Annotated in this window: 99 protein-coding genes, 3 tRNA genes and 2 pseudogenes (2 of these 104 running past the window's edge); 49 read left to right on the forward strand and 55 right to left on the reverse strand. The window is 63.8% G+C overall.

The genetic code is table 11. The features are described 5' to 3' along the window. The 10 genes from zomB to H290_RS0109305 all read left to right on the forward strand — a co-directional run. On the forward strand, positions 1-691 hold the end of the coding sequence (gene zomB / locus H290_RS0109260; protein ID WP_020106518.1) for a flagellar motor control protein ZomB. Its footprint begins 1301 nt before the window's first position; only the last 691 of its 1992 coding nucleotides appear in the window; its start codon lies beyond the left edge, outside the window; it ends in the stop codon at positions 689-691. Positions 692-1086: 395 nt separating this feature from the next. Continuing rightward, positions 1087-2058, forward strand: a complete 972-nt coding sequence (locus tag H290_RS0109265; RefSeq protein ID WP_020106519.1) for an alpha/beta hydrolase family protein — start codon at positions 1087-1089, stop codon at positions 2056-2058. Positions 2059-2308: 250 nt separating this feature from the next. Next, complete coding sequence (locus H290_RS0109270; RefSeq protein ID WP_020106520.1) at positions 2309-4156, forward strand: alpha/beta hydrolase-fold protein; 1848 nt, start codon at positions 2309-2311, stop codon at positions 4154-4156. Positions 4157-4248: 92 nt separating this feature from the next. Next, entirely contained in the window at positions 4249-4791 is a 543-nt protein-coding gene (locus tag H290_RS0109275) for a DUF732 domain-containing protein (protein ID WP_020106521.1), read from the forward strand. A gap of 10 nt (positions 4792-4801) precedes the next feature. Next, entirely contained in the window at positions 4802-5782 is a 981-nt protein-coding gene (locus H290_RS0109280) for a cutinase family protein (protein ID WP_020106522.1), read from the forward strand. Between the two features lie 122 nt (positions 5783-5904). Further along, a complete protein-coding gene (locus H290_RS0109285) occupies positions 5905-6900 on the forward strand; it encodes an LLM class F420-dependent oxidoreductase (RefSeq protein WP_028462981.1) in 996 nt (331 codons plus the stop codon). Positions 6901-7188: 288 nt separating this feature from the next. Next, complete coding sequence (fadD32, locus tag H290_RS0109290) at positions 7189-9087, forward strand: long-chain-fatty-acid--AMP ligase FadD32 (protein ID WP_020106524.1); 1899 nt, start codon at positions 7189-7191, stop codon at positions 9085-9087. Positions 9088-9298: 211 nt separating this feature from the next. Next, on the forward strand, positions 9299-14443 hold the full coding sequence (gene pks13, locus H290_RS0109295; RefSeq protein ID WP_196809529.1) for a polyketide synthase Pks13: 5145 nt from the start codon (positions 9299-9301) through the stop codon (positions 14441-14443). Beyond that, positions 14440-15990: an acyl-CoA carboxylase subunit beta gene (locus H290_RS0109300; RefSeq protein WP_020106526.1), complete on the forward strand. Its 1551-nt coding sequence runs from the start codon at positions 14440-14442 to the stop codon at positions 15988-15990. Before pks13 ends, H290_RS0109300 begins: the two co-directional genes overlap by 4 nt. Before the next feature lie 83 nt (positions 15991-16073). After that, the gene (locus tag H290_RS0109305) at positions 16074-16469 is read left to right on the forward strand and encodes a DUF6632 domain-containing protein (RefSeq protein WP_020106527.1); all 396 of its coding nucleotides are present in this window, start codon (positions 16074-16076) and stop codon (positions 16467-16469) included. Between the two features lie 14 nt (positions 16470-16483). On the opposite strand, the gene H290_RS0109310 is transcribed toward H290_RS0109305, so the two are convergent. Both H290_RS0109310 and H290_RS0109315 read right to left on the reverse strand, forming a co-directional pair. Beyond that, positions 16484-16861, reverse strand: a complete 378-nt coding sequence (locus H290_RS0109310) for a glyoxalase/bleomycin resistance/extradiol dioxygenase family protein (RefSeq protein WP_020106528.1) — start codon at positions 16859-16861, stop codon at positions 16484-16486. An 82-nt stretch (positions 16862-16943) separates the two neighbouring features. Next, positions 16944-18701 (reverse strand): HNH endonuclease signature motif containing protein, encoded by a 1758-nt coding sequence (locus H290_RS0109315; protein WP_020106529.1) that lies wholly within the window; start codon positions 18699-18701, stop codon positions 16944-16946. An 82-nt stretch (positions 18702-18783) separates the two neighbouring features. On the opposite strand from H290_RS0109315, the gene H290_RS0109320 reads away from it, so the two are divergent. Then, positions 18784-19293, forward strand: a complete 510-nt coding sequence (locus H290_RS0109320) for an alpha/beta hydrolase (RefSeq protein WP_036518532.1) — start codon at positions 18784-18786, stop codon at positions 19291-19293. Between the two features lie 3 nt (positions 19294-19296). Here H290_RS0109320 and H290_RS0109325 read toward each other — a convergent pair whose 3' ends face one another. Genes H290_RS0109325 through H290_RS0109340 form a run of 4 tightly spaced genes read right to left on the reverse strand, consistent with a single transcriptional unit; the run spans position 19297 to position 21842 of the window. After that, positions 19297-19962 (reverse strand): DNA alkylation repair protein, encoded by a 666-nt coding sequence (locus H290_RS0109325; RefSeq protein WP_020106531.1) that lies wholly within the window; start codon positions 19960-19962, stop codon positions 19297-19299. Next, entirely contained in the window at positions 19955-20563 is a 609-nt protein-coding gene (locus H290_RS0109330; RefSeq protein ID WP_020106532.1) for an energy-coupling factor transporter transmembrane protein EcfT, read from the reverse strand. The genes H290_RS0109325 and H290_RS0109330 overlap by 8 nt, the downstream gene beginning before the upstream one ends. After that, the gene (locus H290_RS0109335; protein ID WP_020106533.1) at positions 20560-21240 is read right to left on the reverse strand and encodes an energy-coupling factor ABC transporter ATP-binding protein; all 681 of its coding nucleotides are present in this window, start codon (positions 21238-21240) and stop codon (positions 20560-20562) included. Before H290_RS0109335 ends, H290_RS0109330 begins: the two co-directional genes overlap by 4 nt. After that, positions 21240-21842 (reverse strand): biotin transporter BioY, encoded by a 603-nt coding sequence (locus H290_RS0109340; RefSeq protein ID WP_020106534.1) that lies wholly within the window; start codon positions 21840-21842, stop codon positions 21240-21242. The genes H290_RS0109335 and H290_RS0109340 overlap by 1 nt, the downstream gene beginning before the upstream one ends. A 173-nt stretch (positions 21843-22015) precedes the next feature. Between H290_RS0109340 and H290_RS0109345 the strand changes: the two genes are divergently transcribed. Both H290_RS0109345 and H290_RS0109350 read left to right on the forward strand, forming a co-directional pair. Next, positions 22016-22375 carry an Rv2640c family ArsR-like transcriptional regulator gene (locus H290_RS0109345; RefSeq protein ID WP_020106535.1) on the forward strand — a complete coding sequence of 120 codons (360 nt, stop codon included), beginning with the start codon at positions 22016-22018 and terminating at the stop codon, positions 22373-22375. Between the two features lie 90 nt (positions 22376-22465). Beyond that, positions 22466-24763 carry a transketolase C-terminal domain-containing protein gene (locus H290_RS0109350; protein ID WP_020106536.1) on the forward strand — a complete coding sequence of 766 codons (2298 nt, stop codon included), beginning with the start codon at positions 22466-22468 and terminating at the stop codon, positions 24761-24763. Between the two features lie 496 nt (positions 24764-25259). Here H290_RS0109350 and H290_RS0109360 read toward each other — a convergent pair whose 3' ends face one another. From H290_RS0109360 to H290_RS0109370, 3 genes are all read right to left on the reverse strand, one after another. After that, positions 25260-28553, reverse strand: coding sequence for an arabinosyltransferase domain-containing protein (locus tag H290_RS0109360; RefSeq protein ID WP_020106537.1), 3294 nt, complete (start codon positions 28551-28553; stop codon positions 25260-25262). Then, positions 28546-31881 carry an arabinosyltransferase domain-containing protein gene (locus tag H290_RS0109365; protein ID WP_081631540.1) on the reverse strand — a complete coding sequence of 1112 codons (3336 nt, stop codon included), beginning with the start codon at positions 31879-31881 and terminating at the stop codon, positions 28546-28548. Before H290_RS0109365 ends, H290_RS0109360 begins: the two co-directional genes overlap by 8 nt. Positions 31882-31959: 78 nt before the next feature. Continuing rightward, complete coding sequence (locus H290_RS0109370) at positions 31960-35292, reverse strand: arabinosyltransferase domain-containing protein (protein ID WP_020106539.1); 3333 nt, start codon at positions 35290-35292, stop codon at positions 31960-31962. A gap of 109 nt (positions 35293-35401) precedes the next feature. Between H290_RS0109370 and aroQ the strand changes: the two genes are divergently transcribed. From aroQ to H290_RS0109385, 3 genes are all read left to right on the forward strand, one after another. Further along, positions 35402-35845, forward strand: coding sequence for a type II 3-dehydroquinate dehydratase (aroQ, locus tag H290_RS0109375; protein WP_020106540.1), 444 nt, complete (start codon positions 35402-35404; stop codon positions 35843-35845). Positions 35846-36166: 321 nt separating this feature from the next. Continuing rightward, entirely contained in the window at positions 36167-37090 is a 924-nt protein-coding gene (locus H290_RS28205) for a phosphatase PAP2 family protein (RefSeq protein WP_020106541.1), read from the forward strand. Further along, the gene (locus H290_RS0109385; protein WP_036518541.1) at positions 37087-38670 is read left to right on the forward strand and encodes a hypothetical protein; all 1584 of its coding nucleotides are present in this window, start codon (positions 37087-37089) and stop codon (positions 38668-38670) included. Before H290_RS28205 ends, H290_RS0109385 begins: the two co-directional genes overlap by 4 nt. 213 nt (positions 38671-38883) lie before the next feature. Here H290_RS0109385 and H290_RS0109390 read toward each other — a convergent pair whose 3' ends face one another. The 3 genes from H290_RS0109390 to H290_RS0109400 are packed head-to-tail and all read right to left on the reverse strand — an operon-like array spanning position 38884 to position 42994. Beyond that, positions 38884-40770: a galactan 5-O-arabinofuranosyltransferase gene (locus H290_RS0109390; protein WP_020106543.1), complete on the reverse strand. Its 1887-nt coding sequence runs from the start codon at positions 40768-40770 to the stop codon at positions 38884-38886. A 4-nt stretch (positions 40771-40774) separates the two neighbouring features. Then, positions 40775-41536 carry a decaprenylphospho-beta-D-erythro-pentofuranosid-2-ulose 2-reductase gene (locus tag H290_RS0109395; protein ID WP_020106544.1) on the reverse strand — a complete coding sequence of 254 codons (762 nt, stop codon included), beginning with the start codon at positions 41534-41536 and terminating at the stop codon, positions 40775-40777. Positions 41537-41572: 36 nt separating this feature from the next. Next, positions 41573-42994, reverse strand: a complete 1422-nt coding sequence (locus H290_RS0109400; protein WP_028462987.1) for an FAD-binding oxidoreductase — start codon at positions 42992-42994, stop codon at positions 41573-41575. A gap of 223 nt (positions 42995-43217) precedes the next feature. Between H290_RS0109400 and H290_RS0109405 the strand changes: the two genes are divergently transcribed. Next, a complete protein-coding gene (locus tag H290_RS0109405) occupies positions 43218-44582 on the forward strand; it encodes an LLM class flavin-dependent oxidoreductase (RefSeq protein WP_020106546.1) in 1365 nt (454 codons plus the stop codon). Between the two features lie 9 nt (positions 44583-44591). Here H290_RS0109405 and H290_RS0109410 read toward each other — a convergent pair whose 3' ends face one another. Further along, positions 44592-46127, reverse strand: a complete 1536-nt coding sequence (locus H290_RS0109410) for an NAD(P)/FAD-dependent oxidoreductase (RefSeq protein WP_020106547.1) — start codon at positions 46125-46127, stop codon at positions 44592-44594. Positions 46128-46309: 182 nt separating this feature from the next. On the opposite strand from H290_RS0109410, the gene H290_RS30170 reads away from it, so the two are divergent. From H290_RS30170 to H290_RS0109425, 3 genes are all read left to right on the forward strand, one after another. After that, positions 46310-46735: a DUF4259 domain-containing protein gene (locus H290_RS30170; protein WP_196809527.1), complete on the forward strand. Its 426-nt coding sequence runs from the start codon at positions 46310-46312 to the stop codon at positions 46733-46735. Positions 46736-46823: 88 nt separating this feature from the next. Further along, positions 46824-48197 (forward strand): wax ester/triacylglycerol synthase family O-acyltransferase, encoded by a 1374-nt coding sequence (locus tag H290_RS0109420; protein WP_028462988.1) that lies wholly within the window; start codon positions 46824-46826, stop codon positions 48195-48197. A gap of 101 nt (positions 48198-48298) precedes the next feature. Next, positions 48299-48721 carry a GtrA family protein gene (locus H290_RS0109425; protein ID WP_051121947.1) on the forward strand — a complete coding sequence of 141 codons (423 nt, stop codon included), beginning with the start codon at positions 48299-48301 and terminating at the stop codon, positions 48719-48721. Between the two features lie 15 nt (positions 48722-48736). On the opposite strand, the gene H290_RS0109430 is transcribed toward H290_RS0109425, so the two are convergent. Further along, positions 48737-49390: a DUF4352 domain-containing protein gene (locus H290_RS0109430; RefSeq protein WP_020106551.1), complete on the reverse strand. Its 654-nt coding sequence runs from the start codon at positions 49388-49390 to the stop codon at positions 48737-48739. A 175-nt stretch (positions 49391-49565) separates the two neighbouring features. On the opposite strand from H290_RS0109430, the gene H290_RS0109435 reads away from it, so the two are divergent. After that, entirely contained in the window at positions 49566-50777 is a 1212-nt protein-coding gene (locus H290_RS0109435; protein WP_231373547.1) for a sensor histidine kinase, read from the forward strand. Between the two features lie 46 nt (positions 50778-50823). Next, positions 50824-51474: a response regulator transcription factor gene (locus tag H290_RS0109440; RefSeq protein ID WP_020106553.1), complete on the forward strand. Its 651-nt coding sequence runs from the start codon at positions 50824-50826 to the stop codon at positions 51472-51474. Here the strand turns inward: H290_RS0109440 and H290_RS0109445 are convergent. From H290_RS0109445 to H290_RS0109460, 4 genes are all read right to left on the reverse strand, one after another. Then, the gene (locus tag H290_RS0109445) at positions 51471-52349 is read right to left on the reverse strand and encodes an LLM class flavin-dependent oxidoreductase (RefSeq protein WP_020106554.1); all 879 of its coding nucleotides are present in this window, start codon (positions 52347-52349) and stop codon (positions 51471-51473) included. The two genes, H290_RS0109440 and H290_RS0109445, sit on opposite strands and share 4 nt — an antisense overlap. Before the next feature lie 116 nt (positions 52350-52465). Then, a complete protein-coding gene (locus H290_RS0109450; protein ID WP_020106555.1) occupies positions 52466-53368 on the reverse strand; it encodes a glycosyltransferase in 903 nt (300 codons plus the stop codon). Further along, complete coding sequence (locus H290_RS0109455) at positions 53361-54158, reverse strand: ABC transporter ATP-binding protein (protein ID WP_020106556.1); 798 nt, start codon at positions 54156-54158, stop codon at positions 53361-53363. The genes H290_RS0109450 and H290_RS0109455 overlap by 8 nt, the downstream gene beginning before the upstream one ends. A 4-nt stretch (positions 54159-54162) precedes the next feature. Next, positions 54163-55026 carry an ABC transporter permease gene (locus H290_RS0109460; RefSeq protein ID WP_028462990.1) on the reverse strand — a complete coding sequence of 288 codons (864 nt, stop codon included), beginning with the start codon at positions 55024-55026 and terminating at the stop codon, positions 54163-54165. Between the two features lie 190 nt (positions 55027-55216). Here H290_RS0109460 and H290_RS0109465 point away from each other — a divergent pair, with 190 nt between their 5' ends. Both H290_RS0109465 and H290_RS0109470 read left to right on the forward strand, forming a co-directional pair. Further along, entirely contained in the window at positions 55217-56143 is a 927-nt protein-coding gene (locus H290_RS0109465; RefSeq protein WP_020106558.1) for a cyclase family protein, read from the forward strand. 48 nt (positions 56144-56191) lie between these two features. Next, positions 56192-57724 (forward strand): long-chain-fatty-acid--CoA ligase, encoded by a 1533-nt coding sequence (locus H290_RS0109470; protein WP_020106559.1) that lies wholly within the window; start codon positions 56192-56194, stop codon positions 57722-57724. Between the two features lie 61 nt (positions 57725-57785). Here H290_RS0109470 and H290_RS0109475 read toward each other — a convergent pair whose 3' ends face one another. The 5 genes from H290_RS0109475 to H290_RS0109495 are packed head-to-tail and all read right to left on the reverse strand — an operon-like array spanning position 57786 to position 62314. Further along, positions 57786-58679, reverse strand: coding sequence for an oxaloacetate decarboxylase (locus tag H290_RS0109475; protein WP_020106560.1), 894 nt, complete (start codon positions 58677-58679; stop codon positions 57786-57788). A 15-nt stretch (positions 58680-58694) separates the two neighbouring features. Next, on the reverse strand, positions 58695-60062 hold the full coding sequence (locus H290_RS0109480; RefSeq protein ID WP_020106561.1) for a phosphotransferase family protein: 1368 nt from the start codon (positions 60060-60062) through the stop codon (positions 58695-58697). Beyond that, positions 60053-61237, reverse strand: coding sequence for an acyl-CoA dehydrogenase family protein (locus H290_RS0109485; protein ID WP_020106562.1), 1185 nt, complete (start codon positions 61235-61237; stop codon positions 60053-60055). Before H290_RS0109485 ends, H290_RS0109480 begins: the two co-directional genes overlap by 10 nt. Continuing rightward, the gene (locus H290_RS0109490; protein WP_020106563.1) at positions 61234-61626 is read right to left on the reverse strand and encodes a nuclear transport factor 2 family protein; all 393 of its coding nucleotides are present in this window, start codon (positions 61624-61626) and stop codon (positions 61234-61236) included. Before H290_RS0109490 ends, H290_RS0109485 begins: the two co-directional genes overlap by 4 nt. A 52-nt stretch (positions 61627-61678) precedes the next feature. Beyond that, the gene (locus H290_RS0109495; protein WP_036518545.1) at positions 61679-62314 is read right to left on the reverse strand and encodes a TetR/AcrR family transcriptional regulator; all 636 of its coding nucleotides are present in this window, start codon (positions 62312-62314) and stop codon (positions 61679-61681) included. Between the two features lie 82 nt (positions 62315-62396). On the opposite strand from H290_RS0109495, the gene H290_RS0109500 reads away from it, so the two are divergent. Next, positions 62397-62963 (forward strand): VOC family protein, encoded by a 567-nt coding sequence (locus H290_RS0109500; RefSeq protein WP_028462991.1) that lies wholly within the window; start codon positions 62397-62399, stop codon positions 62961-62963. A 22-nt stretch (positions 62964-62985) separates the two neighbouring features. Continuing rightward, entirely contained in the window at positions 62986-63624 is a 639-nt protein-coding gene (locus tag H290_RS0109505) for a carboxymuconolactone decarboxylase family protein (protein ID WP_020106566.1), read from the forward strand. Positions 63625-63703: 79 nt separating this feature from the next. Here the strand turns inward: H290_RS0109505 and H290_RS0109510 are convergent, their stop codons facing one another. Further along, positions 63704-64240 (reverse strand): bacterial proteasome activator family protein, encoded by a 537-nt coding sequence (locus tag H290_RS0109510; RefSeq protein WP_020106567.1) that lies wholly within the window; start codon positions 64238-64240, stop codon positions 63704-63706. A 90-nt stretch (positions 64241-64330) separates the two neighbouring features. Between H290_RS0109510 and H290_RS0109515 the strand changes: the two genes are divergently transcribed. Further along, positions 64331-65527: a cysteine desulfurase-like protein gene (locus H290_RS0109515; protein WP_020106568.1), complete on the forward strand. Its 1197-nt coding sequence runs from the start codon at positions 64331-64333 to the stop codon at positions 65525-65527. 84 nt (positions 65528-65611) lie between these two features. Here the strand turns inward: H290_RS0109515 and H290_RS0109520 are convergent, their stop codons facing one another. Beyond that, positions 65612-66580, reverse strand: coding sequence for an NAD(P)H-quinone oxidoreductase (locus H290_RS0109520; RefSeq protein ID WP_028462992.1), 969 nt, complete (start codon positions 66578-66580; stop codon positions 65612-65614). 148 nt (positions 66581-66728) lie between these two features. Between H290_RS0109520 and H290_RS0109525 the strand changes: the two genes are divergently transcribed. From H290_RS0109525 to H290_RS0109535, 3 genes are all read left to right on the forward strand, one after another. Further along, complete coding sequence (locus H290_RS0109525) at positions 66729-67214, forward strand: MarR family winged helix-turn-helix transcriptional regulator (protein WP_020106570.1); 486 nt, start codon at positions 66729-66731, stop codon at positions 67212-67214. A 13-nt stretch (positions 67215-67227) separates the two neighbouring features. Further along, positions 67228-67315: transfer RNA gene (locus H290_RS0109530), tRNA-Ser, on the forward strand. A 69-nt stretch (positions 67316-67384) separates the two neighbouring features. Then, a complete protein-coding gene (locus tag H290_RS0109535) occupies positions 67385-68257 on the forward strand; it encodes an exodeoxyribonuclease III (protein WP_020106571.1) in 873 nt (290 codons plus the stop codon). An 8-nt stretch (positions 68258-68265) separates the two neighbouring features. Here H290_RS0109535 and H290_RS0109540 read toward each other — a convergent pair whose 3' ends face one another. Next, entirely contained in the window at positions 68266-68994 is a 729-nt protein-coding gene (locus tag H290_RS0109540; RefSeq protein ID WP_028462993.1) for a LysR family substrate-binding domain-containing protein, read from the reverse strand. Between the two features lie 41 nt (positions 68995-69035). Between H290_RS0109540 and H290_RS0109545 the strand changes: the two genes are divergently transcribed. Next, complete coding sequence (locus tag H290_RS0109545) at positions 69036-69374, forward strand: DUF5997 family protein (protein ID WP_028462994.1); 339 nt, start codon at positions 69036-69038, stop codon at positions 69372-69374. 6 nt (positions 69375-69380) lie between these two features. Here the strand turns inward: H290_RS0109545 and H290_RS0109550 are convergent, their stop codons facing one another. After that, positions 69381-70436, reverse strand: coding sequence for a beta-ketoacyl-ACP synthase 3 (locus H290_RS0109550; RefSeq protein ID WP_020106574.1), 1056 nt, complete (start codon positions 70434-70436; stop codon positions 69381-69383). Between the two features lie 251 nt (positions 70437-70687). Between H290_RS0109550 and H290_RS0109555 the strand changes: the two genes are divergently transcribed. Then, positions 70688-71710, forward strand: a complete 1023-nt coding sequence (locus H290_RS0109555) for an alpha/beta hydrolase family protein (RefSeq protein ID WP_020106575.1) — start codon at positions 70688-70690, stop codon at positions 71708-71710. A gap of 57 nt (positions 71711-71767) precedes the next feature. Then, positions 71768-73171: a guanine deaminase gene (locus H290_RS0109560; RefSeq protein ID WP_020106576.1), complete on the forward strand. Its 1404-nt coding sequence runs from the start codon at positions 71768-71770 to the stop codon at positions 73169-73171. A 203-nt stretch (positions 73172-73374) separates the two neighbouring features. Here H290_RS0109560 and H290_RS0109565 read toward each other — a convergent pair whose 3' ends face one another. Then, positions 73375-74835: an aldehyde dehydrogenase gene (locus H290_RS0109565; protein ID WP_020106577.1), complete on the reverse strand. Its 1461-nt coding sequence runs from the start codon at positions 74833-74835 to the stop codon at positions 73375-73377. A gap of 161 nt (positions 74836-74996) precedes the next feature. Continuing rightward, positions 74997-75287, reverse strand: a pseudogene (locus H290_RS28215) (hypothetical protein); the annotation flags it as partial. Positions 75288-75380: 93 nt separating this feature from the next. On the opposite strand from H290_RS28215, the gene H290_RS0109575 reads away from it, so the two are divergent. Both H290_RS0109575 and H290_RS0109580 read left to right on the forward strand, forming a co-directional pair. Beyond that, positions 75381-76295 (forward strand): alpha/beta hydrolase, encoded by a 915-nt coding sequence (locus H290_RS0109575; RefSeq protein WP_020106579.1) that lies wholly within the window; start codon positions 75381-75383, stop codon positions 76293-76295. A gap of 85 nt (positions 76296-76380) precedes the next feature. Further along, positions 76381-77424, forward strand: a complete 1044-nt coding sequence (locus H290_RS0109580; RefSeq protein WP_020106580.1) for an isopenicillin N synthase family oxygenase — start codon at positions 76381-76383, stop codon at positions 77422-77424. A 102-nt stretch (positions 77425-77526) separates the two neighbouring features. On the opposite strand, the gene H290_RS0109585 is transcribed toward H290_RS0109580, so the two are convergent. Together H290_RS0109585 and H290_RS0109590 are read right to left on the reverse strand one after the other, a co-directional pair. Next, positions 77527-78519 (reverse strand): magnesium transporter CorA family protein, encoded by a 993-nt coding sequence (locus tag H290_RS0109585; protein ID WP_020106581.1) that lies wholly within the window; start codon positions 78517-78519, stop codon positions 77527-77529. A gap of 27 nt (positions 78520-78546) precedes the next feature. Next, positions 78547-79635: a D-alanine--D-alanine ligase family protein gene (locus H290_RS0109590; RefSeq protein ID WP_020106582.1), complete on the reverse strand. Its 1089-nt coding sequence runs from the start codon at positions 79633-79635 to the stop codon at positions 78547-78549. A 103-nt stretch (positions 79636-79738) separates the two neighbouring features. Between H290_RS0109590 and murF the strand changes: the two genes are divergently transcribed. From murF to H290_RS0109605, 3 genes are read left to right on the forward strand one after another with little or no spacing between them, the layout of a single operon-like run. Beyond that, positions 79739-81064, forward strand: a complete 1326-nt coding sequence (gene murF / locus H290_RS0109595) for a UDP-N-acetylmuramoyl-tripeptide--D-alanyl-D-alanine ligase (protein WP_020106583.1) — start codon at positions 79739-79741, stop codon at positions 81062-81064. Positions 81065-81075: 11 nt separating this feature from the next. Continuing rightward, positions 81076-82191, forward strand: a complete 1116-nt coding sequence (locus H290_RS0109600) for an acyltransferase (protein ID WP_020106584.1) — start codon at positions 81076-81078, stop codon at positions 82189-82191. A 35-nt stretch (positions 82192-82226) separates the two neighbouring features. After that, positions 82227-83480: a hypothetical protein gene (locus H290_RS0109605; protein ID WP_020106585.1), complete on the forward strand. Its 1254-nt coding sequence runs from the start codon at positions 82227-82229 to the stop codon at positions 83478-83480. Between the two features lie 15 nt (positions 83481-83495). On the opposite strand, the gene H290_RS0109610 is transcribed toward H290_RS0109605, so the two are convergent. Next, positions 83496-83948 (reverse strand): thioesterase family protein, encoded by a 453-nt coding sequence (locus H290_RS0109610; protein WP_020106586.1) that lies wholly within the window; start codon positions 83946-83948, stop codon positions 83496-83498. 146 nt (positions 83949-84094) lie between these two features. On the opposite strand from H290_RS0109610, the gene H290_RS0109615 reads away from it, so the two are divergent. Continuing rightward, positions 84095-85078: an alpha/beta hydrolase family protein gene (locus H290_RS0109615; RefSeq protein WP_020106587.1), complete on the forward strand. Its 984-nt coding sequence runs from the start codon at positions 84095-84097 to the stop codon at positions 85076-85078. Positions 85079-85176: 98 nt separating this feature from the next. Here H290_RS0109615 and hisC read toward each other — a convergent pair whose 3' ends face one another. Further along, positions 85177-86241 (reverse strand): histidinol-phosphate transaminase, encoded by a 1065-nt coding sequence (gene hisC, locus H290_RS0109620; RefSeq protein WP_028462997.1) that lies wholly within the window; start codon positions 86239-86241, stop codon positions 85177-85179. 104 nt (positions 86242-86345) lie between these two features. On the opposite strand from hisC, the gene H290_RS0109625 reads away from it, so the two are divergent. The 3 genes from H290_RS0109625 (at position 86346) to H290_RS0109635 (ending at position 87269) form a co-directional block, all read left to right on the forward strand. Further along, positions 86346-86437: transfer RNA gene (locus H290_RS0109625), tRNA-Ser, on the forward strand. 50 nt (positions 86438-86487) lie between these two features. After that, a tRNA-Arg gene (locus H290_RS0109630) sits at positions 86488-86563 on the forward strand. A gap of 361 nt (positions 86564-86924) precedes the next feature. Continuing rightward, on the forward strand, positions 86925-87269 hold the full coding sequence (locus tag H290_RS0109635) for a hypothetical protein (RefSeq protein WP_020106589.1): 345 nt from the start codon (positions 86925-86927) through the stop codon (positions 87267-87269). An 80-nt stretch (positions 87270-87349) separates the two neighbouring features. Here the strand turns inward: H290_RS0109635 and H290_RS31115 are convergent, their stop codons facing one another. Then, positions 87350-87490 carry a hypothetical protein gene (locus H290_RS31115; protein ID WP_155976777.1) on the reverse strand — a complete coding sequence of 47 codons (141 nt, stop codon included), beginning with the start codon at positions 87488-87490 and terminating at the stop codon, positions 87350-87352. Positions 87491-87760: 270 nt separating this feature from the next. On the opposite strand from H290_RS31115, the gene H290_RS0109645 reads away from it, so the two are divergent. Next, positions 87761-87958, forward strand: a complete 198-nt coding sequence (locus H290_RS0109645; protein WP_155976778.1) for a hypothetical protein — start codon at positions 87761-87763, stop codon at positions 87956-87958. A gap of 818 nt (positions 87959-88776) precedes the next feature. Here the strand turns inward: H290_RS0109645 and H290_RS0109655 are convergent. Beyond that, positions 88777-89232, reverse strand: coding sequence for an Hsp20/alpha crystallin family protein (locus H290_RS0109655; RefSeq protein ID WP_028462999.1), 456 nt, complete (start codon positions 89230-89232; stop codon positions 88777-88779). A 763-nt stretch (positions 89233-89995) separates the two neighbouring features. On the opposite strand from H290_RS0109655, the gene H290_RS31605 reads away from it, so the two are divergent. Further along, entirely contained in the window at positions 89996-90364 is a 369-nt protein-coding gene (locus H290_RS31605; RefSeq protein WP_020106594.1) for a YtxH domain-containing protein, read from the forward strand. Between the two features lie 642 nt (positions 90365-91006). Here the strand turns inward: H290_RS31605 and H290_RS0109665 are convergent. From H290_RS0109665 to H290_RS0109675, 3 genes are all read right to left on the reverse strand, one after another. Then, positions 91007-91531 carry a carboxymuconolactone decarboxylase family protein gene (locus H290_RS0109665; RefSeq protein ID WP_028463000.1) on the reverse strand — a complete coding sequence of 175 codons (525 nt, stop codon included), beginning with the start codon at positions 91529-91531 and terminating at the stop codon, positions 91007-91009. Between the two features lie 159 nt (positions 91532-91690). Next, the gene (locus H290_RS0109670; RefSeq protein WP_036518467.1) at positions 91691-92464 is read right to left on the reverse strand and encodes an SDR family NAD(P)-dependent oxidoreductase; all 774 of its coding nucleotides are present in this window, start codon (positions 92462-92464) and stop codon (positions 91691-91693) included. Positions 92465-92620: 156 nt separating this feature from the next. Beyond that, positions 92621-93805: a cytochrome P450 gene (locus H290_RS0109675; protein ID WP_020106597.1), complete on the reverse strand. Its 1185-nt coding sequence runs from the start codon at positions 93803-93805 to the stop codon at positions 92621-92623. A gap of 208 nt (positions 93806-94013) precedes the next feature. Here H290_RS0109675 and H290_RS0109680 point away from each other — a divergent pair, with 208 nt between their 5' ends. Continuing rightward, positions 94014-94784 carry an SDR family NAD(P)-dependent oxidoreductase gene (locus H290_RS0109680; RefSeq protein ID WP_020106598.1) on the forward strand — a complete coding sequence of 257 codons (771 nt, stop codon included), beginning with the start codon at positions 94014-94016 and terminating at the stop codon, positions 94782-94784. Between the two features lie 3 nt (positions 94785-94787). On the opposite strand, the gene H290_RS0109685 is transcribed toward H290_RS0109680, so the two are convergent. Beyond that, positions 94788-95420, reverse strand: coding sequence for a TetR/AcrR family transcriptional regulator (locus H290_RS0109685; protein WP_020106599.1), 633 nt, complete (start codon positions 95418-95420; stop codon positions 94788-94790). A 142-nt stretch (positions 95421-95562) separates the two neighbouring features. On the opposite strand from H290_RS0109685, the gene H290_RS0109690 reads away from it, so the two are divergent. Further along, the gene (locus H290_RS0109690) at positions 95563-96138 is read left to right on the forward strand and encodes a nuclear transport factor 2 family protein (protein WP_020106600.1); all 576 of its coding nucleotides are present in this window, start codon (positions 95563-95565) and stop codon (positions 96136-96138) included. Between the two features lie 180 nt (positions 96139-96318). Here the strand turns inward: H290_RS0109690 and H290_RS0109695 are convergent, their stop codons facing one another. From H290_RS0109695 to H290_RS28230, 9 genes are all read right to left on the reverse strand, one after another. Then, positions 96319-96762 carry a thioesterase family protein gene (locus tag H290_RS0109695; protein ID WP_020106601.1) on the reverse strand — a complete coding sequence of 148 codons (444 nt, stop codon included), beginning with the start codon at positions 96760-96762 and terminating at the stop codon, positions 96319-96321. Positions 96763-97045: 283 nt separating this feature from the next. After that, positions 97046-98113, reverse strand: coding sequence for a hypothetical protein (locus H290_RS0109700; protein ID WP_020106602.1), 1068 nt, complete (start codon positions 98111-98113; stop codon positions 97046-97048). A 34-nt stretch (positions 98114-98147) separates the two neighbouring features. After that, positions 98148-98987 (reverse strand): mycofactocin-coupled SDR family oxidoreductase, encoded by an 840-nt coding sequence (locus H290_RS0109705; protein ID WP_020106603.1) that lies wholly within the window; start codon positions 98985-98987, stop codon positions 98148-98150. Positions 98988-99123: 136 nt separating this feature from the next. Then, the gene (locus H290_RS0109710) at positions 99124-100578 is read right to left on the reverse strand and encodes an aldehyde dehydrogenase (protein ID WP_020106604.1); all 1455 of its coding nucleotides are present in this window, start codon (positions 100576-100578) and stop codon (positions 99124-99126) included. A 70-nt stretch (positions 100579-100648) separates the two neighbouring features. After that, positions 100649-101566: a TIGR03564 family F420-dependent LLM class oxidoreductase gene (locus tag H290_RS0109715; protein WP_020106605.1), complete on the reverse strand. Its 918-nt coding sequence runs from the start codon at positions 101564-101566 to the stop codon at positions 100649-100651. A gap of 2 nt (positions 101567-101568) precedes the next feature. Then, positions 101569-102081, reverse strand: coding sequence for a carboxymuconolactone decarboxylase family protein (locus tag H290_RS28225; protein ID WP_231373548.1), 513 nt, complete (start codon positions 102079-102081; stop codon positions 101569-101571). 514 nt (positions 102082-102595) lie between these two features. Next, positions 102596-103951 (reverse strand): ABC transporter substrate-binding protein, encoded by a 1356-nt coding sequence (locus tag H290_RS0109725; protein WP_036518471.1) that lies wholly within the window; start codon positions 103949-103951, stop codon positions 102596-102598. Positions 103952-104081: 130 nt separating this feature from the next. After that, positions 104082-104852 (reverse strand): SDR family NAD(P)-dependent oxidoreductase, encoded by a 771-nt coding sequence (locus tag H290_RS0109730; RefSeq protein WP_020106608.1) that lies wholly within the window; start codon positions 104850-104852, stop codon positions 104082-104084. Beyond that, the gene (locus H290_RS28230) at positions 104849-105595 is read right to left on the reverse strand and encodes a TauD/TfdA family dioxygenase (RefSeq protein ID WP_020106609.1); all 747 of its coding nucleotides are present in this window, start codon (positions 105593-105595) and stop codon (positions 104849-104851) included. The genes H290_RS0109730 and H290_RS28230 overlap by 4 nt, the downstream gene beginning before the upstream one ends. A 369-nt stretch (positions 105596-105964) precedes the next feature. Between H290_RS28230 and H290_RS0109740 the strand changes: the two genes are divergently transcribed. Together H290_RS0109740 and H290_RS31610 are read left to right on the forward strand one after the other, a co-directional pair. Beyond that, positions 105965-106552: a TetR/AcrR family transcriptional regulator gene (locus tag H290_RS0109740; RefSeq protein ID WP_020106610.1), complete on the forward strand. Its 588-nt coding sequence runs from the start codon at positions 105965-105967 to the stop codon at positions 106550-106552. A gap of 283 nt (positions 106553-106835) precedes the next feature. Beyond that, positions 106836-106991, forward strand: a complete 156-nt coding sequence (locus H290_RS31610; protein ID WP_155976779.1) for a hypothetical protein — start codon at positions 106836-106838, stop codon at positions 106989-106991. Between the two features lie 342 nt (positions 106992-107333). On the opposite strand, the gene H290_RS0109760 is transcribed toward H290_RS31610, so the two are convergent. The 7 genes and pseudogenes from H290_RS0109760 to H290_RS28240 all read right to left on the reverse strand — a co-directional run. Beyond that, on the reverse strand, positions 107334-108329 hold the full coding sequence (locus H290_RS0109760; protein ID WP_020106613.1) for an alpha/beta fold hydrolase: 996 nt from the start codon (positions 108327-108329) through the stop codon (positions 107334-107336). After that, positions 108326-109753, reverse strand: a complete 1428-nt coding sequence (locus H290_RS0109765) for a wax ester/triacylglycerol synthase family O-acyltransferase (protein WP_020106614.1) — start codon at positions 109751-109753, stop codon at positions 108326-108328. Before H290_RS0109765 ends, H290_RS0109760 begins: the two co-directional genes overlap by 4 nt. A gap of 28 nt (positions 109754-109781) precedes the next feature. Then, positions 109782-111455: an AMP-binding protein gene (locus tag H290_RS0109770; RefSeq protein WP_020106615.1), complete on the reverse strand. Its 1674-nt coding sequence runs from the start codon at positions 111453-111455 to the stop codon at positions 109782-109784. Beyond that, the gene (locus H290_RS0109775) at positions 111452-112276 is read right to left on the reverse strand and encodes a lysophospholipid acyltransferase family protein (RefSeq protein ID WP_020106616.1); all 825 of its coding nucleotides are present in this window, start codon (positions 112274-112276) and stop codon (positions 111452-111454) included. The genes H290_RS0109770 and H290_RS0109775 overlap by 4 nt, the downstream gene beginning before the upstream one ends. 7 nt (positions 112277-112283) lie before the next feature. Continuing rightward, complete coding sequence (locus H290_RS28235; protein ID WP_020106617.1) at positions 112284-113099, reverse strand: alpha/beta fold hydrolase; 816 nt, start codon at positions 113097-113099, stop codon at positions 112284-112286. A gap of 325 nt (positions 113100-113424) precedes the next feature. Then, a complete protein-coding gene (locus H290_RS0109790; RefSeq protein WP_020106619.1) occupies positions 113425-114294 on the reverse strand; it encodes an alpha/beta fold hydrolase in 870 nt (289 codons plus the stop codon). A gap of 116 nt (positions 114295-114410) precedes the next feature. Beyond that, positions 114411-114716, reverse strand: a pseudogene (locus tag H290_RS28240) (AAA family ATPase); the annotation flags it as partial. Positions 114717-115111: 395 nt separating this feature from the next. Between H290_RS28240 and H290_RS0109800 the strand changes: the two are divergent. Next, positions 115112-115343, forward strand: the 5' portion of a protein-coding gene (locus H290_RS0109800) for an acyl-CoA dehydrogenase family protein (RefSeq protein WP_020106621.1). Its footprint extends 1718 nt past the window's final position; only the first 232 of its 1950 coding nucleotides appear in the window; it begins with the start codon at positions 115112-115114; the stop codon falls past the right edge of the window.

The following is a 115343-nucleotide window of genomic DNA, read 5'->3' on the forward strand; positions in this document are numbered from 1 at the left end:
GATCTCGACCTCGTCGGTCGCGGGCATGACAAACGGCACCGAGATCGGTCGCGGTGGCATCGTCGACGAGCGGCGCTATTACATACAGAACATCGGTATCGAACACCCGATCACCGCCGAGGACTACCTGGGCTATCCGAGGGTCCGGGCGATGGTCGAATCGATCGCCGAACACCAGGACACCGGCGGTGTGCTGCTGCCCTCGCCGAATTACGACGAGTGGTACTTCGATCCTCTGCCGGTTCCACCACCGGAAGGTGTTGCGAAACAGCTGTCGGTGTTCTACCTGAACCTCGGTATGACCAGCATGAACGCGCCGCTGGATGTCCGGGTCATCGACCAGATGGGGTTGGCCTACCCGATTGCCGCGCACTCCGATCGTCTGACGGACGGCCGGATCGGTCATGACAAGGACCTGGACCCGGAATGGGTGGTCGCCGAATCGGGCGCCTTCCCGAGGTACCCGGTGCTGCCGCCCTTCATCGATCAGGACGGCGTGAAGCAGGCGCAGGTGGCACTCACCTGTAAACCGACGCAGGATCTGATCGCGTCGTACTCGGCCCCCTGGACCTTCGAGCGCTTCCGGCACAACCTCCGTCAGGCGGTCGGATTCACCTCGTATCGGATCGACCGGAATCCGCTGTACGAACTCCAGCGGTGCAACCTGCCGATCCCGGAGCCGGTACCTTGACCATTCACGACCAAATCCTGTGGGCGCGCCGGTGTGTTTCCTGATAGAAACCTGTGAATGCACGCGTCGGACCAGGGTGAATGACGGGACGGCGACCGTCTCCTGAACCAAGGTCTCGAATGTGTAACACCGCGTGTTGCTGGCCCGATAGTGATGGGGAGCCTGGATTTGGCCAGGTTGTCGAGGTCGGTTTGGAGCACAGTGAATCAGATCACAGGGTTTGTCAGGTTCGGACCGATCAAATAGGCTCCGTTCGTTGCCGGAGTGCGGGACCCTGGTGTGGCGAAGCTGTGTGACAGCTGAGGTACCTGAGGTCGGGGCGTCCTCGTGGCCTATTGATTTCGAGGTGTGACAGCCAATGGCTGGGGCACTGGACAGAAAGAGAGTTGTATTCGATGCGCGTACGCAAGCCTTTCGGGCGAGCGGGATTCGGTAAGCGATTCGTCGCTGCCTTCGCCGCTGTGGCGACCATTGCGGGAGTCGGCGTTGTCGCCGGCACCGGCACCGCCGCCGCCTTTGGCACCGGCACGGGCTTTTCGCAGTGGTCCGTCAACGGTTGTGGCATGCCCGATGTCAAGGTCCGCTCGTGGAGCAGGCCGGGCAACTACAAGACGGTTGTCCTCCTCGACGGCCTGCGTGCGACCACCGACATCAGCGGCTGGGAACACGAGACCAACGTGCAGAACATGGTCGACCGCGGCGTCAACGTGGTCATGCCGGTCGGCGGAACCGCCAGCTTCTACAGCGACTGGGACGCGCCCAACAACTTCAACGGCCAGCCCTACGCCTACCGCTGGAACTGCGTGATCTCGAGGTCGCTGATCGCCGGGATGGATGCCCGGGGTCTGCGTGGTCCTTCGGGCAAGTACGCAATCGCCGGTCTCTCGATGGGCGGCAACGCGGCACTCGTCATCGGCGCGAACAACAAGCAGAACTTCTCGCACACCTTCTCGATGTCGGGTTACCTGAACCTGTCGGCTCCGGGCATGAAGTCGGCCATCCGTGTCGCTCTCCTCGACGCTGATGGTGGACCGTGGAACGCCGACAGCATGTGGGGCGCTCCGTGGAGCACCCGCTGGTACGACAACGACCCGTTTGTGCAGATCAACAAGATGCACGGACTGAAGGTTCGTGTCGCCTCAGGCAACGGTGGACTCGGCGGCTACAACGCCGGCCAGGGTCCGGTCGAGATCGTGCAGGGCGTGCCGCTCGAGTGGCTGTCGCTGGCCCAGACCCGCGCGTTCGAGGTGCAGGCACTCGTCAACGGTGTTGCGATCACCACCGACTACCCGCCGTCCGGTACCCACATGTGGGGCTACTGGCAGGACATGATGTGGCGGGCGCTGAACCAGGGATGGTTCCGCTAAGCAGTTCGCCGTGACTCACTAGTCACAAAAATCACACCAGTAACAGGTGTGGCAACCTCAAAACAGGACGTCCTACGTGTAAGAAACACGTAGGGCGTTCTGTTTTTTTGTCTGCCCCCGTTGTGAAGACCAAGTGCAGCGGACCTCGATGGGGAGTTCGGAGGCGAAGCGCAGCGGAGCTCGACCTGCGATTCGGAGACGGATCTCGACCGGATATCTGGATTGATCGTGACTTGAGGAGTAGAGGTACATGCGGCAGAGATTTGTGCGCGGTGCACTGGGACTGATGGCCGGCGCGGTGGCAGTGTCCACGGTGCTGGGAACGTCGACCGTGGCCGCCGCGCCTGTCCATGCGGCGCCTGGCCCGGTCTACAGCGCTCCCGCGGCGGTTCCCGGCGTCAAGATCACCAACACTTTCTGGTACTCCGACCGTCGTGTCGCGATGTGGGTGTACTCGCCGGCGATGGGCACCAACATCCAGGTGCAGTTGCTGCTGGCGCGTGACTGGAACTTCCGGCCGTCGAACACGTTCCCGCAGATGTACATGCTGGACGGTCTGCGGGCGCAGGAAGACCAGAACGGCTGGATCATCAACACCAACGTCGAGGACTTCTACAAGGACAAGAACGTCAACGTCGTCCTGCCGGTCGGCGGCGAGTCCAGTTTCTACACCGACTGGAAAGAGCCGAACAACGGCAAGAACTACAAGTGGGAGACCTTCCTCACGAAGGAACTGCCACCGCTCCTCGCGTCCCAGTGGCGCTCGTCGGACGTCCGAGGTGTCGAAGGTCTGTCCATGGGCGGCTCGGCCGCGATGATGCTCGCCGCACGGAACCCCGGCTTCTTCAAGTTCGCCGCATCGTTTTCCGGCATCCTGCAGCTCAGCTCGTTCGGTATGCCCCAGGCAGTCCAGTTCGCGTTGAACGATGCCGGCGGCTACGACGCATCGAAGATGTACGGTCCGCCGACAGATCCGGCCTGGAAAGAGCACGACCCGTACCTCCTTGCCGACAAATTGGCCGGCACCAGCCTCTATGTGTCGTCGGGCAACGGACTGGTCGGCCAGTACGACACCGTCTCGACCATCCCGTACCTGGCCACCAACTACGCGGGCGTCGGCCTCGAAGTGCTCTCTCGGGTGACCTCGCAGCAGTTCGCGAGCCGCCTCAACCAGCTCGGGGTCCGCGCGCAGGCCGTCTACCGTGACTCCGGAACCCACACGTGGCCCTACTGGCAGTTCGAGATGGAGCAGGCGTGGCCGCAGGCGGCCGGAGCTCTCGGTCTCGCTACCGACCGGCCCGCATGCAGCACCAGTGGTGCGATCGCGCCGGTCTACCAAGCGAACAAGTCGCTCGGTGAGTGCCTCACCCCGGAGTACGACGTGCCCGGTGGTCGCGCTCAGGATTTCCGTGGCGGCCGGATCATCTGGTCGGCCAAGACCGGAGCCCAGGTTGTCGGTGGCGGCATCGGCGGCGCGTACGTGGCCGCAGGCGGTCCCGGCGGCTGGCTCGGATTCCCGACCAGTGGCGAGCTGGGTACCCCGGACAAGATCGGCCGCTTCAACCGCTTCCAGAACGGCAACATCTACTGGACCGTGGCGACCGGCGCCCATCCCGTCGGCGGCGCCATCCTGGCCGATTGGGGCAAGAACGGATACGAGACCGGCTCCCTGAAGTACCCGACGGGGGACGAGCACAACACCCCGGGCGACAAGGGACGCGTACAGGATTTCCAGATCGGTTCGTATTACTGGAATTCCACCAACGGCGCTCATTCTGTGCAGGGCAAGATCTTCGAGAAGTACGCCGCGCTCGGATACGAAGGCGGCTGGCTGGGTTTCCCGACGACCAACGAGATCAGTCTCAAGGCCGGAGGCAAGCTCACCGCATTTGACGGCGGCAACATCTACTGGACCCCGGCCAAGGGTGCCTACGCCATCCCGCCCGGCCCGATCTTCGATGCGTGGGGCACTGCCGGCTACGAGAACGGCAAGCTCGGCTACCCCGTCAGCGATGTGGAGCCGATCACCGGTGGCACCAGGGTTCGTTTCGAGGGCGGTTCCATCGAGAACGTCAACGGTGTCGTCACGGTCAAATAATTCCCTCAGGTCGTTTGGGTAGCCTGGCGGAGGCCTTCGGGCACCAGACTGCAGAGCGACGCTCCCGCGAGGGCGTTGGACAAGGAAGTGACATGACAGGCAACATCATTCGGGCCGTGACCGTGGGCGCAGCACTGCTGGCGACGGCAGTGCTCGCCACCGGGTGCGGTGATGACGACTCGACCGCGTCGGCACCGACCAGCGCGGTGAGCACCACCAGCAGTGGCCCGGTGAGCACCACCTACAGCGCGGAGCCCTCGGCGATCCAGAGCGCTCCGTCGTCTGTGGTGACGTCGACTCAGGTGACGAGCAAGGCGCAGCCCGACGACACCGAGGGCCTGCCGGCAACCGGACCCGCTTCGGCCGAGGTTCCCGCCGGCGTCGACGCCGACGACAAGACCGAGGCGTACCTGGCCGAGCTGAAAAGGCAGGGCGTTTCGATCCCGAACGACCCTGACAACGCACTTGCGCTCAGTGCGGGCCAGACCGTCTGTGAGGGGAAGAAGCAGGGCACTCCTCCCGAGACTGTCAAGATCTTCGTGGTGCCGATCGTGGGATCGGGAACCACCGACGAGGCCAAGGCCAGCGCGGACGCCGACAAGGTGATCAAGGCCGCCGAGTTGAAGTTCTGCTGACCGGCCGACTGTGACATCACCCAACAGACGCAAGCGGAACAGACTGCTGCTCTTCGCCATCCTCGGTCTGGGGATCCTGAGCATCATCGCGGTGATACTCGTCGTGATCCTGATCATCAATCTGCTCAAACCAGAGCCGGGCGGGCCGCAAGGCCCGACGACGAAATCGCCGTCGAGTTCGGCTCCCCGACCCACAGCGCAACCGGCGGACTGTCCGGATGTGCAGGTGATCGTGGTGCCCGGTACGTGGGAGTCGAACAGCAACGACGACCCCTACAACCCGACCGCGAATCCGGAATCCTTGATGCTCAAGGTATCTGCCCCGCTGTCCAATGAGTTCGACGCGTCCCGCGCGGACGTCTACACCGTTCCGTACATTGCCGAGTTCCGGAATCCGGCCAACTTGGCGGACAAGCAGGCCGACTACGACGTCTCGCGCGCCGAAGGCACCGAGAGGACCCGTGCGAAGATCGCCGAGGTCGCTGCGAAGTGCGCGCTGACCAACTATGTACTGATGGGCTTTTCGCAGGGTGCAGTGATCGTGGGCGACATCGCGAGTGAGATCGGCAATGGACAGGGTCCTGTCGCGCAGGATCTGGTTCTCGGGGTGGGTCTGATCGCCGATGGCCGGCGCGAGCCGAATCAGGCACAGAACGCCGGCCCCAACCCGCCGGGGGTCGGTGCGGAGATCGCACTCGACATCTTGCCGATACCGGGAATCACTCTCACGGGCCCACGGCCCGGCGGTTTCGGTGAACTCACCGACCGTACGTACTCCCTCTGTGCGCCAGGTGATCTGATCTGTGACGCGCCGACGATCGCAAATCCCATCGCAGCCATAAACAAATTGATGAGTGCCATCAACAATCCGGTTCATGCGATGTACAACACGACGGTGCATTGGAGTGACAACGGTCAGCCGGCGACGGTGTGGATGACCGACTGGGCGCGGGGAGTCATCGACGAGGCGCCGTTCCCCAAACACGAATAGTCCGTTTTCCCGGTCGTGGTCCATTTTGAACCGCCTGGCCGCAGAAGTAACGTCTACTGCCGAACCGCTGGATGTCGGGTCAGCCGACGATCGCGGGCAATGCGTATGAGGTAGGAGAAGAGATGACTTCAGCTGCGGCGGACTCCGGTCTGCGTAAGTTCCGGTTCGGAGCCGGCGGCGAGGGCAACCGCGACGAGGGGGGTGCCCGCAAGTTCGTCAAGCTCGCGCAGACCGCCGAGGAGTACGGCTTCGACACCTTCGCAGTGCCCGATCACCTCGGCAACCAGGTCGGTCCGCTCGCCGCACTCGGTGCGCTGAGCCAGGCCACCGACCGGATCCGGCTCGCGACCTCCGTGCTGGCCAACGGCTACCGCCATCCGGCTCTGCTGGCCAAGGAGGCCACCACCATCGACGTGCTGTCGAAGGGACGCCTCGAGCTCGGTATCGGCGCGGGGTGGATGAAAGAGGAGTTCGACAAAGCCGGCATCGAGTTCGAGTCGCCGGGCGTCCGCATCCGTCGCCTGGACGAAGCGCTGACCATCCTCGACGGGCTGCTGCGTGGCGAAGAGGTCAATTTCTCGGGTGAGTTCTACAACATCAAGGGACTCGTCGGCAGCCCCCGGCCACGGCAGGGTCCCCGTCCGCCGATCGCTGTCGGCGGTGGCGGCCCCAAGATGCTGGCATTGGCGGCCAAGCACGCCGACATCATCTCTGTGGCCACCGGAACAACCGCCGACGGCAAGCTCCGGCTCTCGGACATGACGATGGAGAAAACCGTCGAACGTGTCGACCGGATCCGGCAGGCAGCCGGTGAACGGTTCAACGAGATCGAGCTGAACTGGACGATCGCCACGATCGTCATCACCGATGACCGCGAGGCGACCGCAGAGATGGCACTCGCCGCTCTTGACCAGGGATATCCGCCGAACATCGAGATGGATGTGAAGCTCTCGGTCGAGGACATATTGCAGTCGCCGTACCTGGCGTTCGGATCGTTCGAGCAGATCGCGGACCAGATCCGTGAGGTGCGCCGCCGCACCACGATGTCGTACGTCGGTGTGTTTCCGACGCAGATGGATGCGTTTGCACCCATCATCCCGCTGCTCAAAGGGGAGTAGAGGCGGGACACGCCCCCGGTGGCGTAGGTTGTCTTTCGGTCATCCGGCAGAGCCGGGTGTCGCGGCGATGGTGCCCAGTACTGTCGCCGGTACTATATGAAAGGTTTGGCTCGGACCGCCTTGGCTTCGAGTCCTATTTGGCTTGACATGAAAAGTAGGGAACCCTGTTGAAGACGAATCCGGAGGCGGTGTTCGGCGACTTGGCCGAAACGATGACGCCGCCGGTGGAGCGCGACAGCAACGGTGACCCGATTTGGGCCGGCGCCCCGGCCGCTATCAGGAGTGCGAATGAACAACGAGTTTGACCAGTTTCTGGACGAGAACGGCAATCTGTTCTTCACCGAAGATGCAACCCTGGTCGACTACGTGGAGCGCAATGTCGCCGAGCAGGCCGACACCCTTGCGTATCGGTTCATGGATTACAGCCGCGAGCGCGACGGCGAGGCCATCGACCTGACGTGGGCACAGTTCGGCAAGCGCCTGCGTGCGATCGCCGCGCGGCTGCAGCAGGTCACCCAGCCGGGTGACCGGGTGGCGATTCTTGCGCCCCAGTCGCTCGAGTACGTGATCGGCTTCTTCGGCGCGCTCTACGCCGGCAACATCGCGGTCCCGCTGTTCTCTCCGGACGAGCCCGGCCACACCGACCGGCTGACGGCCGTGCTGGCCGACTGCAAGCCGTCGGCGATCTTGACCTCGACGAAGTCGGCCGAGGCAGTGCGCGACTTCTTCAAGCCGCTGCCCGCCAAAGAGCGTCCCCGTGTCATCGCCATCGACGCCGTCCCCGACTCGGTCGGCGAGACCTGGGTCCGTCCGACCCCGAAGCTGCACGATGCCGCGTATCTGCAATACACGTCGGGTTCGACGCGCATTCCGGCCGGCGTGATCATCACGTATGAGTCCGTGGCCGCGAATGCGCTGCAGATGATCGATGCCATCGAGTTCGACCACAACTCGCGTGGTGTGACCTGGCTGCCGATGTTCCACGACATGGGTCTGTTGACGGTGATCCTGCCGGCGCTGGGTGGCAAATACATCACGATCATGAGCCCGCAGGCGTTCGTGCGCCGGCCGGGACGCTGGATCCAGGAACTGGCAGCCATGGCCGACCGTGCGGACACCTTCGCCGCGGCGCCCAACTTCGCCTTCGAACACGCCGCCGCGCGCGGTCTGCCCAAGGCCGGCGAGAACATCGACCTGAGCAACGTGATCGGTCTGATCAACGGCAGCGAGCCGGTGACGGTCAGCTCGATGAAGAAGTTCAACGACGCGTTCGGCCCGTACGGCCTCCCGAAGACGGCCATCAAGCCGTCGTACGGCATGGCCGAGGCCACGCTGTTCGTCTCGTCGACCAAGCGCGACAACGAGGCGAAGATCATCTACGTCGATCGAGATGAGCTCAACCGCGGTCAGTTCAAGCTGGTCGACCAGGATGCACCGGGTGCGGTGGCGCAGGTGTCGTGTGGGCAGGTCTCGGTGAGCCAGTGGGCCGTGATCGCCGACTCGGAGACCGCCACCGAGCGGCCCGATGGGCATGTCGGTGAGATCTGGTTGCACGGTATGAACATCGGACACGGCTACTGGGGTCGCCCGGAAGAGACCGAAGAAACCTTCAACAACTTCCTGACGACCCCGTTGACGGAAGGCAGCCACAGCGTCGGCGCCCCGGACGGTGCCAAGTGGATGAAGACCGGCGACTACGGCGTCTGGCACGAGAACGAGCTGTACATCACCGGCCGCGTCAAGGACCTCGTCATCGTCGACGGCCGCAACCACTACCCGCAGGACCTCGAGTTCTCGGCCCAGGAAGCCAGCGGAGCGCTGCGCCCCGGATTCGTGGCGGCCTTCGCCGTGCCGGCCAACGAGCTTCCCGACGTGGTGTTCGAGAACTCCGCCAGCGGATTGAAGTTCGACGCCGATGATGCCTCGGAGCAGTTGGTCATCGTGGGCGAGCGTGGACCGGGCAAGAAGGTCGATCCACAGGAAGTTGCCGACACCGTGCGCGCGTCGGTGGCCCAGCGCCACGGCGTGATGGCCCGCGACGTGCTGATGGTCCCGGCGGGTTCGATCCCGCGGACCTCCAGCGGCAAGATCGCCCGACGGGCATGTAAGGCGGCGTACATCGACGGGACCCTGCGTGGTGGCTACCAGCAGACCGCGTTCCCCGATGCGCCGATCGAGAACCAATAGTTTGGAATCCCCGATGCCTGAACTGAATAACGAGCCGGGAGACGAAGCGGAGCGGAGCTCGACCCCTGTGCCGGGAGACGAAGCGGAGCGGAGCTCGACCCCTGTGCCGGGAGACGAAGCGGAGCGGAGCTCGACCCCTGTGCCGGGAGACGAAGCGGAGCGGAGCTCGACCCCTGATGTGGCGTCGACTGCCGATGAGAAGGCCGGGGACATGACGGTCTCGGAGCTGCGTGAGTGGCTGCGTGGCTGGGTCTCGGAGACCACGGGTCTGCCGCTCGATCAGGTGTCGGACGACCGGCCGATGGAAGAGTTCGGGCTGTCGTCCCGTGACGCCGTGGCGTTGTCCGGTGACATCGAGGACAAGACCGGGGTGATCCTGACGGCCACGGTGGCCTACCAGCATCCGACCATCGCGTCGTTGGCGAAGCGCATCATCGAGGGTGATCCCGATGAGGGCCGCGAGGACGATGACGATGCCGAGCGTTATCAGCGTGTGCGCGGTGCCGAGGACGACATCGCGATCGTCGGTGTGTCGACACGTTTCCCGAAGGCCGGACACACACCAGAGTCGACGTGGGATCTGCTGATCAACGGCGGCGATGGCATCAGTGATCTGCCCGCCGATCGTTGGACCGAGTTCAAGTCCGAACCCCGGATCGCCAAGATCCTGGCGGAGGCCAACCTCAACGGTGGCTACCTCGACGACGTCAAGGGCTTCGACGCCGACTTCTTCCAGATGTCGCCGCGTGAGGTCGAGATGGTCGATCCGCAGCAGCGCCTGGCGCTGGAACTGACGTGGGAGGCGCTCGAGCACGCGCACATCCCGGCCAGCGATCTCAAGGGTGGTCAGGTCGGTGTCTTCATCGGCAGTTCGACCAACGATTATCAGATGCTTGCGGTCTCCGATCCTGAAGGATCAGGGGAGACCGCCGCGTACGCACTCACCGGAACGTCCACTTCCATTGTGGCCGGCCGTGTTTCGTACTACTTCGATTTCCGGGGGCCGTCGATCGCACTCGACACCGCCTGCTCGTCGTCGCTGGTGGCGGTTCACCAGGCCGTCCGCAGCCTGCGTACCGGCGAGTCGGACGTGGCGCTGGCCGGTGGCGTGAACATGCTCATCACCCCGGCTGCGACACTCGGCTTCGATTCGATCGGTGTGCAGTCGAAAGATGGCCGGATCAAGGCCTTCTCGTCTGATGCCGACGGAATGATCCGGGCCGAGGGTGGTGGACTCCTTGTCCTCAAACGCCTCTCGGATGCGCGCCGTGACGGCGACAAGGTGCTGGCCGTGGTCGCGGGTTCGGCAGTCAACTCCGACGGGCGTTCCAACGGACTTCCGGCTCCCAATCCCGAGGCCCAGGTCGAGGTGCTGCGCAGCGCGTACACCGACGCGGCCATCAACCCTCGCGACGTCGATTACATCGAAGCCCACGGCACCGGAACGATTCTCGGTGATCCGATCGAGGCCGATGCGCTCGGACGTGTCGTCGGGCGTGGGCGCGACGCCGACAAGCCCGCGCTGCTGGGTTCGGCGAAGACCAACTTCGGTCACCTCGAGGCCGCTGCCGGTGCTGCCGGTCTCATCAAGGTCGTTCTGGCCTTGGGGGAGAACAAGTTGCCGCCATCGCTGAACTATGTCGGTCCCAACCCGTACATCCAGTTCGATGCGTTGCACCTCAATGTGATCCCCGAGGCCACCGACTGGCCGCGTTACTCGGGTCATGCGGTCGCCGGTGTCTCCGGCTTCGGCTTCGGTGGCACCAACGCGCACGTGGTGATCCGTGAGGTGACTCCCGAAGACCTGGCCGAGCCCGTTGCCGATGACACCGAACCTGTTGTCGCACAGGCGGTTGTCGATGATTTCCTCGACGATGACGACGAGGAGGAGTTCCTGACCGAGGCCGAGCGTGCTGCGCTCGGTCAGTTGGCTGCTGCCCCGAAGGTCGCGGAGACCGCAGCAGCCGACGTCGATCCGACGCAGGGTTTCGCCCCGTGTGCGGTCGAGGGTTCGGTTGTCCCGCTTGTTGTCTCAGGATTTGTGCCGTCGCGTCGCCGCAAGGCTGCCGCGGATCTGGCCGACTGGCTCGAGACCGATGAGGCCAAGGCGACGCCGCTGGTCGACATCGGCCGCGCGCTGGCGCATCGCAACCACGGCCGTACCCGTTCCGTGGTGATGGCGCGCAGTCACGAAGATGCGCTCAAAGGCATGCGTGCGATCGCCGACAACAAGAACTCGCCGATCGTCTACACCTCCGACACACCGGATGCCGCGTCGGCGGTCTGGCTGCTGTCCGGCTTCGGGTCGCAGCACCGGAAGATGGCCAAGCAGCTCTACACCGAGAACCCGATCTTCGCCGCGGCGGTCGACAAGGTCGACAAGCTGATCGAAGACGAACTCGGCTACTCGATTGTCGAGCAGTTCCTCGACGATTCGGTCACCTACGAGATCGAGACCTCTCAGGTCGGTATCTTCACCATCCAGGTCGGCCTGGCCGAGCTGCTGCGCCACCATGGCGCCGATGCCGGTGTGGTGGTTGGACATTCGATGGGTGAGGCCGCGGGCGCCTACATCACCGGCGGTCTGTCGCTCGGTGATGCGGTCCGTGTCATCTGTCAGCGTTCACGCCTGATGGGTGAGGCCGAGGCGACGTTGACCGGTGACAACATCAGGTTGATGGCCCTCGTGGAGTACAGCTCCGACGACATCGCCGGAGTGCTCGTCGACTACCCCGATCTCGAGATCTGCGTCTATGCCGCGCCCACGCACACGGTGATCGGCGGCCCCGAGCCCCAGGTCGACGCGATCGTGGCGCGCGCCGAGAGTGAAGGCAAACTCGGCCGCAAGCTGGCGACCAAGGGCGCCAGCCACACGTCGCAGACCGACCCCCTCCTGGGTGAACTCGCCTACGAGCTCACCGGTATCGAGCCGTTGCGGCCGAAGATCGGCTTCTACAGCTCGGTCGATCGCGAAGAGTACTACCGCCCCGGAAGCGATCCGGTGCACGCGGTCGAGTACTGGACCAAGGGACTGCGGCACAGCGTCTGGTTCTCCCAGGCCGTGTCGAAGGCCGTCGAGAACGGGCACACCACATTTGTGGAGTTGTCGCCGAACCCGGCTGTGCTGATCTCGGTCGCTGCAGTGACCTTCGGTGCCGGTATCCACGACGCCGAACTCATCGAAACCTTGCGACGCAAGGAAGACGAGAGCTACGGCGTGATCAATGCGTTGATGAAGCTCTACGTCCACGGACATTCGATGGATGTCGGAACACTGTTCGGACAAGGCGATTTCGCCGCGATCCCGCGGACCCGTTTCGAACGCAAGCCGTACTGGCTGACCGCATCGATCTCCGGTGGATCCGGTGATGGACGTATCCCGGGCTCGCACGTTGCACTGCCCGATGGTCGCCACGTGTGGCAGGTGACTGCCTCGGCCGCAACCGATCTGACCGAACTGGTGAAAGCAGCTGCCGAGCAGGTGCTTTCGGACGTCGCGATCACCGCCGTCGTGCCTTATGGCGAGGCAGTCGGCGCGAGCACGTTGACGACCACGCTCACGCCTCATCCCGGCGGCGCCGGTGTGCAGGTGCACGGCGCCGAAGCCACGTCGTTCCGGTTGCTGCTCGACGCAGTGGTGACGGCCGGCGGAGTGCCGGTTGCCGCGCCGATCTTGACTCCGGCCGCGGAAGCGGCGCAGAACTCGGGATTCGTCGACAACACCGTCATCACCGACCCGGAGGTCAGCGACGAGATCGGTGCCCGCTGGGATCCGAATTCCGGTGAGAGCATTGATGATCGACTGGCACAGATCGTCGCCGAGTCCATGGGCTACGAAGCCGAGGACCTGCCGCGGGAGATCCCGCTGATCGAGCTCGGACTCGATTCGCTGATGGCCATGCGCATCAAGAACCGGGCCGAGTGGGAGTTCGACATCCCGCAGTTGCAGCTGCAGGCGATGCGTGAGGCCAACCTGCAAGATGTGGTCAAGTTCGTCACGTACGCGGTGGAGCACCGCGATGAGGTGCAGGCACTTGCTGACCAGGCCGAAGGGCAGGGCGAGATCGACACTGCTGCACTGGCCGAGCTCATCAACGCCGACACGACTGCGACTCCGGCCGAGACTGCGCCCCAGCCGGAACCAGAGGTCGCTCCGGTCGAGGTCGCCACGGAGACGAAGGTCGAACCTGCTGCTCCTGCAGAAGCCGCCGCTCCCGTAGCTGCTGCCGCTGCCGCACCGGCGAATCTGAAGAGTCAGGCCGACGTCGCAGCCGCTGCCGGTGCCGATGTGCCGCCGCGAGATGCCGCCGAGCGGTTGACGTTTGGTGTGTGGGCGGTGGTGACCGGAAAGTCTGCCGGCGGCATCTTCAATTCGCTGCCCGTGCTCGACGAGGAGACCGCGGAGAAGCTGACCGCGCGTCTGTCCGAGCGGGCCGGCGGAGAGCTCGATGTCGAGGATGTCATCGACTCCGACAACATCGAGACGATGTCGAACTACGTGCGTGAGCACCTCGAAGGTGGTCTCGTCGACGGATTCGTCCGCTACCTGCGGACACCGGAGAAGACCGACCGCAAGCCTGTTCTGGTGTTCCACCCGGCGGGTGGTTCGACCTCGGCGTACGAGCAGCTGCTCAAGAAGCTTCCCGACGATGTGCCGGTGATCGGATTCGATCGTGTCGAGGGCAGCATCGAAGAGCGCGTGAAGCAGTACTACCCGAAGCTCAAAGAGGTTCAGCCGGAAGGTCCGTACACCCTGGTCGGCTGGTCGCTCGGTGGTGCGCTCGCCTACGGCTGCGCGCAGATGCTGACCGAACAGGGCGACGAGGTTGCCTTTGTGGGTCTGATCGACGTGGTCCGCCCGTCCGAGCCGATCCTCGATACGCCGGAAGCCAAGCGCGCACGGTTGGAGCGCTACTACGACTTCGCCAAGCGCACATACGGTCTCGACGATGCGCCGCTGCCGATGGACCGCTTGGTGGATGCCGACGACGAGGGCCAGTTCCGCATCATCATGGAGATGCTGGCGATGAGTGACGCCAAGATCCCCGGTGGCATCATCGAGCACCAGCGCACCAGCTTCCTCGACAACCGTGCTCTGACGACCGTGGAGCCGACGCGGTTCGACGGCAAGGTTGTGCTCTACCGTGCCGACCGGATGCACGAGGGTGCAATCGAACTCGAGCCGCAGTGGGCACATATCGACGAAGACGGTCGATGGGGTGAGGTCGTCGACGACCTCGACATCGTTCACGTCGGCGGCGACCATCTCTCGATCGTCGATGAGCCCTACATCGGAATTATCGGTGCCGATCTGACCACCCGGTTGGATGGGCTCGCAGGAAGTGACCTTCAGTGACTGACACCACCGCCGGCAAACTCAAAGAACTTCGCGAGAAGCTCGAGGCGGCAAAGGAACCCGGTGGGCAGCGAGCTGTCGCCAAGCGAGCGGAGAAGGGCATCGGATCGCCGCGAGAGCGGTTGAACATGCTGTTCGATCCGGGCACATTTGTGGAGATCGGTCAGCTGGCCAAGATGCCGGGTGCTGCGGAAAGCGGTTACGGCGACGGTGTCGTCACCGGCCACGGAATGGTCAATGGCCGTCCGGTGGCAGCCTTTTCGCACGATCAGACCGTCTTCGGCGGCACGGTCGGCGAGATGTTCGGTCGCAAGGTCGCGGCGATCATGGAGTGGGCGGCCAAGATCGGTTGCCCGATGGTCGGTATCAACGACTCGGCCGGTGCCCGGATCCAGGACGCGGTCACGTCGTTGGCCTGGTACGCCGAGATGGGTCGCCGTAGCGACCTGCTGTCGGGTATGGCCCCGCAGGTTTCCGTGATCCTCGGCAAGTGCGCCGGTGGTGCGGTGTACAGCCCCGCCAACACCGACATCCTCGTGGGCGTCAAGGACCAGAGCTACATGTTCGTCACCGGGCCCGATGTGCTGAAACAGGTGACCGGCGAGGATGTTTCAGCCGAAGACCTCGGTGGTTCGTACAACCAGGCGGCCTGGGGCAACATTCATCACCTGGCCGACGACGAGAAGGCCGCCTTCGACTGGGTCCGTGAGTACCTCGAGTACATGCCGTCGACCTGCTACGAGCGGGCACCGATCATCAACCCGGGCCTCGAACCCGAGGTCACCGAGAGCGACCTGTCGCTCAACAGCTTCCTGCCCGACAGTGACAACGCCGGTTACGACATCCGCGACATCATCATCCGGGTGTTCGACGACGGTGCGTTCCACGAGGTCGGCGAGCTGTTCGCGGCCAACATCGTCACCGGTTTCGCGCGGATCGACGGCACGTCGGTGGGTGTTGTCGCCAACCAGCCCAACGTGTTGTCCGGTGTGCTCGATACGGATTCGTCCGAGAAGGCCGCGCGGTTCGTGCGTATCTGCAACGCCTACAACATCCCGCTCATCTTCCTGGTGGATACACCGGGCATCCTGCCGGGGCTCGAAGAGGAGCGTAAGGGCACGATCCGCCGGTCGGGTCGCTTCCTCTACGCCTATGTCGAGGCCGACGTCCCGAAGATCACCGTGGTCCTTCGCAAGGCCTACGGCGGCGCGTACGCGGTGATGGGCAGCAAGCAGCTCGGTGCCGACCTCAACTTCGCCTGGCCGACGGCCAAGATCGCGGTGATGGGTGCGGAGTCGGCGGCGGCGGTCCTGACCCGCAAGCAGACCGAGAACGCCACCCCGGAAGACGCTGCGAAGATCCGCAAAGACTTCATCGACTTCTACAACACCGCGATGGCCACACCGTACCTGGCAGCCGAACGCGGATACATCGATGCCGTCATCGAGCCGGCGAACACCCGGCTGGAACTGCGGCGAGCGTTGGCTCAGCTGAAGGACAAGCAGGTTCTCCGCACCCCGCGCAAGCACTTCCTGATGCCGATCTGACGTTTCGAACCGCGGCTGCGTAGACGGTTTGCCGCGTATTGTGATCTTCCACGATCGCCCTACCGACTTTCGTGGAGTGCGCAATGGCATCCTCATCCGGTTACAAACTGCTGCAGATCGCACTGGTTGTCTTCGGCACGGTGATGCTTCTGCTCTATCCACTGGCTGTGGTGTGGCCGTCGGGTTGGGCGTGGCATCACGGTGCCCCGTATGACTCCGACTACTTCATGATGATCGTCGGCCTATATGCGACGTTGGGCGCTTTCCTCTGGAACGCGGCGCGGCGTCCCGAGGCCAACATCAGTCTGATCTGGTTCACCGTGTGCTCGAGTGTTGTCCACGCTGCGATCATGACGGTGCAATCCTTTGGCAGCGGCCATCATCTGGGGCATCTGTGGGGAGATGTCGCGGCGCTGCTCCTGGTGGCTGTCGTGCTGTCGGTCCTCGTGCCGGTATCCGGCATCTCCAGATCAGAGTGACCGGCGTCTACCGTTCACACCCATTGCACGAGTTGCCACACGATTCCGTTGGGGTCGGCGAACTGGCAGTAGCGCTCACCCCATGGCTCGGTCTCGGGCGGAGTGATGACGTGCGCGCCCTCGGCGGCGATCCGCGCGAACTCGGCGTCGATGTCGTCGACCACAAATACGATGAGCAGGCCCTGACCCGCTGATCCGGCGATGGATGCGGGCTTGAAGGTCTCGAGCCCGGTACGCAGAAAAATCACGTTGATGCCGGCGTCCGGGTGGGTGAGTGAGATGAAGCCCTCGGCCGCCATTGTCTCGGTGAACCCGAAGTGATTCTGGGCGAATGATGCCGAGGCGGTGACGTCGTCGACGTTCAGGGACAGGGCGGTGCCGGTGATCTTCACGGTGAACCTTTCGCGTGTGGATCTAGAAACGTGTCCGGTGCCCAATGCTATTGGACGGTGGATCGCGGTGGCCCGCGGTTCGTTACCCGAATCCTGAATCGGTTGCGGCTTGATTTCGTCTGAGGTTTCTTGCTCGTTCGGCCCGTCGGCGGGCGTGTTTGTCCGCCAGTCGGGTTCGGGGCCGATTGGGCATGGTGGGACGGTTGTTCGGTGGTGATGCCGTGGACTGCCATCGATAGTTGGTCACTTCGGGGAAAAGATCCTCGCCGGTCCAGGCCGGCCCGTGGAATCGAACTCCCTCCGGGCTGATGAATGTTATTCGGATGCGGCCGTTTTCATCGACTTCTTGGATGTCGATCCAATCGCCGAAGGACTTGAGCAGGTGGTGGAACTTGCAGAGGCATTTGATGCCTTCTGCGGAGGTTTGACCGCCGGTGGCCGGATCGTCGTGGTTGTACTCCTCGGTGTGGTCGAGCTCAGATTTCCACGCCGGACGCCCGCAGCCCGGAAACACGCAGTATCCATCGCGGATCCGGATGATCACAGCCAGTGCTGTGGATGGTCTATAAGGATTTGCCCGTTGGGTTTTGGGAAGCGGCCTCGTCTGGCCGCGGCGAACCCACCTCGGGGGCCGGGAATGCTCGTGACCCTCATGACCGTGACCTGTAGCCGGGCCGGGATCGGATGGCGGCGGTGCTTGGCATTCTGCCTTGATCGGGCCCTCGGACTGATCGGACTCGTCGGACCTGTCATCTTGATCGGGAGCGGGCTCCTTCGCGTCGCGCTTGGCTGTGATCAGACGTTTCCATGTCGACAGTCGCTGCTCGTAGTCGAGATCTCCGCGATCAGTTTGTGTTGCAGACGGTTTGGATAGATCTCCACCAACAGGGCGCACCCGTGCATCGCTTCGCTGTGCGAGTTCGAGTGCGTGTTCACCTGAGATGACGCCGTGCCCGTCCACGAATCCTGGGTTGGCTGATTTCCCTTCGGCTGTTGCTTGGTCCATCACCACGTGTATCACGAAGTTGTGGCCGGAATTGCTGTCATCGACATCGTCGACGCGTGCGAACTCACAACCTTCGGAGTTGCCGCATTCGCAGATGAACTGGACATCCATGGTGGCGCAGAACAACGCATCCGAAAGTCGTTGTGGGGTGGTACGGGGATCGTCCTTGCAGACGCGGGCCGCCAGTTCCTGGACCCGTTTGTCGAGCAGGAGCGCGTTCTCGGCTGTCATCGAAGCGAAGATGTCGGCCATCCCGTCCTCGGTGGGATATCGCTTGAAGTTTCGACCTTCTCTTGCTCGGGCTCGGCGTTCTCGAACACCTTCGGGGTCATGCCGGAACACGATCTGGTCGACCATGTTTCGCATCCGGTCGAAGGACCAGGAGCCATCTCGCCATAGCATCTCGGCGATCTCCCCATCAACGGAATCCGACCACGGCATGCCATCCACAAGTTCAGTACGCGAGACGATGTCGGGGATGTGGTGTGGTGACACCCGGCCGGCCTTGAGGGCGTCATTCACGTGAGGTAGACGGTCCCGCAACGCAATTCCCCGCCGCATGATGCTGTCGGCGGCACCCGGTGTCACATTGAGGGCCGCGCCGATGCGCGCCGAGCACTGAGCCCATCCGTCGAGTTGCAGGAGATCTGTCTCGCTCGATGGTGCCGCAAGTTGGCGATGCATTTCTGCCACCGTTGCGTATTCCGCCCACGCGGCAAAGCCTTTCGCGCGCGACACCATCTGCAACGAACCGGTCAACTCGTCCGTACGCAGCAGTGACGGCGACGCCACCCCCAGCGCCGCGAATGCTTCGTCGATCCGATCTTCGAACATGTATGCGACTATGCCACGGGCCTACGACAACTCCGACAAGTCACCGTTGTTGGCTGACCACTACCGGCCTAGCCTGGGGACCATGTGGCTTCGGTTCATCCACGGGGCAGGCGGATACTTCGACGATCGGGAACTGGCGGACGGTCTCGGTGTTGCGGTCGGTGCCGCGGTCGACATGCCACACATCCCCGAAGACGATATGTCGTTCGAGGCCTGGGCTGTCCCGGTGCGGCACATGGTGGCTGCGATGGGTGCGGCCGATCTGCTGATCGCACATTCCTTCGGTGCGTCGGTGCTGCTCAGGGTATTGGCGGAGGAAGCGCGGCCGGTCCCGTCGCGGGCGGTGCTGCTGGCGATGCCGGACTGGAGTCCGCAGGGTTGGGACATCGAGGAGTACGCGTTCGATGGTCGCGAGCCGGTCCAGTCGTTGTCGTTGCACCACTGTCGTGACGACGAGGTGGTCCCGATCGCCCATCTCGCGTTGAACTCGGCGCGACTGCCCTCGGCCCGGGTGCATGAGCATCCGTCCGGTGGTCACCAGTTCAATGGATTGGTGGACACGATCGCCGTGGACGCAATTCGCGACCGGTGAACCTCAACCTTGGCGGCGCACGATCTCGGCTATCCAAATCGGTGCGAATGGAGAGGTGCAGTTCGGGGGCGTCGGGTAGTCCTTGAGGACCTCGAGCCGCTCACCGATGTCGATCGCGCGGGCGCGGTACTCGGGTTGGGTGATCCCGATCCGCGCCAGGCACTCGTTCATCGCCCACTGCTTGCGGTCCGGTGCGTCCTTCATCTCCGCCTCGATCTGCCCGAGCAGCCCCGAGAGATCAAGGCCGTCCGGGCTTTTCCCGACGCGATCGGTGGTGAGAGCCCAACCTGCGCTTGCGACAACGGGATCGGGGTCGTCGAACCAGGCGAGGCGTAGCTCCTCGGCGTTCGGATTCTTCTTCACCACGTAGTTCAGCAGCCAGTCATGCACTTTGGATGCCCGCGCTTCGCGCAGCATTTGGTCGAGCTGTTGGGCGGTGAACTCGCGTGGGCGGCAGATCAGGAGCGCGAGCAGCCTCGCCGCCGTGTCATCGGTCTTCCAGAGTTCGCCGGCGAACTCGTGTTGTGTCTTCAGCCGCTTGGCGATCGCACGCAGTTTGCTCAGGGGTACCCCGTGGTCGTCCCCGTGCCGTTCGTTCACCGCCCGCATCTTCGGATTCTCCAGAGCAGCCAGTTCGGCCATCACCTCGGGCAGTGTCGTGTCAGTCATCGAGTCCCCTTGCAGACAACGCGTCGGCGAAATGGTCGGCGATGTGTAGAGAGCCCAGGACCACCGGTACGGCAAGTCTATGCGGCATGAACTTCAGTCCGCGGGCGCGACGGGCCTCGTCGACCTGGGTGACGAGTTCGACCACGAGTGGGATCGCGCGAATGGCAAGGGCCAGAACCAGAGCCATTCGATCGGGGCGGAAGCCGAATCTCTGGAGCGGAGTGAACATGCGGGTCAACGCGGCCAGCATGTCCATGGTGCGGGTCGTCAGTGAGACCGCGACGGCGAGAGCAACCGACAGGATCATGACACCGCAGACCACCAGCGCCCGCTCCCAGCTGGCGAAGATGACCTGAAAACCGAAGATCATCAACACAACCCAGAACAATGGCCGCAGCGACGCGAGCACAACCCGTATCGGCAACCGGGCGAGGACAAACACCGCGACAACACCGATGATGCCGACCGGCAGTCGCTCCGGGGTGTCGATCAGCGCGGTCATCGCGATCACCACAACAGCGAGGGCAACCAGTTTGAATCCCGCGGGGAGACGGTGGATCGGCGAGTTCCCGGGTTGGTAGACGCCTAGTGCGTCACTCATGCCATCAGCGTTCGATAGCGCGGAAGGGCTTCTCCGGGAGGCCCGTCGGCGACAACACCGCCGTCGTCGATCACGATCACGCGGTCGAAATCAGAGACCAATTCGAGGTCGTGACTCACCACGATCAGCTGCTGCGGCAGGTCGGCGAAGACGCCGCGGATCATCGCACTGTTTCGGAGGTCGAGGAGCGTGGTGGGCTCATCGGCCACGATGATCGACGGTTCGGTGACCAGTATCGACGCGAGCGCCAACAACTGTTTCTGACCGCCGGAGAGCTTCTGTGCGGGATGATCGGCGTGCCCGGCGAGCCCGAATCGAGCGAGGATCTCAGCAACCCGACCGGCGACCTCGGACTTCGACAGCTTGCCCCGCGACAGGGACAGCGCCACGTCTTCGCCGACGGTCGGCATGATGATCTGGCGGTCCGGGTCGGTGAAGACGAATCCGACCTCTTTGCGGATGGCGCGGGTTTTGCGCCGGGTGTCGAGACCGTTGACCTCGACCGCGCCGCTGTCGGGGAGGACGAGCCCGTTGATCATCCGGGCGAGCGTCGATTTCCCGCTGCCGTTGGACCCGACGATCCCGATCCGCCGCTCGGTCAGTTCGAGATCGACGTCGCGTAGTACTGCTCGATCTGCGTAAGCGTGGCTTACGCCTCGGAAGGTGACTCCCGACATCACCGTCGCTTCACACGCAGCGGGGTGATCAGCCCGGGATATCCGCGATGAACCTGCCGGGCGACGACTGCGGCGGCGGCGGCTTTGACGAGGTCGCCGGTGACATAGATGCCGTTGGTGCTCAGTGCTGCCCACCACGTCATGTCGGCGCGGACCATCAGTCCGATCGTGCCGAAGAGGTAGATGACACCGAGTCCACCGATGACATTGATGACAAACCCCGGGATGACCCGGTACTTCGGCATCATCAGGGCAGTTCCGAGGCCGATGACGATGACCGCGGGGAGCCAGCCGATGAAGAATCCGGCCGTGGGGGAGGTGAGCGAGACGAGTCCGGTGCGACCGCCGGCCAGGATCGGCAATCCGCAGATCGCCAGTGTGCTGAAGATCAGCACCGCGAGCGCGCCCTTGCGCCAGCCGAGGATGGCGCCGGCGAGCATCACGCCGAGCGTCTGGAGGGTGATCGGGACACCGCTGCTGCCGACCGTGATCGTTCCGGGAAGACCCAGCGCTGCGATGAGTGCCGCAAAAACAGCTGATTGGGCGAGGTCGCGCATGGTCAGGCCGACAGCGGTCTTGCGCGTCCGCCCCTCGGTGGGCATGGTCAATTCTGATGTCACGGTGATACCTCGTGCTGTGGGACTCGGATGCTGCATCCGGGTACGTCAGCTCCGAATGGATGCGATTTCCGTGGTAATTCTACGGATCGACGGGGTGGTGGTTTCCGCACCGTCACCTTTTAGACATAAGTCACGAATCTTGGCTATCCTGGGGCATGCCCAAGGCGCTACCCGTCATCGACATCACTTCACCGATCTGCTGTGCCCCGATGTCCGCGGCGCCACTGACCGACGACGATGCCCTGGAGATCGCGCTGCGACTCAAAGCCCTGGCAGACCCGGTCCGGATCAAGTTGATGTCGATCCTGCTGACCGCTGACACGGCGGAGGCATGCACGTCCGACCTGGCCACGCTGTTGACCTTGTCGGAGGCCACGGTCAGCCACCACCTCGGCCAACTCAGGAAGGCGGGCATGCTCACCTCATCGCGCCGCGGCATGAATGTCTTCCATTCCGCGCATCCGGATGCGCTGAACGCCCTGCGCGGCGTGCTCGACCCCGACTGCTGTTGCTGACGTCCGTGGCACACGAATCAACAGATTCGTTGCGCAGAAAGTTCATGCGTGATGCAGTCAACCTACGTCTGATGGGTAGGAGAGCGACTGATGGACGAGCGGGACCTCGGACCTCTGGCGGACATCGAGCAGCGTGTGCTCTGGCTCGCGACGTCGATGATTCACCACGCCAACCGGGTCCGGCCGAATGCGACTGGGCTGAAGGTCGGTGGCCACCAGGCCTCGTGCGCGTCGATGGTGTCGATCATGACAGCGCTCTGGTTCGACCAGCTGCGTCCCGGAGATCGGGTCGCGGTCAAACCGCATGCGTCGCCGGTTCTGCACGCGATCAACTACCTGCTCGGCGAACTCGATGAGTCGTACCTGACCCGATTGCGAGAGTTCGGCGGCCTGCAGAGCTACCCGAGTCGCACGAAAGACCCTGATCCGGTGGACTATTCGACCGGATCGGTCGGCATCGGCGCCACCGCACCCATCTGGGGTGCAGTGGCCAGGCGCTATGTGGAGACCACATTCGGCGGTGCCGGCGCAGGCAGGCAGTACTCGCTGGTCGGCGACGCCGAACTCGACGAAGGCGCCGTGTGGGAGGCGATCCTCGATTCGTCGGTTGCCGAACTCGGTGAAGTCGTGTGGATCGTCGACCTGAATCGCCAGTCGCTGGACCGGGTTGTCCCGAACATCGCCGCCGACCGCCTGGAGAAGATGTTCGGTGCGGCCGGTTGGCAGGTCATCACCGTGAAGTTCGGCGCGTTGCTCGAGGAACTGTTCCTGCGTCCCGGCGGGCAGCCGCTGCGATATCGCATCCTGCAGATGCCGAACCCCGAGTATCAGCGATTGCTGCGCTGCCAGGCCGACGAACTCCGCACCCGCCTGCCCGGTGACGGCCCCGGCGCAGACGCGGTGGCCGAGCTCATCGCCGGACTCGACGATGGCACCCTGACCCGGGCGATCCGGAACCTCGGTGGCCACGATCTCGACGCATTGCGCAAGGCGTACAGCACGATCGACGACACCCGGCCGACGATCATCCTCGCGTACACGATCAAGGGCCATGCGCTGCCGACCGAAGGTCATCCGCAGAACCACTCATCGCTGCTGACCGTGCCGCAATACGAAGAGTTCGGTGCCGGTCTGGGCATGGACCCGGCCAACCCGTGGGCCCGGTTCGGCGAGAACACTGCTGCGGGCCTGCTGTGCGCACAGACCGCCGCTGCGCTGCACCGCGACGATACTGTCGAGAAACTGCCGCCGGCGGTGCCCGCCGACTTCGGGCGGACGCCGTCGGGCACGTCGACCACCCAGGCCGCGCTCGGTCGCACGCTTCTCGACCTCAGTCGTGAATCCCCTGACGCCGCACAACGTGTGGTGACGGTGAGCCCCGATGTCAGTTCCACCACAAATCTCGCGGGATGGCTCAACAAGGTCGGCGTGTGGTCCCCGGGGGAACGCAGGAACTGGTTCGACGACGACTCCGAGACGATCATGCACTGGCGGGAACGCCCGACCGGTCAGCACATGGAGCTCGGCATCGCCGAGACGAATCTCGTTGGTCTGATGGGTGAACTCGGTGCCACCTGGAGTCGGTGGGGCGAGCCGCTCTTCCCGATCGGCGTGATGTACGACCCGTTCGTGGAACGCGCTCTCGAACCGTGGTCGTACGGAATCTACGCCGGCGGACAGTCGATCCTGGTGGGTACGCCTTCGGGCGTCACCCTCGCGGCCGAAGGTGGTGCGCACCAGTCGATCACGACACCGTCGATCGGATTGGAGCAGCCGGGCTGCATCAGCTATGAGCCCGCGTTTGCGATCGATGTGGAGTGGATCCTGTTGTCCTGCATCGGTCGTCTGGGCCGGTCCGGCGGCAGTTCGTCGTACCTTCGGCTGTCGACTCGCCCGGTGGATCAACGGCTGGCAGCGGTGCCGACCGATCCGGCCGCCCGGGAACGTCGTCGCCGGCAGGTGGTGGCCGGCGCGTACACGGTCCGGTCCGCAACGAATGCGCAGGTGACCCTGGTGGCCATGGGCGCCATGCTCACCGAAACACTCACGGCCGCAGAGCGACTCGCCGACCAGGGGATCGCTGCCGAGGTGGTGTGCGTGACCAGTCCAGGGCTGCTCTTCGAGGCGCTACAGGCCCGCCGCGGCCACGGTGACGCACCGACCTGGATCCTCGACCAGGTGTTCCCGGCCCAGCGCGCCGCTCCGATCGTGTCGGTCCTCGACGGACACCCACACACCCTGGCGTTCCTGCAGACCATCAACCAGGTCCGCGGAATCTCCCTCGGCGTCAGCCGATTCGGCCAGGTTGGCACCCTCGACGACGTCTACCTCTACCACGGCATCGACACGGACGGTATCGTCCGCGCGGCCCTCGACCTGACCCAATAACCATTCCGCCGACCGTGCCCAAATCGCCGTCCAGCGTGCCGAAATCACCGACAAACCTGCAACTTTGGCACACTCGATGGTAACGACGGCACGCTCGACGGTAACGACGGCACGCTCGACGGTAACGAGAACCGCCGAGCGTGCCGAAATGACCGCCCACCGTGCCGAAATCACCGTCGAGCGTGCTCATCGGCCGACCAACCGATCGAGCGGCACCGAGCTCGACACCAAGACTAAACTGCCACACATGGCAAAGAAGCGCTGGAGCGATTTATCGACTGGTCAGCAGCTGGCGATCGGTGTCGGCGGTGCTGCCGAAGTGGTGATTACCGCCCTTGCGCTGAGAGACCTCGCCCGGCGGCCGACCTCGCAGGTACGCGGACCAAAGGTGGGCTGGCTGGTGTCCTTTGTCATACAGCCATCTGGCCCGATCGTGTACTTCGCGGTCGGCCGTCGGCCGGTCGAAGAGTCTCGGGGTGGGGAGGGGCGACCTGACTCAGTAGCGGGCGCCGCGCATCGGGGCCGGATCGTACAACCCTGAATGCGTTGTCGATCCGATCTCGAGTTCGGCCGTCTTCGCCTCGGTGATGTCGGTGAACTGCTGCAGTGAGCCCCAATCCCGGCCCCAGTCGTTCCGCAGATACGACGGAACGATGGTGGGCCGCAACATCGCCTGGGTGATACCGAGCGGTCCACCGGCGTCGCCGGACATCCACGTCTGCGAGTTCTGACGGGTCGCCTGCGCGTCCGGCAGAATCCGCCACTTGGGCACCTCGATCACGCCGTACTTCACGGCCATCGGCTGCTGGCATGGGAACACCAGTGCCGGAAGCCAGTCGATCATGACCGGATCTTCTTGGCCGACAAGGTCGTTGAGCGTTTTCATCTTCGTGATGCGCGGGGGTGTGAACGCGAGCCACTGGTCTGGCGCACCGGCGGTGTCCGTCGCGATCACGCGCACCACCGAGGCCCCGTCGGGGGCATCGCTGAGCGGGAACCGCAGGTTCCGCCAGATCGGCGGTTCACCGATGTCGATCGGGCTCAACTGACCCAGTGGCTCAACGGTATTGCCCGGACCGGGGCGGCCGAATTCCACAACGAGTTTCTGGCCCGGCTGCGGGATTCCGTCACCGTCGACCGCTTGGATGCGCCCGGAGGCAGAGATCGTCAGCAGCGGGGCAGCCGCATTCGCGTCGGGCATCTGGTACCAGGCCGAGGTGGCCGAACCGCCGGCCGAACCATAGCTGCCGAGCACCGGAGTCTTGGCCGGGTCGAGGCCGAACGGCAGACGCACGGTCGAGCCGTTCACACCCAGAGCTCCCTGGCCGCCACCGGTTCCGGTCTCTTCGGTGTCGTCGGTCTCGTCGGAACCGGCGGCGGTTTGCGCGGTGTTCTGCGCGGTGGTGGCCTCGGTGGATTCCGTCGCGTCCACGGACAGGTCGTTGGGCACACCGTTCGGAGTGAATCCGGTCATTTCGTTGCCGGCGAGTGCTTCGCCCGGGGTCAGATCGACCTGACCCTCGACCGTTGCCGGCTGCAGCAGTCCGGTGTTCGGATCCGGTTCCACGAGAACGTCATTGGCCAATGCGCAGGTGTCACCCTGCAGTGCCGCGACGTTGGAGTTGAGCCAGGACCAACTGTCCCGCTGTTCATAGGCGGCCTTGGCGAACGACAGCAGCATGAACAGCACCATCAGCCCGGAGATGACGGGCATGGGGGAGAACGCGAACTTGTGCCAGAACCGCGAGCCCTCGGTGCGCTGTTCGGCACCGACGTAGTCGTCCCGGAAGTGCTGATACAAACCAACAAGTGTGGTGGCGACAGCGATCGCCAGGATGATCCAGGTGACCTTGATCCCGGCGATGGCCGGAGGCTGATCCCACCACGGGATGCCATAGCTCGCCACGAACCACCAGCCGTTGGTACCGGCGAACGACAGCGCCGTCACATAGAGCACAGCGGCCGCGAAGAACGTGCGATTTCGCCTGCGCCGCAAGATCGCCGGAGCCATCATCGCGCCGGCGGCCGCAGCGAGGGCGGCGCCGATACCCGCGTAGACCCCGAGGTGATGGGTCCACTTGGTGGGTGTGAAGGCGAGGAAGAAGATGAAGCCGAAGACACCGGCCACCAGACGCCAGGTGGGACCCTTCGGGATACCCATCGGTGTCCGTCGCCGCAGCAGCATCAGCAGAACGACCATCAGGCACAGGAATGCCATCAGGATGCCGAAGCGACGCGTCAGCGTGCCGTCTGCGGTCGGCAGCATCAGGTAGTAGTACCGAACCGGTTCCTGCCACCACTCGAGCGTCGGTCCGACCTCGGACGCAACCTTCGACGACGTCTGGATCGTGGCCAGGGTCTGGTCGGCAAAGATGTTGTACAGCACCGCGGTACCGGCTGCCAGGATCGGCATCAGGAGCGGTAGCAGTCCGTCACGGCCGCGTCGGGCCATGATGCGGCGCAACAACGGCCGGATACCGGCGAGCAGCAGGGCCACGGCCATCAGTCCACCGGGCGCCAGCGCGAGTGTGAACGACGCGATGATCGTGGCGATCGCCAGCGGCAGTAATCGGCCGGTCGCGATGGAGCGGTCCACCGAGCACCAGGTCAGCAGCGCGCCGACCGCCAGTGCGGGTTCGGGGCGCAGACCGTTGTTGAACGGCATCCAGATCGCGAGGAACACGAACAGGGCCGACCACAGTGCCGGGGTCGAATTCCGGACGGTGCGGCCCAGACGCGGGATCACCTCGCGGGAGATCAACCACCACCCGAGCAGTCCGAGCAGGAAGGCGGGCAGGCGCATCCACGGAGCCGACAGGCTCACGTGGGTCATGGCCGAGATCACCTGGTAGTGCCACCCGAAAGGATCTTGCGGCACACCGTAATAGCGGTAGTAGTTGTCGACGTATCCGGCTTTGGAGGCGATGCGCCCGACGGTGAAGTTGTAACCGTCGTCGGACGTGTTGGAACCCATCAGCCACCACAGGCCCAGGACCACGAACACGACCACATCCGAGATCCGGATCGTCCACCATCGTGCCGGGAGGAACCGGTGGTGCCCACGACCGTCGCGCGCATCGAGCAGTGCCAGTGCGATCAGGGACACGATCGTCATCACGATGCCGATGACCATCGCCGCGAACTTCAGGTTGGTCGGTGTGGTGACGAACCGGGTGTCGATGGTGGCCGAGAACGCCATGCCTTCAGGCGATGCGCCCTCGGGCAATTCGGTGAACACACCGACGATCTGCGGACGCAGGTTCGGGTCCGGAACGTCGAACGTGAGCTGACCCTCGGTGCCGCCGTTCACGATTTCGCCGTGGGCTCGCTCGCCGTCGGCGATGAACGTGATCCGGCAATCGGGATTTGCCTGGGCCACAGCACGATCCGCGGTCAGCACCACCACGTCACGATCGGTGACGGTGATGCTGTCGGAGGTGGCGCGGATGAACAGGCCTCGTGACGTCGCGTCCTGCCCACCGGCCGGCAGCGTCGAGAGCAAGACGCCGCCACGGGACGGGAGTTCTGCGGCCGTCGCACAGGGGATGGACACCCGCACGTCGGTCGGCACAAACGACACCAGTGGTGCCGCGACATTGACGACCTGGTTGTCCTGCGGCCAGTTGAGTTGCGCGGTGGTCTGTTTCACCGGCATCAGCGGACTGAGGCAGGCGAGGAGGAAACCGATGACGCCGGCGACCACGGCAATTGTCTTGACGTTCCGGTAGCCGGGGCCGGCAAACCTGCTCACTGACCCGTTTTTACTGATGATGCTCGCCTTTTCACTCATTTTCTTGCGGCACCACTCTCAGCGGACCGGTCCGCGACCAGCCCCATTTGGTTTCGGTACCGGTGGTGATGTTTGCTTCCGGAGCGTCGGGCACCAGCGGGGTCAGGACTTCCAGCGACCCCCAGGAGCGGTACCAGTCGTCGTCCAGGTAGGTCGCGACGGTATTGGCGCTGGTGACGGATTCACTCACGCCGAGCACGCCGCCGTCCTCGGCTGCCTGCCAGGTCTTCGACTGCGAGGCGGCCGTGGTGCGGTCCGGCAGGATGCGCCACTCGGGGATCTCCGCGACACCGTTCGTGATGGCGAACGGACGCTGGCACGGGAACTGGCTCGCCACGCTGAAGTCGATCAAGGTGGGAGCCTGCGAGCCGACGACCTCTTGCAACGTCTTCAGCTGCGGTGCCCGCGGCGGGGTGATCGCCAACCACTGTTTCAGGTTGACGTTGTTGTCCTTCGCGATGATCCGCATCCCGGTCGCCTGGGTGGGTACCTGGTCCATCGGGATCACCAGGTTGCGCCACGACCGGTTGGGCTTGTCCGGACCGGGGTCGATGGGGCGGATCTGCGCACCGACATCGGTGAACGTGCCATCCGCTTCGGCGATGCCGAACTGGATCAGCAGTTGTTGCCCGAAGGTCATCACGCCCTCTTCGTTCAGACTCAGGACAGGTCCGGCAGCGCTGAACGCTAGGATCGGAGAACTGTCACGGGCCGGTAGTTCGTACCAGCCGGTCGTCAGCGTGGCCTCACCCGAGTTGTAGCCGTAGCTACCGAGCACCGGCGTGGTGTCCGGGTCCAGCCCGAACGGGAGGGCGACGGTCGAGCCGTTGACCGTCTCCGGCCCGTATCCACCGGCGATACCGGCGCCCGATCCGGCGACCACAAACGGCTTGTTGGAGCTCGCCGAGACGTTCATCTGTCCGGGACGGGCGGATTCGGCCTCGGGGGTGAGGCTCTCGGGCACGCCATCCGGTGAGAACCCGACCGGCTTCTCGCCGGCGAGGGCATCGGAGACCGAGACATCGCCTGCCGGCGTCAGCATGCCCTGATTGGGGTCCTGCTCGACCAGTACGGCGTCGGCCATCGCGCAACTGTTGCCTCGCAGGGTGTCGAGGTTTGCCTCGAGGACGGTGTACGACGGGTACCGGGCGAGCGCGGCCTTCGCGAAGACCGCCAGCATGCAGATCACCATGAATCCGGCGACCAGCGCGATGGGGGACGACGCCACGTTGAGTCGGCGGCGATCGGCCTTGTTTGCCTTTTCGTCGTCGTCGCCGCCGGTGTGGACGAGTCCCTTGTTCTGTACGAAGTCGAGGCGCAGGTGCTGCCAGATGGCGACGGCGCCGGCGACAACGGCAAGGATCAGGAAGATCGTGGAGACCTCACGACCGGCCAGGACGGGCGCCTTGTCGAACCAGGAGATCCCGAAGTCGTAGGCGTACGGCCAGGCGTTGTCGCCGGCCATGGCGGCGGCCAGGGCGAACATCAGCCCGGCGATGAACACCGAGAGATTTCGGGTGGATCGGGCGGCCGACTGCGCGACGGCGATGGTCGCGGTGGCCGCCAGCGCGGCGGCGAACCCGGCAAAGATGCCGAAGTGGATCGTCCACTTGGTCGGGGTGAACATCAGCAGGAGCAGCGTGATCAGGGTGGCGCCGAGGAGGCGCCACACCGGCCCGGGATCGACGGCCCGGATCTTGCTGCGGCGCAACATCACCGCCAGTGTCACGAACACCGAGGCCAGCAGCAGGAGCACCGGAATCCGTCGGGTCAGCGCGCCGTCCGGGGTGGTGACGGTGAGGAAGTAGTAGCGCAGATACTCCTGCCACCACGAAATCGTTGGTCCGACGACGTAGCGGGTCCGGATCGCGTCGAAGACGGTTGCCAAGGTCTGGTCGCGGAAGACGACCAACACGACGAGGGAGGCGGCGGCAGCCGACGGTGCCGCGAGTGCGGCCAGGTTCACCCACCGGCCGCGGGTTGTGGTTGAGGATTCGCGACTGCGCTCGATGACGATTCTCAGCATCGGACGGGCGCCGACGATGAGGACGGCGATCGCGATGACACCCTGCGGCGCCACTGCCAGAGTCAGGCCGGCAACCATCGCGGCCACCGCGGCGGGGAACAACCGGCGGGTGGCGATGGCGTGTTCGACGGCCCACCAGGTGAGCAATGAACCGAGGATGATGATCGACTCGCTGCGCAGACCGCTCGCGAAGGGCATCCAGAACGCGGTGAACACGCCGGCCGCGGCCCAGACGGCCCAGCCGCTGCGGCGCACCCCGGCACCCAGTCGTGGCAGCAGCACCCGCGAGAGGATGAACCAGGACGCGAGACCGGCCAGCAGGGACGGGATCCGCATCCACAGACCGGACGTCGACACCTCCGACCAGGCTGCGAGGAAGGAGTAGTACCAGTCGAACGGTGCCTCGGCGATCCCGTAGAAGCGGTAGTAGTTGGCGAGGTATCCGGCAGATTCCGACACCCGGCCCATGTTGAGGATGTAGCCGTCGTCGGCTGTTCCGGCGCCGAGGAAATGCCAGATCACCAGGACCGCGGTGACCGCGATGTCACTGGCGCGGGGGCGAAACAGTCGCTTCCAGGAACGTTTCCCGAGGTTGCGGTGGTAGCCGTCGATGCGATCGAGCAACACCAGGCAGACAAGGGAGACCACGATGGCGATCGCACCGAGGATCACGACGAGGGACTTGATCGCGGTCGGCGAGTTGTCGAAGCGGGTGTCGACGGTCGTGGTCACCGAAAGGCCCTGTGCGGCAGCCGCTTCGACGTCGGACGTGGACAGGGCGGTGAAGACCCCGTCGAACTGCGGCCGCGAGTCGATGCCGAGCAGACCGGCGGGGCCGAGCCCGACGAACTCGGCGCCGGCACCACTCGGTGTCGACCAGACGTGGAGTTCGCGGCACTGCGGCGTGTCGATGGCGGTGCGCGTCGCGGATGTCGCCAGCTCGTTGCGGAACACCACCGTCACGCCATTGGCCGATGCGTTGACCACAAGCGCGTTCTGGTTGTAGCGCTCGGCCCCCGGCGGCATGGTCGCCAGGACCAGTCCGCCGTCCTCCGGAAGTGTCCCGATCAGGGAGCAGGGGATCGTCGCATCGAAGGCCTTCGGCGTTTGCGCGATCAGCGGCGCGGTGACCGATGCGGTCTCGGAAGAAAGTTGCTGGCCAGTGGGCCATTCAATCGCGGCAGTGGACTGCTTGACCGGCAGCAGAGGAGTAATCGCACAGAACACGATCCCCACCAGACCGGCAACGATTGCGACGAGGCGGACTGTCCCCGCACTGGGGAGGTGAGAGGACACAGGCACGAGTCACGATGGTATTGCACCGACCTGAGAGCCCGAACCTGCCCGCCCCGAACGAACGAGCGGGCGGTCCGGGCCGTCTCAGTGGCGAATCGGTGCCGGACTCCACAGGCCCGACCGCGTTGCGGTTCCCAGGTCCAGCTCGGCCACATCGGCGGGTTCACCGTATGGCTGGTACTTCACGAGCGAACCCCAGTCGCGGCCGATGTCGCCCTCGAGGTACGACGGCACCGTGGTCTGGTCCAGCGCGACCTCGATCCACCCCAGCGGTCCGCCACCGAATGCGTCGGACCAGGCGCCGACAGCCGCCAACAGATCGGCACCCGGTGCGATCCGCCACTGCGGGATCTCCGCAACGCCGTACTTGTGGCCGAACGGACGCTGGCAAGGGAAGGCCAGGCCGTTGGTCCAGTCGATCTGCACCGGATCAGTGCTGCCCACCATGGTCTGCAGAGTCTGCAGATGCGGGGTCCGTGGCGGGGTCACGGCGATGAAGCTGTCCTGCGCGAGGTTCTCGTCCTCGGCCACGATCCGGATCGCCGTGGCCTCGGCGGGGAACGAACTGCGGTAGGTGCGCAGATCACGCCATGACGGACGCGGACCCGGATCGATCATGTCGACCTCGCCGGCCACCTCGAAGTCCTCGTCGGAGGTGCCGGAACCGGTGGAGTACTCCATCGTGAGGTGCTCGATGTCGAACTCACCGGCCACTGCCATCGTCACCAGCGGGGTATCGGGGCTGCGCGGGGGCAGTCGGTACCAGGACGAGGTCAGGTACGACGGGAACTGATCGTTCTCTGAATAGCTGCCGAGAACCGGGGTTTTTGTCGCGTCGAGCCCGAACGGCAACTTCGCGTTGCTGCCGTTGATACCGGTCACGTCGGCCTCGCCGCCGCCGGTGCCACCGGCGTTGGAATTGAGGACGTCCGGCGATGTCGCGACATTGCCGCCGAGGACCCCGAGGCTGGCGGCGCTGGCAGACGAGTTGAGTGTCAACGGCAGGCCGTTGGGCGTGAACCCGGACGTCGCCGGCGGTACCGCCCCCGGCGCTTGGGTTCCGACGAGACCGCCGACGATGTTGCCGTCGACAGGTTCGAGCAGATCCGCGGTGGGATCTGGCTCGACGAGGACCTTGTCGGCCATTGCGCAGATATCACCGGTCAATGCGTCCACGTTCGACGACGGGATCGAGAACGACCCGCTCTGTTTCACTCCGGAGGCGACGGATGTGATCAGCAGGAAGACGACGACGAACACGCCCGCAACGGCGAGCGGTGAGGCGGCCAGGGTGCCCACCCAGCGTCGGCCGGGTCTGGGGGTCCCGGAGGTGCTCGATGTCGCCGAGTGCTCGAACGGTTCCCGGAAGTGGAACCAGAAGGCGGCCAGGAGTGCCACCACGCACAGATACAACAGCAGGGTGCCGAGCGCGACGCCCATCCGGACGGGCAGTGCACCCCACGGCATACCCCAATTGGAGACGTAGAAGGAGGCGTTGGGTGCAGTGAACGACAGACCCGTGATGAACAAGACCAGCGCGATGAACAGCATTCGGTTGCGCCTTGCGTGCATGGCCTCGGAGCTCACGGCGATGGCAGCGATGGCAGCCAACGCCGCGGCCAAGCCCGCGAACACGCCGAACTGATGTGTCCATTTGGTCGGTGTGAACATCAGGAAGATCAGTGACGCGAACGTGATGCCGACAATGCGCCGCGCCGGACCGAGTGCGGTGCCGGGGATCCGGCTCTTGCGGATCAGCATCGCTCCCGAGACCACGAGTCCGACCAGCATCGCGAGCACGGCGAATCGGCGTCCGATCGAACCGTTGGCCGAGAATTCGAACAGTGCGGTGTAGCGATCGAACTCGTTGAACCACTTGAGCGACGGACCGAGTGCGGTCTTCATCCTGGTCGACTGTGTGAAGGCCGCCAACGTGAGATCCGAGAACACGACGAAGATCACCGACACCCCGGCCGCGCCCACCGGTGCCAGCAGCGCGAGGTAGCTCCGAGGGCCTCCGCCGATCACCTTGGCCCTCTTGATGAGGGCCATCACCATGGGCCGGGCGCCGGCGATCAACGCGGCCACGGCCATCAGGCCGGTCGGACCGGCCGCGAGGCTGAATGCCCCGATGGTGCAGGCCACAGCGGCGGGCAGTATTCGTCCCGTCGCGATGGCACGTTCCACCGAACACCAGGTGAGCAGTGCCCCCAGGCAGATGATCGGCTCGGGGCGCAGACCGTTGTTGAACGGGAACCACGACGCCATGAACACAAACGCCGCGGTCCACGGGACGATGCGATTGGTGGTGGCCGCGCGTCCGAGCCGGGGTAGCACTTCGTGAGAGATGATGAGCCACACCAGGATTCCGCAGACCAATGCGGGTATCCGCATCCACGGGCTGGCGGTGGTGACGTGCGCGAGCCAGCCGAAGATCTGGTAATACCAGCCGAATGGGGCTTCGGGTGCGCCGTACCAGCGGTAGTAGTTGGCGGTATAGCCGGCGTGTTCGGCGACCCGCGACATGGTCAGGATGTAGCCGTCGTCGGAGGTGTTGATACCGACTATGTGCCAGATCACCAAACCGCCGATGACCACGGCGTCGCGGGCATTGAAGCGCCACCAGTTCTGCGGCAGGAATCGCCGGTGTCTACGGCCGTCGGTTCCGTCGAGGACGGCGAGTGCGCCGAGTGAGATCACCGTCAGCACGACACCGATCGCGATGGCCATCCATTTCAGCACCGTGGGGGCCGTGGTGTAGCGGTCGTCGATGGTGGCGTGCGCCGTCAGTTGAGGCAGTGTGTCGGCGGAACCGGTGAGGTCGGTGTAGATGCCGGTGAGTTGGGGGCGCTGGTCGCCGTTGGTGATCTCCCCGATCAGCGGCTCACCCTCGCTGTCGGACATGCCGACGAACTCGGCCCGCACCGATTCGAAGGTGGCGGTGACGTCGATGCGCTGACAATCCTGCGACCGGATCTGGGCGAGGGTCGCGTAGGCGACGGGGGTGTTGCGGACCACGACTTCGACGACCTGCCGGTCCAGGGCGTCGGTGGCCTGGCCCGCCTTACGGATGAACAGCCCCCGGGCGACGGCCTTCTCGGCCTCCTTCGGGAGGGTCGAGACCAGGACAGTCTGACCTTGTTGTGTCAGGTCGTCGATGGCCGGGCAGGGAATCGAGATCTGGAGATCGACCGGCACGTAGGAGATCAGTGGAGCCAGGACCGACTGCAACTTGTTTTGCTGCGGCCAGTTCAGGTCGGCGGTTGTCTGGGTGACCGGGAGCAGCGGTGTGAGCAGCGCAAGGAAGATTCCGGCGAGACCGGTGATGATCGCGGTGATCTTCGCGATGCGAACCCGGTCTCGGCTTACGGTGCCGACAGACTGCGGCGTGTTGTCTATGTCGGCGGCATCTGGCACAAGGTCAGATGCTATCGGTCGGTCGCCCGGGGTCGGCGGGCGTGTCGGATTGACCAGCGGTCGGGGTGGCGCGCATTGCACTGACCGCATTGGGTGGAAAATGGGCGCAATGAGCGAAAAGCTGCCTGTCCTGTTGCTGAACGGACCGAATCTCAACACGCTCGGGACCAGACAACCGGAGATCTACGGCTCCGAGTCCCTGGACGATGTGGTGGCGCTCGCGACCGCGACCGCCGCCGAGCACGGCTTTGCCGTCGATGCCCGGCAGACGAACCACGAGGGCGAGATGCTCGAGTGGATACAGCAGTCCCGCGGCCAGGTCAGCGGGATAGTGATCAATCCGGGCGCCTGGACCCACACCTCTATCGCACTGCGAGATGCCCTGGTGATTCCGGAGGTGCCGGTGATCGAGGTTCACATCAGCAACGTGCACTCTCGCGAGGAGTTCCGGCACCGGTCATACGTGTCGCCGATCGCCTCGGGTGTGATCGCCGGCTTCGGAATTCGTGGATATGAGTTCGCGCTGCGCCGGATCATCGACCTGGTCGGCTGAGGTCCGCCGTCACCCGCTTGACGGACATTGTGGCGAGGGTCACAAGGACCGGCGGAGAATGGTGTCAACTGGGTGGGAGCGCGCAGAACCGGACATGTTCTCCCAGTTCAGTGACCCGGACGTGTCTCGCGGGAAGGTTGTGGCGATCTACTCGGTTATGATCCAGCAGAGTCATTGCGCCCTTCCGGGCGCCGGATGAGTATGGAGTTGTACCGGGCCGCGATGTGAGCGCGGTAGTTTCGCGTTCGGCCCTGGTAATCGGGGCAGGCGTTTTCTGGGATTTGTCGAGGTGCGTGGAGGTTCTATGCGGGAGTTTTGCGTATGACGCTCCGCGATGACCGCCGACCCGCTGCCACCGACCCCAAGGGCGGCGGGCTCGATGCCGCTGACGTCGACTCCGCAGGATTTGATTCCGCGGAGTTCGACACCTATGAATCTGAACTGGTCCAGACCGGGTTTCGAGCGTTCGCCACCCGCGTCAACCGCTATCTCGCCAGGCCGCGATGGTGGCTGGAAGTCCTCATCCTCGGTGCCCTGTACGCAGTGTATTCGCTGGTCCGCAACAGCGTCGGGGATGTTGCCGACCAGGCCTACCGCAATGCAAATGACATTCTTCGCTTCGAGGATGCCTGGCACATGGCGCTCGAGCGGCCATTGAATGAACTTGTCCACACCACCGGGTGGCTTGCCAATATTGTCGCCCTGCAATACGCGACCCTGCACTTCTGGGTGACCCCGGCAGTGTTGATCTGGCTGATGTTCCGGCGCAAGCAGCACTACCGCAAGGTCAGTGGCGTGCTCATCGTCACCACGGGTCTGGCACTGATCGGCTTCTACAGCATGCCCACGGCACCCCCGCGGTTGCTCGCCGACGAAGGTTTTGTCGACGTCATGGCGCAGACCGCGTCGTGGGGTTGGTGGCCGGCGTCCGGTGCACCCGGAAGCGACGCGATATCCAACCAGTTCGCTGCCATGCCGTCGTTGCACTGCGCATGGGCGACCTGGTGCGGCGTGGTGTTGTTCTGCTTCGCGAAGTGGAATTGGGTGCGGATTCTCGGATTGCTCTACCCACTGACCACCTACTTCGTTGTGATGGGTTCGGGTAACCACTTCATTCTCGACGTCGTCGCCGGCGTGGGATTGCTGGCCATCGCAGCCCTGATCATCTACGCACCCGCTCTGCTGCGTTGGTGGCGCCACCGATCGGCTGCAACGCCGACCAGGTCCGGAGTGCCGCTCGGATGAGTTTTCCGGTCGCAACGCCGCTGTTGCGTTGGCGGCCACTGCTGCCGATGGTGCTGGCGGTGGTGGCAATTGTGTCGCTCTGGCTCGCGCATCCGACGGTCGGAGACCTGCAGGCGGCCATTGCGCGTGAAGAGGCGGCTCGTTCGGGTGTCGGACTGGGTTATTGGTTCGGTTGGTACGGCGGCGTATCCCCTGGTAGCTACTCGCTGATCGTTCCGAATCTGTCGACATTGACCGGGTCGCTACCGTTGCTGTGCATAGCGACCGCCGTCATCGTCGCGCTGTCGATCCCACTGTCCAAAGGTGCCACCCATCCCACGGCGCTGATGTGGGCGATCACCACGGCGGCGGTCCTCAACATGTTGTCGGGCCGGGTCGCCTTTTCGGTCGGCGCCGCGATCGCGCTGGCCGCGATTGTTGCGCTCAAGCGAAACCTCTTGCCGCTGGCGGCCATCGGATTGTTGGTGGCCGGTCTGGCGAGCCCGCTGGCCCCGGCGTTCGTGGGCCTGGCGGCGTTGCCGTTCGCTTTCGGGAAGGATGCCCGGGCGCGCAAGGCCTGGTGGGTTCTCGGGGGTGCTGCGCTCGGCGTCGGTGTGCCGTTCGTGATGTTCGGTGCCCCTGGCGCACAGAGTTTCCCGGTCACCACGTTGTTCTGGGTGCTGCTGATCGCGATCGGCGCCTCATTTGCGCTGACCATCCCACCTGCCCGATGGATCGTGCCGCTGGCCACCGGGGTGGCGATCCTCATGTTCCTCGTGCCGACCGGCATCGGTTCCAACCTGAGTCGGTTCTTCTGCCTGGTGCTGCCGTGCATCTGTCTGTTCTATTCGAAGAAGTCGTTGAAGTTCTTGGCGATTGCCTTGGCGCCCGCATTGGTCTATGCGGTGTTCGTGGCGACGGCGGACCAGGTGGTCGGCGCGGATTCCGGGCAGAGTGAAACCTCGTACACCCCGTTGCAGTCCCTGCTGCTCGCGCAACCGGAGATCAACAATCATCGAGTGGAACTCGTCGATGCCCAAACGCATGCCGGGGCACACAAACTCGGACTCGACATCAAACTCGCCCGCGGTTGGGAGAATCAGTCGGATTCGAGGTTCAACCCGATCTTCTACGACAAGGACGCGCTGACGTCGGACTCGTACCGGCAGTGGCTGGCCGAAAATGCCGTGGCCTTTGTTGCTGTCTCCGCGGAACCGTTGCGGCAGCTGAAGGATGAGGCCGCGATGGTGGACGACGGGCTTCCGTATCTCGATCGCATGTGGGGCAACGACGACTGGACGCTCTACCGTGTCGAGAATCCGCAGCCGATCGTGCCGTCACCGCTCACCATCGTCGCGTCGTCACCGTCCAAACTCATCCTCAACGTGCCGAACTCGTCGCCACATCCGATGCAGTTGCGCTACAACAAGTACCTTGTCGCTCGCAGCAGCGTCGACGAATCGGTGTATGCCTGCATCCAGGAGACCAAGGACAGCTGGATCACCCTGCAGGCCCCGGTGCCCGGTGAATACACCCTCGAAGGTCTTCTCTCGGTCCGAGGTGTGGTCGGTGCCCAACCGGACGGCTGCGGAGAGTCCTAGCCCTCCACTGGGCCCCTAATACCGCCGAGCGTGCCCCAATCACCGCCGAGCGTGCCCAAACCACCGCCGAGCGTGCCCAAACCACCGCCGAGCGTGCCAATAATACTCACGCCCTGGGATTTTCGGCACGGTCGACGGTGATTAAGGCACGGTCGACGGCCGGTTCGGCACGGTCGACGGTGATTAAGGCACGGTCGGCGGGGGTGGCTCGTGCTACTTACGGACGACCAACACGAACGGACCGATGTTGGTGACCGTGAACCTCGGGTCGTCGAAGACGTTGGGGTTGAACGTCACCGTGTATCGCCGGACGTTGGGGTCGTTGGGGTAGACGTCCTCGGCCAGTCGCAGTGCGTAACCTTCGGCGCTGTAGCGGAACAGGAACACCGTCGGCGGACGCCACGGCGAAGAATCCAATTGCTCGACCAGGCTGTCGGTGGTGTCGGCCTCGGACCACGTCTGGATCGCGGCGGCGCGTTTGTCGAACTCCGCCAACGGGTTTGCGTAGTGCGACGTCAGGCCCTGGAAGCCGAGGTAGGGATAGATCGACAGGAATCCGTAGTCGGCGGTCAGGACGACGGTGTCCGCCTGGGGCCTGCCCGTCTGGTGACCGATGACGTCGTTGATCTCGGGGAAGTAGCCCTGGGCACCGGGTGGGCGTTGATCGGCACGTTCCCCGTAACCGTCGGTGTCGGTGTAGGCGACGGTGATCTCGGCGGCGAGGTGGTTCGGGATGCTCTGTCCCACAGCAATTGCGGCCAGAGCCGCCAGGACGACGATCACGGTGCGGACGTCGCCGAAGCGGCGGACCGCGTACCCGGCCAGTTCGGCGAATCCATAGACCCCGGCCACGCCCAGGACCACTGCGAGAACCGGCTCCATCCGGAACGAGAGCAGCGTGGTGCCTGCCGCGGTCAGTGCCATCGACAGCAGGCAGAACAGGTAGATGGCAAAGACTGTGATGCCGTACGTCACCGCGACGGTGCGGGTCCGGAACCGCAGGACGATCCAGATCAGGCCGACCATCGTCAGGGCGCCGATCAGCGACCAGTGCAGCATCGGGGTCGGCAGCACCGCGCCGGAACCCGGCAGGTAGTGCTCGGCGGTACCACCGGAGGCGGGCTTGTTCCCGAGCCGGTCGATCAGGTACGGCGCCCAGACGATCAGGGCGACCAGGCCGGCGACGAGGCCCATCGCCACCAATCGCAGCCCGTGGTCACGCACCGCGCGCCATCGGTCCGATCGGACATCACCTGGCCGAGTTGTCTTGTTGGACTGCTGATACCAGGCCATCGCGGTGAGGTAGACCGCCATCAGGACCGTGGTCAGGGCGAACAGACCGGTGTAGAGCGTGTAGAAGGTGGCGCTGAGGCCGAGGAAGAGACCGCCGGCCAGGATCGCCGGTCTACTGCCGGAACGTAGTCCGTGCAGGATCGTGACCAGCATCGGCGCGCCGATGAGCACCAGGACCGCGGCGTAGGGCTCGGGGCTGACGTACATCAGCGCCAGGATGGTGGATGCGAGGGTGACCGCGATCGCCCGATCGGTGCGGATCATGCGCTGCCACAACGCCATCGCGATCGCGGCGGCCACCGCGATGGAGATGATCGCCCAGGGTTTGAACGCCTCCCACCCGGGCTGGCCGGTCAGGTTGGCGTAGCGCCCGCCGAGCCAGAACCAGCCGGCCGGGTAGTACGGCGGCAGGTCCGCGTACGTCATGTCCGCCAGCTGCGGGCTGTCGGTCAGACGGGTGAGATATTCGGTCCGGAACTGCTGATCGACCGAAATCCCGAACAGGTAGAGCTTGGTGGCACCCAGCGGCATCGCCAGGGTGACCGCCGCAAAAGATGAGATACCCACCCACGACAGGGGTTTGATCAGTCGGCCGGCCTTGCCGGTCCGCGAGAGCACCACGGCGATCAGCAAGATCACTATCGCCGCCACCTGGCCGGTGGTGGTGAGTGCGGTCGCGACGTTCGACGAGTTGAACGCCGGCCAGTCGACCCTGGAGATCACTGCCAGGCCGGCTCCTGAGATCACCAGGGCCACGATGGCCGCGCCGATCAGATCCCCTATCGATGACAGATGGGTCCGCATCATCGGCTCAGATGGGAAGCTTGCGGAAAATCGGCCGCGGGATGTGGCGCAGGATGATCATGACGAAGCGGAAAGGTCCCGGCGCCCAGACCAATTCCTTGCCCTTGTCGGCGGAGGTCACGGCCAGTTTGGCGACGTCCTCCTTGTTGACCGTCAGCGGAGCTTCCTTGACGTGCGCCGACAAGCGGGTGCGCACCATGCCCGGGCGGATGACCAGGACGTGGATGTTGTACTCGCGCAGTGCTTCTCCGAGCCCGAGGTAGAAGCCGTCGAGGCCGGCCTTGGTGGAGCCGTACACAAAATTGCTGCGGCGTACACGTTCTCCGGCCACCGAGCTCATCGCGATGATCTGGCCGTGGCCCTGCTCCCGCATCTTCTGGCCGAGGAGCACGCCCACGGAGACCGCGGCGGTGTAGTTGATGTTCGCGGTGAACACGGCCTTGCGCTGGTCCTGCCAGACCTCTTCGTCAACACCCTGGACACCGAAGGCGACGATGGCGACGTCGATGTCACCGCCGGCGAAGGCCTGATCGATGACGGCGGGGTGGGTGTCCGGCGTGAGGGCATCGAAGTCGATGCGCTCGACCGACGACGCACCGGCAGCCTTCATCGTCTCCACGGCCGCCTCTCCGGCGGGGTCACCGGGCATGGTGGCCAGCACCACCCGCATGGGGCCCTTCTTGAGGTACTCCGCGGTGATGGCGAGGCCGATCTCGGAGCTGCCGCCGAGAACGAGCACGGACTTGGGTACGCCTACGGCGTTGATCATGAGTGTTCCTTCTCTGGGGTTGGAAGTCTTTGTGGCTCAGGCCAGTTCGAGGCGGCGAGCCATATCCGAGATGAATACCCCGGTCGGATCGATCCGGCGCCGGGTGGCGATCCACGAGTCGATCTCGGGGTACATGGCGTGGAAGTTCTGCGCGGACGTGCGCGAATCCTTGGCCGTGTACAGGCGTCCGCCCATGGCCATCACCCGGCGGTCGAGTTCGTTCAGGTATTCGCCGAGGCCGCGCTTCACCGGGAAGTCGAGGCAGACGTTCCAGCCGCGGAACGGGAAGCTCAGCGGAGCCTGGTTGCCTTCACCGAACAGCTTGATCACATTGAGGAAGCTGACGTGTCCGGAGGCCTGGATATCGGCGATGATCGATTTGAATTCATCCTCATTGCCGGTGGGCACAATGAATTGATATTGCGTGAATCCGCCCGTGCGTCCGTAGGCGCGATTCCATTCACCGAAGATATCGAGAATGTGGTAGAACTGCGCCAAATTCTTGACCTGACCGGTTTTATTCGAACCCATCCGGTAATAGGCCTCGCCGACGATCGAGAAGTCGAACTTGTTGGCCAGGCCGTTGGGGAACACGTCCGGGAACGTCAGCAGGGGCTTGCCGTTGAACTTCAGCGGATCCTTCTGAAGTTTCGCCGGCAGCTGGTCCAGGGTGGCGAGGTTGCCCCGGCTGAATGATCCGCGGCCGAGCTTCGGTGGCTTGCTGATCGAGTCGAACCAGCCCGAGGCGTACTCGTAGCCGTCTTCGAACCCGTCCTCGAGGTGCAGTGCGATGGTTTCGTCGAGGCTCGCCGTGGTGGCGGTGTCGGCGATGAAGTAGGCACTCTCGGTGCGCTTCATCTGGACCTTTGCGCGCAGAATGATGCCGGTCAGGCCGATGCCGGCGACCGTGGCCCAGAACAGGTCGCCGCCCGGATCGTCGGAGGTGCCCGACGGGGTGAGTGTGAGGATGCGTCCGTCGGCGACCAGCAGCGTGATCTCGACCACGTGCTGACCGAAACTGCCTGCACTGTGGTGGTTCTTGCCGTGGATGTCGTGGGCGATGGCGCCGCCGATGGTGACCTGGCGGGTGCCCGGCAGGACCGGTACCCACAGGCCGAACGGCAGGGCCACTGCCATCAGGTCGTCGAGTGAGACGCCGGCGTCGAGGTCGACGATCCCGGTGGTGTCGTCGATCGAGTGGATGCGTTTGAGCTGCGTCATGTCGATGGTCAGCCCACCGATGTTCTGCGCGGACTCGTTGTAAGAACGTCCCAGGCCGCGCGCGATGACACCGCGACGCAGGTAGGACGGCTTGTCGGCATTTGCATCGGCAACCTGCGCGACAGCCTTGGCGATCACCTCGACATCGGGTGTGGCCAGCACGTGACCCTCGATCGGCGTCGTGCGGCTCCAGCCGACGAGCTTGCGGGTTTCAATGGGCAATTCAGCGGTAGACATCGACTCAGAGACTACCTGGGGCGGCCATGCCCACCGCCGGTGTCAGGGTCAACGGGCGATAGGCCAACCCCTGAGATCGTCCCCGAGAGCACCCGCGGCCGGCATATCGCCATCTGCTACCCCAGATCGCGACGATCTCAGGGCCCCAACGTGCACTCACCGGTTGCGCCCAGGGTGCGCACAACCGGTGTGTTCGGCTCAAACCTGTTCGAGACTCGGTGGCATGACGACTTCATCGGGTTCCCGGCCTGCTCGCAGACAGCTCCATCTCAATGCCTTCCTCTGGGGCGTCGGGCAGCACGAGGCCGCGTGGCGGCACCCGCTGACCACGGAGAGTGACGTGCTCAACGTCGCGCACTATCAGAATCTCGGCCGCATCGCCGAACGCGGGAAACTGGATTCGCTGTTCTTCGCCGACGCCTTACAGGTCGATTCCCGCATCAAGCACAACTCGCTGTTTCTTCTCGATCCGGTCACGCTGCTCTCGGCGATCGCGGTGGCCACCGAGCGGATCGGCTTGATCGGGACCGCGTCGACCACGTACTCCGATCCGTACACGGTGGCGCGCAGGTTCGCGACGCTCGACCACATCAGCGGCGGACGGGCGGGCTGGAACATCGTTACCGGCCACCAGCTCGAAGAGGCTGCGAACTTTGGTCTCGACGCTCCACCACTGCACAGCGAAAGATATGCGCGTGGAGCCGAATTCGTCGACGTTGCGCTCGAGCTGTGGGACAGCTGGGAGGACGACGCGTTGCGGCTGGACGTCGAGTCGGGCCTCTTCGCCGACCCGGACAAGATTCACACCATCGACCACGAGGGTGAGCACTTCCGGATTCGTGGTCCGCTCAGCTCGCCGCGGTCGGCGCAGGGGCACCCGCTGCTCGTGCAGGCCGGATCCTCGGAGGCCGGAAAGGATTTCGCGGCGCGGTACGCCGAGGCGGTCTTCACCGCGCAGTACACCCTCGAGCAGGGGCAGGAGTTCTACCGCGACCTGAAGGCGCGGGTGGTGAAGGCGGGCCGTAGTGCCGACGATCTGAAGGTACTTCCCGGCTTCTATCCGTTCATCGGCGATACGGAGGAGGAGGCACGGGCGCTGGAACAGTCCTTCAATGATCTGAAATCGACGGAATTCGCGCTCAAGCAACTCTCCGTCATAGTCGGCGTCGATCTCGACGAGGATTCGCTCGACTCCCCGCTGCCGCCGCTGCCGTCGGTCGAGGATTTCGACGGTCAGAAGAGCCGCCTCCAGCTGGTGAAGGACCTCGCCGGGGACGGCAAGCACACCGTGCGCGAGGTCCTCGAACTGCTCAGCGGCGGCCGCGGGCATCGCACGTTCGTCGGCACGGCGGAGCAGGTGGCCGACGAGATCGAGCTGTGGTTCACCGAGGGCGCGGCGGACGGGTTCAACATCATGCCGCCGTACCTGCCGGGCGGACTGGAGACCTTCGTCGATCGGGTCGTGCCGATCCTGCAGCAGCGAGGGCTGTTCCGCACCGACTACACGTCGACGACGCTGCGCGGCAACTACGGCCTGAGCGAGCCGGTCAACCGGCATGTCGCGATTCCGTCGGAGGCGACCGCCTGACTCTGCTCGTCAGGCGCCCAGCACCGCCGCGGCAGCATTGTGGCCGGGGATGCCACTGACCCCGCCGCCGCGGCGGGCTCCGGCACCGGCGATCAGGAGCCGGGGATGTTTCGTCTCGACACCCCAGGTTCCGACATCGTCGGAGGTCGGCGCCCACGGCCACTGCAGCGGCCGGTGAAAGATGTTGCCGCCCGGCAATCCGACGGCGTCCTGCAACTCCAGCGGGGTCTTCGCCTCGATACACGGGTCGCCGTTGATGTCGGTCGCGATGACGTCGGCGATGGGTTCGTCCAGCACTGAGTCCAGCGCGGCCAGAGTTGCTTGCACGGCTTGATCTTTCGCGCCCGAAGAGGTGAACAACTCCGGTGGCATGTGCAGGCCGAACAGTGTGAGTGTGTGCATTCCGGTCAGTGATGGGCCGAGGATGCTGGGGTCGGACAGTGTGTGGCAGTAGATCTCGCAGGGCGGTGTGGACGGGATCGAACCGGTCGCGGCCTCCTGATATGACCGTCCGAGTGCATCGAAACCCTCGTGGATATGGAAGGTCCCGGAGAACGCGACACCCGGTGCGACGGTGTGGTCCCGGAGTTTCGGCAGTCGCCGGAGCAACACGTTGATCTTCAGTTGCGCGCCCTGCGGCGGTGGTCCACCGACAGTCGGGGTGTCGAGCAGGCTGTCGAGAACCGCCGGCGCGCAGGCGGCATGGATGAACTCGGCGGCCGCAGCGCCTCCCGGCCAGCCGACCCGTCCGTCTTCGGCGTCGATGGCGGTGACCTCGACCCCGGTCCGGATCTCGGCGCCGGCCGCGACCGCTGCCGCTGCCAGTGCGCCGGACACCGCGCCCATGCCGCCGACCGGTACGTCCCAGTCTCCGGTGCCGCCGCCGATCAGGTGATAGAGCAGGCAGACGTTCTGCAGCAGCGACGGGTCGTAGAGGTCGGCGAAGGTGCCGATCAAACCATCGGTCGCGACGATGCCGCGGACGACGTCGTCGCTGAACCTGCTGTCGATGATGGTGCCGAGCGGTGTGCTCGTCAGCTGTTCCCAGAGGTCCATCGCATCGAGGTCGGTCGCGGCGACGGACGCCATCTCGTCGGCGCTCATCAGCGGACGCAGCATCGTCGGGAAGACGCCCTCGGCGACCGTCGCCATCGCGCCGTAGAAGTTCTGCCAGGCCGCGAAGTCGTGGTCGGATCCGGTGGCGGCGCGAAACGACGCTGCGGTGGCCTTGTCGTCGGCGGTGTCGACCAGGAGTCCGCGGGTGGGGTCGGCGGGCAATGGCGTGTACGACGAGTAGCGGCGCCGGATCAGTGTGATGTCGAGGTCGAGATCAGTGATGATCTGCCGGGGCATCAGCGACACCAGATACGAATAGCGGGAGAGCCGGGCATCCATGCCCGGGAAAGGCCGGGCCGAAACGGTTGCCCCGCCGACGTGGCCGGATCGCTCGAGGACGAGCACCTTGCGTCCGGCGCGCGCGAGGTAGGCGGCGGCGGTGAGCCCGTTGTGACCGGCACCGATCACGATGTCGTCGTATGTCTCCATGGGGTCATGATGCCGTGTTCGGCAATTGTGTGATTTATCTCGAAATCAGAAAACACTCGTGTTGTTCAAATGGGAAACTCAGAGAACTCTCAGTAATCGCTGCGCGGATTCAATATGTGGCGAGGTAATGTTTTTTGCAATACGCATTCGCATCAATGTCGAGGTGAATGGGAAAGGTGGCCATGGAAGCGTGGGGAATCGGGGTTTTTGACAACGACGCAGCTGTCGGCTGGGCCGACCGCTTCGACCGTTCGACGCCACCGGCGCGAGCCGCCGTGGTTCGCTCGGCGTTGCAGTCCGTCGCCGGTGCCGACAATTCCGGATCCGCAGCGCTGGCCGCCGCCGCTGTTGTCGCCTCCGCGCTTCCCGGTGGTCGGCTACTGTCCGCCGGGTACGGCCCGAAAGGTCTGTCCGAGAACCAGTTTCAGGTGACGCCCGACCTACCGGGCCTGGCTTTGCGGGCGTTGTCCAAGGTGAGGGTCCCGGAGTCGGCGTGGTCACGTCAGTGGCGCGAGGCGGGCTTGCTCGACGACGCGGTGGCGGTCGTCGACGCAGTCATGGATGAGATCGAAGTACGCCGCGACCTCGGTCTGGAGCGGGCGAGCTAGTGGTACGACCGTGCGTGATTCTCGGTGAGAGGGCCCAGAGCGCCGGGAGCTTGTAGCCTGAGTCACACCAGTGACACGGGGAGTTGCAATGCCATATATGCCGATCACCGAATCGATGTTTCTCCTGGCCGAATCGCGGGAGCATCCGATGCACGTCGGAGGCCTGCAGATATACGAACCGGCTCCGGGCGACGACGACCTCGGTGAGCAGATGTTCGAGACGTTCCAGGCCCAATCTGATGTCCACCGGCTTTTCCGAAAACGGCCGGCGTCGCCCGTGGGCCTCATGGGCACTGTCCGCTGGACCTATGACAAGGACGTCGATCTCGAATATCACGTCCGCCGAACCGTGCTGCCACGTCCGGGACGGGTGCGTGAACTGCTGCGTTATGTCTCGGCGAACCACGGTGCACTCCTCGATCGGCATCGACCGATGTGGGAATTGCACCTCATCGAGGGGCTCGCCGACGGGCGGGTTGCCATGTACACAAAGATTCACCACTCGCTGGTCGACGGTGTATCTGCGCTCAAACTGCTCGAGAAGACCCTGTCTCCCGACCCGGATGCCCGGACAGCGCGGGCGCCCTGGGACCCCACCTTGTTTGATTCCCGACCCAAGCCGGACTCGGACGAGTCCGAATCCGGGAACTGGCTCTCCGAAGGACTCAAGGTGGCCGGTGAACTCGTGGGGTTCCTTCCGGCGTCAGCCCGCGTCGGACTCCGAGCCGTACGCGACCACAACCTGATCGTCCCGATGCAGGCGCCGAGGACCATGTTCAACGTGCCGATCGGCGGCGCTCGCCGATTCGCCGGAGAACAGTGGTCGGCCACCCGCTTGCATGCGGTGGCATCGGGCCTGGGCATCACACTGAACGATGTGGTGATGGCGATGTGCGCGGGCGCCCTGCGCTCATATCTCATCGACCAGAACGCCCTGCCCGACGAACCGCTGATCGCGATGATGCCGGTGTCGATGCACGCCAAGGACGACGACTCATCCGAGGGCAACGCGATCACCGCGATCCTGGCGAATCTCGCCACCGACCAGCCCGATCCCGAACGACGTCTGGCCACCCTGGTCGACTCGACAACCGCGAGCAAGCAGGTGATCAGGGGACTGAGCCCCTTGCAGGCGATGGGCTACGGCGCCGTCATCGCGGCGCCGCTCGCCCTCACAGCGGTGCCCGGGTACGTCCGGATGACCCCGCCGCCGTTCAACCTCATCATCTCGAATGTCGCAGGGCCGAAGCATGATCTGTACTGGAACGGAGCCCGGCTCGACGGGGTGTTCCCGGCGTCGATCGCGATGGACGGCCAGGCCCTGAACATCACCGTGACCACCAACGGTGACATGGTGAACTTCGGGGTCACCGGTGCGCGTGCGGAGGTCCCGAGCCTGCAGCGGATCCTGACCCACCTCGACACCGCGTTGGAGGAGCTGGAAAAGCTCTGCCACCCCTGATTACCCGGCCTCGTGATCAGGCTGTCGGCCGCCGGTGATCGGGTTGCCGCTAGGGTGTCGGGGTGGCAGAAGAGCAGGCCGAGGGGCAACGGACAACCGAACTGGATGCGGCGATCGCTGTGCCGACGCCGGCCGGTGGCGATCTGAAGACCCAAATTGTCCGATTCGTCATCACCGGCGCGGCGTCGGGAGTGCTGGATCTCGGGCTGACTCTGATCTTCCAGTACCTGCTGGGTTTCCCGGAATGGGCCGCCAAGTCGATCGGCTTTTTCTGCGGCACCACGATGGCCTACCTCATCAACCGCAGATGGACCTTCAAGGCCGAGCCGAGCGTGGCCCGCTTCGTGTCGGTCACACTGCTCTACCTGGTGACCTTCGTCGTTCAGGTGGGCATCTACACCCTGCTGTCGCGCACCTGGGACGACACGGTGCTGTGGAGCCTGCTCGCCTACGTCGTCGCCCAGGGCACAGCCACCGTCATCAACTTCGTGGTGCAGCGGACGGTCATCTTCAAGATCCGCTGACCACGACCTGTCCCACTACAGGGTGTTGACCCACGCCAGACGGTCCGACGACAGCGAGAACGTGTCTTCGAACAACACCACGTAGGTTCCGGGCGGGGTACCCGCGGCAGCGTCGAAGCAGACGTCTCCGGCTGTCTGTCCGCCCGGCGCGATCTCACCCGAACTCAGTAGTTGTTTCTCCGGCGCGAAGGTGGCCTTGAGGATGGTGCCGCTGGGATCTTGCAAGCTCCAATCGAAATAGCCGTTGAAGTCGTTCTGCTTCGAGCCCACATTCTTGATCGTGACAGTGCTGCACACGTAATCACCGAAGTCAGAACTGGCGGCCACCAGTGGCATCACGGTGTACGCGAGATCATCGCTCGTGATCGTGTCACCTCCGGCGGCAGCGGTGTCATCGTCCAATTTCCCCGGGAAGTCGAGCCCGGAATCCTCGGCTGCCGACGGCTGCGCCGCCGCTGTGTTCGACGCCTTGGTGACACTTGCATCGTCGTCACCGCTGCTGCCGGCGATGATCGCGGTGCAGGCGCCGATCAGCAGGATCGGCACACCGATGACCACCCAGGGCCAGACCTTGCGCTTCTTCTTGGGTGGCTGCTGGTACGGACCCTGAGCGGGGTTGTAGGGCTGGTTGTAGGGATTGTTGTCGCCTGGCTGGCCGGGAACGGTCATGGCAGATCCTCCTGAGTGGGTGGTTGGCTTGGTGAGAAACAGCTCACCGCAACCGGATGCCCGCGCACCTCCTGCAAAGGGACGGCACCACTCATCCGTTCGGACAGAGAATCGACGGAACCCGGACCGTTCGGCCGATCGCGGAACGTCCGAGGTGCGCCGTAGCCTCCATACCGTGACAAATACTTCCGGCGACACCATCCGGCGCCGGCTTTGGACCACCGGGGCCGTGAGCCTGAGCGTGTTCGGGTCGATTCTGGCGGTTGCGCTCACACAAGAGTCCGGCAGTGTCCCGGTGTGGAACTCCACCATCGGGTTGCTGCTGAACCTGGTCGCGGCCGCAGCGCTCGTCTGGCGGCACCGGTTCCCGTTGCCGGTGCTGGCCGTGGCGGTCGTGGGCCCGCTGTTCTTCTCGACCGACGCCACCGCTGCCCTCATCGCGCTGTACGCGGTGGCCCAGGTCGAGCGCGGGATCCGGCTGGCTCTGGCAGTTTTCGCTGCATACCTGGCCGCGGGGATGTCGCTGGTGTACGACACCATGCGCACCCGGGACAATTCCATCCTCACCATGGGTTCTGCGCGCCCTGAAGAAGGTGCGCCACTACCGACTTGGGATGTACCGCTGTGGATTCCTTGGGTGGTGTCCGCGCTTCTGGTGGGCATCGTCGCGACCGTTGCACTGCTGCGGCACACCCAGGTGGAGCTGGCGCGGGCACAGGTCAGTCGGGACCGGGCAACCAAGCAAACCGACGTGATGCGCGACGAGATGATCCGAACCGAGGAACGCACCCGCATCGCACGCGACATGCACGACACTCTTGCCGCGAGCCTGAGCCGGATCTCTCTGATGGCCGGGGCCGTTCAGGTGGGCGGCACCGACAACCCGGAGAAGATCGTCAACAACGCGTCTCTGATCCGGGCGACAGCGCACGATGCACTCGACGACCTCAAGAACATCGTCGGTGTCCTGCGCGGGTCGGCGTCGCAACAGCACAGTGGCCATCAGGGGATCGATGCCGTCGCGGAGTTGGTGCAGGGCGCGCGGGCCGCGGGCCTGCATGCCACTCTCTACACCGATCTGTCGCCCGGCGACGTCGGTACCGTCTCCGGCCACGTCACCTACCGGGTGGTGCAGGAATCGCTCACCAACGCGCAGAAATATGCCGGTGATCAGGTCATCCGGATCTCGATCGTCGGTGCCGGCGAGCACGGGATCCGTATCAACATCTGTAATCAGCTCAGCAGTCGACCGCCGGCGGTTCCCAGCGGGTCCCGGTCGGGGCTGGTCGGACTTGCCGAGCAGACACGAGATGTCGGTGGCACGTTCCACGCGGGTGTCGTCGGAGGTGAATTCGTCACCGATTGCTGGCTGCCCTGGTATTCCTAGTGTCGCGGGTCCCGCTGTCGGCAGGGGGTAATACCCTGAGCACACCATGACCGGACCACGCCCCATCACCGTGCTCATCGCCGACGACGATCCGTTTGTCCGGCGCGGTGTCTCGGATATTTTTGCCGCCACCGAGGACATCGTCGTGGTCGCCGATGTCGAGGACGGTGATCAGGTTCTGGCCGCTGTTCAGCAGTTCCGGCCACACGTGGTGCTGATGGATCTGAAGATGAAACGGGTCGGCGGTCTCGATGCCACCCGCGCGCTGATGACCTTGACCAATCCTCCCCGGGTCATCGCCATGACCGCGATGGATGTGGACGACCTTGTTGTACAGGCGGTCTCGGCCGGCGCCCACAGTTTCCTGAGCAAGGACGAACCGCCGCAGACGTTCTCGCAGTCCGTCCGCGCGGTTGCCGCCGGCAATACGTTGTTCAGCCAGGAGTCGTTGCGCCGCATCGTGCAAGGCCGCCCACCTGCGGCCGCCGTCCCTTCCGAGATCGACAAGTTGAGCGGCCGCGAGCGCGACGTATTGCGGGCGATGGCCACCGGAGCTCCCAACGCGGCCATCGCCTCCGACCTGTTCCTGAGCGAGACAACCGTCAAAACCCATGTGTCCGCGGTCTTCACCAAGCTCGGCGCCCGCAATCGCGTCGAGGCGGCGCTCGTCGCCTTCCGGGCCGGTCTGGTGAGCTAGCCGTTGACCTTGCTGATCACCGAGTCGGCAAACATGTTGAGATGGTCGATCTTCTTCTGTAGCGGTTCGGTGTCGTTCCCGACGATGTAGGGGATGCGGAATCCGACGATCACGTCGGTGATGCCTTTGTCTTCCAGGCGCTTGCAGCCATCGGGCGTGTAGGCGTCGAGGGAGATCACATGAATCTCGAAGGGGTCGTTGATCTTTCCCTCCGCTTTGCGGATGTCCTGAATCTTGTCGAGGAGTGAATCGAGTTCCTCGGGTTGTCCGCCGCCGTGCATCCAGCCGTCGCCGCGGATCACCGCGCGTTTGAGCGCGAGGTCGGCGTGACCGCCGACCAGCAGTGGAATCGGTTGTGTGGGAGCGGGATTCATCTTGATCTTGGGGATGTCGTAGAACTCCCCGTGGAACTCGAAGTACTCACCGGTGCTCAGCCCGCGGATGATGTCCATACACTCGTTCATGCGCCTGCCCTTGCGCTTCGGATCGACACCCATGATGTCGTAGTCCTCGGCCCACGGGCTGGTGCCGACGCCGAGCGCAAATCTGTTGTTGGTCAGTACCGCAACCGACATGGCCTGCTTTGCCACCAGCGCCGGTGGCCGGACGGGCAGCTTGAGAACAAACGGGTTGAACCGGATCTTCTCGGTGACCGCACCCATCGCCGCCGCCATCACAAATGTCTCGATGAACGCTTTGCCATCGAGGAACTCTCGGTTGCCGTCCTCGGTGTAGGGATACGTCGAGTCCGACTCCTCGGGGTAGGCGATCGAATCGGGGATCGTGAATCCCTCGTATCCGGCCTCCTCTGCCGCTTTCGCCAGCGGCAGATAGTAGCTCGGATCCGTCATTGCCTCGGCGAACGTGAACCGCATGATCCTCCTAGAATCGTCGTGCGGTCCATGGTAGAACATGTTCTAGTTTCTGCGGACGCGATTGGGTTGAGTTGCCGCCATCGCAGGTGAGGATGGTGCGGATACTTCGGGAAGATTCAGGGCTTGCGAAAGCGCTCGCGGCGACCGAGTGACTGCAGCCGCAGCCAATTCTTGAACCCGGCCACATCGCGCTGCTGAACCAGGAAATACCAGCCGAATCGCGCGTATTCCTGTGGCAGGAGTCGGCGCATCCCCGGCCGGCTCATCAGGTACCCGCGGTTCCGGTAGGTGAAGAACCGCTTGGTCTCGTTGTCGGGGTACTGGGTGTGCATGCGACCACCGAGGATGGGACGGAACTCACCGCTGCCGTCGGGATGGAGGTACGCGGTGGTCAGGCAGGTTCCGAAGCTTAGGCCCGACCGCACCAGACGGCGGTGCATCTCGACCTCATCTCCACGGACGAACAGGCGCAGGTCGGGTACACCCACCGCGTCGACCGCCGCAGCCGAGAACAAGGCGCCGTTCATCAGGGACGCGATGCCGGGGAGGAGATCCGAGGTCTCCCCGTCGGCGAAGAGTTCGGACCGTTTGCGGCGCCAGACCAGGCCGCGGCGCAGCGGGAAGGCGAGAGTTTCGGGGTTGTCGATGTTGCAGACAACAGGTGAGACCTCGTCGAGTTGGTGAGTGGTCGCGCAATCGAGCAGCGTCTGCAGCACCTCGGGGCCCTCTGGCCGGCCGTCGTCGTCGGCGCACCAGATCCAGTCGGCACCCAGGGCCAGTGCCTGCAGCATTCCGAGCGCGAATCCTCCGGCGCCGCCGAGGTTGTGTGCCGAACCGACATAGGTGACGGGAACAGGTTGGGCGGCAACGAGTTCGGCGACGGCGCTGTCGTTGTCGTTGTCCACGACCACAAGGTGATCGACGGCCCGGTTCTGATTCGACAGGACGGCCAGCGACTGCTCGAGGAGCTGCAGCCGACGGTGGGTCACCACCACGGCGATGACCTTGGCGTCAGGCATCTTTTTCGACCTCGGCCAGGACTTCCCGCACGTGACGGGCGGCGTCGGGGCCCTCGTAGGCGCCGACGACCTCTTCGATGCCGCCGTCCATCCGGATCGAGCCGTGATCGATCCACAGCGCGCGGTCGCAGAGTTGCGCGAGGAATTCGTTGGAATGGCTGGCGAACACCAGGATGCCGGAGCGTTTCACCAACTCCTGCAACCGGATCCGGGCCTTCTTCATGAACTCGGCATCGACCGCGCCGATGCCTTCGTCGAGGATCAGGATCTCGGGATCGATCGACGTGACGACACCGAGCGCGACGCGCACGCGCATGCCGGTGGAATACGTGCGCAGCGGCATCGACAGGTAATCGCCGAGTTCGGTGAACTCTGCGATGTCGTCCATCTTCTTCAGCATCTCGCGGCGGCTCATCCCGAGGAACATGCCGCGGATGACGATGTTCTCGTAGCCCGAGATCTCGGGATCCATGCCGACACCGAGGTCGAAGACCGGAGCCACCCGGCCCTTGATCGAGCAGGATCCGCGGGTGGGCTCGTAGATGCCGGAAAGCAGTCGCAGCAGCGTGGACTTGCCGGCGCCGTTGTGACCGACCAGACCGATGCGGTCACCGTGGGACAGATGCAGATCGACGTTCTTGAGCGCTTCGACCACAACAACATTGGATTCGTTGGATCCGATCACGCCACCGGCGCGGCCGAGAACGGATTTCTTGAGCGACCTGGTCTTCGCATCGAAGATCGGGAAATCGACGCAGGCATCCCAGGTATCGACTCGGACTTGACTCATGACCTCACACCCAATACGACACGCGGGCACGGTAATTACGCAGAATCAGCAGCGCCATGGCCCATCCGATGGCAGTGCATGCGATGACGATCAGCCAGTGGTAGAGCGCCACCGATTCACCCAGCAGCGGACCGCGGGTGATTTCCAGGTAGTGGTACATCGGGTTGAGCTGGACCAGTTTGACCCGGCTGGAGTTGGCGCCCGCGTTCTCCTCGAGGTCGGTCGCGCTCCAGATGATCGGGGTCATGAAGAAGACGAGCTGAACCGCGGTGACGAGCAACTGCCCGATGTCGCGGAAGCGGGTGGACAGGATGCCGAACACGATCGACACCCAGACCGCGTTCACCACAAACAGTGCGATGCCGGGGATCACCAGGATCACCGTCCAGGTCACCGGCTGCGGGAAGATGATCAACAGGACCGCGTAGAGCGGGATGTTGTGGAGGAAGATGATCAGCTGGCGCCAGGCCAGCCGGTAGACGTGCACGCTGAGCGGGGCCGGGATCTGCTTGATCAGGCCTTCGTTGGTGGTGAAGAGGTCAGCACCCTCGAGGATCGATCCCTGGATGAAGTTCCAGAAGATGAACCCGAGCATGACGTACGGCAGGAACGAGCTGATGTCGTTGCCGAACAGCTGCGAGTAGAGCAGGCCCATGGCCACGGCGGTGACGGCGGTGGCGATGGTGATCCACAGAGGTCCGAGCAGCGACCGGCGGTAGCGCTGCTTGATGTCCTGCCAGCCGAGGAGCAGCCAGAGCTCGGAATGCTTGAAGCCTGATGTGAGGTCGCCGAAGGCCCGACGGAACGTCCGCGAATCGGACTCCGCCGGTGGGGGCCGCAAAGGCACTTCATCGGCTGCTGTTGACACGAGAGTCGAGACTACCGCCACGGGACTTCCGGCTGACGCGCCCGTGGGTCGAGTGCCAGAGATATTGCGTGGTTCCGCTCGCGCCGTGATGTCCGCCACGATCAGTTGGTTGACATGCGCTATGCCGTCGATCACAATCAAAAAGGTGACATGACTGTCACGTCATTAATCTCTCCCGGAGGAGTTGTAGATGTCTGCGTCCATTCCCGACATGCGTGAACTCGGCACCAAGGTGCGGAACTGGGGACGTTGGGGTACCGACGACGAGCGCGGCACCACGAACCTGATCACCCCTGAGCGAGTCGCCGCCGCAAGTAGCCTGATCCGGACCGGTGAGGTCTTCGAGCTGGGTATCCCGCTCGACGCCGACGGCCCCCAGCCGGGCGGCGCGCGGATCAACCCGATCCGGTTGATGTCTGAGAACGGACAGGAGCAGGTGCTCCCCGGCGGCTTCAAGTGGGCCGACGACTACGTGTTCATGCCGTTGCAGACCGGGTCGCAGTACGACTCGCTGGCGCACGTGCATTACGACGAGCAGCTCTACAACGGCCATCCAGGTGACGGCGTGACGGTCAAGGGTGCCGACAAGTGCGGTATCCAGACCCAGGCCAAGGGCATCGCCGGACGAGGCGTGCTGCTCGACATCGCTCGCCACCGTGGCGTCGACTGGCTGCAGGCCGGCGAGGCCATCGGACCCGACGAGCTCGATGCCGTCGCTGCCGCGCAGGGCGTGGAGGTCGGTCCCGGTGACATCCTGCTCTTCCGGACCGGTTGGCACGCAAAGTTCCTCGTCGAGAAGGATCCGGCCGCGTACATGGCCGGCGAGCCCGGCCTGAGCCTGGCCACCGCGCAGTGGCTTCGCGATCGGGATGTGGCTGTGGTCGGCGCGGACAACTGGGCCGTCGAGGTGATGCCCGGCGAAAACCCCGGGTCGCTGTTCGAGCTGCACATGGTGCTCATCCGGGACATGGGGATGACACTCGCCGAGATGCTCAACTTCGAGGAGCTCGCCGCGGCCTGCGCCGCGGACGGTAACTACGACTTCTTCTACGCGGGCCCGCCGCTGAAGTTCACTCGCGGTCTCGGATCGCCGATCAATCCGCTCGCCATCCGCTGACTGCCACACCATCCACCCTGAAAAGTTATCGATCCTAGGAGAATTCGCATGCTCGTCAGCGACATCGTCGAGTACGGCGCTCGTAAACACCCGGACCGCATCGCTCTGCGCTTCGAGGACCAGACCGTCAGCTACGCGGAACTGCGCGACCGCAGCCGCCGTCTCGCCAACACTCTGCTGACGGTCGCACAACCCTGCGATCGGGTCGCGATCCTGTCGACCAACTGCACCGAGTACTTCGATTGCTACTACGGGGTTCCGATGGCCGGAATGGCGTTGACAATCCTCAACTTCCGGCTCCATGCCGACCAGATCGCCTCGCTCATCCAGAATTCCGAGGCGAGGGTGCTGATCGTGAGCGCGGAGTTCGCGGATGTGGTCGGCGAGATCCGCGACCGGATCCCGACGGTGCAGAAGGTCGTCGTCATCGGCGGAACGGACGAAGCCACATCCTGGGATGCCTTCGTCGACGGAGCTTCCGCCGAACCACCTGCCGCGGCGCCGAGTCCGGAAGATATCGCGTGGATGGTGTACACCAGCGGCACCACCGGGATGCCCAAGGGCGTGATGATCAGCCACCGCAATCTGGTCAGCGGCATCACGTCTTCGGCACTCGAGTGGGCACTGCCCGACAACACGGTCTTCCTGTTCTGCTTCCCGTTGTGCCATGTCGGTGGCTACGTCACGTTGCTCAACCACATGGTCGGCAGCACGGTCGGCATCGTTCGTGCCTACGACAATGCGACCTTCCTGCGGCTGGTGCAGGAGTGGAAGGTCACCCAGACCGGTCTGGCGCCCACGATGATCAACTTCCTGCTCAAGGATCCGGCACTGGCCGACTACGATCTCGGCACACTCGAGGCGATCGGGTACGGCTCCTCGGCCATTCCCGCAGCCGTTCTCCGCGAGGGACTCGAGCGCCTCGGCGTCGACTTCTACCAGGGCATGGGTATGACCGAACTGGCCGGAAATGTGCTGCATTTCAACCAGGAGGCACACCGGCGGGCGGCCGATGGCGAGACCGGGCTGCTGGCCGCGGCCGGAAAGCCGATGCGGTTGGCGGACATTCGCATCGTCGATGAAGAGATGCGCGATGTCCCGCTCGGCCAGGTCGGCGAGATGATCGTGCGCGGCGATCAGGTGATGTCGGGGTACTGGCGTGATCCGCAGTCCACCGCGGCCGCCTTCACCGACGGCTGGTTCCACACCGGTGACCTCGTGCGTCAGGACGAGGAGGGGTTCGTCTACATCGTCGACCGCATGAAGGACCTGATCATCAGCGGCGGCGAGAACGTCGCCTCGCTGGCGGTCGAACAGGCGCTCTACCGTCACCCGTCGGTCGCCGAGGCGGCGGCAATCGGTGTCAAGGACGAGACGTGGGGCGAAGTCGTCTGTGCCGTCGTGGTTCTTCGTGAGGGCGCCGACGCAACCGCCGACGACATCATCGCCACCTGCCGCGATCACCTCGGCGGGTTCCAGGTGCCCCGTCGCGTGGTGTTCGTCGATACGTTGCCCCGCAACGTCATGGGCAAGGTCCTCAAGCGCGACATTCGCGACCAGCTGGCGACCACACCGGCATAGCGGACACGAGAAGGGCCCGGGATATCCCGGGCCCTTTTTGTTTGCCCGAAGCGGGCCGGGGTCAGCGGTCGGCGAACCGCTGACCGAGCTCGTTGATCTCGGGGAGGCCCATGAAACCGGTGAACTCGTCGAATGCCGGCAACCCGTCCATGGCCGCCGCCGGAGTCCCGTCGCGCATGATCGTCGCGAAGAAGTCCTGGATCGAGCGGGTGGCGGCCAGGAGTGCGCCGATCGGGAACAGCACGAGTGCGAAACCGAGCTCGGCGAGCTGCTCGCGTGACAGCGGGGGAGTGCGGCCGCCCTCGACCCAGTTGAACACCAGCCGGTGGCCGGCCAGCCGGGTCGCGATCTCCTGCACCTCGTCGATGTTGTTGGGCGCCTCGACGAACAGCAGATCCGCACCGGCATCGGCGTATCGCTGCGCCCGGTCGATGGCGGCACCGATCCCGTCGACGGCGGCGGCATCGGTCCGGGCGATGATCAGGAAGTCCGGGTCCGTGCGCGCGGCTCGCGCGGCCTCGAGCTTGGCCACCATCTCGCCGACCGGGATCACGGCCTTGCCCGCCATGTGCCCGCACCGCTTGGGAGCCACCTGATCCTCGAGCTGGATTGCCGCAACCCCGGCGCGCTCGTAGTCGCGCACGGTCCGAATCACGTTGATGGGATTGCCATATCCGGTGTCCGCGTCCGCGATCAACGGTAGATCGATCGCCGACGCCATCCGGCGGGCATTGTCGGCCATCTCGGTGGCGGTGAGCAGACCGACGTCAGGCCGGCCGAGCAGGGAAGCGGCGGTACCGAATCCGGTCATGTACGCGGCGCCGAAGCCGGCGGCCTCGACCAGCCGCTCGGAAAGGGCGTCGTACGCACCGGGAGCGAGCACGGGCCGGCCGGACTCGATCAGTTGGCGTAGTCGGGGCCGAACCGCGGACGGGGTGTGGAGCAGATCTGACATGTGGTTGCTTTCGAATCAGGCGATGAGATGGCGTGGATTCGCCACCCGCAGTCGGGCCAGGACAGCCGTCGAGATGGCACGGCACACGGTGGGGTCGGTGTAGGAGACAATCCCTGAACGCAGCAGCCGCGCGAGGTTGGTTTCGGATGCGGCTCCGACGGCTCTGAGCAGTTCTTCCAATGCGATGTCGGCACCATCACCGGCGGCGACTTGCCGGGCTGCGATGCGCAGCAGGTTCGCGGTGATCCGGATCAGGTAGCGCTCGCGATCGTGCCCGTCGAGGGCAGGCGCAATGTCGTCTGTGAGCGTTTTGGAGACCAGGTCAAAGATTTCCGCGAGCTCGGGGCGGTCGTGCAGCGTCGGACGCGGTGCGACGGATGCGGGTGTGGCGGTCTCGTCGAGCAGGTCGAGTATCAGCAGCAGGTCGTACTCGGATTCACAGACCCGGCGTCCGATCGCAGCCAACTCCAGCGAATACTCGGCCCCACCGAGGTGCCGCTCTGCCTGAAAACGACTCAGTACCAACCACTTCAGCGTGGCAAAGGTTTCCCACCAGTGCAGTTCGGCCGCTGAGGGCCGGACACCGGTGGCGCGCTGGTAGCCGTCGAGCAACTGCTCGCGGGTGCCGATCCCGGCAACCGGAGCAGCGGCGCCGAAGCGCCAGGCGCGGACACAGAGCCAGCCCAGGTCCTCGATCGGATCACCGAGATGGGCGAGTTCCCAGTCCAGGACTGCGGTGATGCCGGTGCCGTCGATGAGGAGGTTGCCGATCCGGAAGTCGCCGTGCACCAGGGTATCCGGGCGTTTCTCCGGCCGATTCGCCCGCAGCCACCGCAGGCCGACCTCGACGGTGGGCCGGGGCTCGTTCAGGTCGCGGTAGACGGTTTCGATCGCATCGACGGGATCGGTCGAATCGAGCATTGCCAGGCTCGTGGTGTCGACGCGGTGGATCAGGCCGATCGCGTAACCCATGTCCTCGGCGAGATGCTCACGCACCTGCGCGAATTCGGGGTCGCGCTGCAGTCGTCGCGGCAGCGCTTCGCCCTCCACCTTGTCCATCACCAGGTAGGGGGCGTCGATTCCGGGCGCGGTGTCGCCGGCTGCGAGCAGGGCGGGTACCGGCACGCCGGCGGCGGCCGCGGCCCGCAGACATGCTGCCTCGCCGCGCATCCGGTCCGCGTCGCCCTGCCCGGGCGGGTCGCGGCGCAGGACCACCGGGATACTGCGGCCCTGCGCATCGTGTACGTCCACCGCCCACGTCTGGCGACTGGCGCCACCGGTGAGCTGGCGTGGCTCGCCGACGGTCAGTTCGTAACCCAGTGCCGCGCTGAGCACCTCGCCGATTCCGTCGCCGAGAGTGGGGGTCCCGTTGTTCACCGCCATGGCGCTGCATTCGGGTCGCGCAGGAGCCGGCGTGCGGTCGACATGCGGTGCACCTCGTCGGGTCCGTCGTAGATGCGGGCGTAGCGCGCCCGCCGGTACATGCCTTCGAGCGGCGTGTCGGCGGTCAGGCCGGCTGCGCCGTATACCTGGATGGCGCGGTCGACGACGTTGTGCAGCATCCGCGCCCCCCAGAACTTGATCAGACCGATCTGCACGCGGGCGTCGTCACCGGCATCCATCACACGCGCCGCGTCCAGTGTCATCAGGCGGGCAGCCTGGATCTCGGCTGCGGATTCGGCGATGTAGCGGTGGATTTCGCCCTTCTCGGCGAGCAACGAACCGTGCGCGTAGCGGGTATTGGCCCGCTCGCACATCAGCTCGAAAGCGCGCTGTGCCTGGCCGAGCCAGCGCATCGAATGGAAGATCCGGCCGGGTCCGAGCCGGTCCTGGGCGACGATGAAGCCCTTGCCGCGTTCGCCGAGGAGGTTGGCCGCGGGCACACGAACATTGGTGAGCTTGACCTCGTAGTGATCGCTGGGATCGTGGCCCATCGTCGGGATTGCCCGGACGATCTCGAATCCCGGTGTGTCGGTCGGCACGATGATCGCACTGATCCGCGAATGCTTCGGGGTGGACTCGGGTTCGGTGCGTGCGAACACGCTGCAGTATCCGGCGTCAGCGACAGCGGTGGTAAACCACTTGTGGCCGTTGATCACCCAGGAGTCACCGTCGAGTTCGGCGCGGGTCTCGATCAGGGTGGGATCCGATCCGGCCGCATCCGGTTCGGTGAGCGCGACCGACGGCAGGAACTCGCCGGCAACGATCGGCGGAATCCAGCGCCGCTGCTGCTCCTCGGTGCCGTGCTTGCGCAGCATCAGCGAGTCCTGCATCGACACCGACCCGACGGCCAACTGTCCGTACTCGGACCGGCCGATGACCTCGTTCAGGTAGACGAAGTCGAGGAATGGAACACCACCGCCGCCGATGTCGGCCGGGTGCCCGAGCGCCCAGAGGCCGAGTTCTTTTGCGCGAGAGCGCAACACATTCAACTGCTGGTGTGCGTCCTCGTCGGCGCGGGACAGCACCGGCTCGGCCGGGATCACCTCGTCGTCGATGAACGTGCGCATCTTCGCGCACAGTTCGGCGACGTGGCCCTGGGGTTGGTTCGCGGTCATCGGCTCTGCTCCAGACGTGCTGCAGCGGTTTCCCGCAATGGGCGGATGGCCGCGGAGTCGGCGTACTCGTCGATGCGGGTGATCCGTCCGTCGATCACCTTCACGAACAGGCTCGCCGGTACCTCGATGGGGCCGTGGCCGGGCAGATCCGCGCGCAGGACGTGCTGCTGCGCAAAACCTTCGGGCAACTCGTAGCGACGGATATCCTCATACCGCAGGTTCTCCAGCGTGCGGGAGAGCCAGCGCAGCACCCGGAGATTCTCCGCGACGGTCTCCTCGATCCCGTCGTCGTTGTGCCAGATCTTTGCATCCGGCGCGTAGAGATCGGTCAATGTTGCTGCGTCACCGCTACAGACGGCGGCAAAGAACCGATCGGCAATGTCGTTCATGCTGCGGTGTCCTTCATCGGGAAACTCTTCTCCTCCAGGGAAAGGTTGGTGATCAGTCCTGGTCCAGGCCGAGCGCGCCGAGACACATCTGGTCCAGCGTGTCGAGCAGTAGGGCTTCGTTCGCCTCGTCGCCTTGGACGAGCCACAGGTACAGGGTGTGATCGACCATGGCGGACATGGCCCGGGCCGCCATCTCGGGATCGAGCGACTGCCGGACCAGCCCTTCCTGCTGCCACCGGGCTATCGCGCGCGCCTGGCGATCGATCAGTTGGTGGCGGTGGTCGTGACGTAGCCGGCGGAAGTCGTCGTTGAAGGTCGCGACCTGCTCGACGATGGCCATCAGCCGGGCATTGCGTCGATACGCCTGGTAGTACGTCCGGTTGGCGGCGATGAGACGTTGGGCGGGCGACAACGTGCTGTCGCTGGGGCCGCGGTGGTGGATGTCCTCGAACAGCTGGTCGCTGAGCACCCGGAAGACGTCTTCCTTCGACTCGAAATACCGGTAGAACGTGCCGTAGGAGACTTGGGCCGCAGCGGTGATCAACTCCACGCGCGCTTCGGGAAACCCGACGTCCTCGAATACCGTGCGCGCCGCGTCCAGGAGGGCATCGCGCGTCTTGCGGCCGCGAGTCGTCAGCGTCTCGACTGACGCGGGTCCCGATGGGCTGTTGACAGATGCTTTGGCCACAGTCACACTATTGATGAACATGACATGACTGTCAAGTCATTTCTTGCTGAGCCGCCCGGCCCGCAGCGCCGAAAGGACCACCATGAACGCCCCTGAACCCAAGTATGAGTTTCGCGGTATCAATCATCTTGCGCTCGTGTGCTCAGATATGAAGCGCACGATCGACTTCTACTCCGGCGTCCTCGGTATGCCACTGATCAAGACGCTCGACCTGCCCGGTGATCTCGGGCAGCACTTCTTCTTCGATTGCGGTGGCGGCAACAGCATCGCGTTCTTCTGGCTTTCCGACTCGCCGGATGCCGCCCCCGGTGTCGCGGCACCGAAGGGCCTGCCCGACGAGGGCGAGCTCGCCAGCGCGATCGGCTCGATGAACCACGTCGCTTTCCAGGTCCCACTGGAGAAGTTCGACGAGTACTACGAGCGGATGAAGGCCGAGGGCATCAAGGTCAGCCGGATCCTCAACCACGACGACAGTCCGGCCGGCGTGTCCCGCAAGATTCACCCGGGTACCTTCGTGCGGTCCTTCTACTTCATGGACCCGGACGGTGTGCTGCTCGAGTTCGCCAGCTGGACACGGGAATTCACCGAGGCCGACGTCGCGCACGAGCCGAAGACCGCAGCCGATCGCAAAGTCCGTTCCGAGCTCTGACACCTTTTCGAGAGGAATCGATATGCCCCGTCTTCGTGAGGTCCCCCGCGCCGAGGTCACCGACGAGAAGATCCTCTTCTTCTACGACCGGTTGTTCGGTCCGGACAAGGATCCCGCCGTCGATCACGGCACCATCCACGCCACCCCCGGTGACTGGTGGACGGTGTTTGCACAGTCGCCCGAGGTGTTCCGGCACGCTGTGCGCGGCTTCTCGCTGTATCGCAATGCCAAGCTCGACCCGCTGCTGCGGGAGCTCGGACAGGGCCGGGCCGGCTACGCGCGCGGCAGCCAGTTCGTCTTCTCCCAGCACTGCAAGCAGATGCGTTCGCTCGGCATGTCCGAGAGCAAGATCGCGGCGCTGCCGGCGTGGCAGGTGTCCGACGAGTTCACCGAGCTCGAACGCGCGGTTCTCGCCTACACCGATTCGCTCGTGTACGACGGTGGCCGAACCTCCGACGGCGTTTTCGCCGTGCTGCAGGCGCACCTCTCCGACGTGGAGATCATGGAGCTGACTTACATCACCTGCATGTACGACATGCACGCCACCATCTGCCGTGCACTCAAGCTGGAGTTCGACGACCGCCCCGAGCCCATCGAAGAAGTCCGCATTCCCGAAGGTGTCGAGGTCGCGGACCTGTCCGCGGATCTCTCCGGGGAGTGACCGCACCGTTCGTGCGCTGTCGGTAACAAAATCTGCCCCGGCGCCTGCCTCACCCGCAGGCGCCGGGTGCGTTCAACTGCTAGAGGTACTGCCCGGTCCCGCTCACACCGTGATGGCCGGCTCCGCCGCTGCCGAAGGCTTCCGGTGGGGGGAGCTGACCCTGACGCATCTGTTCGAGTTGGGCGCGCGCAGCCATCTGCTGCGCGAACAGCGCGGTCTGGATTCCGTGGAACAGCCCTTCGAGCCAGCCGACGAGTTGGGCCTGCGCGATCCGCAATTCGGCATCGGACGGGATTGCCTCGTCGGTGAACGGCAGCGCCAGTCGTTCGAGTTCCTCGCGGAGCTCCGGTGCCAGTCCGTCTTCGAGTTCGACGATCGACGACCGGTGGATGTCTTTGAGGCGGGCGCGGCTGGCGTCGTCGAGAGGTGCTGCCCGGACCTCCTCCAGGAGCTGCTTGATCATGGTCCCGATCCGCATGACCTTCGCGGGTTGCTCGACAAGATCTGCCACACCCTGATGGTCGCCGCCGTCGTGTTCCGAACCGCCGCTGGGCACCACAACGATCTGGTCGTCGTCATTCGGAGTCGAACCGTGGTCGAAATTCTCATCGGTCATTCGTCCATTGTCCAGATATGCGTGGTGATTGCATGAAGCAGCCCCGGCAAGTGGATTGCGGTGTTGCACCGACCGTCTATGGTGACTGCCATGGCTTATGACGTTGCCCGCGTTCGGGGGCTGTTCCCGTCGCTCGGTGATGGTTGGATCCACCTCGATCCGCAGGCCGGTATGCAGATCCCGGATTCGGTTGCGACGACGGTCTCCAAGGGCTTTCGTTCGCTGGTCTCGCAGCCGGGCGGCATCTATCCGGCCGCCCGTAAGTCGGCGGGGATCATCGACGCCGCGCGGCAGGCAGTGGCCGATCTGGTCGGCGGAGATCCTCGCGGAGTGGTGCTCGGACCGTCTCGCGGACATCTGCTCAACGTGCTCGCCGAGAGTCTCAACACGCGGGTGTGGCTCGGATCGGAAGTGGTGGTCAGCCGGCTCGACGACGAGGCGAACGTGCTGCCGTGGCTGCGTGCGGCCGATCGGTTCGGTGCCAAGGTCCGGTGGGCCGAGGTCGATATCGAGAACGGCGAACTGCCGGTGTGGCAGTACGAGGGCTTGGTGAGCCGATCCACGAGCGTCGTGGCAATGCCACTGGCGTCGTCGACGATCGGTTCGATGGTCGACGTCGCCACTGCGGCCACGGCCGTCCATGCGATCGACGGACTGGTTGTTGTCGATGCGACCAGTGCCGCGGCGTACACAGTGCTCGACATCGAGAAGCTCGGTGCGGACGTCCTGGTGGTGTCCGCCGACCGCTGGGGTGGGCCCGCCACGGCCGCGCTGGTGTTCCGCGAACCCGAAATGTTGTCCCGGCTGAGGTCGATGTCGCTCGACCCTGATGCCCACGGTCCGGCTCGGCTCGAGATCGACGGACATCAACACGCGCTGCTGGCCGGACTGGTCGCATCGATCGAGCATCTGGCCGGCCTCGACGAGGCGGCCACCGGCACCAGACGTGAGCGGCTGGTGACGTCGATGACCGCGCTGAGCGAGTACTCACAGAGATTGCTGCACTATTTGCTGCGATCGCTGGGACAGCTCAACCTGGTGAATCTGATCGGATCGGCCGACGTCCGGATACCGGCTGTCAGCTTCACGGTGTCCGGCGTGACCGCGGACAAAGTGGTTCGGCGGTTGGCCGACAACGGGATCTGCGCACTCGCCGACGTGAACAGCCGGGTGCTGAGCGGCATCGGCGTGGGCGATGTCGGTGGTGCGGTGACCATCGGCCTGGGGCCGTACACAACGCCCTACGAAATCGACCAGCTGGTGCGCACACTCGGGTCTCTCGGCTGACGGTCCCCGAGATCGACCCCGAGAGAGGGTGCCGAGGGCATATTGCCGTTGGGTACCCCTGCGGGGGACGATCTCAGGGGGATCTCAGAGCGTCAGCAGAATCTTTCCGGAAACCTGGCCCGACTCCAGCAGTGTGTGCGCTTCGCCTGCTTGTGCGAGGGGAAAAGTCGCTCCGACAACGGGTTTGACCCGTCCATCGGCGATCAGCGGCCACGTGGTCGCGATCGTGTCGGCGACGATGGCGGCTTTGTCGGAACGTGTGCGGCCGCGTAGTGCAGTGGCATGGACGGTACCGCGCTTGCGCAGAAGTGCGCCGATGTCCAGTTCGGCCTTGGCGCCGCCCTGCATGCCGATGATCACCAGCCGTCCGTCGTCGGTCAGCGCAGACACGTTGCGGTCCAAGTACTTTGCGCCCACGATGTCGAGGATCACGTCGGCGCCACCATGATCCTTGATCACCTGGACGAAGTCGTCGGTGTTGTAGTTGATGGTGATGTCGGCGCCGAGGTCGCGGCACAATTCGAGCTTCGCGTCCGAACCCGCGGTCACCGCAACCGTTGCGCCCAGCGCCTTGGCCCACTGGATGCCGTGGGTACCGATGCCACTTCCGCCGCCGTGCAGCAAGACGAGTTCGCCGGGTGCCAGGTGAGCGGTCCGCTTGAGGTTGGAGAGCACGGTGCAGGCGACCTCGGGGAGGGCTGCGGCTTCGATCACCTCCACCCCGGCGGGTATCGGCAAGAGATGTTCGGCCGCGACGGCAACGTATTCGGCGTAGCCACCGCCCGCGATCAGTGCGCAGACGTCCGTGCCGATGGTCCATCCCGCCACGTCGGAGCCGAGTTCGTCGATGGTCCCGGAGACCTCCATGCCGATGATCTCGCTCGCACCGGGGGGCGGCGGATAGAAACCCTGCCGCTGTAGCAGGTCAGCTCGGTTGATTCCGGCTGCGGCGACTTTGATCAGCACCTCTCCCGGACCCGGGCGGGGTTTGTCGATGTCGGCCACAAAGAGGTTCTCGGCGGGGCCGGGTTCGGTCACGTTGACTGCGCGCATGGAGGTCATCATCTACCTTTACCCGGCAGGGCCGCGAACAGCCACGTGGTGTCCGCATGTCGCGAAATTCATTGCAGGTAGGGTCCTTTCTGTAAACGCGCTTATTCCTGGCATTGGTTGAGCCAAAAGCCGAATACCCGGGAGAGAAATGACAGACGATAGCGCTGTGCCCTGGCTCGACGACTCCGAGCAGCTGGCGTGGCGATCGTTCATGAACGGATCCCAACGTTTGTTCGATGCGATCAACGACTCCCTCGTCGAATCCGCGGGTCTCACGTTTTCCGACTACCGCATCCTGGTGCTGTTGTCGGAGACGGACAGCATGCGGATGAGCGACCTCGCCGACGGCGCGTTGAGCTCCAAGAGCACCATCTCCAGGCGCGTGGATCGGATGGCCGAGAACGGCTGGGTGGAACGGATGGCCAAAGGCCACGACAAGGACCAGCGCAATCGGGTCTGTCGGATCACCGAACCGGGCCGGCTCAAACTCCACGAGGCCGCCAAGGGACACGTTGTCGCAGTGCGGACCTACCTGCTCGATCACCTCGAAGATCACGAGCGCGACGCCATGACGACGACCTTCACGAAAGTCGACAGGTGGCTCCGTGACAACCCTGCGGCCCGCGTGAAGTAGGCTCTGTGTCGAAGGAAGCGTGGCAGAGCGGCCGAATGCACTCGCCTTGAAAGCGAGCGTGGGTGAAACCACCGGGGGTTCAAATCCCTCCGCTTCCGCCAAAAATGCCCCACCTGTTCACACAGGTGGGGTGTTTTTCGTATCGGGCCGAAATGACCGAGGAGGCGTAAGTGACACCCACCGGTGGTTTCACCGTCGCCTCGTTCAATGTCAACGGCATCCGAGCGGCCCGCCGCCGCGGCTTCGATGATTGGCTGGCGGCGCGCGGCCCGGACGTGGTGGGCCTGCAGGAACTTCGGTGCGGCATCGACGACGTCGGCGACTTCGGTGACCACATCGCGTCGATCGACGTCGGTTCGATCCCGGGACGCAACGGTGTGGCGATTCTGACCCGGCGCGAACCGGTGGCGGTGCGGACCTGGATGACGCATCCGCCGAAAGCCCGGGGGCTGTCGGCGTTCGCCGTCGAGGGCCGCTACATCGAGGTCGATCTGGCCGATCGTCCGGTGACGGTCGGCAACCTCTACCTTCCCAAGGGTGGGCTGCCTGCCGAGCTCCAGCGTTCCGGATCGATGCGTGAGCAGCCCGACGGTGGCCTCAAATATGCCCGCAAACAACGGTTCCTGGCCGGATTCGCCCGCGAGCTCCAGCGAAACCGACTCGCCGCTCGGCAGGCAGGGCGGGAATTCTTACTGCTCGGCGACCTCAACGTCGCGCCCCTGGAGCACGACGTCACGAACTGGCGCGCCGCCCGCAAGATGGAAGGCTTCCTGCCCGAAGAGCGAGCCTGGTTCGCCGAGATCACCGGACCGCGTCGGCTGGTCGATGTGGTGCGCACGCTGCACGGCGACGTCCCGGGTCCGCTCACCTGGTGGAGTTGGGCGGGGGCGTCGTTCGTCAAGGACGTCGGCTGGCGCGTCGACCATCAGCTGGCCACCCCGGGCCTGGCTCGATCAGCCCGTCGGGTGTCGGTCGACAAGGAATCCAAGCCGGAGCTTCGGCTCTCCGACCATGCACCGCTGGTCGTCGAGTACGCCGATTGAGCCGGCGGTTATTTGCGACGGTTCTTGCCCGGGGTCTTCCCGGCGGCTTCTCGACGGGCTTGTTTGGCGGCTGTCTTTTCCTTCGCCGAGCGCTTTGGAGCTGGGGCGGAGTCTCCCCGCGACGACGTGGCCTTGCGTCCACGCACGATGCCGATGAATTCGTCGGCGAGATCAGAGGTCGGGGCCGGCCACAGCAGGCCGACTGATCCGGTCGGTGCGTCGGTCATCGGACGATAGACGAGATCCTTGCGATGATGCAGTCGGGCCAGGGATTGCGGGACCAGGAGGACGCCGGTGCCCGCCGCGACGAGTTCCATTGCGTCGCCGGTGGTTTCCGGTCGATGTTCCACCGCTGTTCCCGGCCGTTGCGATACCGCCAGAGGCTCGTCGAGCGGCCACAGCAGTTGTTCGTCGGCGAGGTCGTCGACGCCGACCTCGTCGCCTGCGGTCAGGAGGTGGTCCTTCGGCAAGACCACGACCGTCGTCTCCTCGTAGAGCTCGATGGTGTGGTGCGGTCCAGGGTCGCGGTGGTGCAGGGCATCGGGAAGGCGGGTGATCGCCATCTGTACCTGCCCGTCGCGGATGGCATCGGCGCATCCGGCGACATCGATTGCGACGAGTTCGAGCCGGACCCGCGGACGTCGTTCACTCCAGGTCCGAACCCACTTGCTGGGTGTCACACCAGGCACGTAAGCCAGCCGAAATGAGGAGGCGTTGTCAGGTGTGGTCACGCCCAAAGGCTACCGCCCGATAGTCTTGGCGTATGAGTTCGCAGTCGATGAAGCCGGCAACCGCCGCCAAGAAGTTGGACGTGTACCTGCCGGCGACACCCGCCGAGTTCCAGGAGGGTGTCATCACCCGTGCCGAACTCGAAGCGCTGCAGGCGGATCCACCGGATTGGTTGCGTGATCTGCGCATCAATGGACCCCACCCAAAAAACCTTGTTGCCATGAAACTCGGGATCTCGAAGGGCGCTCTGGTGCGCCACGACATCACCGAGGCGCTGACCACCGCGCAGATCAACGCCCTCCTGGCCGAGATGCCTGACTGGCTTGTGGCCGAGCGGGCCACCCAGATCAAGGTTCGCAGTGAAGCGGGTGGCGACAAGTCGGACTGATGGTGGCTAGAAGCTGGCCTCGATCGGTGCGGGGGGCAGGGTGACGACCTGGCCGGCGTAGCTCAGTCCGGCGCCGAAGCCGAGGAGTAGGGCCGTCTGGCCGCCTTTGGCCTTGCCGGACACCAACATCTCCTCGATCGCCAATGGGATCGAGGCGGCCGAGGTGTTACCGGTGGTCTCGATGTCGTTGGCGATCGGAACATCATCGGGCAGACCGAGATTCGCCTTCATCAGCGTATTGATCCGGGCATTTGCCTGATGCGGGATGAAGATCTCGACGTCTTCCTTTGCCACCCCGGACTGTTCGAGGACCTTGCCGAGTGCCTTCGGCAAAGTGATTGCCGCCCAGCGGAATACGCGACTGCCCTGCATCTCGACAACCATTCGTCCGATCGGGTCGGTCTCGGGGTCCTTCGACTGGAACTCTTCGGCGCGGTTCATGTATTCGGGGATGTCGTAGTTCTGCGAGATGGCATCGCTGTTCTCGCCGTCGCTGCCCCAGACGGTCGGGGAGATGCCGTTCTCCTCACTCGGCCCGACAACCACCGCGCCCGCTCCGTCGCCGAAGATGAAGGCGGTGTCGCGGTCGGTGGGGTCCATCACCACCGACATCGTCTCGACCCCGATCACCAGAACATGCTCGGCTGATCCGGACCGGATCATGTCGGTCGCCAGGCCGAGTCCGTAGCCGAAACCGCCGCAGCCGGATGCGACGTCGAAGGCCGGGATCCCGTTGATCCCGAGATCGAGTGCGACCACGGGCCCGCCGTGGGGGATCTTCGTCTTCCAGCTACCGGTCGCCAGTATCAGTGCGCCGATGTCGCTGCGGTCGATACCGCTGTTCGTGATGGCCCGATCGGCCGCCGCGACGGCCATCGACCGGGCGGTCTCGTCCCCGCTGATCCAGCGACGGCTCCGGATACCGCTGCGTTCGAAGATCCATTCGTCGCTCGAGTCGAGGGTCTCGCACACTTCGTCGTTCGTGACAACCCGTTTCGGGCGGTACGCGCCGATCCCCAAAATCGAGACATTTTGATGGCCAGTTGTTGTTGCGATGTTCATGTCTGCTCCGAGCCCCTTTGATCGGTTCGCCTAGTTCATCGATTTCGCACGGTACGCGGTTTCGGCACCGTCGCGGGGGAGGCGCTACACCTTCGTTCGGTAGTCGAAGCAAATGCGAACAGCCGCGGGCCAATTGATATCTCGGACCACGCCGCGCGGCCGGTGGGGACGTCGGCTACATTCTCTGCTCAGGGGGGTGGGGTCCCGTGCGCGAAAATGCACCGGACACTTTGAAAGGCTGAACCACCTCGATGCGCATCTCCACCACACTGCGGGCTCTTGCCCTCACGTCGCTGATCGCTCTCACCGCTACGACACTCGGCACCAGTGCCGCGTCTGCGGACGGAGACACCGGCCAGGCGGCCCACATCACCAGCATCGAAACCCTCACCGACCAACATTGGGTCGTCAACGTCTATTCGCCCGCGATGGAGTCCATCCAGGCGCTTGACGTTCTCGTGCCCGCGGATCGCAGTGTGCCGCGTCCGACCCTGTACGCGCTCAACGGCGCCGGTCACGGTGTTCTCGAGAAAGCGGGATGGTTCACGGCCACCGACGTCGTCGAGTTCTTTGCCGACAAGGACGTCAACGTCGTCTCCCCGCGGGGTGGCACATACAGCTATTACGCGGACTGGATCAAGGACGACCCGGAGCTCGGCCACAACAAGTGGGAGACGTTCCTGGCAAAGGAACTCCCGCCGGTGATCGACGCCGCACTCGGTACCAACGGCATCAACTCCATCATGGGTATGTCGATGAGCGCCTCCGCCTCATTGTTTCTGACCGCACTCAACCCCGACCTCTACCAGGGCGCGGCGTCGTTCAGCGGCTGCGCCCGCACCACAGATGACCTCGGGCGCGCGTACATGAGCCTGGTGGTCGAGGGCCGCGGCGAGGGCGATCTGACGAACCTGTGGGGCGAGCCGGAGAACCCACTATGGGCCGAGCACGACATGTACATCAACGCCGACAAACTCCGCGGCAAGACGATCTACCTCTCGAGTCGCACCGGCCTGCCCGGGAAGTACGACAACGAGGACAACGTCCGGCTCGACGGTAAGGTCGACACCCTGGCGGACCAGATCGTCATCGGCGGTGCCATCGAGGCCGCGACAGGCGAATGTACCCGTCAGATTGCCGGCCGCCTCGCTGAACTCGGGATTCCCGCAGTGACCGACCTCGATCAGCCCGGCACCCACTCGTGGGGTTACTGGGAAGAGGACCTGCGCAAGGCGTGGCCGACACTGGCAGCCTCGATGGGCCTTTCTGCCTGACGCCACACCGACGGCGACTGTCGAGCGCGAATGGCGTAGGGGTGTTTAAGTGATTCAGTGAAGCACCTCTACCGCGGTCAGATCTTCCATATCGCCGGCTCGCCGAAAGTCGACACCGCACACGATGCACTTGTCTTCATCGAAGACGGCGGGTTGGTGGTCGAGGCCGACGGCACAATCTCTTGGTGTGGCGAGTTCTCCTCGCTTCCAGTGGAACACGCGCATTCGTCGGTGGTCGACTATCGCCCGGGGTTCATCCTTCCCGGATTCGTGGACACCCACATTCATTTCCCGCAGACGTTCGCCGGGAATTCCTACGGCGGCGGACAATTGCTCGAATGGCTTGAGCGGTGCATCTTTCCCACCGAGTCGAAACTCGGTGATCGGGAGATCGGACAACTGACTGCGGCCGAGTTCACGCGCCGGCGCGTTCGGGCCGGTACCACCGCTGCGATGGTGTTCGGATCGGCATTCCCGGATGCGCAGGACGCACTGTTCGAAGAGACCCGGCGCCGTGGGCTGCGCATCGTCAGCGGTCGCGGGATCCAAACCCGTGGACCCGATTCCGCGGCTCCGCTGCTGACGAGCGAGGAACAGGCGATCGCGCTGACGGCCGCCGAGGTCGACAAGTGGCACGCCGCAGACACCGGAGATTTTGCGACCGCGCTCCTGCATGTCGCACTGGTGCCCCGCTTTTCACTGTCGGTGACGCCGAAAACGTTGGCAGCACTCGGTGAGTTGTACGCCGACGTGCGATCGAGAGGCGTGTACGTCCACACACACCTCAACGAAAACAATCGTCCGGGCACCGGGGAGATCGACGCGACCAAAGCGGTCTACGAGGTCGACTCCTACCTCGACACCTACGACGGAAAGTTCTTGCCGGGCTCCAAGGTCGGTGGTGAGTCGCTGCTGGGCCCGCGCACCATCTTGGCGCATGCCGTGCATTGTCAGGACGGCGAACTCGCGCGCATGGCCGAGACCGGAACCTCGATCTCGCATTGTCCGGTGTCGCAGCTGTTCCTGGGGTCGGGCACCATGCCGTGGCTGCGGACCGTCGCGTCGGGTGTGAACATCTCACTCGGCACCGACCACGGCGGCGGTGATGAATGGCTGATCTCGCGAGTTGTCAACGACGCGTTCAAGGTTCACATCAGCGAGCCCGGCGATGCCGGCGTGTCGATGCATCCGGCGGAAATGTTGTTCGTGTCAACGCTTGCCGGCGCCCGCGCGCTTGACATGGAAGACCGGTTCGGCAACTTCGACGTCGGTAAGGAAGCCGACTTCGTGGTGATCGATCCTGAGCGGTGGCCCGCCCTGTACAACGCGGTCACCCACGGTGTCCGGGCGGACGACGACGAGATGGCACGGGATCAACTGCTGTTCGCGCTCCTGATGCAGCTACGTGAGCCCGCCATCGCTTCGGTGTACGTCCAGGGTCGCAAGATCGACGAGGACTGACCGCCGCCGAGCGTGCCGATAACGCCGCCGAGCGTGCCCTCGTTACCGTCGAACGTGCCTAACCGGTTCGGGTGCAATTGTTTTCGGCACACTGGACGGTGATTTATGCACGCTCGACGGTGATTTGGGCACGCTCGACGGCGGGTGGAAATTAGGTAGTGCCTGGCCGGACCTCCCCGCCCGACCAGGCACTGGCCGGGTGGTCAGCGGAAAATGGTCTTGATGTTCTGGTAGGTGGAGATCGCGTTCGGGCCGAGCTCGCGGCCCAGGCCGCTGTCCTTCACTCCACCGAACGGCGCGAACATGTCGATGAGGTAGGTGTTGACCCCGATGGTTCCGGTCTGGATCTGCCGGGCAACGTTCATGCCGCGATCCTCGTCGGTGGTCCACACCGAACCACCGAGGCCGTACGGCGAATCGTTGGCGATGCGGATCGCGTCGGCGTCGTCGTCGAACGGGATGATCGACAGGACCGGGCCGAAGATCTCTTCGCGGGCGATCGTGAAGCTGTTGTCGACGTCCGCGAACACGGTGGGCTCGACGAACCAGCCGTTGTCCAACCCCGCGGGCCGGCCGCCGCCGGTGACGAGCCGGGCACCCTGCTGCTTGCCGGAGGCGATGTAGCCCTCGACGCGATCGCGATGTTGCGCACTGACCATCGGTCCCAGAGTGGTGGCCGGGTCGAGAGCATCGCCGACAACCAGCGTGCCGACCAGTGCCTCGAACGCGCCGACAACCTCGTCGTAGCGGCTTCGCGGAGCCAGGATCCGGGTGCCGAGAAAGCACGTCTGACCGTTGTTGAGCATGGTCGCACCGAAGAGTTTTTCGCCGATGACGGTGAGGTCGAGGTCGGCGTCGTCGAGGACGATGGCAGCGGACTTGCCGCCCAGCTCCAGGGTGACCGGGCGCAGTAGGCGACCGCAGACCTCGGCGATCGCCCGGCCGGCACCGGTGGAACCGGTGAACGCGACTTTGTTCACGTCGGGGTGCTGCACCAGGTACGCGCCGGTGTCGCGGCCACCCGGCACGATGTTGAGCACACCCGCGGGTAGACCGGCAGCTTCGGCGGCCTGCGCCAGCAACTCGGAGTCGAGGACGGTTTCCGGCGACGGTTTGAGGACCACGGTGCATCCGGCGGCCAGTGCCGGTGCGTACTTGAATGCGGCGAGACATTGCGGGAAGTTCCACGGTGCGATCGCCGCGACCACGCCGATCGGTTCCTTGCGGGTGGTCGACGTGCCGCCCAGCATGTGCGGGTTGGTCTCTTCGGTGATCGACTCACGGAGCAGCGCCGCGTAGTAGCTCACGGTGGCGATGGGAAATCCACCTTCGAGCTGACCAGCGGTCGAGATCGGCATGCCATTCTGCTCGGAGACCCGGGCCGCGGTCTGTTCGGCGCGCGCAGTCATCTCGGCGGCCAGGCGGTCGAGCGCATCGGCCCGCTCTGCCGGCTCCCACGTGCGCCAGCCGGTCGGATCGTCGAATGCCCGGCGGGCGGCGGCAACAGCGGCGTCGACATCGGCCCGTCCGGCATGCGGAACGGAACCGATCGGTGCGCCGGCGCTCGCGGAGAGAACCTCGATCCGATCCGTGGTCGAGGGCGTGGCCCAGGTGCCGTCGATGAACAACGAACTGACGTGAACGGCCTCGGCGGCACGGGTCATGGTTCGAACTCCTTGTGATGCGGGTCGTCGGTTCGGAGTCAGTGTGCCACGGTTCTTGCGTGAGAATGCTCGTTTACATAAATTGGCCGCTCAGTCTTTGACCAGCGAGGACCCCGCGATCTCTAGAAATCTTCCTCGATGCCGGGAATCACCTCGGGGCCCTCTTCGTCGATCACCCTGTCGACGATCTCCTCGGTAAGTGTTTGATCGGGTGCGACGGCCACCGGGAAGTCCGGTTGTTGCTCGATCTCGACGTCGGGGACCTCTTCGGCGACCTTCTGGTCGAGGGACTCGCCCGCTGCTTCCTCACTCTGGGTGGTGCCGAACTTGTCGGCCTCGTTCCACTGGTCCGGCGGATCCACGACGTCGTCGCCTTCCGTATTCGACAGATCGTCGCTGTCAAGGCTCTCGCTCGGGTTCAGGGTGTCGCCGGGTCCGTCTTCGATGCTCATGACAGCAGCGTGCCCGCCTGGTGTGGTTGCAAAACATCACGACCCACTGTCACTTTCACGTGCGGCTTGATCTGCGCGCAGTACATTGGGCCGATGGCAGTCGATGATGCGACCTCGGCCTTGCTCGCGCAGTTGGCAGAGGCGGGTGGGCCGCCGATCCATCAAATGCCGGTGCCACAGGCTCGCGCCGTCTTCGCCGCACTCGCCGATCTCGTCTCGCCGGGCCCCGATCTGCACGCGGTACGTGAGGACACGGTGCGGGCCGATGACGGATACAAGATCCCGGTCCGGGTCTACAGCGCGACCGAACAACCCCACGGCGTGATCGTGTACTTCCACGGCGGCGGTTGGGTACTCGGATCGGTTGCCCAATACGATGCCGGTGTCCGGAGGCTGGCCGCGGTCACCAATTGTGTTGTGGTGTCGGCTGATTATCGACTGGCGCCGGAGTATCCGTATCCGACCGCCGCGCGCGATGCCTGGGACGTGGTCAACTGGACGTCGGCGAGTTGGCCGACGCTGCCGCTGATCGTCGCCGGCGACAGTGCGGGCGGCAACCTGGCCGCTGTGGCCGGGCAACGCGCAGCCGCCGAATCCGGTCCCCCCATTGCGTTGCAGGTCTTGATCTATCCCGTCATCAACCATGATCTGAATTCCGTGAGCTACCTCGATCCGGCGAATCAGCTGTTGCTGGACCGTGATTCGATGATCTGGTTCTGGAATCACTACACACCCGACCCGGCCACCCGGCGGAACCCCGATGCTTCGCCGTTGTGGGGAAACCTGTCCGGTTCACCGCCGGCTCTGGTGCTGATTCCGGAATACGACGTCCTGCGCGACGAGGGTGAGGCCTACGCGGATGCGCTGGCACGCGCCGGAGTCGCGGTGCAGATCAACATCTTTGACGGGCAGATGCATGGTTTCTTCCAGTTCCCCGGAGTTCTGCCCGCGGCCGATACCGCGCTCGGATTGATCGCCGAGCGGATCGTTGCTGTCACAGGCGGTTGATCGCCACTGGGCGGACCGCACTCCCTCTGCGGCGTCGTGGTCGGTGAATTAGAGTCGGCCTCACGCGCAACTGAGGAGTGTAGGGATGGCATCTGAGTTCGTGGTCCCCACCGTCGACATCGCCCCGTATGTCACCGGTGGAACCGAGGCCGACAAGGCGGAGGTCGCGAAACAGGTCGACGCGGCGTGCTCGGAGGTCGGGTTCATTCAGATTCTAGGACATGGCATTTCACCCGCGGTGTCAGACGCTTTTGCCGCGGCGATCGATGAGTTCTTCTCGCTGCCACTCGACACCAAGAAGGCGTATCGGACGGTGCCGCGGATCAATCGTGGGTACACCGCGCCGAAGTCGGAGTCGTTGTCGCTGAGCCTCGGTGTCGAGTCGGCGAACCGGATGAACGATTTCTTCGAGGCGTTCAACGTCGGGGCATCCGCGGCCGAGTACCCGGGGCTGGATCTTCCGGATGAGGATTACGCCGAAAACCTCTGGCCGGCAGAAACTCCGGGCTTCAAGGCGGGAGTTGCACCCTACTATGCCGAGGCAGCCAGGGTCGCCCGCACGCTCACCCGCATCTTCGCCGACGCCCTCGAATTGCAGCCGGACTTCTTCGCGGACTTCACCGATCATTCGCTGGATGTGCTGCGGATGAACAACTACGCCCTCCCGCCCGGCGAGATCGAGCTCGACGCCGAACTGACCGGCATGGGCGCTCATACCGACTACGGGATCGTCACCGTTCTCTGGGCGGATCAGGTCAAGGGCCTACAGGTCCTTGACCGCGATGGGCTCTGGCACGATGTCTCACCCGCCGATGGTGCCTTGCTCATCAACGTCGGCGACCTGATGGCACGGTGGACCAACGAACGCTGGATGTCCACATTGCATCGCGTGAAACCGCCGGTGGTCGACGGTGTCATCGAACGTCGGCGTTCGGCGGCGTTCTTCCACGACGGGAACATCGACGCGACGATCAGCACACTGCCGTCGTGCATCGGTGACGGCAGCAAATACGAGCCGGTGACGGTGGCTGATCACATCGCCGCGAAGCTGGCCGGCTCACGTGCCGGAGTCGCCAACACCGCCGCCGAGCGGGAGGCCGCCCGGGTCAACGCCTCAGCCACCCCGTGACCCGATGATGTGGCCTTTTTGCGAACAAAACCCCAGGTCGGCACCGCCAAAACGGCACATCATCGGGGAGCGGGGGACGGGGGGCGGGGCAGGGCGGCGTGATCAGAGCCAGTCTCGGCTGCGGAACATGAAGTAGAGGATGGCGACGGTGGCGACGATGAGCCCGACACTGAGGGACAGTCCGAACGTGGTGCCGAATCCGGGGAATCTGACGTTCTGACCGAAGAAGCCGGTCACCGCAGTGGGCACGGCGATGATGGCGGCCCAACCGGTCAGTTTCTTCATGACCGTGTTGAGCCGGGCATCCTGCAGTGACAGGTTGGTCTCGAACAGCGTTGTGACCATGTCGCGCAATGATTCTGTCCACTCCGAGGCACGCAGGACGTGGTCGTAGAGGTCGGTGAAGTTGGCGTCGAGAGCCGGATTGGAGTGGTTCTCCAACCGGTTTCGCTGGATCAGGTTGACCACTTCGCGCATCGGGAGCACCACTCGCCGGAGCTGGACCAGGTTCTTGCGGACCCGGTAGGTGCGTCGTTGGAGATCACGACTGTTCTTGTTGTCGTCGAACAGTAGTGTCTCGATGTCTTCGATGCTGTCGTCCAGTGACTGCACGGCGTCGAAGTGCCCGTCGACCACCACGTCGAGCAATCCGTGCACCAGCGCGCCGATGCCGTGATGCTGTTCGTCCAGTGTGTCCCAGCGCTCGGTCACCAGGTTCATGTCGAAGGCATCCGACAATCGCACCGTGATCAGCACGTTGTCCTTGATGAACATGGAGATGCGGTGGGTCTGCAGAGCGCCGTTGGTCGACCGGGTCGGATCGGCGTGCATGTCGACCGCGTAGACGGTAATGAACTTGTGGTGTGGGTAGTTGACCGCTTTGACACGTTCGGCCTCTGCGAGCGCATCTTCCACGGCCCAGGTGTTCAGACCGAGCTCGTCGGCCAACTGGCAGAGTGCCTCGTGGCTCGGGTTCACCAGGTCGGCCCAGGCCAGTGTGGTGTCGTCGGCCAGGCAATCGGACAGTGACCCGATGTCGAAATCGTCCTGGAGCTTGCCGTTTCGCCAGATCCGGCCGCGTACTTTCTCGATCACCTGCTCATCGTGCCATCAGTGCAGGATTCAGTGGTCGGTGGAGAATCCCGACCGGACCTGATGCCGTTCACATGCGAGTTCGACGAGGCGGTCGATGAGGTCGCTGTAACCGAGTCCGGATGCCTCCCAGAGCTTCGGGTACATCGATGCCGGGGTGAATCCGGGAATCGTGTTGATCTCATTGAGAAGCCAGCCGCGGCCGTCCTCCTCGTAGAAGAAGTCGACGCGGGCCATGCCGGAACAACGCAATGCGAGGAACGCACGCTGCGCCAGCTGCCGGACCTGCGCCACCTCGTGATCGGGCAGATCTGCCGGGATGACCAGTCCGGCCGCTCCGTTGACGTACTTGTCCTCGTAGTCGTAGAACTCTGCGCCGGGCACGATTTCGCCGGGTACCGATGACCGGGGATCCCGATTGCCAAGTACCGCCACCTCGATCTCGCGGGCATTGACGGCCTCTTCGATCACCACGACCTCGTCGTAGCGCAATGCCAGCTCGATGGCTGTCGCGAGCTCGGTCCGGTCGTGCGCCTTCGAAATACCCACGGAGGAACCGAGATTGGCGGGCTTCACGAAGACGGGCAGTCCGAGGGTGTCGACCGCGCGCTCGATCAGATTCTCGATCTCACCGGAACCAGCCTGGAACTCGATCCATTTGCACTGGGGTATCTGGGACTGTGCGGTGACGACCTTGGCCATCGCCTTGTCCATACACAGTGCCGAGCCGAGGACGCCGGCTCCGGCGTACGGGACGCCGGCCAACTCCAGCATGCCCTGGACGGTTCCGTCTTCACCGTGCGGACCGTGCAGCAATGGCAACACGACCACCGTGGCATTGCCGGCCCGCTGCAAAGCCGACAGCGGGTCGATCTCAGTGCCCTCGGGCTCGAGGGCGTCCGGCAACGACAGGTTGGGGTCGACGAGTGTTGCAATGGCCTTGTCGTTGCGGATCCAGGTCCCGTCCCGGGTGATGCCGACCGGGATCAGCTCGTACTTGGAACGGTCGGCGGCCGCGAGAACATGCGCTGCCGTGACGCAGGACACATCGTGCTCTGCGGAGGCACCACCGAACAGCACAACGAGACGGATGCGGTCGGGGGATGCGGGTTTGGCCATGCGGCCCACGATAGGCCAGCGACGAACCGGACATCGCCGGTGGTTGGTGGTCGCGCGTGGGGTTCGGCTGTGACTGTGAGCGGCTGCCCGGTAGCGTCGACGCGTGCGATTCAAGGCGAGTGACGTGGCAGCGGCTACCGGTGGAAAGCTCGTCGGTCCCGATCAGGACATTGACGGCGCGAGCATCGATTCTCGCGGTATCCGACCAGGCCAGCTGTTTGTTCCGATCGTCGCCGAACGCGACGGACACGACTTCATCGACGGTGCCCTTGCCGGCGGTGCCACGGCATACCTCACCGCCCAAGCCGGCGACCGGGGGAAACCCGACGCGACGGCGATCCAGGTCGCCGACACCGCGCTGGCCCTGGCGGATCTGGGCCGCGCCGCCCGCGCCCGGTTGTCGGGTCCGGTGGTGGGTGTCACCGGATCGGTGGGCAAGACGTCGACCAAGGATCTGCTGGCGGCCGTTCTGGCGACCACCTACGTGACCGCGGCCAACGAGCGGTCGTTCAACAACGAGCTCGGTCTACCACTGACACTGCTCGGCGCCCCCGACAACACCGAAGCGGTGGTTGTCGAGATGGGTGCCCGCGGCATCGGGCACATCGCGCTGCTGTGTGACATCGCTCGCCCGACCGTGGGCATCGTGACCCGCGTCGAAGGTGTGCACCTCGAATTGTTCGGCGATATCGATGCGGTGGCCCAGGCCAAGGGCGAACTGATCGAGGCGCTGCCTGCCGATGGCCTCGCGGTGCTCAACGCCGACCATCCGGTGGTCGCGGCGATGGCGCAGCGCAGTGCCGCACCCGTGCTGACCTTCGGCCTCGCGTCCGGCGCCGATGTGTACGCCGAGAACATCGTGATGGATTCAGAACTGCGGGCGAGCTTCACGCTGCACACACCGTGGGGGACCGCGCCGGTCGCGCTGGAGGCCCGTGGCGAGCATCAGGTGGCCAATGCGCTGGCCGCCGCAGCCGCAGCTGGTGGCATCGGCGTCAGCGTCGAACAGATCGCTGCAGGTCTGGGCGGTGCCGCCATCTCCGGGCTCCGGATGGAACTGAGCCGAACCCACGCCGGGGTACAGATCCTCAACGATGCCTACAACGCGAACCCGACATCGATGTCGGCCGCGCTCGACTCGTTTGCCACTCTCGCTGCCGGGCGACGGGTTGCGGTGCTGGGCGTGATGGCGGAGCTGGGCGCCGACGCTGCCGCCCAACACGTCGCCATCACCGCGCGGGCGCGCTCGCTGGGTATCGAGGTGATCGCGGTGGCCACACCCGACTACGGTCCGGACGCCACGCATGTCGACGATGTCGCGGCGGCAGTGGCTGCGCTCGGAGACCTGGAATCGGGCGACGCGGTCCTGGTCAAGGGCAGTCGTGTGGCGGCCCTCGAAAGGGTGGCCGACGCGCTGTCCAAGGTCTGAGTCTGCCGCCGATGGGAACGCACACCGGATTCACCCCGTCGCTCACCGGGCTCCGTGGGCTGGCCGCGTTGCTGGTGTGCGCCACCCACGCCGCCTTCTGGACGGGCAGGTACACCGACGACTTCGAGGGGTGGTTCTTCGCCCGCCTCGAAGTCGGGGTGTCGATATTCTTTGTGTTGTCGGGCTACCTGCTGTTCACGCCCTGGGTCCGGTCGCTCCAGGAGGGTGGTCCGAAACCGGATGTGTCGCAGTACTTCTGGCGTCGTGCGGTGCGCATCCTGCCCGCGTACTGGATCACTGTTCTCTGCGTCTATCTGATCTTTGTGTGGCGGACCGACGTCTCGGACGTCGGTCACGGGCCGTCGGGGCTTCTCCGCAATCTCACCCTCACGCAGACCTACGGATTCGGTCACCTCCATTCCGGTTTGACCCAGATGTGGAGTCTCGTCGTCGAGGTCGCCTTCTATCTGATGCTTCCGGTGTTTGCGTGGCTGATCGGACAACTGATCTGCGGCGGACGATGGCTCCCGGGCCGGATGATCGCGGCGATCGGTGTGCTGATGCTGATCACGCCCGCCTGGGCGGTCATCACGGCAGACGGGGGCATCGACATGACCGCGCGTTTATGGCCGCCGGCGTTTCTCGCCTGGTTTGCCGGTGGAATGCTGCTGGCCGTGCTCGCACGCGTGCTCTCCAACTGGCCCGCGACCTTGTCGGTGCTGGTGGGTGTCGTAGCTTTTGAGATCGCGTGCACCTCGATGGCCGGTGAACCGACAATTGCGCCTGCCTCCACATCGGCGACGATCGTGAAGTCGGTGCTCTATCTGATCGCTGCCACCGCGCTGCTGGCGCCACTGGTGATCGGCCCGCCCGGGCATTGGTGGGATCGGGCGTTGTCCCGGCCCGCGGTGGTCTGGTTCGGCGAGATCTCCTACGAGTTCTTTCTCGTCCACGTAATCGTGATGGAACTGGTGATGGATCTGCTGGGCTATTCGCTTTTCAGCGGTTCCGTGGTGGGCGTGTTCATCGTCACGGCGGTGCTGTCGACACCTGTGGCGTGGGCCCTTCATCGCGTCACTGCACCGCTCTGGCGTCGCAAAACGGCCCCGCTCGTCGTCGTCCGGTAATACTGGTTGAAAGCCCGTAACTCCCGGAGGCCCCCATGGTCGACAGTTCTGCATCCGCCGCTTCGGGCGGCGTCGCGGACATTCGCCGCTGGTGTGAGCAGGCCCGGCTTCCGGGCCGGGCGCCTGACCTGTCCGACCCGGCGGCCGTCCTGATCGCCTCCGGGTTCCTGTCCGAGCAGGCCAGGGCAGTGCTCGTTCGTCGGAGCACCGCAGGTCTGCCGGTCCCCGGGATCGGTGGCTTCGGTGAACTCCGGCGCCTGCAGCGTGAGCTCGGACAGCTAGAGGAACAGGTGCGCAACCCGCGAATGCCCAAGGTTGCGAGCCTGGTGCTGCGCTCGCGCGTGGTGGCGCTGTCGCGACGGCGCGATGCCGCGCGCAACCTCGTGACGGCATCGAAACCGGTTTTTGCCGGGACTGTGCGAGGCATCCGGCGGGAACGCCGGGAGGGCCTCCATCTCGACATCGGCGATCGTGAGCGTTTGTTCAACGGGCTGCTCTTCACGCCGTGCCCGGGCGCGCTTGACGTCAACTATCTCCGGCGGGCGACGGCGATGGCGGCCAATACCGCAGCCGGCGTCATCGGGCAGCTGACCGACAACTGGTCGAAGGCCGGCCAATGGATGGCAGGCAAAGCCGTGACCTGGGATGCCACCGATGGTGGTGAATCTGCTGCCGGCAGTTCTCGTTTCGTCGACGGCTACGAGACGTTGCTCTACATCGCGGGCAATGCCTACGATCGGATCGTGCGGTCGCCGGTCTGGCACAGCGACCATTTCGTGATTCAGCGCGGCCAGATCAACGTGCACGCCGAGATCGCCGAGATCGCCACCGATGTCATCAACCTCCGAACGGTCCGCATCGAACTAGATCGTGTTCGGGCCGTGGCTGATTCGGACGAACGACTCAGCGAGCAGTTGCGGTCGCGGGAGGCCGAGCTGCGGCCGGTGTGGTCGCAGTTGATCGAGCGCGTGGCGGCGTTGTGGGATGTTGCGGATGCGGTGGCCGCGGCCGCTCAGGAGCTGAAGGTTCTCGACCAGATCAACTATGCCGGAACAATCGACCAGCGTATCGATCACCTCATCGCGCGATCAGGTGAGAGGGAGCTGTCGGCGGAGAACACGCGACGTCTCGGTGAACAGCTCGGCGCCGGACGTGCGAATCTCCGTGACTATCGAAACATATTGCAGGGCAACGTGACTCCATTCCCCGAACAAAGTGTTACGGCCGCAGTCCCGCCCAATCCGGCCTTGCCGCCAACAGCCGTCCCACGCAAAGAGCTCGAGAACTGAACGCGGACAACGATCTCAGGTACGCGACCACTGCGACAGGTATCCCTTCTCGGTGTCGGTCAGTCGACGAAGGCTTTGCTTTCCAATATCGACGACGGCCATCTGGGTACTGGCCACGCATGCCGGCTTGCTGTCGGCATCGGCGTGTGCAGACCGAACCTCATAGCCGATGGTGAAGTCGACGGAGCGAAAACCCTTTATCCACATGCTGATTCGAAGAGGGCTGTCCTCGTGGCGAAGCTGTGCCTGATAGCGGATCTCGACGGTCACGATCATCGCGCTCTTGATGAGCGGCGCGTACTGTTCGCCGGCGCTCAACAGCCACTCCACCCGGGCTTCTTCCATCAGGGTGACCATGCGGGCGTGATTGATGTGGCCGAAGGCGTCCATGTCCGACCAGCGAACCGGGACATCGGCGACAAATGCGAACGCCCCCGTGGCAGCTGGGTCATTTGTCGGGTTTTGCATATCCCACATGATCCATGTCGCCTATGGGCGGGGCGAAACCACGTCCGCCGGAGTCTGTGAGTCGGCTGAGATATTTCGTATCGCCGCCCACTCTTCGGTAGCCTTCGGCTGTCGTATATTCGCACCACAAGGGGAGTCGTCGGTTTATGCAGAGTGCCGGACGTGTGCTGAAGGTTTTCGGAGGTCTGGTGCTGGCAGCCGGATTGACCACGTCGGTCGCGGCGGTGGTGTCTGCGGCGCCGGTAACGGCCAAGATCGAGAAGGTCGTGAAGGTCGGTCCACAGCGGCAGGACCTGACGATCTCCTCGCCCGCCATGGGCGGCGATGTGCCGGTCACAGTGCTGCTGCCACAGGACCAGAGCGGATCCCGTGGAACCCTCTATCTGCTCGACGGTGCCGGCGACAAGACGGACGTCAGTGACTGGGTGGCCAAGGGGCACGCGCCGGAGTTCTTCGCCGACAAGGACGTGAACGTCGTACTGCCGGCCGGCAACGGTGCTTTTTACACCGACTGGCAGCAGCGCGACCCAGTACTCGGCAAACCGCAGTGGGAGACGTTCCTCACCAAGGAACTGCCCCCGCTGATCGACGAAGCCTTCAACGGCGACGGCAACAACGCGGTCGCCGGGTTGTCCATGGGCGGGCAGGCCGCGTTCGCGCTGGCGTCGCGCAATCCGGGTCTCTACACGGGCGCCGGCTCGATGAGTGGCTGTCCACCGGTCACCGGTATCGCCAACGAGAGCTACGTCCGGGCCACGGTCGCCAAGGACGGCGGCGACGCCACCAACATGTGGGGCCCGTGGGGAGCGCCCGGTTGGGCCGACCACGACCCGTCCAAGCGGCTCGATGCCCTGCGTGGGAAGAACCTGTATCTGTCCGCGGGTACCGGGATCGCCGGCCCGCTCGACGAGCAGACGAAAAGCGAGGATGGGCTCCCGCCGGAGACAGTGACCGCACTCGGTGGTGGCCTCGAGGTCGGCGCCTACCGTTGCTCACTCGAGTTCGCTCTGGTTCTGCGTGCACGAGGAGTGCCGGCGACGGAGAACTTCCACACCGTCGGCACCCACGCCTGGCCTTACTGGGCGAAGGACCTCGGCTCCATGTGGCCGGTTTTGTCCCGCGGTCTCTGACCGGAGGTAGTTACCCGCGCTCCTGAGTTGGACGCTGTGGCCCCGCCGGCTGTTTTTCACCCGGCGGGGCCATCGCGTTGCGCTGGCGCGGTCTGCGGCTAGCCGCGGGCGGCTCGGCCACGCGCAAAGTCGAGGAACGTGTTGTTCTCGCCTTCCTCGGTGACCGTCACCCGGACGCCGTCGCCGTCGAATGGCCGGATGATCACTCCTGCGTCGACCGCATCGCGGGCGAACGGCACCGAGTCGGTGCCGAGATCGAGCCAGACGAAGTTGGCCTGGCTCGGCGGGACGCGGTAACCGGCAGCTCGCAGTTCGGTGGTGACCCGGTTGCGTTCGAGGGCGACCGATTCGGTACGTCCCAGCAGTTCGGCCTTGGCGTTCAGGCTGGCGATCGCCGCCGCCTGGGCCAGTGAGTTGACGCTGAACGGCACGTGCACCTTCAGCAGCGCGTTGGTGACCGAGGGATCGGCGATCGCGTAACCCACCCGGAGTCCGGCCAGTCCGTACGCCTTCGAGAATGTCCGCAGCACAACCAGATTCGGGTAGCGGCGATGCAACTCGATGGCGTCGTAGCGCTGGGCTTCATCGGGCCGGACGTACTCGTAGTAGGCCTCGTCGATGGCCACCAGAACGTCGGACGGGACCTGGTCGAGGAATGCGATCAGGCTGTCGGCGTCGACGACGGTGCCGGTCGGGTTGTTCGGATTGCAGATGAAGATCAGCCGGGTGCGGCCGGTGATGGCGGCTGCCATCGCCGGCAGATCGTGGACGAGGTCGTCGTTCAGCGGGATCTGAACCGGTGTGGCACCGGCAACCCGGGTCGCCAGCGGATAGGTCTCGAATGACCGCCACGCGAACAGCACCTCATCGCCGGGGCGGGTGGCGATGGTGATCAGGTTCTGGCAGAGCGTCACCGATCCGCAGGCAGTCTGCACGTTCTCGGGGGCGACGCCGAGGTGCTTGGCCAGTTCGTCCGTCAACGCCACCGCACCGTTGTCGGGGTAACGGTTGACGTGCGAGGCCGCTTCGGCGATGGCTGCCGCCACACTGGGCAGTGGTCCGAAGGTGGTTTCGTTGCTCGCCAGTTTGAGAGCGCCGGGGATGTTCTTGCCCGGAACGTAGGCGGGCACTGCGGCTAAATCGGGACGAATACGCGGGGTCACCTGATCCAATCTAGGCCACGAGAAAAATGCGCCTAGCAGTCGGTTTGGTGTCTGCGGGGAGGCGTGTGTAATCTTCTCCTCGGCAGTTCGAAAGGACTCCACCAGGAGGCGTGCCAGAGCGGCCGAATGGGACTCACTGCTAATGAGTTGTCTCGCTAAAACGAGACCGGAGGTTCAAATCCTCTCGCCTCCGCCAGTACGACCACATGGATGCTCGACCAGCACGACCACAACTGAACACAGCACGCGCCCGTAGCTCAACGGATAGAGCACTTGACTACGGATCAAGAGGTTAGGGGTTCGAATCCCTTCGGGCGCACCAAATTACGGCCTGGACCAGCACCTATGTGCGATCCGGGCCGTAAATATCTCCTCTGAATGCGTCTGAACCCAACACTTTGAGCGCCCGAACTCAACACTTTGCCTTCAGGGTGTTGAGCGTCCAGGGTCGTCAGCTTCTTCAACGGGCTGTGTGGTGTCCTGCCAGCTCTGATGCCGGGGCTGCGGGCCGAGAAACAGTGTCGGTCAGTAAAGCCTGATTCTGGTGGGAAGTCACGGCCGGGGGCGGTTTATGCGCACCGGGCGGCGGGGTAGTCCCTGTCTGACTGCGGTGCAGCTCACGCCGCCCAAGGACGTCGCCATCAGCACCAGCTGGTGATGGCGGTGCTGCAGGAGGTTCAGAAATGACTGACAACCACACCTCGCCGAGCAAGGCCCATCAGCGTGAACCCATGCGGGTCAACGATGTGGAAAAGCGGTGGAATGATCCGGCCGCGTTACGACTAGCCTCGGTCTACTGTCTGGTGGTCGTTGTCGTGGCCGTCGTCGCCGGCGCCGTGTATGCGGGCACCGATCAGCCGATCTGGGCGTGGGCGGTACCCGTCGTTTTCCTTGCCGGCGGTATCGGCGCTCTGGTCCAGGGCTACCGAATCTGGCGTCGCGGGGGCAGGTGGCCGATCTGGCAGGGAGCCGGCTGGCTACTGTTCGCGTTGATGCTCGCCACCTTGGCCCTGCCCGTAGCCAGGTGATGATCGTGGCCGAGAGGGCGGGATCTGCGCTCGGAGTAGGCACCGATCCACTGCATACCTACGATCAGATCGCGATCCGGCTACATGTTCTGACTCACCCCGTCGATGCAGTATTCACCGATGCCCAAGTCATTGAGGAGCTGGCTGAGCGCCACTACCACGTGCGCCCAGCGGCGGTCGAGACAGTGTTCGTCGCGCTGCACGCCGAAGGCCTCGTTCACAGAGACACCACCGATCCAGGCTCACATACCTGCTGCGTCACGGCAGCAGGACGGATGGCGCTCGCGCGCGAACGACGCGCTCTACGCAAAGTCGTACTGACCTCCGCCGAAGATACTGTGCACCACGGACACTGAACACCAGGGACGTGCAGTTGGGAAACTGAGGCGAAGACGCAGACCGCAACGATTTCCGCGTGAGCGTCCTGTCGAGGCCGGCGCGAGCGGGGGATGGGTGGCGAGCACCCGTCCGGCCAACCGCAAGAAATAGTCGTGATCACTCAGGCCAAACTGCTGGCGGTGGCGGCAAACGGTCACCCTGAGCTCGAGGAGTCCGGGCGGCTGGTTCCCGGTAGCGGGGTCGGGTGGACCAGGATTGGCCACCACATCGGCCACATCCCACGGGAACGGGTCTGTGCCGCTGACCTCTGGGACTGTGCGCACGCGCTCTCCAGCAACAGCGCCGGGTAGACCCGACGCTGGGACGGGTCGGCGTCGGGCTGGGCGCAGGAATGGGTGGACACTGTCGTCAGCCAGATGCGGCCAGCTTCATCGACTGCCCAGCGGGTCACATCGTCGATCCCGCTTGTGTGTGGGTTGCCACCGGGCTTGATCGTGGGTAAACCCCACGCTGGGAACAGCTTTGAGACTATCCATCGGTGGCTTCCTTCTCATTTTGAGGTTGCGAGTGCGATGAGGGCCGGCATGAGCCGCTGAGTCCAACGGGCTGATCATCCCCAGCTCTGGGTGATGATGCGGGGAAGGCTGGTTCGGTGTCGGGGAGGTGACGAAGCGCGCGAAAGGCGGTGACCATCAACATCACTGCGGCAAGGCTGGTCACGCTGATGACGTCGATAGAGGTTCCGAGAATGAACTCGATACCGACGGTCAGCAGCAAGACGTTGGACACCGCGGCTGCAGACAGCGCCAGGACGTCCGCTCGCGTTGTACTGGTTGGCCTGTGGGATGACTTGTTCATGCTCCTCTCACTTTCCAAGCCCACAACACTAGCCATCACATGAGTTGTGCGCCGCCGATGTCGACGAATGATGGTGCCGCCCAGATAATCTGGGCGGCACATCAGGGTTGGGTGTTGTCGCCGTGCTAGGCGACTTGTTGGTTGTTGGAGGTCATAGCCGCCGGTTTGCCAGTCCGGAGGGGCTGGGGCCGGGGCAGATCACCTCATGCTCAGCTCGATCGATAAGCACCACCTCCTGCAGGTCGATACGTACGAAACCACACCCGGGTAGCTCTCTCACTGCTCGTCACATCGATGGCCTCGCGGGTGGCTATTGACTCGTTTCATGCTTGTTTGCGGCGGGGTCGATGGAGCGGGGGGTGTCGGAGTGTTCGATCTCGATACGGCGCGGTTTGGCTTTCTCGGCGATCGGGATGGTCACCGACAGCACACCGTTGTCGTAGTGCGCAGTGATGGCGGCAGGATCGATGCCCTCACCGAGCGTGAGTTGGCGACGATAGGCACCGAAGGGGCGTTCGTTGGTCAACCACTGCACACCGTCGTCGGAGCGCGCACTGCGCTGCGCGGACAGGGTCAGCACCCCATTGTCGACATTGACATCAACCGAGCCCGGATCCACCCCCGGAAGATCAGCGGTCAGCAGATAGTGCCCGTCGAGTTTGCATAAGTCCATCGGCATGAACCGAGGAGTTCGAGACGACCCCGCCGACTGCAGCAACCCGCGGGTCAACGCATCAACATCACCGAAAGGATCAAAACGAAGCACAGCAACCCACCTCCTACATCACTCACGGCCCGCCACCCTGGCGGGCGACCAAATCACTGTGCACCACCTGTTTTAGCACCCACTCCCACCCACCGCAACACCGACTTCGAGAATTCTTTCGGCCTGAATATGCTGTCCCGCAGCATCACTGGCGAAACACGGGTCTCGCCGAGGGGCTCGCGCCCAGAAGTCGCCGGAGTGGTCTGGCGGGGTTCTCAGCCTTTGGTGCGGTAGCGCTTGTAGGCCGATGACTACGCGACGCTATGTGTCCGCGTTGGCCGATCCGCTCCGCCACCGGTCTATCGCTGGAACAACAGGCTGCTTCGCGCACCGGCCTCGATGGCCCGCGGGCAAAGCAGGGGTCAGCGATGTTCGGTAGTGAGATCGCTCCGAATGATCCGCTCGTTGAAGGCCGCGTAACGCACGGTCCTCCCTGACTTTGACGCTGGACAGGTTTGATTTGACCGTGCCGTAGTGGACGTTTGTGAATCGTGGGGTTGCTGACTGATTGTGAATGGTGCAGTGGGGGAGAGGTATTAGTGTCTGTCGGTGTTGAGTAATCGCGATTGTGTCGGGGGTCCTGCATACCCTCTGCATACTGGGTATCACCTTCGGCGGCAGTGATGACCAGCAAGCGATCTCGGCCCAGATCCGATCCGTATCGGCGGTTTGGGTCTCGGTAGCTGTGGGCATAGCTGTAGGAGGGCGATCTGGCCGACAAAGCGGCTGACCGCCCGTCTCACCCAACCAAACAGGAGATGTCATGCAGAAAACGTTGTTCTTCGCGGCGGGTACTGCCGTGGGCTTCGTTCTGGGAACGCGGGCCGGCAGGCAGACCTACGAGAAGATGAAGAATCAGTCCGCTGAACTGTGGCACAGCCCCACCGTTCAAGAGAAGGTCAGCGAAGCAACGGAGACCGTGAAGGCTGGAGCTCCAAAGCTGCAGCAGAAGGTCGGTGCCCTGGCGAAGAAGGCCACCAACCACGGCGCCGACGGCGCTGAAGCGAGCGCGATCGCCGATACGCCGGTGGACGCCTCCGCCGCCGAATCGTCAGTGGACGAAGCTACGACCCCAGCTCCTGTGGTGGAACCGACCCTTTCACCGTCGACGGGATCCAAGCCCGCCCACTGAGCACACACAACGAGCGGATCAATGACTGCTGGATACCAAGAGGTGGTGTCGTAGTAAGGAGAGATCCGATAGTTACGGCGGCTGCGGTTCGCTGCAGTGAGTGATTGTGCCTGGCTGACGTCGTCACGTACAACGCCGGTGGTGGGACTGTTTCTTAGCAGTTCACCAAAACGGTCCTGGAAACCGCGCTGAACGAAGAGATGTTCCCCGAGGACTCCGTCCAGGGGAGACCCCTACTCGCACCTCGGGCATGACAAGAACCACGCCAAGCCTAATCGGGAATCAACAAATATCCGCAACGGAACCCGGCCGACAACGGTGTTGACCGAGTCCACCGGTCAGGTGCCGATCGAAGTCCCCGAGACCGCGAAGCGACGTTCGAACCGCAGATGCCCGAAGCCGAGTTCGTGAGGATTTCGCAGTAGATTGGTCGTTAGTGGCCAGCTGCATGTCGCACGAAAGAACCGGTATGCCCTGGGCGGCTGCCGTTCTCGATGGTTGATCGTGGCCGAGACTTGATGTCAGTGGCGATGATTCCCGCGGCCGGCCTCGATATGGACCCGGTGTGGTTTCGTCACTGGATGGTCACGAACCACCACCCGGGGCAAATCGAAGTGTTAGGCATCGGTGGCGTCGATTTGGCTATACGTCGGGTTGAACGCCGAATGTGTTGAAAGCCATCGCAACTAAGTAGTAGGAGCCGATGGTGAAAACGAGATCCATCCGTTGCTGTTCATCGAGCTGTTCGGAAAGTGACTTCCAGGTGACCTCCGACAGCTGGGTGTTCTTGGTCAGCTCTACGACGGCGTCAAGAACTGATTGTTCGAACTGGTCAGCTGCTATCCCGCCCTGTGCTGCTGTCACCTCCCGGTCGCTGAGGCCGGCGTCCTTCGCCATCGGGAGATGGCCGGAGGTCTCGTAAGCGCAGTCGGTGAGCGCGGCAACCCGCAGAACGGCGAGTTCGCGTACGCGGGGAGGCAAGGTGGATCGAAAAGTGATGTACAGATTAAACCCGACAAAGGCCTTTGCCAGGTCGGGGTGGCGGGCGAGGGTGGCCAGTGCGTTGCCGGCCCCCTCGGGATTCATTCGCTCGCGTGGAAGCATGCCCTTGAAGGCGGCTTCAACGTTTTCGTTCCATTCATCTGCGGGCAACGGAGGTATGCGCATCGGGAACTGCTTTCTATGAATTGGAGAACTTGGTCTCTTATTGATAATTGGTATTCAGCCGGATTTACGTACTATTTCTTCTCGATCGATTCCACTGGGTTCGCCTTTCGGCATCTCCTTTCTGCAAGGGAATTGGTCCTGGCCGATGCGACATTGCCGTCACATCACCGCCCCACCGTTGACCGCGATGACCTGACCGGTGACGTAGCCGGCGGCATCAGAGCAGAGGTACGCGCACATCGCGCCGATGTCATCACCGCTGCCGACCCGTCCCGATGGGATCACCCGGGAGATGTATTCGGCCTTGGGTAGGTGCTTGGCTTCCTGGGCGGCACGCAACATCGGCGTGTCGATGGTGAACGGCGGAATCGTGTTGACCGTAATGCCTTTCGCGGCATACTCCAGTGCCAGTGTCTTGGTGAATGCGATGACACCACCTTTGGTGGCCGAGTAGTGACCTTGGCGTAGTGCACCGGTTTGTCCGGCGGCCGAAGAGATCGTCACGATCCGGCCCCAGCCGGCCGCGACCATGTCCCCGACCGCGGCCTGTGCGCACAAGAAGGTCCCGGTGAGGTTCACCGCGATGTACCGATTCCACTCGTCGAGCGTGATGTCCTCGAACTGGGTGAACCCGGAGACACCTGCGCTGGTCACCAGGATCTCGACGGGACCGAACTCGTCGCGGACCGCGGCAAACGCGGCGTTGACCGCACCCTGATCGGCCACGTCCACGGTCACCGCAGTCGCCTCGGCCCCCTGCGCCCGTATATCAGCAGCGACGCGCTGCGCGGCCTCGGTGTCCCGGTCGAGTACCGCTACCCGATGACCTTGTCGACCCAGGTGATGGCAAATCGATTCCCCCAATCCCGATCCGCCGCCGGTGACCACCGCTACCCGGCTGGCCGCTTCGGTCTGTGCAGTTACTGGATTCATCGAACCTCCAATCGTTGCTGTACGTACGTACAGCGGTGAACATGTGTATAGCACGGCATGGAAGCCGGGGCGGCGAGAACAGCGATTGCCGATTTAGATACAGCCCGTGACTGTGACGACGAAAATTACTGGAACACTCGGTATTCCGAAGATTCATCAGCCGATGATCGCCGGCATCGAATCCCAGCCGCGCACTGTGGAGCTGCGTGCCCGGCGGGCGCCGGCAAGGTCGACGTCCCACTTCGGGAATCTGTTCAGGACCTCTTCCAGCGCCACCCGGCCCTCGAGGCGGGCCAAGGGGGCGCCGAGGCAGAAGTGTGCACCCTTCGCGAAGGACAACAGTGATCCCGGCGCTCGGTGGATGTCGAAGCGGTCAGGATCGTCAAAGGTGCGCTCATCCCTGTTGGCGGAGGCCAGCATGAGCAGAAGCGCACTGCCTGCCGGCACCGTTTGCCCGTGCAGCTCGACGTCCTCGGTGACGTATCGGGCCACGTGGGGGCCCGGGGGCTCGAAGCGTAAGAGTTCGTCGATGGCGCCTGGGATGAGGGAATGGTCCAGGACCAATTCCTGGCGTTGGTCGGGATTTTCGGCCAGCACTTTGCCCATCCATCCGAACAGGCGGCCGGTTGTCTCCACACCTGCTCCGGCGATGACGGCCAGGAAGATCAGCAGCTCCTCCTTCCGCAGATTCCTGGTGGTGCCCGTCTCGTCTTCGAATTCCACGGCCAGCAACTCGGTGATGAGGTCATCCGAGGGATTTTTGATCCGCCAGTCGACGTACTCGGTGAACATGTCACCGTCGAAATAGTGATCTTTCTTCACCGGTAGTGGTTCACCAGGTTTGTTGCGTAGCACCCGATTTGCCTCGGCACGCACGCTGGGCTGATCAGCGTCGGGGATCCCGACGAGCATGCCGATGGTTCGCATCGGGAGTTCGGCGCCCAGGTCGAGCACAAAATCGAACCGATCGCCATCCATCAGTGGGTCGAGGCAGGCGTTGCAGAATGCGCGGACCTTGTCTTCGATCGCCTTCATCCTCCGGGGTGTGAACGCCCGGCCCACGATCTTGCGGTGGATGGTATGCAGTGGCGGATCCTCATTGATGAAGACCCCTGGCGGCATCACCGGGTCGGCCTGGACGACCTCGAGGATGTCGCCCTTCGCGGAGCTGAAACGCTGTGGATCCCGCAGAGCCGCATCGATGTCGGCGTACCGGCTCAGGCCCCAGAAGTCTCGGCGTTCGTTGTGGTACAGCGGTGCCTCGTCACGCAGTCGCCGGTACGTCGGGTAGGGGTCGATGTCGATCTCGACATCCCAGGGGTCGTAATACACATCGCTCACGGAGCTCTCCTCTGGCTTGAAACTTTGGGGCTTGAAACTCTTTGGGCTTGGTTTCGACACGAGCATAGATCACTTGCTATACGCTCGTACAGCGAACGGAAAGATCGACGACATTGCTGCGAGAGTCGGCGGGATCTGACTGGCATGTTGCGATTTCGCCTGTTCGGCTTGGCGATTGGATCATCAACTTGAATGAAGGAGCACTGCAATGAATGATCGGTTTTCGCTCGACGGGCGCGTCGCCCTCATCACCGGTGGCGGCACGGGAATAGGACGGGGCGCCGCGCTGGTGCTTGCCGAACACGGCGCAGACGTGGTTCTCGCCGGTCGCCGCCGCGATCCGCTGGAGTCGACAGCCAAGGAGATCGAGGTGTTGGGACGCCGGGCCCTGGCGGTATCGGCGGACGTGAGCACCGCGGCTGGGTGTCAGGAATTGGTCGACAAGGCCGTGGCGGAGTTCGGCCGCGTCGACATTCTGGTGAACAGTGCCGGTGGTGCCGAGACGAAGTCGATCAAGAGGTGGACGGAGGAGGAGTTCGGCGACGTTTTTGCCCTCAACCTCGGAAGTGTCTGGAATCTGTCGAGGGCGGCTTCGGTCCACATGCTCGAGCAGGGCAAGGGGACGATCGTCAATATCTCGTCAGGGGCGAGTCTGCTGGCGATGCCGCAGGCTGCGCCCTATGCCGCGGCGAAGGCTGCGGTCAACAACCTGACCGGCTCGATGGCCTCCGCGTGGGCTCAGAAAGGTATTCGTGTCAATGCCATTGCCGTTGGCGCAGTTCGGGCCCCCACGCTGACTGATGAACTCGCGCGATACAACCTGGAGCCGGATTCCGTCGCCGGGACCAACGGTCTGGGCCGACTCGGTGAGCCGGACGAAATCGGTTACGGAGTACTATTTTTCGCCTCCGACGCGTCGAGCTTCTGCTCGGGACAGACGCTCTACATGCACGGTGCGCCAGGTCCTGCCGGCGTGTAGGTGTCAGCGTCGGGCGCGGGTTGCGCGTTTGGGTCGGCGCAGCGACTTGGGCGGTTCGATCGAATCGATGAAGGTAGTGAATGACGCGACAACGTCCTCGTGGGCGTCGGTGATGCCGACGCCCTTTTCGAGGTTCAGCATCTTGGGAATGCCGGAGATCAAAACCGTGAGTGCACCCGGGGTGAGCGGAAAGTCAGGGTTGCCGGTGGTGGTCGAATTGGCAGCGAGGGCATCGAGTTGGATTTGCCGGATCTGCGCGGTGACTTTCGCGATCTCGGCTCCGATGGCGGCTCGGTGGTTTCCCAGTGCCATGAACTCGGTGACCAGAGCACTCGTGGCCTCGGCCCAGCTGAACTCCCACATGACGTGCAGCGGTTCTTCCGGCCGGGCCTGCAGTGCTTCGAGGAGGCGTTGCTCGTTTTCCTCGGTGCGCCGGCGGATGGCTGCCAGGAAGATGTCGTCGAGCGTGGGGAAGTAATACTGGACGAGACTCGGTGTGACGCCGGCCTTGGCAGCAACCACACGATAGGTGACGCTCGGATAGCCGTCGGAGACCATGATCTTCTCGACGGTGTCGAGGATGGTGTCCCTGGTCTTCGACGTTTCCGCGCCTACGCGCCGGGCCGTTGGTGGCATGTTCACAACCTGTCTCTCGAGAGTCCTGTCATTTTCGCACCTCGTGCGTGCTGTACGATCGTATAGTGTGTGTTTGGACCGGATGCAGTCGATTGCGCCAGACGACGGCCACCGATCCGCATCGACTGGGAAGAAGCCCGAAATGGAGAAACTCTTGACACTCGAATCGACTCTGGAGCAGTTGCAGGCAGATGTTCGCTACCTCAAGGACCGCACGGAGATCCTGGACTGTGTGGCGCGGCATGCGCGCGGATGCGATCGCCACGACATCGACCTCATCACCGCGGCCTACCACGACGACGCCGTCGATGAGCACGGCAACGCGTCAAATAGGGGCCCGGAATACGGGGAGTGGGCCAACCGGGTTCATGCCGAGACGTCGCAGGTGCACACCCACAACATCACCACCCACTCGTGCGACATCGATGGCGACACCGCCCATGCCGAGAGTTACGTGCTCGTGGTCCTGATCGGCAATGACGGCACCACCGCGCAGTTCATCAGTGGTCGCTACCTCGATCGGCTCGAGCGTCGAGAAGGGCAGTGGCGTATCGCTATTCGACGGTCGACCGTGGAAGCGATGTTCCTGGGTGATGCGCGGGTACTCAAGTCGTCGTTCTTCACCGAGAAGGGTTACCTGGTGGGCACCCGGGATCGGAGCGACCTGTCGTACGAGCGGCCGCTGAAATTGGACACTCCGGCACCCGCGCGGTGGTGACCGATCCGCCGCCGGCCGAAGGCGTCGTACTCGGTCGCGAGACAATTCGGTAGCAAGTCTTTTCGCGCACTACTGGATACCTTGTTTGGCTTTGATGTCACCGAACGTAGGGACGATTGCCGGATTATCGAGGTTACGTGCGGGGCCAAGCGGCCACCCCACACCCCCCGGGTGCCGACGTCATGCTCTACGACGAAGTGGCACTGGGTCACGCAATTTGGTTTGCAGAAACTCGCGGGTGTCTGCGGCGAACGGGCGGGACTGACCCGAATCGGCATCGACTGTGACCGTCGTCATTTCGCAGTAAGCGACCACGTTGCCGTGCCCATCGCGCAAATCACTTCCGAGATCGAAAGACGACGTTCCCACGCGCGATGTCCACAGCCGGACCGTAGCCGGTTCGGGGGTGTAGTACATCGGCGCAACAAACTCGATCTCGAGACGTGCTACGTGCGCGACGCCAGTGCCGGGCACATCGGGCGTAAACCACTCACGTAGTATTCGAACCCTTCCCTCCTCGAACAGTCGGGCCACTTGAACATTGTTGACGTGCCGATTGACGTCCATATCGGCCCACCTCACCTGCACGAGAGTTTCGGACGCACCTTGCGATTGGTCGACCATCGGGTTGAGTTCTCCTATCAAAGATGTCTTCGAATGCTTCAGCTATTCTGTCTTGCAGACGTTTTCGTGAACGGCAGTTCACGTACTGATCCATCCACCGAGTCCGCGACTGTGGACCTAAGTGCAAATCCGACCGCTTTTGCCACGACGATAGGTGAGCGACTGCGAGCAAGAACGCCGACAGCCGTTGCAGCACAGCGGACAACCCGAAGTGCTGCAACGGCTGCGTCGCTCTGACTCGATCAACCGTCGTCCCGCAACGATCTATGCAGTGTTGGCCGCGTCAGACCGTTACCGAACGCCCCTGGCTCCGTTCTTTGTCCCAGATTCCCGCGGGCGCGCACGGCAAGCCCACATCCTTCAGGGTCAGAATGCCCGCCGGCGCGGCGGCAACGTTGAACGCAGCGCTCACCGCCGGCATGGCGGTCATCGTGTCCCATTCGTGATTGCCCCAGTGCTCGGGTGGGATGAAACGGATGCGGGTCTGGATTTCAGGTTCACCCTTGATGATCACCTTGTAGTGGTCGTCGTCAAACACCCAGTCCCCGTTGAGTTTGGTGGTGAGATACCAGGCGACGTTGTTCTGGACGACGGTCTTTCCGTTGACCTTGCCATTCCACCCGGCGCGGATCGCGGCGATGGTGTTCTTCTTCATCACCAGCCAGCCCAGATCGACGTCCTCCGACGCGGTCTGGTGTTCGATGAAGAACTCCATGTCGTCGAGGTCGTAGTGCAGCGCGACAGCCATGCGTCCGACGGAATCGCGGAATGTGCTCAGCCACATCTTCGCCATCTCGAGCACCTCGGGGGACGCCTCTGGCAGCGAGAAGCCCAGCGCCTGCCAGGTTTCGGCGGACTCGTAGACCGAGCAGTCCGCCGACTCGAAGACCGACACCTGCTGAACATCACGGCTGACGGCGGTCATCGCAGTCACCATCGTGTTGATCCAGCCCGGGTTGACTCCGGTGATGTAGAGCGAACTGTCGCCGCGCTCGCACGCGGCGGCCAGCGCCTTCTCCGTCTCACCCGCGATGCCACCGACGTTGAGGAACAGGTTGGTGCTGATCACGTCGAGTCCGCTCTCGAGCAGACGGACGACGTGGTCGAGGTCGGCCATGAACGGGTTGTAGAAGACGGTGTCGGCACCCAAGGCGATGAGCGCGTCGATGTCGGTGGTGGCCAGGACGCCGGTGTCAGGTCGTCCGCACAGGGGTCCGGCGTCGGTGCCGGCCTTGTCCTCGGAGTAGGCGTAGACACCGACCAGTTCGAGCCGCGGATCGTCGAGAATGCCCCGCAGACTGAGCTTTCCGACCTTGCCGGTGGTCCATTGGATGACGCGTAACGTGTTCATGAGTTCCTTCGGTTTGGTGAATTGTCCATGCCCATTACTTGAGGAGGCTCCCTGCATCAACCGGAAGCGTGATGCCAGTAACAAAGCGGGCTTCATCGGAGGCGAGGAACAGCACCGCGTTGCTGATGTCCTCCGGTTCGACGCACCCGATGGGCAATACGTGCATCATCCGCGAGGCGGCCAGCATATCCTCGGGTCCTGGGTTTTCGAGGTCAGGCCGGAACAGCCGCATTGTGGGTTCGTTCATGAACATCGGTGTGTTCACGTTGGTCGGAGCAACTGAATTGACCCGGATCGAGTGTTCTCCGAGTTCCATCGCGAACGTACGCATGAGGCCGATAACGCCGTGCTTGGCGGCAATGTAGTGCCCGGTGTTGGGGTACGCTTTGAGGCCTCCGACTGAGCTCGTGAGGATGATCGATCCACCGCGTCCTCCAGAAATGAGGTGCGGGACACCGGCTTTGACGGTCTTCCATACTCCCGCCAGGTTGACGTCGATCATCTCGGTCCAGTCGCTTTCGCTGGTCTTGTCCAGTGTCTCGCCACCATTGCCGATTCCGGCATTGGCCACGATGACATCCAGTCGGCCCAGTTGTTCGACTCCGAGATCGAGCGCGGATTTCAAGGCGTCGTAATCGCGTACGTCCACCTCGGCCGTGATCACTCGTCGATCTAGGCCTTTCACCAGGTCAGCGGTCTCCGCGAGATCCGCCGATGTGGCCGCCGCAATGGGACTGTCGAGTGTGATCGGGCCGCAGATGTCGACGGCAATGATGTCGGCACCTTCCTCGGCCAACCGCACCGCATGGCTTCGGCCCTGTCCCCGGGCTGCTCCAGTGATGAAGGCAACTTTACCTTCCAATCGTCCGGTCATAGTTCAACCTCGCCTTCCAGTATTGTTCGTATTGTTTGTGCAGAGCCCGGCGGGCTCGTGTTCGTGGTGATTCGATAACGGTCGGGATATAGGCGCTGAAAATGCACGCGCCGTCAACCGATTTGGCAATGCCTGCTTATATTTGCGTGAAGACCGACTTCGTTTTCATATAGGCTTCAATTCCTTCGCGACCGAACTCGTAGCCCCAACCCGATTGTTTGTAGCCACCGAATGGCATGGCGTGATCAAAGACCAATTGGCAGTTCAGGGTTACGGTGCCGGCATCGAGTCGCTTTGCGAGTCGATGAGCTCGGCCGACGTCCTGTGTCCAGGCGGTTGCGGCCAGTCCGTAGCTTGTGTCATTGGCCAGCGCAATCACCTCGTCGTCGTCGTCGAACGGCATGATCGGCACGACGGGGCCGAAGATTTCCTCTTTGTAGAGCCTCATGTCGGGGCTCACATCGGTCAGCACGGTCGGGTGAACGAAGTATCCGCTCCGATCGAGCCGGTGTCCGCCGGCAACGACTTCAACGCCGTCGCGTTTGCCTTCGTCGATGAATCCCAGGACCCGAGCGAGCTGTTTTTGACTGATCAAGGGACCGATGTTGCTGCCAACTTCTTGGGGTCCACCGAGTTTGAGGTTCTTCGCCACTGTGGCGATTCCTTCCACCACCTGGTCGTAGACGCCGCGTTGGACGAAGATGCGCGATCCGCACACACATCCTTGCCCGGAGTGCACGAAAATGCCCATTGCCGCCATCAGTATGGCTTTGTTCAGATCGGCATCGTCGTAGATCAAGACAGGCGACTTGCCGCCGAGTTCGAGTGTGACCTTCTTGAGGTTTCCACTAGCTGCTTGCACAATCTTCTTGCCGACTTCGGTGGACCCCGTGAAGGCAATCTTATCGACGTCCGGGTGCTCGGTCAGTGCCGCTCCGGTGGTGTGTCCGTGACCGTTCACCAGATTGACAACACCGTCGGGGACGCCGGCCTGAGCCAACAGCTTGACCAGGAGCAGCGCTGAAAGAGGGGTTTCTTCAGCGGGTTTGACGACAACGCTGCAGCCTGCGGCGAGTGCAGGTGCGAGCTTCGCGGCCGCGTTGAAGACGGGACCATTCCAGGGCAATATCAGTGCAGCGACGCCGATGGGCTCTTTGATGGTGTAGCCGTGCATGTTCGAATAGACGCCGGTGATTCCTCCGGTCATCTGGATGTCGTGAGAGATTCCGTTGAGCTTGGTGCACCACCCGCCGTAGTAGCGGAAGAATTCGGCACTGGTACCGATAATCGACTGAGCTTGGGCAAGAGGCATACCGGTGTTGAGTGAGTCGATCTCGGCGAGTTCGGCGGCGTGCTCGTCAATCAGGTCAGCTGCACGCCACAGGATTTTGGCGCGCTCGTTGCCCGGCAGTCCGTGCCAGACACCAGAATCGAAGGAAGCCCGTGCGCGCGAAACGGCTTCGTCAACCGCCTTCGCCCCTCCATCGGCGAACTCGGTGATCTGTTCCTCGGTCACCGGGTTGATGACCGGGATCAGTTCGTCAGTACCTGGAAGGGCACGTACCTCGTCCAGAATTGATTGCAATTTCATTGTGGCCTTTCGAATTTCAGGGAGTTGATTGTGATTCACGTGTCATGCAGGAGTGGATGCGCTTGCGTGGCTATGTCGTCAGCGAGCTGAGGAATGCCACGGTGCGCTTTCTTGATGCCTCCCGCTCGGCGCGGTCTTGGCCCACGGCAACCGGTTGTGCCCAAATTTCGGTTGCCCCTGCGTCCAGGAGCTGTTGCAACTGTTTCTGGACGGAACTCTCGTCGCCGACGATTGCGATCTCGGCCGCGGTGGTCCCACCACCGGTTTCTATGATGCGTTGATAGTTGGGCATTTCCGCGTACATCCCAGAAGTCGCCGCTGTCGCGGTTCGTGCGGCGTCGACGTCATTGTGTAAAGCTACCGGTAGGCCGGCGATAATGCGGCGGCGTGGCCGCCCCGCTTGGGATGCCGCTGAATTGATCTTCGGAGCTATATGCGTCTCAATGGCTGCGGCAGAGGCCATCCAGAGTATCGTTCCGTCTGCGAATTGCCCGGCGATGCGCAGCATGCGCGGGGACAGTGCCGACAGGAGTACCGGTACGCGATGCGTTGGTGGCGTCGTCTGGGTGTGGGCGCTCCAATCCTCGCCAGTGAAATCGACTGACTCGCCGTGGAGGAGGGCGGTGATGATCTGTAGATATTCTTCTGTGTTTCGGCCGGGACGATCGTAGGAGAGCCCGTAGATGTCCTGGATCGAGGATGCGTGCGAGGGCCCTAAACCTAGCGCCATACCTGGACGGCCCATAGCGTCGGCGGCCGCCGCGACGCGATTGGCTTGCAGGATCGGATGACACGGATACGTTTGCAGGACTCCGGTTCCCAATTCGATCCGGGTGGTTTCACGTCCAGCAATCGCCATGGCAATCAACGGATCTCGAACAACATTGCTGGCATACCAGAGGGATGAGAAGCCTTGGCTTTCGGCCTCCTTGGCCTGCTTGACAAGCTTCTCGACGGTGGAGCCGTGTCCGGTCAGTCCGATGCGCATCGTTATCGGCCTTTCTGGAAGAGCGTGTCGTACTGCTGCATCAGCTTGTCGATATCTCCGTCGATTCCCAGTTCCAGACTGTTGAACAGCCACGCAAGGAGGTTGTAGGTGCCGACGGTGAAGATCAGGTCGAGGAGCTGCCGATGATCGAGCTCGGCTTCGAGTGTGTGCCAGGTGGATGAGCTGACGGCACCATCGAGGATGAGTTCATCCACGGCGCGGAGCACGGCCGCTTCGAGTTCGCTCCAAAACGGTGCATCCGGTCCGTATGCGATACGGCCGATTTCTTCGTCGGTCAGTCCGGCATCGCGGGCAACGAACAGGTGTTGTGCCCATTCGTAGGGGCTCTTGCGGACGACAGCAACCCTCATGACAAGCAGTTCGCGTTGCCGCTCGGTCAGAGTTGTTGCTCGGAGAATGTGACCGTTGAGTGTGAAGAATGCGCGGGCGAGAGCGGGATGATGCGCCATAGTGCCCAGTGCGAGAAGGGCTTTGGGCCGATCTTCGGTGGGCATCGGTTCATGGGTTGGTTGGGGCGGAACCATCGCTGATAGCGCCCCACGCATTTCCGCAGGGAACTCTGAGGGGGTCAGTGGATTGATTCGTGCCATGTCAGACCATCGTCCTTCCGCCGTTGACACCGCTGTGCGTTCGATCTGTCGGTGGCGTTTTGTCTGCTAGTTAGGCGATCGCATAATTAGGATCTGGTTATATGCTTAGCAGCTGTGCGCGACTGGGTCAAGGGCCAGGGCTCCGCGCCGGCACTACGGCCTGGGGCAGGACCAGGACGCAATCAGCGCAACAAGCCTTGTCGGACAACGCAATACCAGCATTCGCTTCTGAGAAGCTCCGCCGGCGCAGAACAGTTTGGGGAGGCCAATGGTCAGCAACGTCCTAGAACTGGCCCTGCGTTGCCTTGACTTGACTTGGTTCTCAACACTATTGGTACCGCTGCTGAACGCGGCCAACCGTGGGGGAGCGACCTCGATGTCGCTACCCCAACGGTGTGGCTACGAGAGATGGAGTGTGTTACTTGACATCACTCATGCTCTTGCCGACATCCGAGAGAGTCAGCGGCACGCCATAGTCCTTGGTGAACTTGTACGGCGGGATATTGCAGCGGTAGATACCCTGGTCCGGCTGGAAGTCTGGCGTTTCCCAGCCTTCTGCCGTCGCCTTCTGCGGGTTGAAACACGGTGACGGTGGGGTTGTTTCGGCGAGATTTCGGGCCGTGTGCAATCCACCACCGGTCCAAGCGGTTTCCTTGGAGGCGGTCTGGTACAGGCAGGTTCTGGTCAGGTCGTCACCGCATGCCGCCGCAGACTTCGCGAAGAGCAGCCACGCTGACATCGCCCGGATCGCAGGGAGCGTCAACTCGGCATCGGGAGCGTATTTTGCCCAGAGCGCCTCGAGTTCCTTGATGGCCGGAACATCACTGCCGAGCGGTGCGTTGCCACCGAGATCGAGATAGTTGTTCTGAAAGTTCAGGGACTGGGGGCCCGCCAGATCGATGAACTGCTGGCCATACGCGCTGTTGTTGGTATCGATCCAGTCAAGCTTGTAGTCAATGCTGGTCAGTGAACTCAGCAGCTTCGGCAACTGACGGAACTCACCGTAGAAAATTAGGCCTTTGGCGCCTTCGTTCTTGATCTTCTGCGCGTACGGGGTCCAGTCCGAAACACCCATGGCCGGATAGACGTCGTTGTAGACGAATGATCCTCCTGCCGCCTCTACGCCCTCGACCGCCTGTTCGCCCAGCACCTTGGTGACCGGGGAATCACCGTTGATGATGCCTACCTTGGTCTTCGAATCGGGATAGGCGTCATTGATGAGCCAGCTTCGGAATCCGAAGTACTGGTCATACCCCGGCACGAGACTGGGGTCCGCGCTGATCTCCAGATCTGCACCGGCGGAGGTTACTTGGGACACCTGCGCCGGGAAGCTCGGCAGCGTACAGTTCAGCCGCTCCTTGACCCCGAGTCCGTCCAGCCCGCTACCGCCACCGACAAGCGCAAAGTCCGCACGACACGCGGCCACCATCCGCTGACGAACTTCCATCAGGTTCGTGTCGCGGGTGTTCGCAACGATTTTACGGCCGTTGATTCCCCCGAGTTCGTTACACCAAGAGGTGAAGACCTTCGCCGCATCCACGAACTCAGAGTTCTTGGTAAATCCGACATCCGAGAAGACGCCGACGTTGATATCGGTGTCGGTAACTCCCTGCGCGGGGGCGCCGGTGGGCGAACCTGACTGGCAGACGTCGCGGAGGTCGCCGAAATCAGCTGAGGCGGCGTCAGAAGATCCTGTTTCTACTCCGGACACCCCTTCGTCCCCGGTGCTGCTGCCGCGGTCGCTGCAACCCCCGATGAGCAAAGCTCCTGCCATCAATGCGACAAGCGTACGGTGTGGTCTCAATTTGTTTCTGCTCGATTCGTCTGGTCTGTTCGCGCGCTGCGCGCCGCTCCCGTTTCGTGTGGAACCTCTGGTTTGGGACAGTGATTCGATACGTGGCATTTCAGATGGTTCTTCCGCCGTTGACGGGGATCACTTGCCCGGTAACGTAACCCGCATCTTCTCGTGCCAGGTAGGCACATGCGGCCGCGATATCTTCAGGCTTACCGACTCTGCGCATCGGGGTGGTCGACTCAGCGGCCTCGATACCCGGACCGAGGAACCCATTCTCTTCAGTCCGACGCAGCATGGGGGTGTCGATGAAACCCGGTGGCACCGTATTCACGGTAATTCCCTTGGGCCCCAACTCTTTGGCTAGAGCCTTGGTGAATCCAACAACTCCAGCCTTGGCCGCCGAGTAGTGCACCATCCACGGATTACCGGTCTGTGCACTCGACGAGGAGATGTTGATGATCCGGCCCCATCCGGCATCGATCATGTCCGGGACGACGGCCTGGCAACAGTCGAAGGTTCCGGTCAAGTTCACCGCAAGGAGTCGCTGCCAGCTTTCTGCGGATATCTTCAAAAAGGGCTCGAAGCCGTCCATGCCGGCAGAGTTCACCAGTATCGTCGGCGGCCCGATCTTGCGACGAACCTCTTCGACCGCTTCGTCGATCCGCGCCCGGTCTGTGACGTCGACGCCGAGCCCGATCGCACGATAACCCGATGCCGTGATCTTCTCCGCCGCCTCGGAAGCCGCGTCGGCGTTGCGGTCGAAGATCGCGACCGATGCGCCTTCGGCTGCCAAGCGTTCGGCGATGGCCAAGCCGATGCCGGATGCACCTCCGGTGACGATCGCGGTCCGCGGCTCGGCCCATGCGGGCAGTGCGCTCATGCGATCGCCTCGTCGCCAACCAGTGTTGTGCGGTGCATGAGGCGCCGTGAAGTCGGTTCATACGGAATCGCCCGATGTAGCATCCCGGTGTTGTCCCAGATCACCAGATCGCCCACAGTCCACTTGTGGCGCAACACAAATCGCGGCTGTGTAGCCCAATCCAGCACCTCGTTCAGGATTTGCCGGCCCTGCTCAGGGCTCTCGCCCACGATCGAGCCCGCGGTGGCACCAATGAGGAGTGAATGGCGTCCGTCGCGATGACGCCACACGAGGGGGTGCTCCCGTGGGGGGAGTCGGTCCCACATGGCCCGCTCTTTGGGGCTCGGGTCGGGGTTGACCAACAACTGCGCAGCAGTAAAGCTGTGAACCACTCGAAGTCGACTCAAGTAATTCTTCTTGTCGTCGGGCAACGCCTCGTACGCCGCATAGGTGTTGGCGAACTCGGTGTCACCACCTTCGTCTGCTACCTCGAGTGCAGTCAGAAGTGTCGCCTTTTGCGGAACGGCGTCGGTCACACCGTCGGCGTGCCAGAAGATCGTGCTGCGTCGAAGGTTGGCGAGCTCGCTGTGGGCCGGGTCCAAACTGACCGGTGAAATCTCTGGATGTTGTGGATGTGCACCGGTTTTGGCGACAACGACTTCGCCGAGTGCCCGGCTGAAGTCCACGAGATCGGCATCGGAGATGTGGGCTTTACGGTAGATGACGACACCGTATCGATCGAGCAACCGTCGGCATTCCTCCACTACCAGGGGGTCGCGAAAGTATTCGTCGAGGTTCCATCTACGTGCACCCCAATGGAATCGGATGCAGGAATGGTCGCGATGGTCATTGTGCTTCCTTCACTATTTGACGCTGCCGAAGGGTGGGAACAGGGATTGCCGTCTGTAGGAATCGCCGATCCGGTGCCGAGGCGCTCCAGACCGGAATCGATCCCTCGATGCCTGCCAACAAGTCGTGCAGCAGTGCTGTGCGTTCGATCCGTCAGGGGCCATCCTCGGCTAATTAGGCGATCGCCTGATTAGGATCTGGTTATATGCTTAGCAGCTGTGCGCGACGGGGTCAAGGCCAGGGATACGCGTCGGCACTACTGAATGGGACAGGACTGGAACGGAATGAGCGCAACGAGCCGTGTCGGGCAACGCAATACCGGCACCCGCGACAAGCTTCTCGACGCAACGATCGAAATCATGCTCGACGAGGGATACGCGGCTGCCACGTCGCGGCGGGTCGCGGAGAAGGCCGGAGTTCAGCGAGCCATGGTCTACTACTACTTTCCGACCATGGACGATCTCTACCTCGCAGTGCTGCGGCGCGGCTACGAGGCCAACATGGAAGCTCAGCGCGAGGCACTCGCTTCCGAGAAGCCTTTGCATGCGCTGTGGGAAATGACGGTCGACCCGCGCGGATCGCGTTTGACCACAGAATTCATGGCTCTGGGAGCCCATCGGGAACCGATTCGCGAGGAATTGGCCGCCGGAGCAGAACAGTTTCGTGAGGCCCAGGTCGAGGCACTAGCCGAGATGGTCCGCGACTATGCCGAGGGCGAGGGACTGCACGCCGAAGTTGTCTCGGTTGTCCTTGCCAGCATCGGTCGGACGATCGGCCTCGAAAACGGTCTCGGTATTACCACCGGCCATGAACGAACCCTGAAACTCGTAGCCGAATACCTAGACCGTTTCGATGGGCCCCGGCCGAACTGATCCGCTGAAGCCGCGAAGGTTCTGCGCCCGTGCGGGATGTAGAAGTGATCTTCTCCGTTCGATCAAAGTGGTGTCCCCCAGATAGCACTGGGCGACACGACTTCTCGTTCACGTGTGGAAATAGTTGACGGTAGGCGAGTGTTGATGAAACCGCATCACCGGCTGCATCTGTTCGGAAGGAGTGACTGATGACGTACCAGCCTTTAAACTTGTTGTGGACATCGCCGATCTCGCCCGCCGGCGCTCGGTTGCGCGATTATGAACCCAGCCGAGGATGGTCGGGATGGTTGACGGTGCTCGGGGTGCTCGGCGGGTTTGGTTCGCTCCTGATCTGTGGGATGCCCTACTGACGTGTGGTGACGACCTGCCCGACGCCGCCCAAGGACGTCGCCATCAGCACCAGCTGGTGATGGCGGTGCTGCAGGAGGTTCACAAATGACTGACAACCACACCTCGCCGAGCAACGCCCATCAGCGTGAACCCATGCGGGCACCGATCCACTGCATACCTACGATCAGATCGCGATCCGGCTACATGTCCTGACTCACCCCGTCGATGCAGTATTCACCGATGCCCAAGTCATTGAGGAGCTGGCTGAGCGCCACTATCACGTGCGCCCAGCGGTGGTCGAGACAGTGTTCTTCGCGCTGCACGCCGAAGTCGTACTGACCTCCGCCGAAGATACTGACGTGCAGTTGGGAACTGAGGCGAGGGACGCAGACCGCAACGATTTCCGCGTGAGCGGATTAGCGAGAGGGACCATGCCTGCGAACCGGACACACTAGCCACTGGCGGTGACGCCGGTTGATTGCGCGGTCCCGTTCGGATCGATTCGAGCGATCACATTGTCTGCGGCCTCGATGAAGGTCGGTACCCAGTTGGTGGCGCCGAGGACGATGGCGGCATGTCCGCCTGATGCGGCAAAGACCTGAGCGTCATTGATTGCCGAAGCGAGGCGATGTTGTCGCCGACTCGGGATCACCCGGTCTTTCGTGGTCACGACGACAGCGGTGGGGACGTCGACATCGCCGATCCACGCCGCTGAATCGAAGCGTCCCAGTTCGGCGAGAGCCTCGGGAATCGACCAGGCGCTGGTGCTGCGGAACTCGACCCGGCTCCACGCAGCGGGATCGGTCACCTCGATGGAAGGCAACTCGGGGAGCGTTTTGGCAAGCCGATCCACTTGTGCAAGTGCGTATCCGGCGAGGGGTGTCATTGCGGCAGTCATCAACGGGAAGAAGAGTCTCTCGCCGTGTTTGCCGCGGTAATTTCTTGCGGTGGAACACAACACAAGTCCGGCGACCCGTTGTGGGTGACGCTTCCAGGTCTTCTGCGCGACCGCGCCGCCCATCGAATAGCCCGCGATGACGGCACGCTCGATACCGAGCGCATCCATCACCGCGACGACATCGTCGGCGCAGTCGTCGAATCTGAAGCGGGACGACCGAATGCCCCGGCCGTGCCAGCGTTGGTCGAAGGTGACCACCCGGTAGCGACTCGACAGTGCACCGAATGTTGCCATCCAGCTCAGATACGCGGTGCAGCCGAGTGCGTGCAGCAGCACGATGGTCGGCGACTGTGGGGTCGGGCCGGGAACGTCGACGACGAAAGTCTCTCCACGACCGGGCAATTGCAGAATCTGACCTTCGGGTACCCGGTCAACGTCGGGCGCGGTGGGTAACACCCTCCGTAATCCGGCGGCGGTGGTCTTCTTCAGCACCTCGACGCCGGGCCCGGCGACTTGTTGCAGCGCGGTCGCGACTTTGCGTACGGTCATCGCCTCTCATCACCTTTCGGGGACGGTGTCACGGTTTCTAGCAACTGTTCGAGCGCCGGTTCCAGGCCGGCCACCAGTGATCGGAGATCGGGAAGCAGGTCGGGACAGCTCAGTGCCGCGATGTTGAGCCTGCCGGCGTACGACCAGGCAGTGATGTTGAGTCCGATGCCTTCGATGATCGGCCCCACACTGTAGAGGTCCTGGAGCCGGGATCCCGCGATACGAACCTCGGTCGGTGGACCTTTCACGTTGGACACGATCACATTGAAGGGCGGCGGATGTCGAGATGCCATCCGGGAGCGGGAATACCAGCGCAAAAAGGCGCTGAACGGAGCCGGTGGGGTGAACTGCACCCAATCGGCGAGCATGCTCGGGCCCAGACTGCGCTGGATGTCCTTCGACGCACTGGTTGTTCTCGAGATCGTCTGCAAGCGTTCGATCGGATCGTCGACATCTGTTGCGAGCGTGGTGAACAGGTTGGACACACGGTTACCACTCAGTCGCGGGCCTGCGCCCATCTCTTCGGTGGACACCGGTACCCCCGCGAGCAGCGCCCCCTCCGGATGCTCACCGCGGGCGTCGGTCCACGTTCGAAGCGCGCCGGCCACGACGGCCAGAACGACGTCGTTGACGGTGACATCGTTGGTCTGTCGTACCTGTTTGATGTGGTCCAAATCCAGAGTGCAGGTGGCGAAGTTCCGCCGGGATGTCAACGCCCCGTTGAACGATGTGCGAGGGGCATCGAGGATGGGCCGGGGGACTGACACGTCGTGTCGCCGCCTTTGCTTGAGCGCCGCGACAGCGCCGCTGGAGGTCCGCCCAAGCAGGGTGTGAATTGTCCCCAGCTGCAGGGTCGCCTCTTGCAGGGCCAGTTTGACCTGGGTGGCTTTTGTTGGGACAACGTCGAATTGCCAGTCGGCAGGGCGTGCTTTCTCATGATGCTCGATGATTTCAGCGTCGTCCGAGTCGGTGATGTTCGCGATCAAAGCGTTGGCTGCGCCGCCATCCGCGAGGGCGTGATGGAGTTTACCGATGACCGCGACGCTTCCGTCGTTCATCCCCTCGCACACGTGCACCTCCCAGAGCGGGATGGTCCGGTCGAGTGGCGTGCTGCCCACCTGTCCGATGATCGCTTCCAGCTCGGCGTGCCCACCGGGTGCCGGTAGGTCGTGCCGAAAGATGTGCCGGAGAGGGTCTATGGGTCCGTCCGAGATCCACAACGGATGATTCAGGGCGAAGGGGACCGGCAACGGTCGCCGCTTCAACGGCGGCAGATCATTCATGCGTGAAAGTAGTTGTTGCTGCAGCCCTTCGAAGGTGTAGTTGTCGCTCCGTTCCATGATGGCGATCTTGAGCGTGTGCATGTGCATGGTGGGCGTCTCCATGTAGAGGTACCCGGCGTCCACTCCCTCCATGCGTTCCATCACGGATATACCTGCCTCGCAACACTCTTCATGAGACTGCGCCGCTATCTTCGCCCGGCCCGCTGGTGTTGGTCAGTTCACGTTTGACCACCTTGCCGGTGGCGTTGCGTGGCAGGCTGTCCAGGAAGAACACGTCGCGGGGGGCCTTGAACCCGGCCAATTGTGCCTTGACATGCGCCTTGAGGTCGTCGGCACCTACGGTCTGTCCCGGCTTGAGGACGACGTAGGACGCCAGGCGTTGGCCGTACTGCGCGTCGTCCACTCCGATCACCGCCGCCTCCAGGACCGATGGGTGCGCGTGGAGCGTCTCCTCGACCTCGAGGGGAAAGACGTTCTCTCCTCCCGAGACAATCATGTCGTCGTCGCGCCCGACGACGAACAGGCGGCCGTTGTCGTCGAGTCTGCCCATGTCGCCGGTCAGCATGAAGTCGCCGTGAAAGGCCTTCGTTTCGCCGGAACTGTAGCCCTCGAAATGGGAATTGCTCAGCACCGCAATTTTTCCCACATTGTCGACAGCCAGCTCGTCGAGATCGTCGCTGAGTATCCGCACATCGGTCCCGGCTGCCGGGCGGCCCGCGGTATCCGGTGCCGCACGAAGATCTTCCGGGGTCGCGGTGCTGATGAGGCCGGCCTCGGTGGCGTTGTAGCTGTTGTAGACGACATCGCCGAAGCGATCCATAAAATCCCGGACGGCGTCTGCCCGCATCCGCGAGCCGCTGATCGTCGCGAAGCGGAGCGACCGCATGTGGTATTTGTCGAGCGTCTCAGTGGGCAGGTCCATGATCCGTTCCAGCATCACCGGGACCAGCGCCAGCCCACGGGCCCGGTGTTCGTCCACGAGCGCCAGCGTCGCCTCCGGATCGAAGCGGCGGCGCATCACCATGGTGCAGGTCATCGATGCGGACACAGCCATCTGACCGAACCCCCAGGCATGGAACATCGGAGCGGCGATGACGACGGTCTGTTCTGCACGCCAGGGGATCCGGTCGAACATTGCCGCCAGGGCTCCCGCACCGCCGCCACCGGACCTCCGGGCGCCTTTCGGTGTTCCGGTGGTTCCGGAGGTGAGCAGGATGATGCGCCCGGCCTTGGCGGGCTTCGGTGGTCGCTTTCCCCGATTGCCGACGATGACCTCATCGATTGTCTGGGCCGACGAAGTGTCCTCGGACCAGGCGATCAGTTCGACCAAATCGTCGACCTTGTCGCGCGCGTGCTCGACCAGTCCGGAGAACTCGTCGTCATACACAATCGTGGTCGCACCTTCGCGCGCAAGCACTTCCGCGAGCTGCGGACCTGAGAAACCGGTGTTCAACAACAGGGCGTCGGCGCCGGTCTTCGTCGCTGCCGTCAACGATTCGACCAGACCGCGGTGATTCCGGCACAAGATCCCGATCGTCGTGGATTCACCGGTCGTGTTTCTCGCGAGCCCGGCAGCGAGGGCGTCACTACGGTCGTCGAGTTCGGCCCAGGTCAACGACCCGCGTTCGTCGATCAGGGCGGTTCCCTGTGGCCGACGTGCGGCCGACAGACCGATTCCGGACAGTGGCGAGGCTCCCAGTCGCAACAGCACGGCGACCATCCGGACGTATTTGTCCGGTCGTAACAACGTGAGAAATCCTGCGCTGAACAGGGTCTGAATCATCCAGATGATCCGTGTCACGCGGTGCGCGCCGGCCGTCACGAACTGCCGTGCGCGCTTCATCCGATCACCGGAAACCGCCGGGCCCGTGCCATCTCATCGAGATTCGTCTGCATACGGTCCCGGATCACTCGATCGACTTCGTCGATATCTGGATCGTCCCCGAACTCTTCGGTGATGTGCACTGGTTCGAGGACTCGGGTTTCGATTTTCGTCGGCAACGGCAGATTCGGTGGAAGGCCGAGAGAGAAGCCGAAGGGGAAGCCGAAAGACAAGGGTACGAACTTCATCCGGGTGAACCGGTCGAGCCTCAGAAGTTTCGCGAGAGCCTCACTACGGGAGAGGAAGAGTTGTGCTTCGTGGCCGCCGATACTCACCACCGGGACCAACGGAACACCCGCTTCGAGCGCAGTTCGCACGTATCCGGTTCGGCCTTCGAAGTCGATCCGGTTCGCGGAGGTGGTCGGCCGGAAGACGTCATAATCGCCTCCCGGGAAAACGATGGTCACGCCACCGGACCGAAGGACGTCGTGAGCGTTCTTGCGGCCGGCGGGAATGAATCCGGTGCGCGAGAAGACCTCTTTGGTCGGCCAGAGGAACAAGACGTCGTGGGCCAGCACGTACAGCGGCCGGTCGCACCCGAAGTGATCCCAGAAGGCCACAGCTATGACCGGCACATCCATCGCAATGAGACCGCCCGAGTGGTTCGAGACGATCAAGGCACCGCCCTCAGGAACTCTGTCGATGTTGTGCACATCTGAGCGAAACCAGCCTTTGACGGCCAACCGCAACAACGGCAACGCCCGTGCCACCCAGGTGGGATCCCGACGACCCCATAATTCCGCGTCGTCGGGTTCATTCACGACAATCAATTTGTCAGCCATTGCAACCTCACGGTAGATGTTCCGGGCTGGGTCCGAACAGGGAACGACGCAGACATCGTCCCCATTCGAATGGTTCGCCGGCCGAATCATCTTGCGCGAGTCGGTCGGCCACGACCGCTAGCGCGAGCGGATTCGACACGAGTCCGATGTGGCTGCTCGTGACGGCGATGTTCTCGTGATTCTCGGCGGGGTCGAGTGCGCAGCTGCGCCAGTTCACGATGCCGTCGGTCTTGGAATAGATCGCTGTGCACGGGACAGGCATTGGTTGTCTGAGCACGTCGACAATGTCCCGGGCGTCGGGGGAGAGGCCGTACTTGCGCGCTGCCCTTTCGAACAAGGCGGTGGTCCGGGTGATCTCACCTTCGGGTCGCCACGGCGAACCGAGAGTGATGACCCGGTCGATCTGATCGCTGTGCACGTGGCCGAGCCATCTGGCCAACAGCCCACCGAAGCTCCAGCCGACCACGCTGACCGGCCGGCCGTATCGCTGATGAATCGCGTCAAGACGAGCCGGCAGCCCCTGCACCACCTCATCGGTCAAACCGTGGTTGGAACCCAGTCCCCACCCGTGGACCCGGTAGTCGAGCTTTCGTAAATGTGCCCGCAGCCGTCCGGTCAGTGAATCCGAGGCGTAGAAGCCGGGGAGAACCAGCACCGGGTGGCCGCTGCCGAGGCGTCGCTGCGGCACGACCGCGTCAAATCCGACCGACACCGGAAACTCGACTGCTACCCGCAGCACCTCGAGGGCGGTAAGGGCGAACATTGGTTTGGACAGCGGCGGGCCGCTTTCACCGCCTTGCCGCGAGTCCTCGAAGTCGTACATGCACTCATCACCGGTCCGATCTACCCCGATACTAGAACGTGTTCTCGTTTTGTGGCACCAGGCTGCCGTATTTGTCCCGACGATGCAACAAAGATGACCGACGCCATGCTCGACACCTGGGAGCGCGAAGGCGTTACATCGGTCTTCGCGGTGGTCGGCGGGTTTTGCAGCGCAAGCCTGACGCCGGCGCTGCTGTGACCAATCCTTATGGCACCCAGGAGTGATGAGACGAATTGCGAGCGAACAAGGCCCCCGGCCCTGGCTCACGCGGAGTGCTAGGGCGTCGGCCGAATCGTCGTGAATGTGCCGGGACGCTCAGCAGATTTCAGTACTTGAGTACGCTCCGCAGCTTCGCGGCGAACTCCTCCGGCTTGCCGGCCTGGCCGAACTCACCACCGAGGAAGCCGGCGTGGCCGCTCGGGAAGACAACGGCCTCGCGGCCCAGAAGTGTCGCGACGGCATATGCGGCGCGACCGGCCATTTCACCGTCGGTCGGTCCACCGGATTCCTCGCCCACACCGATCACGATCTCGGTCGCTGCCGATCGGAGCGCCTCGACATCGGGTACGAAATCCACTGCGCCGCCGCGCATATTCGACATCAACGGGTCCGTGCGTACACCGTCGTCGATCGGCGACAAGCCGAATGCGGCCGGGTCGGGTGCCGGTTGCGCCAGGTAGTCGGAGTCGATTTCACCTGTCTGCATCACGAACGCGATGAACTTGGCCATCGCCGGCCCCTGCCCGGACGTGTCGTAGGTGGCCACCATGTCGGTGCACACGGCGTGGATGTGCTCACGGTCGGGCAGGGTGCCTCCCGCGGGCGGTTCGTGCGCGACGAGCAACCGGATGTCGCTGGGGTATTGCGCAACGAGTGCGAGTGCGTTGACGGCACCGCCGCTGGAGGCGAACACGTCGACCGGCCCGGCCCCGAGCGCATTGATCACGGCGTGCAGGTCGTCCGCGTGTTGCCCTGGCGTCACCGCCGACGTCGGTTCGTCCCGCACGCTGCGGCCGGTGTTGCGTGGATCGACGGTCACCGTCGTCCGGTCGAGGAAGTAGGACTGGAGTGTCATGAACCCGGTGGAGTCCATCGGTGAACCGATGAGAATCAGCGGGACGCCCTTCGAGGATGCGTCGCCGTGGATGTCGTAGGTCAATGTCGCGCCGGGAACGGTCGCTGTGTGGGTGCTCATGTCTCTGTAGACCACGGCGGCGCGGAAAACTCGTCGGGCATCGGTGAAGGAAGTTGCCGTGGGCCGACTTGTTCGGCCGAGACCGCTGGCGGGGCATACGCGGTTATGCGAGGCGCGGCGAGGAGCTCGTACTTGGTGCCGGCCGCGACGATCTTGCCGTTGCCGATCACGACCAGGTCATCGACGATGACCTCGATCTCGTGGAGCAGGTGCGAGGACAGCAACACCGTGCGGTCCTGGCTGGCGAAGCCCGTCAGCAGGTCGCGCATCGACCGGATCCCAGCGGGGTCGAGCCCGTTGACGGGCTCGTCGAGGATCAGGACCTCGGGGTCACCGAGGAGTGCAGTGGCGATACCGAGCCGCTGGTGCATGCCGAGGGAGTAGTCGGCATCGCTTCGTGCGCGTATCGGTTCGATGGCCAGTCTTGTCTTGACCGAAAGTACGGGGCCGGGACTGTGCTTCAGGTCGATTCGAGTAGCAGACGTGCCGAACTCTCCCAGTACATACGGTCGACGCTACGTAGTTATACCCGGTATGTTTCGTTACTCGCGACGAAATACGTTGTACCACAATTGAAGCAATCCAATAGTCACGGTTTATTTTGGGCCGAGACCGAAAGTGACTGTCCTGCAGTGCCTTCGGGACTTCGAGATACGGGGTCGTCATCTTCAGCCGGATCCGCAGGTCAATCCGTCCGGAGCTCGAGCCGTGTCTGGTCAAGCGATCAGTACCTGCCAGTAACATTTAGTGCTCGTTTTGGTCCACAGCCCTCTGGGAAGGAGAACACTGGAGGTACATCGCCCCTGGAGGAGTCAAGATGGTGACCACTCAGAAGTTGGACGTGACCGAGGAACAGTCGAGAGCCCTCGTTGAAGAGTCAAGGGCCGAAGGATGGGACAAACCTTCGTTTTGCAAAGAGTTGTTCCTCGGGAGGTTTCAGCTTGATCTGGTGTATCCCTATCCGAAATCGGCACCCGAAGACTCTGCGAAGGGCGACCGCTTTCTGGGAAAGCTGGCCGCGTACTGCGCCACTGTGGACGGCTCGGTGA

The sequence above is a fragment of the Nocardia sp. 348MFTsu5.1 genome, from assembly GCF_000383535.1.
In the GTDB taxonomy this organism is placed as follows: Bacteria; Actinomycetota; Actinomycetes; order Mycobacteriales; family Mycobacteriaceae; genus Williamsia; species Williamsia faeni.

What these genes read in the sequence shown, in the direction of transcription:
- H290_RS0109265 (WP_020106519.1), top strand. Translation starts at nt 1,087, where the DNA reads ATGCGCGTACGCAAGCCTTTCGGGCGAGCGGGATTCGGTAAGCGATTC.
- H290_RS0109270 (WP_020106520.1), top strand. Translation starts at nt 2,309, where the DNA reads ATGCGGCAGAGATTTGTGCGCGGTGCACTGGGACTGATGGCCGGCGCG.
- H290_RS0109275 (WP_020106521.1), top strand. Translation starts at nt 4,249, where the DNA reads ATGACAGGCAACATCATTCGGGCCGTGACCGTGGGCGCAGCACTGCTG.
- H290_RS0109285 (WP_028462981.1), top strand. Translation starts at nt 5,905, where the DNA reads ATGACTTCAGCTGCGGCGGACTCCGGTCTGCGTAAGTTCCGGTTCGGA.
- fadD32 (WP_020106524.1), top strand. Translation starts at nt 7,189, where the DNA reads ATGAACAACGAGTTTGACCAGTTTCTGGACGAGAACGGCAATCTGTTC.
- pks13 (WP_196809529.1), top strand. Translation starts at nt 9,299, where the DNA reads ATGACGGTCTCGGAGCTGCGTGAGTGGCTGCGTGGCTGGGTCTCGGAG.
- H290_RS0109305 (WP_020106527.1), top strand. Translation starts at nt 16,074, where the DNA reads ATGGCATCCTCATCCGGTTACAAACTGCTGCAGATCGCACTGGTTGTC.
- H290_RS0109315 (WP_020106529.1), bottom strand. Translation starts at nt 18,701, where the DNA reads ATGTTCGAAGATCGGATCGACGAAGCATTCGCGGCGCTGGGGGTGGCG.
- H290_RS0109320 (WP_036518532.1), top strand. Translation starts at nt 18,784, where the DNA reads ATGTGGCTTCGGTTCATCCACGGGGCAGGCGGATACTTCGACGATCGG.
- H290_RS0109325 (WP_020106531.1), bottom strand. Translation starts at nt 19,962, where the DNA reads ATGACTGACACGACACTGCCCGAGGTGATGGCCGAACTGGCTGCTCTG.
- H290_RS0109330 (WP_020106532.1), bottom strand. Translation starts at nt 20,563, where the DNA reads ATGAGTGACGCACTAGGCGTCTACCAACCCGGGAACTCGCCGATCCAC.
- H290_RS0109335 (WP_020106533.1), bottom strand. Translation starts at nt 21,240, where the DNA reads ATGTCGGGAGTCACCTTCCGAGGCGTAAGCCACGCTTACGCAGATCGA.
- H290_RS0109340 (WP_020106534.1), bottom strand. Translation starts at nt 21,842, where the DNA reads ATGCCCACCGAGGGGCGGACGCGCAAGACCGCTGTCGGCCTGACCATG.
- H290_RS0109345 (WP_020106535.1), top strand. Translation starts at nt 22,016, where the DNA reads ATGCCCAAGGCGCTACCCGTCATCGACATCACTTCACCGATCTGCTGT.
- H290_RS0109350 (WP_020106536.1), top strand. Translation starts at nt 22,466, where the DNA reads ATGGACGAGCGGGACCTCGGACCTCTGGCGGACATCGAGCAGCGTGTG.
- H290_RS0109360 (WP_020106537.1), bottom strand. Translation starts at nt 28,553, where the DNA reads ATGAGTGAAAAGGCGAGCATCATCAGTAAAAACGGGTCAGTGAGCAGG.
- aroQ (WP_020106540.1), top strand. Translation starts at nt 35,402, where the DNA reads ATGAGCGAAAAGCTGCCTGTCCTGTTGCTGAACGGACCGAATCTCAAC.
- H290_RS28205 (WP_020106541.1), top strand. Translation starts at nt 36,167, where the DNA reads ATGACGCTCCGCGATGACCGCCGACCCGCTGCCACCGACCCCAAGGGC.
- H290_RS0109385 (WP_036518541.1), top strand. Translation starts at nt 37,087, where the DNA reads ATGAGTTTTCCGGTCGCAACGCCGCTGTTGCGTTGGCGGCCACTGCTG.
- H290_RS0109390 (WP_020106543.1), bottom strand. Translation starts at nt 40,770, where the DNA reads ATGATGCGGACCCATCTGTCATCGATAGGGGATCTGATCGGCGCGGCC.
- H290_RS0109395 (WP_020106544.1), bottom strand. Translation starts at nt 41,536, where the DNA reads ATGATCAACGCCGTAGGCGTACCCAAGTCCGTGCTCGTTCTCGGCGGC.
- H290_RS0109400 (WP_028462987.1), bottom strand. Translation starts at nt 42,994, where the DNA reads ATGTCTACCGCTGAATTGCCCATTGAAACCCGCAAGCTCGTCGGCTGG.
- H290_RS0109405 (WP_020106546.1), top strand. Translation starts at nt 43,218, where the DNA reads ATGACGACTTCATCGGGTTCCCGGCCTGCTCGCAGACAGCTCCATCTC.
- H290_RS0109410 (WP_020106547.1), bottom strand. Translation starts at nt 46,127, where the DNA reads ATGGAGACATACGACGACATCGTGATCGGTGCCGGTCACAACGGGCTC.
- H290_RS30170 (WP_196809527.1), top strand. Translation starts at nt 46,310, where the DNA reads ATGGAAGCGTGGGGAATCGGGGTTTTTGACAACGACGCAGCTGTCGGC.
- H290_RS0109420 (WP_028462988.1), top strand. Translation starts at nt 46,824, where the DNA reads ATGCCATATATGCCGATCACCGAATCGATGTTTCTCCTGGCCGAATCG.
- H290_RS0109430 (WP_020106551.1), bottom strand. Translation starts at nt 49,390, where the DNA reads ATGACCGTTCCCGGCCAGCCAGGCGACAACAATCCCTACAACCAGCCC.
- H290_RS0109440 (WP_020106553.1), top strand. Translation starts at nt 50,824, where the DNA reads ATGACCGGACCACGCCCCATCACCGTGCTCATCGCCGACGACGATCCG.
- H290_RS0109445 (WP_020106554.1), bottom strand. Translation starts at nt 52,349, where the DNA reads ATGCGGTTCACGTTCGCCGAGGCAATGACGGATCCGAGCTACTATCTG.
- H290_RS0109450 (WP_020106555.1), bottom strand. Translation starts at nt 53,368, where the DNA reads ATGCCTGACGCCAAGGTCATCGCCGTGGTGGTGACCCACCGTCGGCTG.
- H290_RS0109455 (WP_020106556.1), bottom strand. Translation starts at nt 54,158, where the DNA reads ATGAGTCAAGTCCGAGTCGATACCTGGGATGCCTGCGTCGATTTCCCG.
- H290_RS0109465 (WP_020106558.1), top strand. Translation starts at nt 55,217, where the DNA reads ATGTCTGCGTCCATTCCCGACATGCGTGAACTCGGCACCAAGGTGCGG.
- H290_RS0109470 (WP_020106559.1), top strand. Translation starts at nt 56,192, where the DNA reads ATGCTCGTCAGCGACATCGTCGAGTACGGCGCTCGTAAACACCCGGAC.
- H290_RS0109475 (WP_020106560.1), bottom strand. Translation starts at nt 58,679, where the DNA reads ATGTCAGATCTGCTCCACACCCCGTCCGCGGTTCGGCCCCGACTACGC.
- H290_RS0109480 (WP_020106561.1), bottom strand. Translation starts at nt 60,062, where the DNA reads ATGGCGGTGAACAACGGGACCCCCACTCTCGGCGACGGAATCGGCGAG.
- H290_RS0109485 (WP_020106562.1), bottom strand. Translation starts at nt 61,237, where the DNA reads ATGACCGCGAACCAACCCCAGGGCCACGTCGCCGAACTGTGCGCGAAG.
- H290_RS0109490 (WP_020106563.1), bottom strand. Translation starts at nt 61,626, where the DNA reads ATGAACGACATTGCCGATCGGTTCTTTGCCGCCGTCTGTAGCGGTGAC.
- H290_RS0109500 (WP_028462991.1), top strand. Translation starts at nt 62,397, where the DNA reads ATGAACGCCCCTGAACCCAAGTATGAGTTTCGCGGTATCAATCATCTT.
- H290_RS0109505 (WP_020106566.1), top strand. Translation starts at nt 62,986, where the DNA reads ATGCCCCGTCTTCGTGAGGTCCCCCGCGCCGAGGTCACCGACGAGAAG.
- H290_RS0109510 (WP_020106567.1), bottom strand. Translation starts at nt 64,240, where the DNA reads ATGACCGATGAGAATTTCGACCACGGTTCGACTCCGAATGACGACGAC.
- H290_RS0109515 (WP_020106568.1), top strand. Translation starts at nt 64,331, where the DNA reads ATGGCTTATGACGTTGCCCGCGTTCGGGGGCTGTTCCCGTCGCTCGGT.
- H290_RS0109520 (WP_028462992.1), bottom strand. Translation starts at nt 66,580, where the DNA reads ATGCGCGCAGTCAACGTGACCGAACCCGGCCCCGCCGAGAACCTCTTT.
- H290_RS0109525 (WP_020106570.1), top strand. Translation starts at nt 66,729, where the DNA reads ATGACAGACGATAGCGCTGTGCCCTGGCTCGACGACTCCGAGCAGCTG.
- H290_RS0109545 (WP_028462994.1), top strand. Translation starts at nt 69,036, where the DNA reads ATGAAGCCGGCAACCGCCGCCAAGAAGTTGGACGTGTACCTGCCGGCG.
- H290_RS0109550 (WP_020106574.1), bottom strand. Translation starts at nt 70,436, where the DNA reads ATGAACATCGCAACAACAACTGGCCATCAAAATGTCTCGATTTTGGGG.
- H290_RS0109555 (WP_020106575.1), top strand. Translation starts at nt 70,688, where the DNA reads ATGCGCATCTCCACCACACTGCGGGCTCTTGCCCTCACGTCGCTGATC.
- H290_RS0109565 (WP_020106577.1), bottom strand. Translation starts at nt 74,835, where the DNA reads ATGACCCGTGCCGCCGAGGCCGTTCACGTCAGTTCGTTGTTCATCGAC.
- H290_RS0109575 (WP_020106579.1), top strand. Translation starts at nt 75,381, where the DNA reads ATGGCAGTCGATGATGCGACCTCGGCCTTGCTCGCGCAGTTGGCAGAG.
- H290_RS0109580 (WP_020106580.1), top strand. Translation starts at nt 76,381, where the DNA reads ATGGCATCTGAGTTCGTGGTCCCCACCGTCGACATCGCCCCGTATGTC.
- H290_RS0109590 (WP_020106582.1), bottom strand. Translation starts at nt 79,635, where the DNA reads ATGGCCAAACCCGCATCCCCCGACCGCATCCGTCTCGTTGTGCTGTTC.
- H290_RS0109600 (WP_020106584.1), top strand. Translation starts at nt 81,076, where the DNA reads ATGGGAACGCACACCGGATTCACCCCGTCGCTCACCGGGCTCCGTGGG.
- H290_RS0109605 (WP_020106585.1), top strand. Translation starts at nt 82,227, where the DNA reads ATGGTCGACAGTTCTGCATCCGCCGCTTCGGGCGGCGTCGCGGACATT.
- H290_RS0109610 (WP_020106586.1), bottom strand. Translation starts at nt 83,948, where the DNA reads ATGCAAAACCCGACAAATGACCCAGCTGCCACGGGGGCGTTCGCATTT.
- H290_RS0109615 (WP_020106587.1), top strand. Translation starts at nt 84,095, where the DNA reads ATGCAGAGTGCCGGACGTGTGCTGAAGGTTTTCGGAGGTCTGGTGCTG.
- H290_RS0109635 (WP_020106589.1), top strand. Translation starts at nt 86,925, where the DNA reads ATGACTGACAACCACACCTCGCCGAGCAAGGCCCATCAGCGTGAACCC.
- H290_RS31605 (WP_020106594.1), top strand. Translation starts at nt 89,996, where the DNA reads ATGCAGAAAACGTTGTTCTTCGCGGCGGGTACTGCCGTGGGCTTCGTT.
- H290_RS0109665 (WP_028463000.1), bottom strand. Translation starts at nt 91,531, where the DNA reads ATGCGCATACCTCCGTTGCCCGCAGATGAATGGAACGAAAACGTTGAA.
- H290_RS0109670 (WP_036518467.1), bottom strand. Translation starts at nt 92,464, where the DNA reads ATGAATCCAGTAACTGCACAGACCGAAGCGGCCAGCCGGGTAGCGGTG.
- H290_RS0109680 (WP_020106598.1), top strand. Translation starts at nt 94,014, where the DNA reads ATGAATGATCGGTTTTCGCTCGACGGGCGCGTCGCCCTCATCACCGGT.
- H290_RS0109685 (WP_020106599.1), bottom strand. Translation starts at nt 95,420, where the DNA reads ATGCCACCAACGGCCCGGCGCGTAGGCGCGGAAACGTCGAAGACCAGG.
- H290_RS0109690 (WP_020106600.1), top strand. Translation starts at nt 95,563, where the DNA reads ATGGAGAAACTCTTGACACTCGAATCGACTCTGGAGCAGTTGCAGGCA.
- H290_RS0109695 (WP_020106601.1), bottom strand. Translation starts at nt 96,762, where the DNA reads ATGGTCGACCAATCGCAAGGTGCGTCCGAAACTCTCGTGCAGGTGAGG.
- H290_RS0109700 (WP_020106602.1), bottom strand. Translation starts at nt 98,113, where the DNA reads ATGAACACGTTACGCGTCATCCAATGGACCACCGGCAAGGTCGGAAAG.
- H290_RS0109705 (WP_020106603.1), bottom strand. Translation starts at nt 98,987, where the DNA reads ATGACCGGACGATTGGAAGGTAAAGTTGCCTTCATCACTGGAGCAGCC.
- H290_RS0109710 (WP_020106604.1), bottom strand. Translation starts at nt 100,578, where the DNA reads ATGAAATTGCAATCAATTCTGGACGAGGTACGTGCCCTTCCAGGTACT.
- H290_RS0109715 (WP_020106605.1), bottom strand. Translation starts at nt 101,566, where the DNA reads ATGCGCATCGGACTGACCGGACACGGCTCCACCGTCGAGAAGCTTGTC.
- H290_RS28225 (WP_231373548.1), bottom strand. Translation starts at nt 102,081, where the DNA reads ATGCCCACCGAAGATCGGCCCAAAGCCCTTCTCGCACTGGGCACTATG.
- H290_RS0109725 (WP_036518471.1), bottom strand. Translation starts at nt 103,951, where the DNA reads ATGGCAGGAGCTTTGCTCATCGGGGGTTGCAGCGACCGCGGCAGCAGC.
- H290_RS0109730 (WP_020106608.1), bottom strand. Translation starts at nt 104,852, where the DNA reads ATGAGCGCACTGCCCGCATGGGCCGAGCCGCGGACCGCGATCGTCACC.
- H290_RS0109740 (WP_020106610.1), top strand. Translation starts at nt 105,965, where the DNA reads ATGAGCGCAACGAGCCGTGTCGGGCAACGCAATACCGGCACCCGCGAC.
- H290_RS31610 (WP_155976779.1), top strand. Translation starts at nt 106,836, where the DNA reads ATGGTTGACGGTGCTCGGGGTGCTCGGCGGGTTTGGTTCGCTCCTGAT.
- H290_RS0109760 (WP_020106613.1), bottom strand. Translation starts at nt 108,329, where the DNA reads ATGACCGTACGCAAAGTCGCGACCGCGCTGCAACAAGTCGCCGGGCCC.
- H290_RS0109765 (WP_020106614.1), bottom strand. Translation starts at nt 109,753, where the DNA reads ATGGAACGCATGGAGGGAGTGGACGCCGGGTACCTCTACATGGAGACG.
- H290_RS0109770 (WP_020106615.1), bottom strand. Translation starts at nt 111,455, where the DNA reads ATGAAGCGCGCACGGCAGTTCGTGACGGCCGGCGCGCACCGCGTGACA.
- H290_RS0109775 (WP_020106616.1), bottom strand. Translation starts at nt 112,276, where the DNA reads ATGGCTGACAAATTGATTGTCGTGAATGAACCCGACGACGCGGAATTA.
- H290_RS28235 (WP_020106617.1), bottom strand. Translation starts at nt 113,099, where the DNA reads ATGTACGACTTCGAGGACTCGCGGCAAGGCGGTGAAAGCGGCCCGCCG.
- H290_RS0109790 (WP_020106619.1), bottom strand. Translation starts at nt 114,294, where the DNA reads ATGAGCACCCACACAGCGACCGTTCCCGGCGCGACATTGACCTACGAC.